The 115343-nt window shown below is 35.5% G+C and carries 90 protein-coding genes and 1 tRNA gene (2 of these 91 cut by a window edge); 68 read left to right on the top strand and 23 right to left on the bottom strand.

Annotated features, from left to right (window positions below; translation table 11 throughout):
- Positions 1 to 1816: the 3' portion of an alpha-glucosidase C-terminal domain-containing protein gene (locus tag KF816_02805; GenBank protein MBX3006936.1), read on the top strand. 8 nt of this gene lie to the left of the window's left edge; only the last 1816 of its 1824 coding nucleotides appear in the window; its start codon lies beyond the left edge, outside the window; the stop codon is at positions 1814 to 1816.
- Here KF816_02805 and KF816_02800 read toward each other — a convergent pair whose 3' ends face one another.
- From KF816_02800 to KF816_02780, 5 genes are read right to left on the bottom strand one after another with little or no spacing between them, the layout of a single operon-like run.
- Complete coding sequence (locus KF816_02800; protein MBX3006935.1) at positions 1817 to 1975, bottom strand: hypothetical protein; 159 nt, start codon at positions 1973 to 1975, stop codon at positions 1817 to 1819.
- Between the two features lie 38 nt (positions 1976 to 2013).
- Entirely contained in the window at positions 2014 to 4581 is a 2568-nt protein-coding gene (locus KF816_02795) for a cellulase family glycosylhydrolase (GenBank protein MBX3006934.1), read from the bottom strand.
- Positions 4582 to 4603: 22 nt separating this feature from the next.
- Positions 4604 to 6064: a glycosyl hydrolase 53 family protein gene (locus KF816_02790; protein MBX3006933.1), complete on the bottom strand. Its 1461-nt coding sequence runs from the start codon at positions 6062 to 6064 to the stop codon at positions 4604 to 4606.
- Between the two features lie 24 nt (positions 6065 to 6088).
- A complete protein-coding gene (locus KF816_02785) occupies positions 6089 to 7075 on the bottom strand; it encodes a DUF4249 family protein (protein ID MBX3006932.1) in 987 nt (328 codons plus the stop codon).
- The gene (locus tag KF816_02780; GenBank protein MBX3006931.1) at positions 7072 to 9300 is read right to left on the bottom strand and encodes a carboxypeptidase-like regulatory domain-containing protein; all 2229 of its coding nucleotides are present in this window, start codon (positions 9298 to 9300) and stop codon (positions 7072 to 7074) included. Before KF816_02780 ends, KF816_02785 begins: the two co-directional genes overlap by 4 nt.
- 198 nt (positions 9301 to 9498) lie before the next feature.
- On the opposite strand from KF816_02780, the gene KF816_02775 reads away from it, so the two are divergent.
- Both KF816_02775 and KF816_02770 read left to right on the top strand, forming a co-directional pair.
- Complete coding sequence (locus KF816_02775; GenBank protein ID MBX3006930.1) at positions 9499 to 11394, top strand: hypothetical protein; 1896 nt, start codon at positions 9499 to 9501, stop codon at positions 11392 to 11394.
- 70 nt (positions 11395 to 11464) lie between these two features.
- Entirely contained in the window at positions 11465 to 13444 is a 1980-nt protein-coding gene (locus KF816_02770; protein MBX3006929.1) for a tetratricopeptide repeat protein, read from the top strand.
- Between the two features lie 170 nt (positions 13445 to 13614).
- On the opposite strand, the gene KF816_02765 is transcribed toward KF816_02770, so the two are convergent.
- From KF816_02765 to KF816_02745, 5 genes are all read right to left on the bottom strand, one after another.
- Positions 13615 to 14229 (bottom strand): T9SS type A sorting domain-containing protein, encoded by a 615-nt coding sequence (locus tag KF816_02765; GenBank protein ID MBX3006928.1) that lies wholly within the window; start codon positions 14227 to 14229, stop codon positions 13615 to 13617.
- Between the two features lie 1326 nt (positions 14230 to 15555).
- Positions 15556 to 16578, bottom strand: a complete 1023-nt coding sequence (locus KF816_02760; GenBank protein ID MBX3006927.1) for a PorV/PorQ family protein — start codon at positions 16576 to 16578, stop codon at positions 15556 to 15558.
- A gap of 34 nt (positions 16579 to 16612) precedes the next feature.
- Positions 16613 to 20281 carry a hypothetical protein gene (locus KF816_02755; GenBank protein ID MBX3006926.1) on the bottom strand — a complete coding sequence of 1223 codons (3669 nt, stop codon included), beginning with the start codon at positions 20279 to 20281 and terminating at the stop codon, positions 16613 to 16615.
- A 28-nt stretch (positions 20282 to 20309) separates the two neighbouring features.
- Positions 20310 to 22988 carry a TonB-dependent receptor gene (locus KF816_02750; GenBank protein MBX3006925.1) on the bottom strand — a complete coding sequence of 893 codons (2679 nt, stop codon included), beginning with the start codon at positions 22986 to 22988 and terminating at the stop codon, positions 20310 to 20312.
- Between the two features lie 44 nt (positions 22989 to 23032).
- The gene (locus KF816_02745) at positions 23033 to 24700 is read right to left on the bottom strand and encodes a peptidylprolyl isomerase (GenBank protein ID MBX3006924.1); all 1668 of its coding nucleotides are present in this window, start codon (positions 24698 to 24700) and stop codon (positions 23033 to 23035) included.
- Between the two features lie 287 nt (positions 24701 to 24987).
- Between KF816_02745 and KF816_02740 the strand changes: the two genes are divergently transcribed.
- The 6 genes from KF816_02740 to KF816_02715 all read left to right on the top strand — a co-directional run bounded on the left by KF816_02740 (position 24988) and on the right by KF816_02715 (position 29378).
- Positions 24988 to 26016 (top strand): LacI family DNA-binding transcriptional regulator, encoded by a 1029-nt coding sequence (locus tag KF816_02740; GenBank protein MBX3006923.1) that lies wholly within the window; start codon positions 24988 to 24990, stop codon positions 26014 to 26016.
- A 60-nt stretch (positions 26017 to 26076) separates the two neighbouring features.
- Complete coding sequence (gene rnhC, locus KF816_02735) at positions 26077 to 26979, top strand: ribonuclease HIII (protein ID MBX3006922.1); 903 nt, start codon at positions 26077 to 26079, stop codon at positions 26977 to 26979.
- Positions 26980 to 27026: 47 nt separating this feature from the next.
- Entirely contained in the window at positions 27027 to 28133 is a 1107-nt protein-coding gene (locus KF816_02730) for an ATP-dependent 6-phosphofructokinase (protein ID MBX3006921.1), read from the top strand.
- 102 nt (positions 28134 to 28235) lie between these two features.
- Positions 28236 to 28309: transfer RNA gene (locus KF816_02725), tRNA-Asp, on the top strand.
- Between the two features lie 199 nt (positions 28310 to 28508).
- Positions 28509 to 28835, top strand: coding sequence for an RNA-binding protein (locus KF816_02720; protein MBX3006920.1), 327 nt, complete (start codon positions 28509 to 28511; stop codon positions 28833 to 28835).
- A 96-nt stretch (positions 28836 to 28931) separates the two neighbouring features.
- Positions 28932 to 29378: a hypothetical protein gene (locus tag KF816_02715; protein MBX3006919.1), complete on the top strand. Its 447-nt coding sequence runs from the start codon at positions 28932 to 28934 to the stop codon at positions 29376 to 29378.
- A 108-nt stretch (positions 29379 to 29486) separates the two neighbouring features.
- Here the strand turns inward: KF816_02715 and KF816_02710 are convergent, their stop codons facing one another.
- Positions 29487 to 30080 (bottom strand): hypothetical protein, encoded by a 594-nt coding sequence (locus tag KF816_02710; GenBank protein ID MBX3006918.1) that lies wholly within the window; start codon positions 30078 to 30080, stop codon positions 29487 to 29489.
- A gap of 66 nt (positions 30081 to 30146) precedes the next feature.
- Here KF816_02710 and KF816_02705 point away from each other — a divergent pair, with 66 nt between their 5' ends.
- The 5 genes from KF816_02705 (at position 30147) to KF816_02685 (ending at position 34755) form a co-directional block, all read left to right on the top strand.
- Positions 30147 to 30917, top strand: a complete 771-nt coding sequence (locus tag KF816_02705) for a class I SAM-dependent methyltransferase (GenBank protein MBX3006917.1) — start codon at positions 30147 to 30149, stop codon at positions 30915 to 30917.
- Positions 30918 to 30974: 57 nt separating this feature from the next.
- Positions 30975 to 31388, top strand: coding sequence for a hypothetical protein (locus KF816_02700; protein MBX3006916.1), 414 nt, complete (start codon positions 30975 to 30977; stop codon positions 31386 to 31388).
- A 134-nt stretch (positions 31389 to 31522) separates the two neighbouring features.
- Entirely contained in the window at positions 31523 to 32338 is an 816-nt protein-coding gene (locus KF816_02695; GenBank protein ID MBX3006915.1) for a transglutaminase family protein, read from the top strand.
- Between the two features lie 32 nt (positions 32339 to 32370).
- On the top strand, positions 32371 to 32649 hold the full coding sequence (locus KF816_02690) for a hypothetical protein (GenBank protein MBX3006914.1): 279 nt from the start codon (positions 32371 to 32373) through the stop codon (positions 32647 to 32649).
- Positions 32650 to 32727: 78 nt separating this feature from the next.
- Entirely contained in the window at positions 32728 to 34755 is a 2028-nt protein-coding gene (locus KF816_02685) for a thioredoxin domain-containing protein (protein ID MBX3006913.1), read from the top strand.
- Between the two features lie 75 nt (positions 34756 to 34830).
- On the opposite strand, the gene KF816_02680 is transcribed toward KF816_02685, so the two are convergent.
- The 5 genes from KF816_02680 to rpiA all read right to left on the bottom strand — a co-directional run bounded on the left by KF816_02680 (position 34831) and on the right by rpiA (position 48223).
- A complete protein-coding gene (locus KF816_02680) occupies positions 34831 to 36081 on the bottom strand; it encodes a T9SS type A sorting domain-containing protein (GenBank protein ID MBX3006912.1) in 1251 nt (416 codons plus the stop codon).
- A gap of 46 nt (positions 36082 to 36127) precedes the next feature.
- Positions 36128 to 37741, bottom strand: coding sequence for a T9SS type A sorting domain-containing protein (locus tag KF816_02675; GenBank protein MBX3006911.1), 1614 nt, complete (start codon positions 37739 to 37741; stop codon positions 36128 to 36130).
- 82 nt (positions 37742 to 37823) lie between these two features.
- On the bottom strand, positions 37824 to 39551 hold the full coding sequence (locus tag KF816_02670; protein ID MBX3006910.1) for a T9SS type A sorting domain-containing protein: 1728 nt from the start codon (positions 39549 to 39551) through the stop codon (positions 37824 to 37826).
- A 71-nt stretch (positions 39552 to 39622) separates the two neighbouring features.
- Complete coding sequence (locus KF816_02665) at positions 39623 to 46699, bottom strand: T9SS type A sorting domain-containing protein (GenBank protein MBX3006909.1); 7077 nt, start codon at positions 46697 to 46699, stop codon at positions 39623 to 39625.
- 762 nt (positions 46700 to 47461) lie between these two features.
- Positions 47462 to 48223, bottom strand: coding sequence for a ribose-5-phosphate isomerase RpiA (rpiA, locus tag KF816_02660; protein MBX3006908.1), 762 nt, complete (start codon positions 48221 to 48223; stop codon positions 47462 to 47464).
- Positions 48224 to 48994: 771 nt separating this feature from the next.
- On the opposite strand from rpiA, the gene miaB reads away from it, so the two are divergent.
- The 23 genes from miaB (at position 48995) to KF816_02545 (ending at position 70582) form a co-directional block, all read left to right on the top strand.
- Entirely contained in the window at positions 48995 to 50344 is a 1350-nt protein-coding gene (gene miaB / locus KF816_02655) for a tRNA (N6-isopentenyl adenosine(37)-C2)-methylthiotransferase MiaB (GenBank protein MBX3006907.1), read from the top strand.
- A 16-nt stretch (positions 50345 to 50360) separates the two neighbouring features.
- Positions 50361 to 51077: an SPOR domain-containing protein gene (locus KF816_02650; GenBank protein MBX3006906.1), complete on the top strand. Its 717-nt coding sequence runs from the start codon at positions 50361 to 50363 to the stop codon at positions 51075 to 51077.
- The gene (locus KF816_02645) at positions 51077 to 51835 is read left to right on the top strand and encodes a ribonuclease Z (GenBank protein ID MBX3006905.1); all 759 of its coding nucleotides are present in this window, start codon (positions 51077 to 51079) and stop codon (positions 51833 to 51835) included. Before KF816_02650 ends, KF816_02645 begins: the two co-directional genes overlap by 1 nt.
- Before the next feature lie 135 nt (positions 51836 to 51970).
- Positions 51971 to 53077 (top strand): sigma-54-dependent Fis family transcriptional regulator, encoded by a 1107-nt coding sequence (locus KF816_02640; protein MBX3006904.1) that lies wholly within the window; start codon positions 51971 to 51973, stop codon positions 53075 to 53077.
- Positions 53078 to 53114: 37 nt separating this feature from the next.
- Positions 53115 to 53615 (top strand): hypothetical protein, encoded by a 501-nt coding sequence (locus tag KF816_02635; protein MBX3006903.1) that lies wholly within the window; start codon positions 53115 to 53117, stop codon positions 53613 to 53615.
- An 18-nt stretch (positions 53616 to 53633) separates the two neighbouring features.
- Positions 53634 to 55088, top strand: coding sequence for a glycosyltransferase (locus KF816_02630; protein ID MBX3006902.1), 1455 nt, complete (start codon positions 53634 to 53636; stop codon positions 55086 to 55088).
- A gap of 8 nt (positions 55089 to 55096) precedes the next feature.
- Positions 55097 to 55753 (top strand): tetratricopeptide repeat protein, encoded by a 657-nt coding sequence (locus tag KF816_02625; GenBank protein MBX3006901.1) that lies wholly within the window; start codon positions 55097 to 55099, stop codon positions 55751 to 55753.
- Between the two features lie 12 nt (positions 55754 to 55765).
- A complete protein-coding gene (locus tag KF816_02620) occupies positions 55766 to 56386 on the top strand; it encodes a DNA-3-methyladenine glycosylase (protein MBX3006900.1) in 621 nt (206 codons plus the stop codon).
- On the top strand, positions 56383 to 57411 hold the full coding sequence (locus KF816_02615; GenBank protein MBX3006899.1) for a glycosyltransferase family 9 protein: 1029 nt from the start codon (positions 56383 to 56385) through the stop codon (positions 57409 to 57411). Before KF816_02620 ends, KF816_02615 begins: the two co-directional genes overlap by 4 nt.
- Positions 57411 to 58229 (top strand): DUF3108 domain-containing protein, encoded by an 819-nt coding sequence (locus tag KF816_02610; protein ID MBX3006898.1) that lies wholly within the window; start codon positions 57411 to 57413, stop codon positions 58227 to 58229. Before KF816_02615 ends, KF816_02610 begins: the two co-directional genes overlap by 1 nt.
- A gap of 60 nt (positions 58230 to 58289) precedes the next feature.
- Positions 58290 to 59261 (top strand): CPBP family intramembrane metalloprotease, encoded by a 972-nt coding sequence (locus KF816_02605; protein ID MBX3006897.1) that lies wholly within the window; start codon positions 58290 to 58292, stop codon positions 59259 to 59261.
- Positions 59242 to 59598 (top strand): DUF2007 domain-containing protein, encoded by a 357-nt coding sequence (locus KF816_02600; GenBank protein MBX3006896.1) that lies wholly within the window; start codon positions 59242 to 59244, stop codon positions 59596 to 59598. Before KF816_02605 ends, KF816_02600 begins: the two co-directional genes overlap by 20 nt.
- Positions 59595 to 60422 (top strand): phosphatidate cytidylyltransferase, encoded by an 828-nt coding sequence (locus KF816_02595; GenBank protein ID MBX3006895.1) that lies wholly within the window; start codon positions 59595 to 59597, stop codon positions 60420 to 60422. The genes KF816_02600 and KF816_02595 overlap by 4 nt, the downstream gene beginning before the upstream one ends.
- A 20-nt stretch (positions 60423 to 60442) precedes the next feature.
- The gene (locus KF816_02590; protein MBX3006894.1) at positions 60443 to 61510 is read left to right on the top strand and encodes a S9 family peptidase; all 1068 of its coding nucleotides are present in this window, start codon (positions 60443 to 60445) and stop codon (positions 61508 to 61510) included.
- 35 nt (positions 61511 to 61545) lie between these two features.
- On the top strand, positions 61546 to 62841 hold the full coding sequence (gene rimO, locus KF816_02585) for a 30S ribosomal protein S12 methylthiotransferase RimO (protein MBX3006893.1): 1296 nt from the start codon (positions 61546 to 61548) through the stop codon (positions 62839 to 62841).
- Positions 62842 to 62854: 13 nt separating this feature from the next.
- A complete protein-coding gene (locus KF816_02580; protein MBX3006892.1) occupies positions 62855 to 64123 on the top strand; it encodes a GWxTD domain-containing protein in 1269 nt (422 codons plus the stop codon).
- A 69-nt stretch (positions 64124 to 64192) separates the two neighbouring features.
- Positions 64193 to 65161 (top strand): 1-phosphofructokinase, encoded by a 969-nt coding sequence (locus KF816_02575; protein MBX3006891.1) that lies wholly within the window; start codon positions 64193 to 64195, stop codon positions 65159 to 65161.
- Positions 65142 to 66887 carry a BamA/TamA family outer membrane protein gene (locus KF816_02570; protein MBX3006890.1) on the top strand — a complete coding sequence of 582 codons (1746 nt, stop codon included), beginning with the start codon at positions 65142 to 65144 and terminating at the stop codon, positions 66885 to 66887. The genes KF816_02575 and KF816_02570 overlap by 20 nt, the downstream gene beginning before the upstream one ends.
- Complete coding sequence (locus KF816_02565; GenBank protein MBX3006889.1) at positions 66877 to 67548, top strand: ribonuclease HII; 672 nt, start codon at positions 66877 to 66879, stop codon at positions 67546 to 67548. The genes KF816_02570 and KF816_02565 overlap by 11 nt, the downstream gene beginning before the upstream one ends.
- On the top strand, positions 67548 to 67901 hold the full coding sequence (locus KF816_02560) for a YraN family protein (protein ID MBX3006888.1): 354 nt from the start codon (positions 67548 to 67550) through the stop codon (positions 67899 to 67901). Before KF816_02565 ends, KF816_02560 begins: the two co-directional genes overlap by 1 nt.
- An 87-nt stretch (positions 67902 to 67988) precedes the next feature.
- Positions 67989 to 68798 (top strand): ABC transporter permease, encoded by an 810-nt coding sequence (locus KF816_02555; protein MBX3006887.1) that lies wholly within the window; start codon positions 67989 to 67991, stop codon positions 68796 to 68798.
- The gene (locus KF816_02550) at positions 68780 to 69532 is read left to right on the top strand and encodes an ATP-binding cassette domain-containing protein (protein MBX3006886.1); all 753 of its coding nucleotides are present in this window, start codon (positions 68780 to 68782) and stop codon (positions 69530 to 69532) included. Before KF816_02555 ends, KF816_02550 begins: the two co-directional genes overlap by 19 nt.
- A gap of 12 nt (positions 69533 to 69544) precedes the next feature.
- Positions 69545 to 70582, top strand: coding sequence for an MCE family protein (locus tag KF816_02545; GenBank protein MBX3006885.1), 1038 nt, complete (start codon positions 69545 to 69547; stop codon positions 70580 to 70582).
- 40 nt (positions 70583 to 70622) lie between these two features.
- On the opposite strand, the gene KF816_02540 is transcribed toward KF816_02545, so the two are convergent.
- The 4 genes from KF816_02540 to KF816_02525 form a co-directional block, all read right to left on the bottom strand.
- A complete protein-coding gene (locus KF816_02540; protein ID MBX3006884.1) occupies positions 70623 to 71654 on the bottom strand; it encodes a glycosyltransferase family 9 protein in 1032 nt (343 codons plus the stop codon).
- Positions 71644 to 72663, bottom strand: coding sequence for a glycosyltransferase family 9 protein (locus KF816_02535; GenBank protein ID MBX3006883.1), 1020 nt, complete (start codon positions 72661 to 72663; stop codon positions 71644 to 71646). Before KF816_02535 ends, KF816_02540 begins: the two co-directional genes overlap by 11 nt.
- A 102-nt stretch (positions 72664 to 72765) precedes the next feature.
- Positions 72766 to 74838 carry a cache domain-containing protein gene (locus tag KF816_02530; protein ID MBX3006882.1) on the bottom strand — a complete coding sequence of 691 codons (2073 nt, stop codon included), beginning with the start codon at positions 74836 to 74838 and terminating at the stop codon, positions 72766 to 72768.
- A gap of 15 nt (positions 74839 to 74853) precedes the next feature.
- Positions 74854 to 76062 carry a hypothetical protein gene (locus KF816_02525; GenBank protein ID MBX3006881.1) on the bottom strand — a complete coding sequence of 403 codons (1209 nt, stop codon included), beginning with the start codon at positions 76060 to 76062 and terminating at the stop codon, positions 74854 to 74856.
- A 167-nt stretch (positions 76063 to 76229) separates the two neighbouring features.
- Here KF816_02525 and uvrA point away from each other — a divergent pair, with 167 nt between their 5' ends.
- The 31 genes from uvrA to KF816_02370 all read left to right on the top strand — a co-directional run bounded on the left by uvrA (position 76230) and on the right by KF816_02370 (position 113501).
- Positions 76230 to 79010: an excinuclease ABC subunit UvrA gene (gene uvrA, locus KF816_02520; protein ID MBX3006880.1), complete on the top strand. Its 2781-nt coding sequence runs from the start codon at positions 76230 to 76232 to the stop codon at positions 79008 to 79010.
- Positions 79011 to 79075: 65 nt separating this feature from the next.
- The gene (locus tag KF816_02515; GenBank protein MBX3006879.1) at positions 79076 to 79792 is read left to right on the top strand and encodes a hypothetical protein; all 717 of its coding nucleotides are present in this window, start codon (positions 79076 to 79078) and stop codon (positions 79790 to 79792) included.
- Positions 79789 to 80394 carry a response regulator transcription factor gene (locus KF816_02510; protein ID MBX3006878.1) on the top strand — a complete coding sequence of 202 codons (606 nt, stop codon included), beginning with the start codon at positions 79789 to 79791 and terminating at the stop codon, positions 80392 to 80394. Before KF816_02515 ends, KF816_02510 begins: the two co-directional genes overlap by 4 nt.
- Before the next feature lie 203 nt (positions 80395 to 80597).
- The gene (locus KF816_02505) at positions 80598 to 82835 is read left to right on the top strand and encodes a TonB-dependent receptor (GenBank protein ID MBX3006877.1); all 2238 of its coding nucleotides are present in this window, start codon (positions 80598 to 80600) and stop codon (positions 82833 to 82835) included.
- A gap of 280 nt (positions 82836 to 83115) precedes the next feature.
- The gene (locus KF816_02500) at positions 83116 to 84294 is read left to right on the top strand and encodes a carbohydrate porin (protein MBX3006876.1); all 1179 of its coding nucleotides are present in this window, start codon (positions 83116 to 83118) and stop codon (positions 84292 to 84294) included.
- A 9-nt stretch (positions 84295 to 84303) separates the two neighbouring features.
- Complete coding sequence (feoB, locus tag KF816_02495; protein ID MBX3006875.1) at positions 84304 to 86808, top strand: ferrous iron transport protein B; 2505 nt, start codon at positions 84304 to 84306, stop codon at positions 86806 to 86808.
- Between the two features lie 14 nt (positions 86809 to 86822).
- Complete coding sequence (locus KF816_02490) at positions 86823 to 86981, top strand: FeoB-associated Cys-rich membrane protein (GenBank protein MBX3006874.1); 159 nt, start codon at positions 86823 to 86825, stop codon at positions 86979 to 86981.
- A gap of 122 nt (positions 86982 to 87103) precedes the next feature.
- Entirely contained in the window at positions 87104 to 89254 is a 2151-nt protein-coding gene (locus KF816_02485) for an alpha-glucuronidase (GenBank protein ID MBX3006873.1), read from the top strand.
- 98 nt (positions 89255 to 89352) lie between these two features.
- Positions 89353 to 89793: an SRPBCC domain-containing protein gene (locus KF816_02480; protein ID MBX3006872.1), complete on the top strand. Its 441-nt coding sequence runs from the start codon at positions 89353 to 89355 to the stop codon at positions 89791 to 89793.
- A gap of 210 nt (positions 89794 to 90003) precedes the next feature.
- The gene (locus KF816_02475; protein MBX3006871.1) at positions 90004 to 92538 is read left to right on the top strand and encodes a glycoside hydrolase family 9 protein; all 2535 of its coding nucleotides are present in this window, start codon (positions 90004 to 90006) and stop codon (positions 92536 to 92538) included.
- Between the two features lie 158 nt (positions 92539 to 92696).
- Complete coding sequence (locus tag KF816_02470) at positions 92697 to 93158, top strand: EVE domain-containing protein (GenBank protein MBX3006870.1); 462 nt, start codon at positions 92697 to 92699, stop codon at positions 93156 to 93158.
- Positions 93159 to 93266: 108 nt separating this feature from the next.
- The gene (locus tag KF816_02465; GenBank protein MBX3006869.1) at positions 93267 to 93500 is read left to right on the top strand and encodes a hypothetical protein; all 234 of its coding nucleotides are present in this window, start codon (positions 93267 to 93269) and stop codon (positions 93498 to 93500) included.
- 316 nt (positions 93501 to 93816) lie between these two features.
- Positions 93817 to 94956 carry a cellulase family glycosylhydrolase gene (locus KF816_02460; protein ID MBX3006868.1) on the top strand — a complete coding sequence of 380 codons (1140 nt, stop codon included), beginning with the start codon at positions 93817 to 93819 and terminating at the stop codon, positions 94954 to 94956.
- Positions 94957 to 95105: 149 nt separating this feature from the next.
- Complete coding sequence (locus KF816_02455; protein ID MBX3006867.1) at positions 95106 to 96668, top strand: carboxylesterase/lipase family protein; 1563 nt, start codon at positions 95106 to 95108, stop codon at positions 96666 to 96668.
- 155 nt (positions 96669 to 96823) lie between these two features.
- Entirely contained in the window at positions 96824 to 97267 is a 444-nt protein-coding gene (locus KF816_02450) for a GNAT family N-acetyltransferase (GenBank protein ID MBX3006866.1), read from the top strand.
- A 232-nt stretch (positions 97268 to 97499) separates the two neighbouring features.
- Entirely contained in the window at positions 97500 to 97949 is a 450-nt protein-coding gene (locus tag KF816_02445) for a GNAT family N-acetyltransferase (protein ID MBX3006865.1), read from the top strand.
- A 127-nt stretch (positions 97950 to 98076) separates the two neighbouring features.
- On the top strand, positions 98077 to 98436 hold the full coding sequence (locus KF816_02440; GenBank protein MBX3006864.1) for a DUF2200 domain-containing protein: 360 nt from the start codon (positions 98077 to 98079) through the stop codon (positions 98434 to 98436).
- Positions 98437 to 98547: 111 nt separating this feature from the next.
- Positions 98548 to 99420 (top strand): hypothetical protein, encoded by an 873-nt coding sequence (locus KF816_02435; GenBank protein ID MBX3006863.1) that lies wholly within the window; start codon positions 98548 to 98550, stop codon positions 99418 to 99420.
- Between the two features lie 45 nt (positions 99421 to 99465).
- Complete coding sequence (locus KF816_02430; protein MBX3006862.1) at positions 99466 to 100257, top strand: cation transporter; 792 nt, start codon at positions 99466 to 99468, stop codon at positions 100255 to 100257.
- Between the two features lie 12 nt (positions 100258 to 100269).
- Positions 100270 to 103065 carry a beta-galactosidase gene (locus KF816_02425; protein ID MBX3006861.1) on the top strand — a complete coding sequence of 932 codons (2796 nt, stop codon included), beginning with the start codon at positions 100270 to 100272 and terminating at the stop codon, positions 103063 to 103065.
- 82 nt (positions 103066 to 103147) lie between these two features.
- Positions 103148 to 105085 carry a glycoside hydrolase family 127 protein gene (locus tag KF816_02420; GenBank protein ID MBX3006860.1) on the top strand — a complete coding sequence of 646 codons (1938 nt, stop codon included), beginning with the start codon at positions 103148 to 103150 and terminating at the stop codon, positions 105083 to 105085.
- Positions 105086 to 105150: 65 nt separating this feature from the next.
- On the top strand, positions 105151 to 105603 hold the full coding sequence (locus KF816_02415) for a hypothetical protein (protein ID MBX3006859.1): 453 nt from the start codon (positions 105151 to 105153) through the stop codon (positions 105601 to 105603).
- A gap of 321 nt (positions 105604 to 105924) precedes the next feature.
- Positions 105925 to 106890, top strand: coding sequence for a sodium-dependent bicarbonate transport family permease (locus KF816_02410; protein ID MBX3006858.1), 966 nt, complete (start codon positions 105925 to 105927; stop codon positions 106888 to 106890).
- Positions 106890 to 108047 carry a 5-(carboxyamino)imidazole ribonucleotide synthase gene (locus tag KF816_02405; GenBank protein MBX3006857.1) on the top strand — a complete coding sequence of 386 codons (1158 nt, stop codon included), beginning with the start codon at positions 106890 to 106892 and terminating at the stop codon, positions 108045 to 108047. The genes KF816_02410 and KF816_02405 overlap by 1 nt, the downstream gene beginning before the upstream one ends.
- Complete coding sequence (gene purE, locus KF816_02400; GenBank protein ID MBX3006856.1) at positions 108041 to 108535, top strand: 5-(carboxyamino)imidazole ribonucleotide mutase; 495 nt, start codon at positions 108041 to 108043, stop codon at positions 108533 to 108535. Before KF816_02405 ends, purE begins: the two co-directional genes overlap by 7 nt.
- A gap of 441 nt (positions 108536 to 108976) precedes the next feature.
- The gene (locus KF816_02395) at positions 108977 to 109726 is read left to right on the top strand and encodes a hypothetical protein (protein ID MBX3006855.1); all 750 of its coding nucleotides are present in this window, start codon (positions 108977 to 108979) and stop codon (positions 109724 to 109726) included.
- Positions 109727 to 109851: 125 nt separating this feature from the next.
- Complete coding sequence (locus KF816_02390) at positions 109852 to 110868, top strand: pirin family protein (protein ID MBX3006854.1); 1017 nt, start codon at positions 109852 to 109854, stop codon at positions 110866 to 110868.
- Between the two features lie 23 nt (positions 110869 to 110891).
- Positions 110892 to 111365 (top strand): tryptophan-rich sensory protein, encoded by a 474-nt coding sequence (locus tag KF816_02385; GenBank protein ID MBX3006853.1) that lies wholly within the window; start codon positions 110892 to 110894, stop codon positions 111363 to 111365.
- 7 nt (positions 111366 to 111372) lie between these two features.
- Positions 111373 to 112068, top strand: coding sequence for a DNA alkylation repair protein (locus KF816_02380; GenBank protein MBX3006852.1), 696 nt, complete (start codon positions 111373 to 111375; stop codon positions 112066 to 112068).
- Positions 112069 to 112171: 103 nt separating this feature from the next.
- A complete protein-coding gene (locus tag KF816_02375) occupies positions 112172 to 113026 on the top strand; it encodes an SDR family oxidoreductase (protein ID MBX3006851.1) in 855 nt (284 codons plus the stop codon).
- A 22-nt stretch (positions 113027 to 113048) separates the two neighbouring features.
- Positions 113049 to 113501, top strand: a complete 453-nt coding sequence (locus tag KF816_02370; protein ID MBX3006850.1) for a hypothetical protein — start codon at positions 113049 to 113051, stop codon at positions 113499 to 113501.
- A gap of 93 nt (positions 113502 to 113594) precedes the next feature.
- On the opposite strand, the gene KF816_02365 is transcribed toward KF816_02370, so the two are convergent.
- The 3 genes from KF816_02365 to KF816_02355 form a co-directional block, all read right to left on the bottom strand.
- Positions 113595 to 114581 (bottom strand): hypothetical protein, encoded by a 987-nt coding sequence (locus KF816_02365; protein ID MBX3006849.1) that lies wholly within the window; start codon positions 114579 to 114581, stop codon positions 113595 to 113597.
- Positions 114582 to 115187 carry a hypothetical protein gene (locus KF816_02360; GenBank protein ID MBX3006848.1) on the bottom strand — a complete coding sequence of 202 codons (606 nt, stop codon included), beginning with the start codon at positions 115185 to 115187 and terminating at the stop codon, positions 114582 to 114584.
- An 89-nt stretch (positions 115188 to 115276) separates the two neighbouring features.
- Positions 115277 to 115343, bottom strand: partial view of a fasciclin domain-containing protein gene (locus KF816_02355; GenBank protein MBX3006847.1) — the 3' end only. The gene runs 425 nt beyond the window's last position; 67 of the gene's 492 nt are visible here — the last part of the coding sequence; the start codon falls outside the window, past its right edge; it ends in the stop codon at positions 115277 to 115279.

The following is a 115343-nucleotide window of genomic DNA, read 5'->3' as shown; positions in this document are numbered from 1 at the left end:
TCTATTAATTTCAATTCTAACACTACTTTTTACAGTTAACACATTCCCTCAAAAATTAAATCAGGTTGAAGCGGTTCCAGATTGGGCTAAATCTGCAATTTGGTATCAGATCTTCCCGGAAAGATTTCATAATGGTGATTTAACGAATGATCCTCAACCAATTGATATGCTTGGAGCCTGGCCCTATATAACTCCCGAAGGTTGGCAAATTCATCCTTGGACTTCTGACTGGTATAAACTTCAACCATGGGAGGAGAAGTTAAATAAAAAATTTTATGAGATAGTAAATATCAGAAGATATGGGGGAGATCTGCAGGGTGTAATGGATAAACTTGATTATTTAAAAGAACTAGGTATCACTGCAATTTATTTAAACCCCATTTTTGAATCCCCTTCCCTTCATAAATATGACGCAACTTTCTTCCATCATATAGATAATAATTTTGGACCCGACCCAGAAGGAGATAGAAAAATTTGGGAGAGTGAAAATCATGCTGATCCATCAACCTGGAAATGGACAAGCGCCGACAAACTATTTCTCAAATTGATTGAAGAAGTTCATAAACGTGATATGAAAATTATTATTGATGGTGTGTTCAATCATACAGGCACACAATTTTGGGCATTTAAAGATATTGTTGCTAATCAACAAAATTCACACTATAAAGATTGGTTCATCATAAAAAAGTTTGATGACCCATCCACCCCCATTAATGAATTTGATTATGCCGGCTGGTATGGAGTTCGTGATCTTCCTGAAATAAAGGAAGATGAGAAGGGACTAGTAACCGGTCCTCGTGAGCATGTTTTTGAAGTAGTAAAAAGATGGATGGATCCAAACGGTGATGGTGATCCATCTGATGGAATTGATGGTTGGCGCCTCGATGTTGCAGAAATGGTTAATCATAATTTCTGGATAGATTTTAGAAAGTTGGTCCGTTCAATTAATCCCGAAGCATATATTGTTGGTGAAGTTTGGTGGGAAGATTGGAACAATTATAAAATGTTTAACGCTTCCCCCTGGTTAAAGGGAGATCAATTTGATGCCGTAATGAATTACCGTTTCACTCGTGCAATTAAAGATTTTGTACTCGCAAATAAAGTTAAAATTGACGCTGGGGCATTTGCCGATACAATTAAAACAACTATGAATCAATACAGAGAAAATTATTTTGTAATGATGAATTTACTTGGAAGTCACGATACCGAACGGCTCGGCTCATTAGCAGTGAATCCCGATGGGAAATATGACCATGCCGGTACAGCGAAGGATAGTAAAGATTTTTTGATAAGAAAACCGAATAAAGAAGAATATAAAAAGATAAAACTTGCCGCTGCGCTTCAATTCACAATGCCCGGTGCGCCTCAAATATATAATGGAGACGAAGCAGGAATGTGGGGTGGTGACGACCCGGATTGTAGAAAACCAATGGTGTGGCAAGAATTTAATTATGAGAATGAAACCATTGACCCGTTTAATAGAGAAAAATCAGTTGATGAGGTTAGCGTAAATTCTGAATTGATGAATTGGTATAAAAAATTAACAGTGATGCGTCAATCCGAGCCGGTACTATCACTCGGCAATATTGAATTTATGAAGTGCTCGAACAAAGATGTACTTGTATTCTCCAGAGAGTATGATGGAAATTCTATTTTCGTATTTGCAAACAGTGGAAAAATGAATTTTGAGATGAAAAGAGAATTTACTGCGGGGAATTATATTGATCTGTTAAGCGGCAAGAAATTTGTCATAAATAAAGAAGGGCTTAAGCTGGACTTAAACCCTTATCAAATAATTATTCTGAAAAAAATATAATCAGAATATTGCGTATATAAATGGAGCTAATGCCGAACCTTTTGTTAGTACAATTAAGCCGCCAAGCAGTATTAGGAAAAAAACAATTGGCATTAGCCACCATTTTTTATTTTTCATAAGAAACGACCATAACTGCACTACTGTTGATAATTTGCTCATATTACTAATCCAGTTTTTTCTGGTTCAAATTTAATAAACTAATTTAGAACTATCGATTCAATTTCAAATCCGGTTTCCAGTTTCTTGCCCGAATCATCACAAATGATTTGAATAAAGTTTAGATTCTTTAAGTCAACTTTTTCATCTTCTTCATTGATTCCATTCCAGTATTTCGGCAAAAATTTTGGATACGAAAAGGGCATAATAAGCGCTTTCCCTTTTGTAAATTTTTCAAGAGGCAATTCAATTTTCTCCCAATCATTTGTGAGCTTTAAGTTATGTGAAAAACTTTTCCCATCTTTAGTTAGCATTACCAATCTAATATTTGCTCCTTCTGGCTTTAGTGCTTTTGCTTTCACATTAATTTTGGAATACTTCCCAGAAATTTTTTCTATCTCCGTCATTAAATTATGAACCGAATGTTGAAGCGCGAACGGGATTTCATTTTTTTCATCATACTTTATATTTAGCGAAATGATTTCTTCCTCACTTTGGTTTCCAATACTATAATTTAAATTATAGCGCATCGTTTTCGAGAAAGGAAGAAGCACGAAATCTTTTTTATCTCTCTTCACACTGAATAATGTAACCGGGGTTCCGCCGGGAATTATTCTTACATTCCATAACTGCGCTGAGCCGAAGTCCCAATCATCGGGGGACTTTTTTATTTTTTCTGGCAAAGTATAGATTCCACTATCCGTTTCAACTAAAACACAATACTCCCAATACCCGGCTTCTAATGTTTTTAATGAATCAACCAGCGAATACTTAAACCCGCTTTTATTTATCAAAGCATATTTAGCAAATCCGCGCCACCCTGATTTTTTCACATACAGATTTGCATTTTTAATTTTGCTTTCACTTGCGATCTCAAACTCAAATTTCACCGGCTCGGAATTTATCATATACCCGTCGCTTTTATTTACTGCATATATTTTGTTCTGTTCTATCGTCGGGGTATATAATTTAGAAAGAAAATCGACTGGTTTTAAGTATTCATTAATTAGTGCTTGTTCAATACTTTTATTTGCTAAAAGATAAATACCGGGTCCAACTAAAAATGAATTATTAGAGGTCTCCATCTTCCTTAGATTCTCCGATAAAGAATAGGCAGTAAAATCATTACCCAATTCAGGAAGAGAGATATTTATTTTCCGGTTATTCCAGAACAACCTGGCTACTTCCCTATCTAAACTTGTTTGCTCAAAAGGATCTCTCAACCATAACACATCAGGATTTACTTCGAGACGCCAGACTCCCTCATTTAATTTATCTAGGAAATATGCTCCTGTACCTTCATACTTAACAATACTTGATGAACCAACGCCGGCAATTTGCTTAATATTTTTGAAATTCTTCGGTAAGCTATTCGTACTATTTGAATATATTAAATATTGATCGTTATTTAACTCACTTAAATTTTCATCATGACTAATCCCAAAATCTCCAAAACCATTGTTAGCCGGAAAATTGCCAAATGATTTTTCTCTCGGTATCAACTCAAATATTTTGGCTGCAATCATCAGTCCAATAGCTTTAGATGGAGTATACAACAAATTCGCGAAATGAGTAGGGTATTCTGTGTTGCTCCATGCTATCTGTGTGGGATCGTAACTAAACATTGTCGCAAACTGCATCCCCGCTTCACGGTAACTGCGTGCCATTGCCGGATACATATAAGTTGAGGCAATATCGGCGGCATCAAACTCATAAATCATTTTTGCTTTTGTATCAAATCCCTTAACATTTTTTGAAGGAATATCATATTTGTTAACATTAAGCAAATAATTTCCGGCTAAAGTTTTATTGTGCACAAGTCCGGTTGGATACCATTGAAAAGTAATCCCTTGAATATCGGCATCAACTACAGCCTGTGCTTGATCATCATTCCAATTTTCGCTGATGTTGTAAAATATTGGTTTAGTGTAGCCGTTGTCTCTAAGTACCTTAACCATTTCATTTACGTATCCGGTTACTTCATCTTTATTTTCGGGATGAAAAGGTTCATTAATAATCTCGAGAGCAATTATTGAAGGTTCATTTTTATACGAATTATTTGTGTAAGGATTTACATGCTCAATAAATTGTGTTAGGTAGTTTCGCTGAGATTTTCTTGCTTCATGATTTGTAACTAATTGAAGTTTTGGGAATAGCTGAGAAAAGCCGGGAGCTTCTTTATCCGGCTCGGGCCAACCTGTTCCCCACCATGCAATTGGTGTTATTATAGTTTTAATGTTCCTCTTTGCTAACTCTGAAATTAAATAATCCAACAAATCAAGATGCTCATTTTTAAGGAGATCCCCTTCTCTGTCAGAAATTTCTCTATCCCATACATGTACACGAAATGCATTAAAACCTAATCTAACCATCTGTGCAATATCGAGATCAATTGCATCTTTATGTGAGATTCCTAACTTTTTATGAGCGCGGTATGAGTAAGCAAATGGGGTTGTGTAGTTTACTCCGAAGAGCGCAACTTCCTCATTCGATCCTTTCCAGCGCATTACTCCTTTATTATCGACATAAACATCAATTTGGCTTTGCGCTTGCCCATAAATTGAAGATGTAATAAATATTGCCAGCAATAACAAATATGATTTTTTCATACTATTAAAATTTTGTTAAGAATTATTTTATATAAACCATTTTACGAACTGTTGAATAATTTCCTACCTGAAGACGATAAAAATAAATACTTGTTGAGAGTGAAGAGCTTGCCCGCCCATGGCGGGTGAAAGTAGAGAGTGATGAGTATGAATCTACATTCTTCATATTAAATTTAACATTGTAAACTCCGGGTTGTTGGATCTCATTAACTAATACCGCGACTTCTCTACCGAGTAGGTCATAAACTTTCAAACTCACATTACTAACTTCCGCTATTTGATATTTAATTGTTGTCTCCGGATTGAATGAATTAGGATAGTTTTGATAAAGAATATATTGGTCAGGCATTGAATGATAATTGTCATTTTCGGTAATACTACTCAGCGCCCCGAATGAGCTGAGTGACTCCAACGCTTCAGCTTCGCCAAATTGGTTGCTAAAACTAAAAGTAGCAACATTCTCCCAATCAGAACCCCTTTTACCTGGAAGAGAAATTAGCGCCGGTTCCCAATAAAAAAATCCAATTCCTTTTTTATTACTGGTCTCCTTAATAATCTCAGAAAGTTTTATGATAAAATCTTTTTGTCCTGCACGAGTTGCAGGATATTCGGGGAGTAATATTGTTGCGGGACCAACAATATTATTTGTATTATCACTTTGATATCCGGTTGTCCAAGGATACGCTGTTTCAACTATAATAATTTCTTTGCTGTATCTGCTTGCAACCGTATTTAAAGTATTTTTCAACTGAGTTAAATTTCCATGCCACCAAGGATAATATGAAAGTCCAATTACATCGTACTCAACATTTTGGGTTCTAATTATATCATAGAAATATGTAACGTTGCCCGTATTTCCATTGAGGATTGGAATATGGATCATTGTTTTAACCACATTAGTTCCAGCAATTTCTTTAACTGCACGAATTCCCTCTTTTAATAATTGACCAAATTTTACTTTTTGTCCTTCAAAATCGGGGACATTATAAAGTTTACCATCAGGCCACAACATGCCACCAGAAATCTCATTTCCTATCTGAACCATATCAGGCAATGAATTTTTTTCATTCAATAATTTCATTACTCTCTTAGTATATTCATAAACGCTGTCTTTCAATTGATCGAAAGAAAGAGAATTCCACATTTTGGGTTTTGTTTGAGAACCCGGATCTGCCCATGTATCGGAATAATGAAAATTAAGAAGAAACTTTAAACCCTTTTCTTTAATTCGTTTTGCAAATAATAAAGTTTGATCTAAACCTGTATATTTATTTGAGGGAGTATGCCAAATTCGCAATCGCACATAATTAGCACCATTCTCCTTAAATATATCAAGTACCTCTTTCAGCTGACCATTTAATTTATATCTGCCTCCTAGATCTTCAATATGCGGGACAGTGGATAAGTCAACTCCCCGAATATATTCCTGAGCTGAAATTGTAACAGTAATTAAAACTAAAATGATTGCGATGCTTTTAATCATTAAATAATATTCCCTCAATTAATTTTATCGTTCTCTTAAATATCCAAAAGTATTTAACAGATATTGATCCTCAAATCTTATTGCAATTTTTGAATGGGCATAAGATCCCATAAATCCCAATCCTCCATCTATGTTTGAGATATGAGCAGGGAGATTTCTAATTGTAAATCCGAAATCATATAACAATCCGGCGGAAAAATATCTTGTTAAATTTTCATCCATCACAAAAACTTCTACTTCCAACGGGGCGATAGAGTATCTTCCCTTTGCACTATTGCCGGAAGAAATTTCGGATAGAATGTTTTTCAAAATTGTGCGGTTAATCTTCAAGTCATTGCGGAAACTGCTTGTGCTATAATTTTTAGAGGTATCATTCCCATTAATAAACCTATTCATTGGTACTTTCTTTTCATATCGGGTTTTAGAACCATCCTGTTCTTTATAGAAATAAACAAGTGTGGCTTTTCCCATTTTAACAAAATCTGTTGATGCGTTATTCCAGGCTACAGAAATGTTGGAAGTATCTCTTCCCACTAATGGTCCGGGTATAAATGGAGTTGTGCCTTCACTTGTAAATACAAATTTTTCCGGGATCTTAGTTTTTGCCTTAATCAATTTACCCCCGGAAAGAAGGGCTTTCATTTCAATCTCTTTTCCATAATGAATCGGTAAGTTTTTCAAATAATAATATCTGGAAGGAGTACCAAACCGTGAATTAAGTTTATTATAATCAACAGTATCTCTATAAAAATATTCGATATTAGAATCAGAATACTTTAAAGATATTTTTGCGCCGGTAACTGAAGGATCTGTTTTTAATTCGAGCGGGTCGAATCCATCAACATCATATACTCTAGTAACTGTCGCGGTTTGAAATGTAGTGTCTGTTCTAATAATTAAATTTACTACGTAATCTTCGGGCAATTCTCCTTTTGGGGAAACATTTTCATCACAGGAAGTAGATAGCAGAGTCGCAGCTAATAATAATGTTAGTATAATTTTCTTTTTCATATTTCAATTTTCAATGTTCCGGTTAGCATAAAAGGAAGCATATTTACTCTTCTTCCGGTGGTTTGTTCAAAATAATAAATATTTTTTCTATTATAGATATTAACCGCGCTTATATCGAGAAGCATTCTAAGTAATCCCAATTCTATTTTCTTTGAAATCATTAAATCAAACCTGTGATAATCGGGGAGCGTTCCGGCGTTCTTCTCCTTGAAATACTGTATTGGCGTTATAGTTTCAAACGGATGATAATTTTCTAAAAATCCACTCATGTTGAATTGATCAAAATACCCGCTCTGCTGTGTAAATGGATTTCCCGAGTGATAACTGAAAGCTCCGCTTACCACAAAATCAAATGGAAGCAAATATGATAGGGATACATTTACATTATGTCTCGAATCATATCTGGGTTTATATTTTATTCCGTTAGCTTCCTTAAATGCCCAGCTTAATGTATAACCTATATTTAACTCGACTAAATTATGCTTGGCGTAAAAAAGAAACTCTGTACCGTAAGATTCACCAATCGATTGAATTAAATCGGGATCACTCGCAATTGTCCGGTTTTCATTTAAAGTTGGAGCTGAATATATTTTTCTATAGTACCCCTCAACATCAATATTAATATTCTGTGTTGGAGATGTAGAGATACCAAATATGTAATGCGCTGATTTAGCCTTTTCTAAATAGCCAGGAATTATTGCAACCGGGTCAAATAATGAAAGAACTTCCCTCTCATCATAAATTGTGGTTAACTCCTGCTGAAAGATTCCGTATGAACTTTTAAGAGTTACACCATCTGCTAATTTATATGTTAAATTTATTCTAGGTTCAACTAGATCCCCTTTTGCCGCAAGGTTTTTCAAATTAGCGCGGATGCCAATATCGGCACCAAAATTTGCGAATCTTAAAAATTTATAATTGATGTATGCGTTTGAGCTTAATCCTTCCGAACCAACATCGGCGCGGAAATCAAATCTGTTTAGAAGAAACATTTTTGCGTTAATCGATTTTACATCGGCACCAATCCCAAATTCATCTTTATTATCTAGCACATACAAAAAATCGGTTGATATTGTAAAATCATACAATTCATTCAACTTTGGCTTAGTGCCGCTCTCTTTCGAAATAATTTCATTTTTATATGAGCTAAAACTAACTCCGAAATCGAGGAAAAAGGGAACACTCCCAACAGTGAAAACTTTTAGTCCAATTAAATTATTCGACCAGCGGTAGTCGGGGCGGTTAGTTTCTTTGTACTTTAATTCATCTCCGCTGAATAAACCTTGCAGAGTAAATTTTGCGCCGGAGAAAAAATCGGGATTTGAAACATTCACTTTGAATGCCGCATCATAAAACTCAACCGGCAGTTCACCATTTAAAAATTTGTTCAATATTTTATTTGATACACTTTTTCTACCGGTGAGATAAAATGATCCGCTTGGAATGGGTCCCTCAATCATTCCTTTAACTGAAAGAAAACTACCGCTTAATTTTCCGCCAAATTGATTTTTATTCCCATCTCGTGTACTAATTTTTAAAATTGAAGAAATAGCCCTACCATTAGATGAAGGAAATCCTCCTCTAAAAAATTCGGCATTGTTAACAATATCGGCATCAACAACGCTAAATAATCCTATAGCGTGAAAAGGGTAATAAAGTGGAATTCCATCGACTAAAACTAAATTTTGATTTGATTCGCCCCCTCTTACATTATATCTCGCCGAAACATCGCCGGTTGATTGCACACCCGGCAGAGAAATTAGGGAGCGAAGCATATCCGTTTCAACACCTTTCGGAATTACTTCTAGTGATTTAGTTGTAATGATTGATTTTCCCAAATCGGGTACATTTTCCTCGGCGGATAAATATTCAACTTTTTCTATTGTCTGTAGTTGAATAGATGACGGAACCAATAAAATTTCTAACTCGGTAATTTTATTAGGTAAAACACTCACACTCATAATCTTAGTTTTATAACCGATATAAGAAACCATCAACGTATAGTTCTGTCCGACGGGCACGGAGGGAATAACAAAATAACCCCGGTTATTAGTTGATGCTCCAACATTAATTTCTTTTATTAACGCATTGCCAAATGGAAGAACTTCTGAATTTATTGAATCTTTAACGACACCCCGAATTGTCCCCTTTTCCTGGGCAATTAATGGAAGAGAAAGACACAAAAATATAATGATGAATTTATAAAACATCTCTAGTTTGAACACTTTTTACTGTGAATTATTGAAGTATTTATTTGCTTAAGCGCTCTTAAAATAAATAATTTATTTGAGAATATAGTAGGGTAAATGAATCCCCATACACATATTCCATTTCCCGTTTCACTCATTTCCAAGTAGGTAAATAGTCAAAAATACTTTACTCTTTTTTGCTATTTTTGATCCGTTTAAAACAATAGGTTAAAAGTGAGTTTATCTAAAAAGCTAATTAAGAGTAGTGATAAAAACCCAGCAGAAAAAACGCCATTCTATTTTTATCTAATACTAATTTTAATTCCACTTCTCTTTTTCATTTTACTTGAGTCCGGTCTGCGATTGTTCAATTATGGTTATAATCTTTCGATGTGGGTGGAAGTCGCCGAGGGCAAGTATATGATGAACTGGGATGTATCTCATAGATATTTTTATACAGTTAAAAGTAATCCAACTTCTATAAAAGATATATTTGATAAAGAAAAAGCTCCAAACGCATTTCGTGTATTTGTCGTAGGTGAAAGTTCCGCGGCCGGTTATCCTTATTTACCGATGGGATCCTTCTCGCGATATATCCGTAAGCGGCTTGAGTTAAATTATCCAGATCTTAAAATCGAAGTAATAAATACTGCCCTCTCAGCAACAAATTCATTTACAATTCGTGATTTTATTCCGGAAATATTAGAACAAAAACCTGATTTAATCTTAATGTATGCAGGGCATAATGAGTATTATGGGGCGCTTGGAGTCGGTTCCCAAGAATCTGTTTTAAGTTCTACCGGTCTGGTAAATTTTCTTTTATATATGAATAAGTTCAAAACTACTCAGCTCATTAGAGATATATTAAAGTTGTTCGTAGAAGTAGTTGCAGATGATAACTCTGATCCGGTTTCGGGTACACTTATGTCCCGTATGGCGGCTGAAAAGGAAATTGAGTTTAATTCGGAGAAATTTAATGCCGGGTTGGAGCAATTTAAAGCTAATATGACTGATATTATTGAGATGGTAAAGGATAAAAATGTACCGATCATTATCTCTACACTCGCAAGTAATTTGAAAGATCAATCACCATTTATATCAATAGAGAGTAAAAAGTCTCCCTCTGCAGATAAAATATTTAATGATGCGAAAGCTGAGTTTGCCGCACAGAATTTTAACCGGGCTGATTCACTATTTAGATACGCAAAGGATTTGGATGGTCTTCGATTTCGGGCACCCGAAAAAATTAACACAATTATTAAAAATATTGCCGGGATTTACTCCATTCCAGTTATTGATACAGATTCCCTTTTTGCATCTATGAGTCAATCTGGAATTGTTGGCGATAACCTTATGACCGATCATCTGCATCCAACACTTGACGGAAACCAAGCTATTGGTAATCTATTTTATGAAATGATGAGAAAGAAATATATTCTACCGAAGAACTCGAAAGAAATAATTCCTATAGAGCACCAACATCAATTGACCAGCCAACAATTTGTATTCTCGACATTCGATTCTGTTGTAGCGGATTACAGAATCCGTCTTCTCAAAAATGATTGGCCATTTATCAATCCAAAACTCAAAAAAAGTTTGTGGGATATCTGCACTCCTAAAAATTTTATTGATACCATAGCGGTAAAGTTTTTATTAGGACAAAAAAGCTGGGACCAGAATATCGAGAGTATTGCCGATGAAAGCTTAAGTAGAGGAAATGTAAAGGGATTGGTTGAACATATGCGGGCATTGATTTATCAATATCCCATAATGATTGATTTGTATGATAAACTGGAAGCAGTTGCACTTGGATTTATTAAAAAAAATGAATTTGATAATGCGGCAGAGGTTTTAAAATTGGAGTATGAACTAAAACCAAATTCCTTTTGCGCTAAATGGCTCGGACAAATTGAGCTTACTAAAGGGAATACATTAGAAGCGATAAATTACCTTGAAGAATCTCTTGTTCATAATTCTGAAGATGAACAAGTTATGTATAATCTTTCGGGAGCATATGCAATAGTGGAGAATTATAAAAAGTCTTACGAGTTAATTACCAAGCTATTAAAAAAAAATCCGAATCACGCCGGAGCTAATAAAGTTATAAATCAACTCCGCCCCCTTATTTAGAAATTCAAACAATTTTTCTCCCCCCTTTTTTATTATTTTTGATTCGGCTAAATAAAGGGATGGAATTGTTGTGGGAATATCTAACAAACAAAAAAAATATATAGAATTAAATCGCACTAAATATTCACACCAAAAGTTGGCTGATGATTTGAGTCTCGACCCCGCCGAGGTAAAGGAATATCTTGATGCAAATCCTCCGGTAAAAACTCCATTCTACTTTTACCTTATAATGATTTTTATTCCGGTATTCTTTTTTGTATTGCTTGAAGTCGGACTACGAGTTTTTAATTATGGGTATGATTTTTCTATGTGGGGTGAAGTTATTGAGGGAAAGTATATTTTAAATCCTGATGCGCCAAGAAGATATTTTACAACAGTAAAAAGTGTGCCCGCTTCAATAGAAGATATTTTTGATAAAGAGAAAGTTCCGAATTCGTTTCGTGTTTTTATTTTAGGAGAAAGCAGTGCCGCGGGTTATCCATATATGCCAATGGGAGCTTTTTCTCGATACTTAAGAAGACGACTTGAATTATCCTATCCCGATAAAAAAATTGAAGTAATAAATATTGGTCTTTCAGCAATCAGTTCTTATACCGTTCGAGATTTTGTACCGGAGGTTTTGGATCAAAGGCCCGATCTAATTCTTATCTATACCGGTCACAATGAATATTATGGCGCGCTCGGCGTCGGTTCTCAAGAATCGGTTAGCAATTCACGCGCGCTCGTTAATATGCTACTCTACATGAATAGATTCAAAACCACGCAGTTAGTAAAAGATTTTATCCAATGGTTTGTTGGTATAGTAGGAATTAATGATGAGGGGCCTGCAACGGGAACGCTCATGTCGCGTATGGCAAAGGAAAAGGAGATAGAATTAAATTCCGAGCAGTTTAATGTTGGAATCAATCAGTTCGAAGGAAATTTGACAGATATTATTGAGATGATTCAAAATCAAAATGTACCTCTCATAATTTCAACACTCGCAAGTAATTTAAAAGGTCAAGCTCCATTCATCTCAATTAATAAAGGTGATAACCCGAGCGCAAACCAGATATTTAGTGAAGCGGAGAAGGAATATTCTGCCGGCAATTATAAAAAAGCCAATTCACTCTATCGTTACGCAAAAGATCTAGATGGCTTACGCTTTAGGGCACCCGAAAAGATGAATTCAATTATCCTTTCTTTAGCTAATAAATATAAGGTGCCCACAATAGATGCTGATTCTATGTTTAGTGCTATGAGTAACGAAGGAATAATTGGGAATGACTGGATGACCGATCATCTGCATCCCAATCTAGCTGGATACCAGAAAATGGGAAAATTATTTTATGAAAAAATGCACCAGGTAAACTATCTTCCTGCCAACAGCACCGCGGCAATTCCATTTGAGGAGCAGGATAGCGCAACACTAAATAATTTTGTTTATTCTCATTTTGATTCGGTAGTGGCTGATTATAGAATTAAGCTGTTAAAAAATGATTGGCCCTTTATCGATCCTAAATTAAAAAAAAGTTATTGGGAGGTTTGCATACCAAAAGATTATATTGATTCAGCTGCCGTTCATTTTCTTTTAGGAGATTTAAGCTGGGGAAAAGCTATTGAAAAAGTCGCTGATAAAAGTTTACGCAGAGATGACATAATTCTATTTACACAACATATGCGAGCGTTGATTTATCAATATCCCATTGTGGTTGAATATTATAGAAAAATAGAGAACATAACACTGATCTTGCTTCAAAGAAAAGAATATAATAAGGCCAAGATAATATTGAATATGGAATATGAATTAAGTCCAAACGCGTTTTCAACGAAATGGCTCGGACAGATTGCACTTCAAAATGGGAATACTGAAGCAGCAATAAAGTTTTTGGAAAAATCTTTATTCTATAATCCCGAAGATGAGCAGGTATTGTACAATCTTTCCGGCGCTTATGCATTAAATAAAGATTATAAAAAGGCTTATCAATCAGTAACCAAACTAATTGAGAACAATCCGAATCATCAAGGTGCTAAGAATTTACTGAATCAACTGAAGGGTATTTTAAATTAGAGATTTATTGTACTGAACAATCTTTACAAAAACTCATTTTGTAGATTCCAGCTAAAGACATACCGGAATGACTACATTTCAAAATTTCTAAAATTTGAGATCCGATTAAAAAAAAAGCCCCGCTTATTCAGCGGGGCTTTTCTAAAAGCTAACAGCTGATAATTACTTCCTTATTTTATCAACATCATCTTTTTAGTAGCATTATAATTACCAGCGTTCAATTTATAGAAATAGATTCCACTGCTTAATTTTGAAGCGTTGAAATCAAATTCATATGAACCGGCTTTCATTTCTTTATTAACAAGAACAGCTACTTCCTGACCAAGAACATTATATACTTTCAAGCTTACCAATTGATCTTTCGGCACGCTGAATCTAATAATTGTTGTTGGGTTAAATGGATTAGGATAGTTTTGTTCTAAGCTGTATTGATTTGGTAAACCAAATTCAAGATCGCGAACACTGCTTAATCCGCTTGGCCAAGTTTCAAATTGTGAAGATTTATCTGCATCCGGTAGCCATGAATCGAGTGGAGCTGTATATGGTTGAGTAAAGGTTCTTGGAGCTGTTTGAGCTATAAATCTAACTCTACCCGATTTTGTGGTACCAAGAGCACTAGCTTCTCTCTGCCATGATCCGTCAGCTTTTTTATAACCATAGCGGTATTCAAATGCATTAAATGAAGGACCATTAACAGTTAATGTACCTTCATAAATTTTATCACCGTCAGGATCTGTAAGTTCAAATTGTTCTATTGCATCTTCTGCTCCTGCCCATCCCATCATTCTTTGGAACAATGGCTGACGAGGCAACCAGTATAATTTATCACCTGCTTCCATTGGAACGGCAACTTTTGAAGGATCGTAAGCATCTTTCATATCGACACGGAATTTAATTTGAACGGATTTATCCTTTGTGATTACAAACGCAGGATGCACATCATCATAGTATAATTTTGTTTCTTGTTGGTTTGCTTCACCTTTAAATGTCACGGCACGGTCACCGCCACCTGTAGAAAGTGGTCTTTCCCATGTGTCTGTCCAGATACCGGGGTTAGCAAGAATTGCGTAGTATTTATAGGTTTGATCTTTTCCGACTTCCTGGTTTTCAAAAGGAACAGTTAAAAACCATTGTTCAGGGAAAAGTGGATCTTGATTCATTGTTGATCTTGCGGGATCGCTATCGCTCCATCCATTAAAACCGCCTCTAATTTGAAGTTTATCAACAGCAGGATCATAAACACCGATCTCTTCAAGAACGCCCATATCTACTGTAAACGCAACGTTACCGCTTGCTAATTGAATATCCGGATTTGCGTTATTCCAGAATCTTTCAATTTTATTTACGCCATCTACAACTCCGTAAATTCTATTGGCATCGCCACCAAAAACATCACTTGCAGATGGTGTGTTTGTTGGACTTTCCCAAGTTCCATTGGAAGCTGTGGTTGAACTAAAGATGAATTTATACATTAATATATCACCTGAAGTACGTTTAACAGTACCTGTATATTTTTTGTCGCCATCAGCATCTGTTAATTCAACAGCGTTTGTTCCCCAATCTGTAAAGTTACCAGCTACAAATACTTTACCTGTAGCAGGATTAAATCCTTGTTTAATTGGCAAGGTTAAATCAACACTAAACTCAACGTCTGTTTCAACTTTTGTGTATGGAGTTCTGTTATACATAAATCTTGTGATGGTTTGATCTTCGGTTCCAACAGTAACTTTGCTGTTATCGCCGGGTTCATCTTTACCATCCCAACCCAAACCAATGTTGAACTTATAGTCGTAAGTACCGGGATCAAGTTCATAAGTTAGTTCATAAATCTGGTCCTTATCATCATCGGTTAATACTTTTTCAGCATTTGCCGGTGGTTCGTTAAGCCAGTTGTTCATTCCGCCGGGAACAGTAACAACATCTTTAGCAGGGTCAAATTTACCCTTGCTTATCTCTATTCTCATGTCTGCCTTAAAAGTAACTTTTTTCTTTTGGGCATCAACCGTTGAGAATGCTACGAGGAGCAGAAGAGATAGTACGATCATTTTTTTCATGGTGCCTCCAATTAGGTTTGTGTAAAACAATTGTTTATAAATTAATCAATTAGTTAGTTAGAATCCTAATACAACTCCAAAACTGTGAAGATGATCAAGATATTTCATTTGTTGATAAGAATAATCAACCGATATTTTGAACACTCCTAATCCGCCGTAATGAATTCCGGCGCCAAGGGTTAACCCTTCCTGTGTGTCATCTAGGAAAAGTCCTTTATAACCTCCTCTTAATGAAAGTAGATTATTAAAGAGAGAAATTTCACCGCCCACATTCACCCATTGATTATTATCGTTAGGATGAATTGCATCGACTGCCAAAGTAAGACGGTGTTCATCTAAAATTGTAAAATCGCGTGACAGCCCAATTTGTAAACGTAATGGGAGTTCATATTGATCTGTAGAATACCAGGCGTCTATAGTTTGATTATTACCAGCTCTCTGTGGATCGGGATCGTGCCGAATTAGTAAATCATCACCGCTCATTTGCAGTTTCGATCCATAATTTGAAATGCTGGAAGCAAATTTAATTCCATAAAATGGAGTTGTGAAAACTGTTCCAACATCAACTCCAAAACCTTCAGCACTCGAATTATATATACCCTCGCGAATATATTTGATTGTAACACCCACTGCAAAATCGCTTGTTATAAATTTTGCGTAAGATAAACCAAAGGCATAACTGCCTGCGTTAAATATTTCTCCGGTACCTTCGGGATAATATTCGGTAGTAACTTCCATATCGCCAATATTTAGAGCTGTTATGCCAATACCGAACACACCAAGATCGCCGGCAGGGATAACCGCGCCAAAATAATTTACATTTATATCAGCAAACATTTTGGTGTATGTAAATGCGGTTTGATATTCAGATATACGAGCGATACCCGCCGGATTCCAGTACATAGCAGAGGCATCATCGGCAACAGAACTGTAAGCTGCGCCCATAGCATTAGCACGGGGCCCGATACCTATACTTAAAAACTTTGCGGCAGTTGTACCCGTTTTGGTAACTCGCTGAGCCATTACCGGCTGAAGCAGAAGCACCAAAATTCCTATTACCATTAATTTTTTGTTAAACATGATTAAACTCCTTAAAATTTTTCGTCCATTAGAATTATTTAATCACTGCAAATTTTCCAATTTTAGAACCAATGCCTGGAGCGTCAACCTGAAATACATAAACACCATAAGCAATGTTCAAATTATCTTTTGTAAGCATTTTCCATTCTGCAGTACCATCATTCAACGGACTATCATGCTCTATTACATCAACTAATTCACCATTAATTGTAAATATTCTTATTGTACATTTGCTCGGAAGATGAGTGAAGTGAAGCGAACGAGGACCTCTTCCGCTAGCATAAGGATTTCTTGCTTCCCATTGAGCTGTAGCTACATAAGGATTTGGAACCACTTTAATTTTCTCCATTTCCAATTTAGCTTGTTCAGTATCAACCATTCCCGCGCTTGCAACAAATCTAAATATATCACTCGATAAAAATGGTTTCTTCAATTTAATTTCTAATTTTTCACCCGATTTCGGGAAGCGGGTTCCTAAAGTTGTACTTGGTGTATCAAAAAGGTAGAACCACCATGTGTATTTAAGAATTCCATTTTGATCCGGTTCTAAAAACACTATACGGTCTCTTCTGGCACCATTAGTTGTAAGATTTCCATCTGTTCCATCAACCTCAACAAAGCCAAATTCAATATATTTTTTTGTACTCATGTTATATACTTTGAAGTTTACCGGTTTCGCCGCAAATGTGTTTGAACCAAGTCTAATTTGAGAAGAAGTACCAAAACCAACCTCCCCAAATTCAATTCGGTAATCATTAGGTCTTTCTTCACCAGTTATTCCTCCCGGCCAAACAAATTTTTCAAATTGATAAGAAACAATTTTTTCATCAGGCCAAATTGAAACAGCACGGTCAAGTTCTACTCTTCTCTCATTAACAAAGCTAAGGCGGAAACCATCAACTAACGGTTGTTCAACATCAGCTGATAAATTCTTAAACTTATTTATTAATATTCTTCCGGCGGTACTATCACGTAAAGTATAATTTTTAGTTGTGAGTGTATCCGGCTGACCGGTTCTTTGAGCAACCTTAATCGTATCTTCAAATGTTAAGTAGTAAACATGATTGTTTTTTATTTTATTTATATCAACAATATTATAAGCAACCTGTCCCGATGTTGTACCTTGCATCAGAGAAATATTACCGAGAGTTGGAGCTACATAACCGGCAACCGGGGCTTCAGGGGTAACACGCGCAACGTTTGAACCTAATTTTACACTTCCATCTGCCTGCAATGAAACGCGAATCGGTGATTCGGAAGGAATAATTTCACCTAAAGGGAATCCGAAATCGTAAGCAACAACCGCATAGTAATATGTAAATCCGTTAAACACAGTTGTATCAACAAATGAATGTTTCAATCCGGTATCATTTCCAAGATAGTAGCGGATACCATCAATACCTATCGGATCAAAACCTTTAATTCCATTAACTAGATCATACTGCGCAATTGGTAATCTGAATTGTCTTCCGCCAAAGCCATTCGTAATTTGTTCAGCATCTTGGAAAGCAGGATCGGAAGCGCGGTAAATTTTATATCCCTCAAAGTCTCTACCATTACCGCCAATAGCATCAATATAGGCATCGAAAGATTTTTCAGCGGCATCATCCCAATATAATGTAACTCTATTATCTCCAGGAATCGCAGTGAGAGTTGGAGTAATAGGAGCATTGGCGAAACGATAATCGTTGTTATATGTTTCTTGTGCTCTAACCCGTTTTCTGAGAATTTCACTTTTTCTGAATTGACCACCTGGATCGGGAACAGTACCATTAGCGAGCAGAACAACTAATGAGACCGGTTCTTGTTGTCCCGATTTTAATGGGAATAAACTTGAACTAACAAACAAATCATATTCTCCTGCAACCACTTCTTGAGGATCAAAGAATTTACCCGGAATCATAAAATCGAACCACATTTGAGCGTCACTATTAATATTTAATCCACCGGCAGGAACGTAATCGGCATTTGTAATACCAATTTGATCGGTTTCAGAAACGTCGGTAACATCAATGCCCGGTTCGCCAGGCAATCCTAATCTTGCGCCGCTTGTTGGTTTTCCATCATTTTCACCTTCGTCACCTGTATCAGCAACGCCATCCATGCCCACATCATCACGAGCGGGGTTCCAATCATAATCATTATCTTTTCCATCATCACGAGCTTCATCAATCATTACATCAATACCATCATCAATACCTTCATCAATTGCGCCATTGCCGTCATTATCAATTCCATCGGCATATTTTTTACCGAGAGTTGAAGCAACTACATTATAGAGAATTATTTTATCATTAACCCGATATCTAAAATATGGGGCGTCATTAGCAGCTTGAGTAATCATTGCCTGTGTAACGAGCGGGCTGTTTGCCTCGCCATCGTCATCATTATCAATACCATCTTTAAATGGTAAATTTATTTTTTCTTGGGTAACCATGATCAAATGAATTTTACCATTTTGGAATGAATCCGGAGTTGGCCACAATTTCCATTTATTGCTCGATGGATTTGAATTAGCTAAATCAATCATTGCCTGAGTTACTACTGGACTATTTGCTTCAACCTTAAATCTCGGTTTCAAAGCTGACCATGATGCATTTATTGGTTGTGCTATTCCATCAGCGTAAGTTACACCTCTTTGAACTCCAAATGGAATGTGAGTTTGGTTTTCATCAATTAATCCATTACCGTTATCGTCAATAAGATTATCCGGGATTTCCCCTTCAATCATTTCTGCCGTAATAAAATTGTCCAATTCTGGACTATCGCCATCGTTATCAATTCTATCTAATGCGTTACCTGGAGTTTCAAGGAACGCAACCGCAACAATACCCACCGGATCGGATCCAAAAGTTGGTGCTCTATGATCATTATCTCTCGTCCACGCAATATCTTCTAAAAGATCGAATTCAGAAATATCATCCTGCGAATCTCCATCACCGCCTACAAAGTCTGCATACCAAACTGTAACTCCCACTTTTTCAAGATCGCCGGTACCATCATTTTTAATGTTATGGAGAGCATAAATAGCATCCTCCACCAATACTTGTGACCACGCAAGAATTCTAACTTCAAGAATTAATCCTAAACCTTTTCTTGTTAGATCAGTCTGATCCGGGAAAAAATTACCATAACGGTCATAATTATCATCGGTAGCTCTATAAAAAATTTCCTGATCTGCATTAAAAATATTTTTACCAAAATATCCGTTCCATGATCCACGCCAGCCTGGATCAACTTCATCGGTTTGGCGATCGGGCCAGAAATCAGGCCATGTATCAGGATCAACACTAGTAGCTATCAAATTTGTTTTTTCATTTAAGTAACCCGGGATTGGCTCAAAGTTCCACGACTTTCCACTTGGCGATTGACGGTAATTAGGGACTTCAACAATTCTCTGGCGGGTCCCGGTATTGTCTGTAACTTCAGCACCGGCCATAATCCCTAATAATGCGAGGTACACTTGTCCGGTATTTTTTGGCCATTCAAAGGGTGTTTGCTCATTAATTGGAAACGAGCCGCTTGTTCTTCCAGCTTGGCCATGATTAAAGAATGTAGCTCTAATTCTGTTACCTTCCATTTGAGCTTTAGTTCTTTTCGAAGCATTGCCACGCTCTTTACTTGGCACATATTGCGCAAATGATTCCATTGTTATAAACAAGCTGATCGTGACAATTAGGAATACTTTTAACGATCTTGACATTTATTTAATCTCCTATTTCTTTTAAACTTTAGAAAGAAAACTCAAATCCAAATTCTATTCTTCTTGGCTCGCCGTAATTCCACGGATACCTTAAATACTCTTCAACCGTATTTAGCCGGTTCGGGTCATTACCTATATTTCTTCCCTCTGTTGTATAATCCGGTTTTCCCGTATCGCCAAATACATTTACAACTACTTTATTATCGAGAAGATTAAACACACGCAAGAAAGAGGTAATATCAATTCCTGCAAGATTAAATGATTTATGCAATCTCAAATCCAATTGGAATTGAGTAGGCCTTCTTCTGCTGTTTCTTTGTAATCCCGACGTAATTCCTCTATCCGCAGTGTACTGTGTAATTGAAGGTGTGTATGGTAAACCAGAGCCATAGCGTGCGATTGTTGAAATTCCCCAGTCAGCTTGTCCTACAAATACAGAGAGATTTAGAATATGGTTTTGATCCCAATCCAAAGGTATTAAAAAAAGTGTTGGCTCATTATTTCCAAGTTGTGCGTTAAATTCATCTTCTGGACTTGAATTGCTCCCCTCAGCAACTTGATACGTATAATTTAGATCGAGTGAATAAAAGTCTGAAAATCTTTTGGAAACATTAAGTGTAATTCCTTTTACATTAGAGTAATCTTTATTTATATAACTTGAATAGGTCACCAAATTTCTTGTAGAAGTTAGTGGACCAGCTGTTATCCAGTTTCTGATATCACGATAGAATCCGGTGAATTCCATTGAAAAGTTATCGAAGAATTCTTGTTTAAAACCAAGTTCATACATTGTTGTACTTTGTGGTTCTAAATCGGGATTTCCATAAACTCCATATCCGTTTCCTGTATTGGGGACGTAATAAGGACCACGATTAAATAAATATTGAAATGTGGGAATCTGCAGAAACTGTCCGTATGAAAAATGTAAAACACCTTTATCGCTAATTGGGTATGCAATTCCGAATCGTGGTCCTAGCGACCATTTAGCGGAAGCATCCTTATAAAAATATGGCTCTCTTTCAGCTAGTGTTAAATTTTCGAGTTCACTTCTCAAAGGTAAATTTATATTTGGATCGGTCGGATCAACTAATACTTTACCTCTCGAGTCAAAATAATCAAGACGTAATCCTATATTAATAATTACACTCTCAAATTCTATTTTATCCTGTATATAAGCGGCTAGTTCAATTGGCTCACTGTCGTATTTAGTTCTGTTAGGTGTATTAATATCCGGAATAGCTGGCTGGAACGGCTCAACCTCAATATTGTTTATTCTCAAGGGTTCAATATTGTAATCATCGAAACTAAGGTTATGAACTCTCCCCTCAATACCAAATTTAATAAGATGATTCTCGCTAACCTGACTTGTGTAATCTAACTTTCCGATAAGAGTTTCGGTCTTACGGTAAAATCGATGCAAGTTTGTTCCTTGTGTAACATAAGAATAAGCCACTGTACGAAGTGAATTTGGATGCATATAACGAGCATCAAACGGGTCTTCATATAAATATTCTTCAAAATCTTTTTTGAATTGAGATAGCTTGAATGTATAGAAAGCGCTTCCGGAAATTGTGTGAGTCATTGTAAAAGTAGCATTGTAGCTATCCGCAAACTTATTCACATCTCCGAATGGATTCCATTTAAAGAAGTGGTTATAATCTCTATAATTTTCTTTTGAATACAGAACTTCTGCATTGAATTTAAAAAATGATGAAGCGTAATAACTCAAGTTAAATTGACCAATAAATCGCTTCGACCAATTCATTGCGGTTAATGAACCATCGCCAGCGGTTGAATCCGGATTAAAATTATGATAACCATATAAATAACCATCATCATACATATAACGGCCATTCACAAAAAGAGTAAGCTGATTATCGGTAAATGGAATTGGTCCGCTTAAACTTGCTTGAAGGTTATAATTAGCCAAAGGATTTACTTTATCGATTCCGACAAAATAATCTTTAAAGTTGCTTATATAATCACTCGAATAAACTTTTATATCTGACTTAAATGACCTACCCCCTTCTTTGGTTACAGTATTAACAATACCAGAAAGTGCCTGTCCATACTCAGCATTAAAAGTTCCGCTGATAACTTGCAATTCTTGAACGCTGGAATTATCAATATCGATGCCTCGACTGTTATCATAAGCATCGGTAATAGAAATACCATTAACCCAATAAGCAATTTCTGATGAACGACCACCACGGATATGAAAGCTACCATCAGCGCCTCTGGTAACTCCAGATTGGAGTTGAAGCACATCATTAATTTCGGCTACCGGTAGATTTTTGATTTCATCAGAGGTTACACGGGCTTGGCTTGAGGTAACATCTTTTTGGATGCGGTCAACGTTGCCTTGAACAACAACAGTCCCGATATCAAACGCTGTATCTTCTAGTTGAGCGTCTTGAACAGTAGTTAAGTCGATTGATATTTGTACGTTTTCAATAACAACAGTTTGATACCCGATATATTGTATTTTGACATTATACTTTCCGGGAGGGATATTTAATATAACATACCTACCGTCAAGATCGGATGCGGCGCCTATTGTTGTGCCCTCGAGCGTAATATTTACGAACGGAAGAGCTTCGCCGGTTTTTTTATCTGTTACTTTACCTGTTAATTTACCAGTGGTGCCGGCACTAATAATAACGGGTAGCATAGCAACAAACAATAGCATGGTAAAAAGTTTCTTCATGGTGCCTCCATAAATGCTATCTATCTTATAAATTAAAGAACAATTTATTGACTGAGAGTAAAACGCCCCAGCAGGTCTTCGTCAATAAATATTTTTATTTTTTTTGAAATATTACTAATGTACTGCTCAACTACTAATCTTGATTTTTCCTTTTTAGTATAATGAACAACCTCATCATAAACATCATTAAATTTCTTAGGTAAACCTTTCTTTTTTTCTAATACTTTAAAGATTCCATAGGAATCTTCTATCTTAATTGGGCCAATAATTTTGCCCAATTCTGCATGCCATAATGTGTCTTTTAAAATACCAAACTTTGACACATCTGCCAAGCCTAATATTCCCCTATTACTTTTTGACCATTCTCGAGTTGAATGCTCAATTGCTAACTTCCCAAAATCTTCACCATTGAGTAAACTTGTAATCAATCTCTCAGCCAACAAGTTCTCTCTAACAATAATTTCTTGTACATTTATTTTATCGCTTTCCATAAACTTTGTGAGATTGTTTTCATAAAAAGAATAAAGCACTGAATCTGGGAATATGGCTTTTTCTGCAATCTCGCTTCTCTTGTATCTCAAAAAAATATTTTTTTCATATTTATTGATGACACTTTTCACCTCTGCCGAATTTTCAAATTTATTATCATGGGCCAGTTTTAATAATATCTCTTGAAGGATCAATCCTTTAATCGCGCTTATAAGTGTATTTGCTGCAGTTATTTTTTCTAAATGATATTTTGGAAAATCGTTTATCCTTCTTGAAAGATAGTCCACACTATATGTTCGACCTTTATAACTTGCAACAATGGAATTTTTATTTTTGTTAGATACTTCTTGCTCATTATTTCCCGAAGTTATCTTGGCCAGCAAAGAATTCAGTCCATTATCATTAATTTTAACTTCATTTTGATTAAAAATCTTATTCATAAAGTCGACCTCTGCGGGTCTTCTTTTTCTCATTTTAACAACCCGTTGCATATGATTTCTTTTATTCAAAAATTCATTCTCGGTCATTATTGGTAAGGGTACTCTATCATCCACCTTAATAATTGAAAAACCATTTTTGAGTTTAACGGGTTTTGAAATTTCATTGACTTGCAGGGAGTAAGCAGCATCTTCAAAAGCAGGATCCATTTCACCCCATGAAAAATAACCTAAGTAACCACCATTATTTTGCAGGGTTGAGTCGGTAAAAAGCTGTTTTGCCAATTCTTCAAATGTGGAGCCAGTCTGCAACAATTGGTAAATCGCGTCTGCTTCTTCTTCCGTTTGGCAGTAAAGGTGCCGTGCGGCAATTTTAACATTAGATTTATAAAAAGCATCTCTAACTTCTTCATCGCTTGCAGTAATTTTTGCATAGACTAATTGGTCTTTCAAATAAGCAAGAAGTGTTTGTTTTCTCGCCCATTCAATTTCTCTTTTAAACTCAGGATTATTATAAATTTTTGAATTGTCATCAAATTTTTCAAGGATAATTTCATTAATTGCATTATTAAGTATAGCTCTTCTTGTTACAATATTATCCTTTAATCCGCTCGAAAATAGGTATTCTTCATAGCGGATTTTGAAATCATCCAGATTGATTTTATAGTTACCAATTTCAGCTAAAGTTTGTTTAGGTAGCGCTAACTGTTGAGATTTTAAGTGTGAGTTGAATAGAAGTGATGTTAAAAAAATAATTACTAATACAGTTTTGTACTGAATTGTCATACTCATCTTTTCAAATAAGTGTTCTCATACATACTAAAAATAGTACTGTATGTGTATGAGCTATATTAAGATTGTGTTAAATTACAAAATCATCTATCTAAAAATCAAATTATAAATTCAATAATTTGGTCAATAATTCTACCTTAAAGATCGCTAACAAATTCATCCATATTTAGAATATTAGGCCCTAAGCGAATACCTCCTATTGACTAAATCAAATCTTTATAATGTTCATTTTAATTTATAACTTTAAAATAGAATTGGAGTAGATTAAATAGATTTTAAATATGAACACAAAACAAATACGGCTTAACGACATAGCCAAGAAACTGGGTGTATCATTAATAACAGTTTCAAAAGCATTACGCGGGCACCCAGATGTTTCCCAGTCAACAGCAGAATTAGTAAAGAAAACTGCCGACGAACTGGGTTATTACCCAAATTTAATGGCACGTAATTTAGCCTCAAGAAAATCCAATTCAATTGGCGTGGTACTACCACAAATTGCACATCATTTTTTCAGCGCAATTATGGACCATATTTACAATTATGCAATGATGAATAACTACCAGGTCTTTTTAACGGTCTCGCAAGAAAACTCGGAAATGCAGAAAAAACAGATCCAAACACTGCTTTCATTAAGAGTTGATGGGCTGATTGTTTCTATTACACAAGATTCAAATGATTTTGAGATTTTTGAGAATGCTCTTAGACGGCAAACACCAATCGTGTTTATGGATAGAATTCCAAACCTAACCCGCTGCAACACCGTAACTGTTAATGATAAAAATGGCGCATTTATTGCAATCGAACATGCCATAAAATTAGGTTACAAAAAAATTGCTCACTTTGCGGGTTATTCGAATGTAAATATTGGTCTGCAAAGAATACTGGGTTTTAAAAATGCTATGCAGAAGAATGGCTTAGAAGTAAAATCGGATTGGATAATCGAGGGTGGATATGATGAAAAAAATGGCTACGAAACATTTATGAATCTTTATCATCAAAATAACTTGCCCGAATTTATATTGGCGGTTACTTACCCGGTAGCAATTGGAATTTATAAGGCGGCTAAGGAGGTAGGAATGAGGATTCCGGAGGATATCGATTTAATCTGTTTCGGTAATTCTCCGGTGCAGGAATTTTTATCTCCCCCATTAAGTTGTATCAACCAGCCAACCGAACAACTCGCTTACAAATCAATTGATCTTCTCATTGAAAACATCAATAATATAGATGAGTTTGAATACAAGCATATAATTGTTGACACTGAATTGATTCTTCGTGGTACTTGCATCAACTATAAAAAAAATTAGAAGTTCGGACTCAAAAAATTATCTAAAAATAAAAACTATTCTCAAATAAATTTTGATTCTATGATCCTTAAAGAAAATGCAAAGCACAAAACAGAAGAACTAAAAAACTTACTCCAAAGTTCGGGATTCAAAACGGAATCGATAATTTTGAGAGAATACAATTATGAATTTAATACGGTTCTCGGAAAAGATAAAATTAAAGTTCAGGTCTTCTTTGGTAAAAAAGGAGTAAAAACAATTTTACAAGGAGACAATGCCTCTCCCCTATTCAATCAATTAAACAGCATAATTTTTGATCAAAAACAATTAGAATTAATTGAACAGACGGTTGCAGAACCCGATGAATATATTGGCACAGATGAAGCCGGCAAAGGAGATTTTTTTGGTCCTCTTGTTGTTGCTGCAGTTCATGTCGATCCACGTTCGAAGGAAGAACTTTTTAGTATTGGTGTGCGCGACAGTAAATTAATAAATGATAATCAGATTTCTATACTTGCACCTTCAATTAAAAGAATTGTAAAAGAAAATTATGAAGTGATTAGAATAAATCCCGAAAAATACAATGAACTTTATCCCCGCTTTAATAATCTTAATAAACTTTTAAACTGGGCTCACTCTAAAGCTATTGAAAACCTTTTGGAAAAATCAAAAAGTAAGAATGTTATTACTGATAAATTCAGCAAAAGAGATTTAGATGTTGCCTCTTCATCAAAATTCGACGATGTTAAGTTTGTTCAAGAAACTAAAGCAGAAAAGTATACAGGTGTTGCCGCGGCTTCAATTCTTGCCCGCGCATCATTTTTAGATTGGTTTAAATTACATTATAAAAATGGTTATGATATTCCCAAGGGAGCTTCTTCGGCAACCGAAACTTATGCGAACAAATTAAAAAGTATTGTGGGTACGGAACAAATGAACAAATTTGCCAAGCTTCATTTTAAAAATTTCACAAGATTGAAATGAGCCTTAGCAGATAAAAATTAAATATGAATTGGAGATAAATCAGAATTATGGCCACAACTAAAAAAGTAAAGCGAATTGGTATTTTAACCGGAGGGGGCGATTGCCCTGGTTTAAACGCGGTTATTAGAGGAGTAACAAAACCGGCACACGATCATGGACTCACCGTCATCGGCATTCAAGATGGATTTGAAGGATTAGTTGAGAAAAGAGGTTTGGAGTTGATTAATAAGGATGTGTCGGGAATTCTAGCTACAGGAGGCACCATTCTCGGCTCTTCAAATAAAGGCGACCCATTTCATTGGCCAGTAATTGAAAATGATAAGATTAAGATAATAGATGTATCAGATCAAGTATTTAAAAATTATGAAGAATGGGAGCTCGATGCGGTTGTAGTTATTGGTGGCGATGGAACCATGACAATCGCCAATAAACTTAGAAAAATGGGGATGAATGTTGTGGGTGTTCCCAAAACTATCGATAATGACCTGGAAGCAACAGATCTCACGTTCGGGCACGATTCTGCGGTATTTGTAGTTTCTGAAGCGCTCGATAGATTGCACACAACGGCATCATCACATCATAGAGTAATGGTAGTTGAGGTAATGGGTCGATATGCCGGATGGATTGCTCTCAATGGGGGAATTGCTGGAGGCGCTGATGTTATCCTTATCCCAGAGATTCCGTTTAATTGGGACATGATATTTGAGAAAATACAGAAGCGCACAAAAATGGGGAAAAGATTCAGCCTCATCTGTGCAGCTGAGGGAGCGAAACCTAAAGATGGCGAATTGATCGTAAAAGAGGTTGATGCTAAAAGGACAGATCCAATTCGATTAGGAGGAATTGGTGAATTCATCGCAAAAAAAATTGAGCATGACACTGGAAGAGAAGCTAGAACAACCGTTTTAGGGCATTTGCAGCGTGGTGGAAGTCCTACCGCATTCGATAGAATTCTCTCAACAAAATTTGGCACTAATGCAATAAATCTTGTTTTAAGCAATAATTTTGGGCAAATGGTGGCTTTAAAAGGGAATAGCATTATTAGTGTTGATATTGAAGATGCTATCTCACATCAAAAATTGGTTAAAGTTAATGATCAGGGGGTGGAAGCTGCATTGTCTATCGGGGTAAGTTTCGGATCAGAAAATTTATAGGAAACTTGTATCGAATAGGTAATATTACTATTTTTGGTGGCACAATTAAACGTTACTGTGTTTAATTTGTTTTTTGAATACTGTTATGAGTAATTTTTATAAGGGGTCGTAGTTCAGTTGGTTAGAACGCCTGCCTGTCACGCAGGAGGTCGCGAGTTCGAGTCTCGTCGGCCCCGCAAAATGGAAGAGTAGTCTTCCATTTTTTTTTACTCTGAAGACCTTAGTCACGATTTAAAACTTGATTAAAGATCAGTTCATCTCTTCTTTCTTTATCATTTAATCTGCATTAGTTTTTCGCTAATGCTTCTCATCAGAAAAATCGATCTTAAATTCTCTCAGAGATTATTTTAATCAATTAATATGAAGGAGATTTAAATGAATATTTTTGTTGGGAATTTATCTTATCAAGCAACTGACGAGGATCTTGAATTATTATTCAAGGAATATGGTCAAGTAAAAAGTGTAAAAGTAATCCGTGATATGTTCTCGGGTGAATCAAAGGGCTTCGGTTTTGTTGAAATGAATGATAAAGCTGCGGCAACAAAAGCAATTGAAGAACTTAACACAAGAGAATTAAAAGGCAAAAAAATTGTCGTTAATGAAGCTCGTCCCAAAACCGATAATAGACGCGGTGGTGGTGGAAGAGGCGGTTCCCGTGGCGGAAATAGCGGCGGAAGCGGCGGCGGCGGAAGAAGATGGTAGTATTCTGCTCCCATAATTTCAAAATGTAAAATGACTTAATAACTCATAAAAAATCCCGTTTACGCGGGATTTTTTTTAATTAATTCCAGTTCAACTATGAAAAAATTATTTATAATCTTTCTGTTAATTCAATCTATAATTTATTCACAAAATTATAATAGCCTCTCTGAACATGAGATTACTTCTCAAAAAGATTCGATGAGCGCAATTAAAAAGAATTTGCTGCTGCACAAAAGTCTTCTCTCAAAATCAATTGACAGTTTAAAATTGGAATTAGGGTTGTTTGATAAGAAAATTGAAAATGAGATTAGTGGAACCATCTTGTTGTATAAAAAAAAATTTGGCGAAGTAAACGGATTGAGGATTTACAACAAACAAGTTTGGAAAGGGATGACCGACAAAATGCTGATTGCCGGATGGGGCACTCCAGATAAAAGAGAAAAAAATGTTGAGAAATGGGGAGTGTTTCAACAGCTATACTATGGAGAAGTTACCTTCTTTTTTAAAGATGGAAAACTTACCGATTGGGAAGAGAAAAAGTGAAAAGTTTAAAAATATTTTTTATCTTTTCAGTGCCGTTAGGCAAATCAAACAAAAAATAGGATTCTATAATCACTACTTGCAGTCCGCCATTTGGCGGACTTTTTATTATCAAAACTTTCCAAATTTAAAAGTTAAAAACGCCGAAACACCGGAAAAATCATTATTACCAAGATTAGGAGTTTCATCTATTCCAGAAATATATCGATAACTTCCTCCCGCGCAGATTCGAAAGTATGAAAGTATATTTGCTTCAACGCTAACAAAAGGTTCCGTAATGAAAAATGTGTCGGCCGTCTTCATATCAAAATCAAGATCACCCCAAAAGTTTCTATGATTAACGCCCCCGCCGCCAATTAAAAATCCTACTGTAGCGTGAATCATCTTATCTGAGTTAATAATATATTCCATTTCAAAACCGCCATAGCCAAAATTTAATTTTTGAACGCTCCCTAAAAAAACCTTCGAACCCTCAACATCATTTGCTAAACCGTAACCACCGCCGCCAATAACTAAAGTATTATTGATTATCCACCCTCCTCTTCCACCAACCAATACACCAGTTTGACCATTAATCTCTGTAAATTTTACTACTGGTCCACCAAAACCGCCATGAGTTACTTCTCCGCTTCCAAATATTGTTTCCTCTTGAGCATACAAAAAAGATACAGATAAGAAGAAAATAAACATAAATAACTTTTTCATTTTCATCTCCAATTTGAATTTTCATAAATTAGGACGTTATTATACTTAGTTAGTTTTGCGAATCTTATGATCGAGTCTAAAAATATCCGTGAATGTTATGACAGCATTGCTGGATCGTACCACAAACGTTACGATACCAGTAGATTATTTCTCGCCGAGAATAAATTAGTTGAATTAATAAGAGAAAACAACATTTGCTGCGCATTAGAAATTGGATGCGGAACCGGATACTGGCTAAACTTAATTTCTAATTTAGTAAATGTTGTAGGTGCCGATTATTCACTTAATATGCTTCTAGATGGTAAAAAACGCTACGACATTAAAAATTTACTTCAAGCAGATGCTACAAATTTCCCAATTAAAAATAATTCGCTCGAATTCATTTATTGTATTAACGCTATTCATCATTTCTCAGATAAAAAAAAATTTATTATGGAAGCGACTGCATCATTGAATAAGAATGGAATTCTACTGATTATTGGTTTTGATCCCCATGATGAATCTTGTAAATGGTATATGTATGATTTCTTTGATGGAGTTAGGAAATTTGATTTGAACAGGACTCCCTCTTTTTCTGAACTGGTAAAAATTTGTAGTCAAATTCCGGGATCAACTTTAGAAATGGATAATGTGGACCTTGTTGCTAAAACATATGTTGGAAGTGATGTTTTTAACGATCCATTTTTAGAAAAATCGCAAGCAAGCCAGCTCAGCATACTTAGTGCCGACGAGTACAAAAAAGGGATCGAGAAAATTAAAAGGATAATTTCTGAATATCCTTCATATAATTTTACTGTCAATCTTCCCTTCAAAGCTTTGACGATTAAAATGCCATAAATTAAAAGCAACTTTGTATCCTCTTTATCCGTCCAATCAGCACAAATAAAAAGAGAAATGAAAAGTAAAATTCAAATAGCGCAATTATTGGGCATTCATGATGGTATGCTAATCAAACTTATAAATGAACCTCACGAGTATCGATCAAAATTTAATGTTGAATTATCATCTCGAATTACTATTCTGGAAAAATTAGATCGAAAGGTCGATAACATTCAATTATTCGTAAAATCGAAAAATGAATTAATAGTTGATCTCCCGGTATTCAAAAAATATATTCATAATAATGGGTTCATTACCGTGTTTTGGCCTAACAAAGATTCAAATACTATATCCGATATTCATGATGATGTTATCCAAAATATTGCCCGGGAAAATGGTTTGGAGGTCAAATCAATCTTAAGTTTGGATGATAATTGGTACACAGCAAAATTGTTTAATTGTAGTAAAAACGAATTATTAAATAACTAAGAAACTGATTAATTCGTTTAAGTTTTGTTTACCGGCATATTATCCATTTCCGGATTTACTTTTTCTATTATTTACTCGATTATAAAATGGTAAATTGTAATTATTATTTATGCGAAGTAAATATTAGGGAAAAGATGAGTTTCAAGGATTTACCATATTTAATAGATCTTCTGGATGATGATACGCCTGAGGTTAGAATTGAGATCATCAGTAAATTTGAGAATTATGGAATTAACCTTGAAAAGGATATTTTCAGTCGTGATCTTACCCTCTCCCCGCTTCAGCTCGGTTTACTAACACCGATTTTTTATTCGAATAGAAGGAGATGGATTCTCGAAAATTGGGAATTAGCATTAAATTTTTCCGACCAGTATCAAAAATTGGAATCGGCGCTCACAGTATTATCCTATTTTCATTATGGTTTTTTTAGTGAAAAGGATCTGCCTAAATACATTCAAGAATTAACAGATGACTTTTTACTCAAATATCCCTACGGCGATGAGATAGATTTATCGAATTTTCTTTTTCAAGAATTTGGTATAAAAGGCGCTGTAAAGGATTACAATAATCCATTTAACAGTAATTTGGTTTATGCTATCAAAGAAAAGCAGGGCTTGCCAATAACTTTATCATTGATATATATGCTGGCGGGCTATCGACTCGATTTTAATATTCAAGGTTGTAACTTCCCTGGGCATTTTTTAACACGTGTTAAAATTGAGAATGAGATTATTTTTATTGATTGTTTCAATGGCGGAAAAATGATCCTCGAAAATGAAATTAGAGAGTTGCTTCGAGATTTACCCTCCGCCGAAAGTATTATTTATGAAAATTACTCGGCAAAAATTATATTAATGCGAGTATTAAATAATCTGGTGAATTCTTATTCTCTATTTGAAGACAACACTAATAAAGAATTTTTCCAAGAACTAATTTTACGAACAAAGTAGTCGTAGCTGAATTTAATTTTTAGGGAGCTAAAATGACTTTAGGCGGTTTTCTTGTATTACTTTTAATTGCGGCAATTTGTGGAGCTATAGGGAAAAGTTTATCGGGCTATTCAATCGGCGGTTGCTTTGCTTCAATAGTGATAGGTTTTCTTGGCGCATGGGTAGGACCAATTATCGCCGACGAATTAGATCTACCTCTCTTTTACACTATACAAATTCAAGGAAGAACTTTCCCTATAGTCTGGTCAATAATCGGTTCAGCAATTCTTTCATTAATGATCGGACTGATTACAAGAGGAAGAAAGGATTAGAGTTGTTTTGTTGCAATTGATTATTAATTACCACTTCACTTATCTGAACTTTTACTCTTTCCATTTCGTTTTATAATAATGAAAAATAAAAAAGCAAATCGTTTAATAAATACTAGCAATCCCTATCTTCTGCAGCATGCGTACAATCCTGTAGATTGGTATCCATGGGGCGAGGAAGCTTTTCAGAAGGCAATCACAGAAAACAAACCAATATTTTTATCAATTGGTTACTCAACTTGTCATTGGTGCCATGTAATGCAACATGAATCGTTTGAGGATGAGGTAACGGCAAGATTTCTAAATGATAATTTTATTTCGATAAAACTTGACCGTGAAGAGCGTCCCGATTTAGATCATGTTTATATGAATGCCGCGCAGATAATGGGAGTTAGAGGAGGATGGCCTTTAACTGTATTCATAGATCACAATAAAAGACCATTTTTTATTGGTACATATTTTCCTAAAGATAGAAAGTTTGGAAGGATTACATTTATTGAGCTTCTCGAAAAAATTATTGAAGCATGGAATCATAACCGTACTGATATTAAAAAGACCAGCTCGGAAATTGTATCATACTTAAATAAAACTGATGCGGAACAACCGGTAGCTACATATAACGCCAATTTAAATGATAAAATTTTTGAATCCCTCCAATCTAACTATGATGAAAAGTTTGGCGGCTTCGGTACTGCACCAAAATTTCCCTCACTTCAGAACATACTTTTTTTACTGAGATATTCCCCAGTGAATAGTAATGCTTTAACGATGACTGAAAATACACTTATAAAATTTAGGTGCGGCGGTATCTATGATCAAGTAGGATTTGGTTTTCACCGCTACTCAACAGATCAAAAACTTTTGGTTCCTCATTTCGAAAAAATGCTCTACGATCAGGCAATGGCAATTTATACCTACAGCGAGGCTTATAATTACACAAAGAATGATTTGTTCAAGAACACGGTAGGTGAAATATTTGAATATGTTTCGAGAGAATTGACCTCTCCCGATGGGGCTTTTTATTGCGCTGAAGATGCAGATAGTGAAGGTGCTGAAGGATTATTTTATTTATGGGAGAAGGGTGAAATCGAGTCCCTACTTTCACCGGAGCAATCAAAGCTTATATGCGAGCACTATAATATTAATTCTGCCGGAAACTACAACGATGAAATAACCCATTCACTTACAGGTAAGAATATACCCTTTCTCAGTAATAGTATTGAATTAATCTCGGCTGAATATAAATCATCTGTCGAAGATGCACGCCAAATCCTTTTTGAACATAGAGATAAAAGAGTTCATCCATTTAAAGATGATAAAATATTAGCCGACTGGAATGGATTAATGATAGCCGCGATGGCTAAGGCTGGTAGGACATTCGATAATTTCAAATATATCTCTGCCGCTGAAAAAGCTTATCAATTCGTATCAAAGAATTTGACTGAGGCAGATCAGCTTTTTCATTCATGGAAAGATGAAAAAACGCGGGTATCAGGAAATTTAGATGACTACGCGTTTTTTATATTGGGAACGATAGAACTATTTCAGGCAACTCAAAAATTAGAGTACCTGATTGACGCAAAAAAGAAGATGGATAGGGTGTTTTCCGATTTCGGTGACGAAGAAGCCGGTTTTTATTTTTCATCATCTACAATAACTGATTTAATCTCCCGTACCAAACTATTTTATGATGGAGCTTATCCTTCAGGAAATTCTGTATTATATCACTGTCTTTCTATATTAGCACATATATTTCCGGAAAGCAGATACTTAATTACGGTAGAAAAGATTTCAAGACATTACGCAAATCTTATAAATACCTATCCCGCTGGTTATTCATATTTCGCGGCAAGTAATTTAGTTTATAGCGGTGAGAGATTAAGTCTTTTAGTTATTGTTTATAAGGATAAAAATGAACTAGACCAGCTAATCAAAAAATTGAGCGCCAAAAACAATCCCTCACTATTTTTAATTATGCTTCATAATTCTGACTTACCTGAAATATTCGCTAATTATAAAATGATTAATAATAAGATTACATTTTACCATTGTTATAAATATGTCTGCGAACCGGCAACTAATATTCTCCCCAACGATTTCACTCATTAATTCTACCGACTACCAATTATTTAAAATAAAAAACCCCGTAAAACCGGGGTTAGAAATTTCTTTTTTAATCACAAATTACTTTAGTAGAAGCATTTTTTTAGCCTGACTATATTCACCGGCTGTTAATTTGTAAAAGTAGGTGCCACTTGGCAAACCGGATGCATCAAAACTAATTGAGTGATTACCTACCGGCATAAATCTTTTTAAAAGTAGAGCTACTTCCTCACCGAAAAGATTATACACTTTTAACTCAACATTACTCTCTTTTGGTAAAGAAAATTTAATGCTCGTGTTCGGGTTAAAAGGATTTGGGTAATTTTGGAATAAATTAAAGTTAGTAGGAATTGCGCTCTCCTCAGTAATATCCGAAACACTACTAATGTACTGTTCAACTTGACTGACAATATTCCCATCCGCATCTCTCCCGCCAAAAAGGAATATTGTGTTCGCATAGTTTGCAGCCATGGGATTTCTTCTGGCAAAATTTATACTGCCAGTTCTATAAATTGAAAAAGTATTATCATTATTAAATAACACAAACTCTACCGATGAAAGAGCTTTTCTCCCTTCATTATAACCGCCAATGACTAACCCATGCCCTAATCTGGAATTATAAATTGCCGCACCACCTGCCCTAGGTTCAAGGAGTGTAACTGGAGTCTCACTAACCATTCTTTTCTTTTGATCAAAATATTTCGTCCCCTTAGTTATAACAAATCGTACACCACCAAAAAGATAGAAGAATCCATCTTTGAAAAAACCCATTTCATCAAGTAAAGCTTCGGCCGGCTGGTAGGTTACAGTAAAAACTTCTTTTTTTGATTTAAGATTGAATGCAGAAACGTAGGGCTGACTCTTAACATTACCTCCGAGAACGAATAGTGTATCCTTACTAATAAAACAATTACCATAAACTCTATCAAAAACATACTTATCACTTGGTTCAAATATTGTTGAATTTCTTTTAGAAAGACTAAACAATTCAGCGTTGGGTGTGCTAACTACTTCATTCTGCAAACCACCAAACAATACAATGGATGAATCCCACAAAGCCGCTGAGAAATTTTTCCTTCTAAAATTTATTCCGTTCTCAATTAATTCCCAAGTATTATTAAATATATCATAAATCTGGATCCAATTGACCGTTCTCTGTTCAATATCTGAATAACCACCGATAATGTAAAACTGAGGGCGCGATTGACTTTCATTATAGATTATTTGGGCTTCAGTTACTGGACGAGGCATTTTTGTAACCTCTCTCCAAGTTCCCTGAGCTTGCAGAAGTGAATTTAGTAGTATTATGAAGAATACAATTCGATAAAACATAACTTATTTAATTAAATTTTTAATCCGAATTTGCATCTGTAAATGATTATTGCAATAGTATCATTTTCGTTGTTTTAATAAAATTTTTGGCTTTCATTTGCAGAAAATAAATTCCGCTGTTTAAGTCCTTAGCTGTAAAATCTAATTCGTATGTACCTGCCGCTTTGAATCCCTCTGCTATCACCGCCTTCTCCTTACCCAAAACATCAAATACAATAATTCGAATATCGGAGCTTTCCGGTATATCAAATTTAATTTTTGTTGATGGATTAAATGGATTAGGGTAATTTGGATATAATTCAAATTTATTGGGAAGATCACTTGTATTTTCAACCGAAACAACTTTCCCGGTAGTGATAAATGAAGTATCAGCCGAGTTTAATTGACCGTCGGAAAGACTAACTATAATTCTAAAAGTCTTCTCTGCATCAGCAGGCTTTGGTGTCCACTTAAACAGTCCTCCCATTGTAATAACAGATTCTGCGGGTCCATCCAACAAACTAAAAATTAATGAGGATCCTTCCGGGTCTTGGCCTGTATATTGAAACGTATATTCAACTGCCGGTACATTAACGTTGATTGTAACATTTCCAATCTTATTTGTAAATATAGGTTTTTGATTTGATTCAGTCACAGCAATTACAACTGTTCTCGAAACAGAATTTACCCCATCGGTTACAAAGAATACAATTGCGTAATTACCCGCCTGGTTAAATGATGGTGTCCAGCTGAACATCTGTGTTGTAGAATTGAAAGAAGCATTTGGAGGAAGTACGCTTGATGAATATAGTAAATTATCACCATCAGCATCAGTAGCTTCTACCTTGAAAGTTAATAACTCACCTTCGGCGACAGTTTTATTGGGAATAGCCGTCATTACAGGTACAGAGTTTGAGTCAAGCACTTCAATATTAACGGTTAGTTTACCAGATGAATTACCATCATTAGCAAAGAAATCAACGAAATAATTACCCGATTGAGTAAACCCGGGGGTCCAATTAAAAGTTTTAGTTGCTGGTGTAAAGCTTGCGCCGGTAGGTAATCCTGTGGCAGAATAAGTTATAGCCGCGCCTTCTGGGTCAACAGCATTAACGGTAAAGTTTAATTCTTTACCTTCTTTTATTGTTTTTTTTTGAATATTATCAAAGATTGGAGATTGATTTGCTGTACTGACTGTTGCTAACCCATTAACAACATTAGCAGTTGGATTTCCACCATTAAATGTAAAGGGAGATGTGGTACTGAATTCCAATACAGACGCACCGCTCTCTCTAAATTTAATCGTTATATTAAATAATGTGCCTGAACCAGTAATTGGCGTGGCGGAGGCCCATGCTCCTCTTATAAATCCTTTTGAAGTATCTATGGAAGCGTCTTGAGGTGACACTCTTGGTCCAACTGTCATTGTACCGCTCGTAATGCTTCCTGATGTTGATACAGCGGTTATATAAATAGAATTCTTATTGTAATTAAGTTGAAAATCATAAGATGTAACCGCGTTTGCGGCGTTGGAAGCAGGCAACTGAGAAACGGTTACCGGTACTGTAATAGAAGTGTTTGGCTGCCCAGAAATTGTGGGCAGTGTAACAGTCACTTGAGCGAGCAAGTAACTTTGAACTAATAAAATTATAAAAGATACTTTTTTAATGAGCTGTATCATAGTTTTCCACCCTCTTTTTACTGATATCAATTTAAAATAAAAATGCCCCTTTTTAAAGGGGCATTTTAAGAACTATCAGATATTACTTAATAAGAATCATCTTTTTAATAGAAACAAAATCATTTGCTTCAATTTTGTAGATGTACATACCTGAATTTAATTTTGATGCATTGAATTCAACTTGATGATAACCAGCTGCCATTACTCTATTTACTAATTGCGCAACTTCTTCACCCAAAATATTCATTACAACTAATTTAACATTCGATGTAGATGGAATGCCAAATTTAATTGTTGTAGATGGATTAAATGGATTTGGATAATTTTGCATTAGTTCAAAAGTAGTTGGAACTAATTCATCCTGAACGCCAGTTACATTATCACTAGCTTTAACCTGAACTGATTTAGTTACTGATAATTCACCATCAGTAGCTTGAACAGTAACTACAAAGGTTTTTCCGGCTTGTTCAACAGTTGGAGCCCAGCTGAATACACCATCTGTAGTAATGCTACTTCCACCAGGACCAGCTAGCAATGCGTAGATCACTGGATCTCCATCATCATCAACTGCTTTCCATGTGAAAGTATAAAATACAGGTTTATTGTGAACTTGTACTGTTACGAGATCAGCAGGAGTTTGTGTGAAGTGCAAACCTCTGTTAACATTGTACACAATAATGGATGCTAATTTTGTAGCTGATAAACCACCCTGGTCAGTAACTTTGAAACTAACTGAATAGTTTTTTCCGCCCTGATCGTAGTTAGGAGTCCATGTGAATACACCGGTAGTAGCGTTTAATGAAGCGCCTGTTGGCATTTCACCAACTACTGAGTATGTAAGCACGTCACCTGGATCTGTTCCAACTAATGTGAATGTAAGTGGTTTTTGTTCATCTGTTACAAATATCGGTCCCGCTGGAGAAAAAGCTAATGTAGGAGCAACATTTGTTGTTGTGATTGTAACAACGCCATTTTTTGTTGTATTTGTTGGAACGCCATTATTAAAGAGAAACGAAGTTAAAGCTACATTTGCTGTTCCAGCAACATTTTTCACTTTTCCTTTCAAATACATTAAAACACCGTTACCAACCAAATTTGTAGCACTTGCCCATGCAAATTTTACTACACCGGCAGTGTTTAAGTTTATAGAGGCATTGCCATCTGAACTTAAAGTATTGGCAAGCTCGTAACCTGTGATGTCAATTTTTGCTGCATCATAAGTTAATTCATAGTTATAAGAAACTACATTTTGACCTGATGTTAAATTTGTAGCTGAAAGTGGGATCATAATATTTTCACCCGTCTTTGCAGTAACATCATTAACTGTGATCAATGTAGCAGCTGTTAAAGCGTTTCCATTAGTGGTTGTAGCAGCTGGAGTTCCAGCGTTAAACATAAATGTATTGTTCAATGCTAAAACTGCGTTACCAAAACCTCTAAATAGGAAATTCAATTTTAGGAGAGTTCCCGAACCTGAGAGTGCGGTTGCACTTGCCCATGCCACAGAAATTTTTCCATTTGCCGTATCGGCGTTTACAGTGAGAGCATTCGACGCAGATAATGTACCAGCGTTATCAGCTCCAGTTATATATGCAACACTTTTATCATACGTAATTGTAAATTGAAAAGCTGTTACATTCTGTCCTGTAAGATCACCAACCGTAACATTTCCGCTTGTAGTCTGACCGGAGGTCCCCACTACACTTGGTAATGTTACACTAACCTGAGCAAATGTACTGAATGATCCTAGCATAAGCATCGCTACGAGAAGACTCAGAAACTTAACAACGCTTATTTTCATATTTCTCATTCTTAACCTCAGTTTTTGTTAATTGTTTAATTAAATGAAGGTGGAATTAATCCACCTTCATTTGGTGAATCTTACTTCAATAAGTTCATCTTCAATGTTTGAATATATTTGCCAGCTTGTAGTCTGTAAATATATATACCTGAAGCTACTTTTGAACCATATTCATTTGTTCCGTCCCAATTAACTGTATAGTAACCAGCTTCTTGTTGACCGGTAATTAATGATTTTACTTGTTGTCCTAACATATTATAAACGGTTAAGCTAACATTAGCATTTTCAGCAATTTGATATTTAATGCTTGTTGTTGGGTTAAATGGATTCGGATAGTTTTGACCTAAACCGAATTCTGTTGGGATTGCTCTTAATTTTAATGGTTCAAGTGATTGAAGTCCATTATCATTAATTGTTAAAGTACCGGAGATTTCGCCGGTTGTTTCAACATTTCTTAAACCAACATTAATAACTGCAACGTTACCACTTGCTAAACCGTTGATACCAGCCATAGCTACTTTTAATATACCATTTTCGAATTTAGATTGAATCATCCATCCTTCTGGTAAATTAGCTTGGATATTTTGGAAGTCAACGCCATTGCTAATTGCAAATTCCGCATAAAGAGACTGAACTTGTTTAGCATTGCTAATTGAAATTGGTAATGCGAAAGTAGATGTACCGGTTTGATTTCCACTTACTAAAGCTTCGTTTTTAGCAACTTTGCTTAGTTTACCGAATTCAGCGGAAACTTCGCTTGCTACTAATGAAGCGGTTGGGAATGAACCGTTTGCGAATTTATAAAGAACCCAAGCAGCGTCGATAGCGCCTATAACACCATCATTGTTTGCGTCTGCTGCCCATACTTTTGCTGGGTCTGTAATTAATACTAAACCAACAACATGCTGTAGAATTTGTGAAGCATCTGCTGAAGCAACTGTACCGTTACCATCAACATCACCCTTTTCGCCAGCATAACTAACAGTAATGTTAGCGGCTGTTGCTACTGTTCCACCATTACCATCTGCTGCTTGAACTGATACTACAAATACTTTACCAGCGTCAGCGAATACTGGTGAGAATGTTAAAACGCCAGTAGCTGTTAATGTAGCTGTACCTGCGAATGCCGGAGTAATTGCCGGTGTAAGAGTATATGTTAAAGCATCAGCGTCAGCATCAACTGCTAAGTAAGTAAAGTTTAATGTTGAACCAGCTTTAACTGTTTGAGCTGTTAACACTGCAGCGCCTGTAGCAGTAAATGAAGGAACTCTGTTTACGTTAACAACTGTAATAGTAAGAGTTAATAATGATGAAGCTCCACCACTATCCAAAGCTTTTACAACGATTTGATAAGGTGTTGCTGAACCATCAGAATAACTTGGAGTTAATGTTAATAATCCAGAAGTAGCGTTAATTGCCGCCCATGTAGGAGCTGTAACTAAGCTATATGCAACTGTTTCACCAACATCATTAGGATCAGCAGTTACCTGAATTGTAGATGTTGCGTTTTCGTTAATAGAAGCTGTTAATGCAACTGGAGCTGTGAACATTGGAGCTCTTGTAGGAACGCCAATTGCGAAACGGCTACCTTGTTGAACTAATCCACCTTGTGAGGAGGTAGTTCTTGCAACTACTGTTGTATCTGTACCAGTAACTACTTGGTAGTTAGCGTAGTTTGAAGCTACACCCTGCATTGACCATGCGTTGCTTGTTGCTGCGCCATCTTGTCTTCTGATAATTCTTAATAATGCGTCACTTGTGTATGGAAGACCAATATTATTAGCTTGTAAGTCAATATCAAAGTTTTGAGTTGAGCTTAAGCTAGAAGGTGTTGTGTTTACTAACCAGTAGAATTTAGGATAATTACCAATTTTAACACCATTACCACCATCTAATGGTAAGCCAACTGTACCCTCTGGAGTAACATCCAGATGGTTAACTTCGATAATAACTGGGTTGTTTACAACATAAGCTGGAGTAAAGTTAATTGCTGCAGGACGATATTCTCCGCTTAATGTACCAGTTGGGAATTCAAAACGACCGTTAGTTCCACCAGCACCATCATTAGAATTTGCTTGACGAGCTATTTTACCAACTACGTGACCAAATTCACCAACACCTACTGCGCTTCTGTCAAATGCTAAACCGCCATTTGCAGCACCAGTTGGACGAGGTAGAGTAAGAGTATTTGAACCCATGTTCAAAATACCATTTTGGAATGTTAACAAGTTTGTGATTGTTAAATTTCCACCTGTAACATTAACAACAGCACCAGCTGCTGTAGTAGCAGTGCTATTTAAAGTAATGTTAGGTAATGTAATGTTGCCATTTAATGTTAATGCTTGAGCAGCAGCACCACTAAATGTTAAGTTCAATCCACCATCAACACCAGCACCGTTATCAGCGCCTAGATTACCAAGACTTCCGCCATTAACCACAACTGAACCTTGAGCTGCGAATGTACTTGCGCTTGAATTGCCACCAACTGCGTCGGTTGTTGAAACAATACCATTATTAATAGTAGTTGTGCCAGTAACCGTGAATGTTTGCAGTGCGTTATCTGCGCCAATTGCGAAATAAACGTTAGCAGCGCCAGCACCTGTTGGACTCATATCAAATGAACCAACTGTTCTAGCATTACCAAGTGTAACTCCGCCACCGGTCATAGAAACTGTTAAATTTGTGCAATTTGTAGAAATTAATTCTTTACCATCTGTAAGAGCAGCTGCACCTGAATAAACAAGTTTATAGTTGGTTACAGTTGGTTTATCTGCTGCTGCGCCACCAAACGCGCCGCCTGATCTGTTAATTGTAGCACCGTCTGCAATTGTAAGTACTTTTGAGTTTGTTGCCAAATCAATTGTACCTGACTGCATGAACAATGTACCATTTACAGTTGGGCTGCCTGTTGCTGGAGCTGAAGCTGTGAATGTAACGTTGCCATTAATTGTAAGATTATTTAATCCTGTTAATGGTAGTTCTTTATTTGTATTTAAGGCTGCGTTATAAACTACGTTTGTTGTAGCACCAAAAGTTGGAGCTTGATCGAATACACCGTTAATTCTTGTAATGGTTGCGCCATCACCAAGAACTAAACGCGCAGTAGCGCCAAACGTAAAGTTGTCACCTAAACCAAAGTTACTTACAACAGTAAGAATCTTGGTGTCTGTTTTTGTAACTGAAGTATGAGCTGTGTTAGCAACTCTTAAGTTTTGAATAGAATAATTATCAGCTAAAGTTAGGTTTTGAACACCGTTAAAATTACCGCTGAACACAACTTCACCTAAGTTAGCGCCAGTTGCAGTACCTGTAACAGTACCGGCAGTAGCAGCTGTTGTGTAGGCAGCATTAACAGTAACAATAGCATCATTTGTTAATTCTAAATCATTGATTCCTAGAGCAATGTTTCCAGCTGTATGTGTGAAACCATCAGCAACTTGGAAACTTCTTGCAGTTGGGGTTGCTAAGTCACTTGTTTGGAATGTTACTGTACCAGTTGAATTTACTTCAAGGTAACCAAACAATGGGTTAGCAGCACCAGTAATTGTTAAAGCTGAACCCTTAAGAACAACTTTACCAGCAGCCGTACCTGCAGTATTTGAGTATGTACCAGCTGTATATGTATAAGTATCTCCTGTAACGTTTAATGCAAGACCGTTAACATCAATATCGCCAGCGGTGTGAACTAATTTATTGGTAACATTCAATGCTGTTGTAACCATCTGAATTCCAGCTGCAGGAGAATTAACTGTAAGATTAGGAATATCAACTGCTGTGGTAAATGTATAAGTAGCTGGAACTAAAGCTGTAGCAGCAACGATAGCGCCTGTACCTGCTGTAATTGTACCGGTACCAGCGTGAGCGTATGTGTTAGCTAAAGTTAAGTTATAGTTACCAAGAGCCAATGAACCTGCACCAGCTTGGCTAGCAGCACCAGTAACATTAATATGTGAACCTAATGTTAAAGAACCGCCGTTAACTGCTAAAGCACCTGCAATTGTTCTTGTACCAGCTGCACCACCATTCATGGTCAAAGTAACGGCACCAGCTGTCACTGTAAAGTTGCCAGCAATACCAGAAACTGTTGAGTTCATGTTAAGGTTTGTTGTTCCTGCAGTATTTGTGAAAGATGTAATAGCTGCTGTAGCTGAATTCATTGTAATGTTTGAAACTAAATTAGCTTGGTTAATAACTACGTTACCAAGATTTTTCATTCCTGTTGAGGTGAATGTTCCGGCACTCAGAGGAGCAACTGTTAAGTTAGCTACCAATGAAGCGTTTGTTGCACCAACTCCACCGGTTAATGAAGCGGCAGTACCTGTGATTTGTAGAGTACCACCTGTAACTGTTCCGTTAACAACATGAGCGGCAGTATTACCGCTAGCTGTCAATGTTTGAGCGCCACCATTAGTTAATTGTAATGTTTCACCGTCATCAACTGATAAGCTCCCAACGATTGTTCCAGGAGCATTCAAGAAAGTAATAGTTTTACCAGCTGTACCAGCAATAAGAGATAGATTATTAACAGCGCCAGTAATAAAATCTGCAGCTGTTATGGTACGCGCAGTTTGACCAGTATATGATAAGTTATAAACGGAAGTAACTGTAGGTGCAGTTGTTACAAAATACGGAGAAGCGTGTGCATTTTGCGTATTTATTACAACTGTTGGAATAACCAATGCATCATCTAAAGCTAATGTGGAAGCAGCAAATGCGTCGCCATCATTAGCAGCCCCAACTTCAATACCACCGCCATCAAATGTAATAACACCAGAGATTTTAACAGCTCCTAAAGTTAATATATTGTTGGCTGGGACTGATAATCTAACATAAATATTCGAGAATGGTTGAGTACCTGTTATAACAGCTCCGTCACCACCACCTGCTGGATTCGCTCCAGTACCTTCGAATATAATACCACCAATTCCATTCGATGTATAACCGCGGCCGCCATTTGTGAATCTTGCACTAAGAGCGCCAGCAACTTGCTGCATTCTAATGTTGGATGTACCTAAAGCAACTTGTCCCGTGGTAATTGTAAAGTCATTTAGCACAATCAAAGAATTTTGCATCGTAACTACATCATTTGCAATAACGTTAACTAAGTAGGGACCTGTATTATTAACTGTTACTCGGTAAACATTCATCTGTGTACCAGGGTTGAATGTTTGTGAAGCTGTACCAGCGAAATTCAAAGTTCCAGTTCCGGCAGCTGCAGCATTGATTGTTCCACCAGTTCTGTTAAAATTACCAACTAAGTTTAATGTATTTGCGCCAAAGGTAAATGTACCTTGTGGCATATTAAAAGTACCGTTAACTGTTAGGTTATTTGTACCCAATGTAACGTTACCACTTGTCATTTCAACGTTTCCACGAACTGTAGTTGCGCCGTTAATAGTAACAGTACCGCCGCCACTAGCTAAATCTAAGTTACCTCTAATATCAGAAGCACCGCCGATTGTTGCGCCAGTTCCAGTTGTCTTCAAATCACCAAAAATATTATTGCCAGCTAAGGCTAATGCTGTTGTAGCATTGTTAGCTTCAACGTTTGGTAAATTTCCAGTAAATGTACTGGTTGGTGAAGCACCTGTAAATTTAATCCAACCGCTACCAGTCGTAGCAGTTGTTACAGAATAAATATCACCAGCGCCAGCTAATGTACCTGCGCCAGTTCTAGTTAAAGTGATAACATTTGAATTAATTCTCATCTTACCAGCGTGTGTTACAATACCGCCAATTGTTGCGGCAGCGTTAAATGTAACCAAAGAAGCTGCGTTAACTGTTGTAAACGCACTACTAAATGTTGCGCCAGCATTTACAGTCATAACAGCAGTAGCTCCGCTATTTACAACATCATATGCAGTTGTAATAACGTCACCAGCTTGACCTAAAGTCATTGAACCACCGCCAGCATTATTGATACCTGCTGTACCGGTAGCTCCTCTGAGAGCAGCGCTTCTTACAGAAAATGAACCAGTGCTAAGGTTATCTAAGATAACATCAACCCAAGCTTGATTTGTGCCTGCACCACCAGCACCTGGTGTTGCAAAAACTGTACTGGAAAGAGGAGTTGTAATATTTCCAGCAATTGTTAAACTACCTGTACCATTATTTGATAATGTTACTCCATTACGTTCAGCATTATCGCCATCTGTTGAGGCAATGTTTGTATTGTTAAATGTAATATTTCCATTCACAGTCAGATTGCTCGCGCCAGTAAGTGCAAAGATATTACCTGCTGCAAAAACGGCAGATGACGCACCTGAAGCTGCTGTACCTGCATTTCTAACATTATATGTAACACTTGAGTTTACAATAACACTACCGCCAGCGTTAACAATAATTTGTCCTTGTGCTGGATCTATTGAGGTCATGGTAAGTGTGTTAGAAGCATCTGTACCGATAGTCAATGTACCAGTATTCGAATTTGTTATATCACCACCGTTAGCGAGAGTTACATTTCCGCTAATAGTAGCGCCAGCAACGTTGCTATAAACAATGTTTGTAAGAGTAAGAGCAGTATTGTCAATTGTAATAGCACCAGATGCTTTATTAATTGTTAATGTACCAGTTCCTAAAGCCGATGGTAAAAATCCAGATGTTGAGCCAATTGCATTAGTACCATTAAAAATTACGTTTAAGTTAGCGCCAGTTGTAGGTACGCCATTTAGAACACCATTACCAACAGTAACTGTAGCGCCGCTACCAATTACAAAGTTAGCTGGGGTAATTGTCATCGTACCAGCAGTTAGAATAAGAGCCGTAGCTGTTGTTCCAACATTAAATTTTGCGGTTCCAGTAGAACCAAAATTAACAACTGCACTTGCGTGATTTAAGGTAAATCCGTTTGTTAATTCAACAGTTGTGTTTAAACCAACTGCTGTACCAACAAATGTGAAATTTCTGTTAGTAGCGAGTGTAATAGGGGCACCTTCTGTAGGTATAACACCACTATTATAAATACCCGCTTCAACATAAATAGTTGAGCCTGTTGCGGCTACGTCAATTGCTTTCTGAATAGAGCGATACGGTGTTACCTGAGCTCCGGTACCAAACGTGTCATCTCCATTAGTAGCACTAACGTAGACTTGTGCAAACGCCGTCGTTCCCAAAAGAACGAAGAACGTGAGCATCAAAAAGAGTTTCTTTAAATTCATTTTTTTCTCCCTATTGGTTGAAAAATGTAAGGTTGATTAATTATACTACTTGTACTACACACACATTAAAGTAAAAAAAATTTTCTCCGTACCTTAGATGGTTGGAGCTAATGCATCTACGGTTTCCTCCTTTTAATTGGTGAACGTATTTGTTTTTTTTGATCATTTTCAGTCTTCTGAAACTTAAGTTACTAGTTTATAAGCATTTAACATTAATTATATAAAAATACGCTTTAAGATATAAAACACTTTTATTGTTGTCAATAGTAAGTTTAAATTTAATTGCTTCGAAAATTGCCCAAATTCAAAGCTTTTTTCAAAATTGTACTTGTAAACAAGCTTTAAAATAGAGATTCAGTCTCTTGTTGTCAATAACTATTTAAATTTTAAAACTGATTTTAAAGCTAATTTTGTTCAGATCACATTTCCATTTTGTTATTGCTTCTTTTAAGTCAATTTTATCACTTCTCCCGTCATCCCGAGTCCGTTGGCTAACGGATCGAGGGATGAATTCACTTTGGCAGGTTTCGATATCAATAGCAATCCAACTCTACATGACTACACTTTTTGTCATCCCGAGTCCGTTGGCTAACGGATCGAGGGATGAAACACTTTGACATGTCTCGATATCAATATTCAATAGCAATTCAACTCGACATGACCATCACTCCCGTCATCCCGAGTTTATCGAGAGATGACTATCACTTGTCTTGACAATAAATATTTTATTAACCATTTCTGGTTAAACAATCTTTCAAAGAACTAAAATTCTAAAACTTCTATTCCGCTTTCTTTTGCTATAAAAACTTTAGAGGCCAATCCCACAAAAATTCCGTGTCCAACAACACCGGCACGATCATTAAGTTTTGCAGATAACTCGGAACAATCATCAATACCATTAAACTTAGCATCTATTATATAGTTACCTTCATCTGTCATAAATAATTTATCATTATTCTTTCTTAAGCTTATTACCGCGCCTAAACTTTCCAAATATTTTATCTCTGCTTCAAATGAATATTGTAAAACCTCAACCGGTACGGAAAAGTTCGTTCCCAGTTTTCCAGAAACTTTAGATTCATCAACCGCGATAATTAATTTGTTGCTTGCCTGCGTCAAAACTTTTTCACGAAGAAGCGCACCGCCTCCCCCTTTAATAAGATTAATTACTTTCTTTCCTTCACTCTGATTAACAGCTACTTCATCAGCACCATCAATTGTAATGTCAATTACGAGTGGAGAGCTTGCCCGCCCTTGGCGGGTAAAAGTAATGAGTGAAGAATTATTATATGCCTCATTCAAAGTTGTTAATGGGATGCCCAATTCGCGGGCTTTGTTTTCAGTATCTAAAGAACTTGGTATTCCTACTATATTTTCTAATGAGCCCTTTTTAATTAACTCGGCTAATTTTAGTAAAGCGTATTTAAAAGTTGACCCAGTACCTAATCCAATAATCATCCCCGATTTAATTTCATCGACGGCTTTTTCCGCAGCAAGTTTTTTAAGAGTATCAATAGTTTTCATGCCGAATTTACAAGAAACAATCGTGCCACAATACAAAAGTTGTTAAAATCGCGTTTCTGCCATAATTGGCTAAATAACGAGGAATTTAGGTGCGAATATTTTTCGCGGCTGTTACATTATTTACGCAGGAATTTTCGTCATCTCTATTATAATTGTCATCCCGAGTCCGTTGGCTAACGGTTCGAGGGATGAATCACTTTGACATGTCTCGATTGCAAAAGTCAACAGCAATCTAACTCGACATGACTACACTTTTGTCATTCCGAGTCCGTTGGCTAACAGATCGAGGGATGTAATTCACTTGCCATGTCTCGATTACATAGAGTAATAGCACTCTCACTCGACATGACAATCACCTGTCATCTCGAGTCCGTTGGCTAACGGATCGAGGGATGAATCACTTTGACATGTCTCGATTGCAAAAGTCAACAGCATTCTAACTCGACATGACCATCACTATCTATATAATAGTAAGAAGTAATATCAATTGGTAGATTATGCTCGAATCTAATTACCTTGTTAATCAGACATGATATTTATAATTTTGACATCCAATTTTGAGTATTAATGATAATATGCGTGAGGTTAACTTTAAAAGAATTCAAAAGAATAAGAGAATATGGGTCTGGGTTGTACTGTTCATTCTTTCCTTAATTGTATTCAACATAGTTTTTTATTTTTTAACAGAATCATGAAATAATATTTCCACCATTGTTTTGGGATAGTTTTAAGCAAATCCCGGCGGGTAAAATATTTTTCAGCAATGAGCTAATGAAAAAAAATCAAGTATATATAGAAACATACGGCTGCCAGATGAATGTGGCCGATTCTGAATTGGTGATGGGTATTCTAAAAAATAAGGGATACGATTTAACCAATGATATCAAGGATGCAAATATCATCCTATTGAATACATGCAGCATCCGAGAAAATGCCGAGCAGAAAATTAATTACCGATTGAAACATCTAAAAGCTTACAAGAAAAAAGAGCATAACGCGGTAATTGGAATATTGGGATGTATGGCAGAAAGATTGCGCGTTAATTTAATTGAAGAACAAAAAATTGTTGATCTGGTTGTTGGTCCCGATGAATACCGCAGACTCCCCGAATTTATTGATTCGGCAATCGGCGGTGAAAAAGGTATTGGGGTAAAATTATCGCGCACAGAAACTTATGATGATATTATTCCCTACAGAGAAGATGGATTGAGCGCATGGATTTCGGTTATGCGCGGCTGCGATAAATTTTGCACTTTCTGCGTTGTTCCATTCACTCGCGGTAGAGAAAGAAGCCGTTCCCTCGAATCAATTAAAGATGAGATTGCTCAACTATCGTCGCGGGGATTTCGTGAAGTATCACTACTCGGACAAAATGTTAATTCCTATAATGATAATGGAAATGATTTCGCCGATCTATTATCTGCATGCGCAAGTGTTGATCCACTTATTAGAATAAGGTTTACTACTTCTCATCCTCAGGACTTATCTGATAAATTATTGTACGTTATTGCCGAGAATCAAAATATCTGCAATTATATTCATCTTCCTGTTCAATCGGGTTCAAACAGAATTTTGGAATTGATGAATAGAACCTACACCATTGAGCATTATCTAAACTTAATTGACAAGGCAAGAAAAATTATTCCCGGCGTTAGTTTTTCGACTGATATCATTTCCGGATTTCCTACTGAAACTATGGAAGATCATCTCATGACTTTAGATGTCATTCAAAAAGTTAGGTATGATGGCGCTTACATGTTCAAGTATTCTCCTCGCGAAGGAACAAAAGCATTTCAAATGACTGATGATGTTGACGAGGATACTAAATCAAAAAGACTGAACGATATTATAGAATTACAGCATCAAATTTCTTATGAAATAAATCAAGCGCAGGTTGGTACCGAAGAAATAGTATTGATTGAAGGAGATAGTAAAAAGTCGAATGCTCATTTTGCCGGAAGAACCGACAGCAATAAAATAGTTATCTTTCCTAAGAATGATGAGTTATCAATTGGCGATTATGTAAAAGTAAAGATTAACAGGGCAACATCGGCAACATTGTTTGCTGATTATTTGGAAAGTGTCTCTGTGAATTCGAAACAAAAAATTGTAAGCGCATAACAAACCGAGTAATAAATTGAAAAAGTTTATCTGCTTATCTATTCTATTAATAATAAGCCGTGTAGAAATTTACACTCAAGATATTAACTTATCCTCCCTCCTAAAACAAATTGAATATGGCAATACTACCGAAGCAGAACAAGCGCTGGTTACGCTTAAATCTAAATTCCCCAACGATCCAAATACTATTTATTTAGATGCTGTTCTTCAAAAAGATGCCGACAAAGCTCTCACAAAATATTTAACTATAATAGAAAAACATCCACAGAACATTTTTGTAGAGCCCTCTCTCTTTAAAGTGTTTAGCTATTATTACTCACTTGGGTTTTATAAAAAAGCTGAATCGTATCTCGATAAATTAAAGAAGTCTTTTCCTCAATCCGAATATTTGAAATTAGCCGATAGAACTATTCCCGACATAGATAGTTTTGACGCTACTTCGTTAACCGATAAGCTGAGCGAAAAACCGGCAGCCACCGAACAAGTAAAGAGCGCTAGATATTCAATTCAAGCAGGAGCATTTTTGAATATTGAGAATGCAAAGAAAATGAGTCACCAACTTTCATCCGATGGATTTGAAGTTTCCCTTTCAACAAAAGAGATTGGGGGAAGCATATTTAATATTGTTTTAGTTGGTAAATTTTCTGCTATCGAAGAAACCGAGAAAGTTTTGAATGCTCTCGAAAGTAAGCATAAGATTACTGGCAGGGTTATCGACTTCGAGAAACAATAATGAAAATAATATTTTTAGGAACCGGTTCTGCCAAAACCAATTTAGCACGAGCCCATTCTTCAATTCTAGTCTCTTCCAATAAAAAGTATTCTCTAATTGATTGCGGCGACGGCATTCCAATCCAGCTTGCAAAATTCGGAATAAATATAAACAATATTGAATCTGTAATAATATCGCACAATCACCCTGATCACCTTTCCGGTCTTTTTACATTAATCAATCAGATGAAAATTATAGGCAGAAACAAATCCCTCAACATTTATGGGGATTCCTTATTTGTCGCCAACTTTTGGAATGTTATGAATACTTTTCATTTATACAAAGAGACAATAAATTTTAAAATAGTTTTAAAGGTACTAAAGGATAATTGTAGAATTATTCCTTTACATGGAATTAATGTAAAGTGTAAGAAAAATTCTCACATAAAAAGAAAAGAAGTTTTACAAAAATATCCATCATCAGTTTTCAATTCCTTCAGCTTTTTAATTGAAGGGACAAAGAATAATATATTTTACACTGCGGATATTGGTTCTGAAAAGGATTTGCTTCTCTTCCAAAAATATCGGATCGATTATTTAATTGCAGATTGCTTTCACATCTCGATAGCTCAAATTATTAGTATGATTCCGAATTTAAAACCAAAAAGAACTATCCTAACACATATTGAGGAATCAGATTATAAAAAGAAAATAGCCCATTCAATAAAAAAGGATAGCGATATAATGGTGGCTGATGATGGAATGGAGCTACCAGTATAAATTAAAGTTCCCTGAGTACAATTGTCGTTTGGTTTAATACCGGAATTGTAAGATTAAGCGCAAACAAATCTATTTTAAAAAACTAACTAAATTTTATAAAAAGAATTATTTTAAGTATGTAAAAAGAAAATAAAGATGCGCACAACAGAATTTCAAAAAAAATTTGGCATTATTGGCACTTCTCAAGAAATGAGGGATTTGGTTGATATCACAAATCAAGTTGCTCAATCAGATATATCTGTGCTAATAACAGGGGAAAGTGGAGTTGGCAAGGAAGTATTCGCGCGCGCGATTCATGGCTCTAGTAAACGGGCTAACAAAGAATTAGTAAGTGTGAACTGCGGCGCAATTCCTGAAAGTCTGCTCGAGAGTGAACTGTTCGGTCATCGTAAAGGTTCATTTACCGGTGCCATTGATGATAGAAAAGGTTATTTCGAAATTGCAGATGGCGGTTCCCTTTTTCTTGATGAAATTGCCGAGATGGCAATAACAACTCAAGTTAAATTACTTCGAGTACTCGAGACTCAAGAGTTTATGAGAATTGGAAGTGAGCGGGTTACAAAAGTTGATGTGAGAATTATAGCCGCAACAAATAAAGATTTACAACAGGAAGTAGATTCAAAAAATTTCCGTCACGATTTATATTTTAGATTAAAGGCCGTCACAATTACAATTCCTCCATTAAGGCAGAGGAAGGGAGATATTGTAGAATTGGCAAATCACTTTGCTAAAAATTTCGCGATCAACAACAAGCTGCGAGATTTGAAAATTACCCACGAAGCCATGAACTATCTCACAGCATATCCTTGGCCCGGCAATATTCGTGAATTAAAAAATGTTATTGAAACAGCTTCCGCTTTAAATAGATCGGGAGTTTTAGATATTGATTCATTCATCCCTCTCTTGATAGTAAATAACGGGGCTAGCAATAATAAAAATTTGCCGGTTCATATTGGTAAATCAGCGGAAGAACTTGATCGTGAAATGATTTACCGCGCGTTAATTGAAATAAAAAAAGATTTGATAGACCTGAAGCAGTATGCTTTAAAGAGCCAAACCGATATTAATAGCGTTCAGGTAAATATTCCACAAAATGAAATTGTTCCTTTGGAAAAACTGGAAAAACAAGCTATTATTAATGCGCTTGAATTTACACGTCATAATAAACGTAAGGCGGCAAAAATGCTTGGTATAAGCGAACGTACTCTTTACAGAAAAATTAATGAGTTTGGTCTTGAATAACTTTTACAAATATTATTACTTTTTTAGAAAGAGGTTATTGAGTTTTACCTTAATAATTTTATTAGTATCAATATATTCATGCAGCTATTCATTTACCGGTGCTTCTGTTCCCCCGCACTTAAAATCAATTTCAATTCCCTTATTTGCTGATCGGAGCGGCTCCGGCGAGTTCGATTTATCTAAACGTATGTCGGATATGGTCATAAAAAAATTTATTGATGATAACACATTGATGGTAACAGATAGAGCAAAATCAGATGCCTACCTTGAAGGAACAATTAGTTCTCTTGCTGATACCCCATCCGTTGTTTCGGGAAGCGCTTCAGGAGGAACTGTTGCCTCGCGTAGGGTTACAATTAATGTGAGAATTGTTTACAAAGATTTAATTAAAAAACAAACTATACTTGATAAAACATTTTCCAACTATGGCGATTATATTACAACCGGCGATATTAATTCCGCGAGAAAGGTTGCCATTGAAAGAGCTATTGAATTAGTTGCCGAAGATATTTTACTTGCTGTCGTTTCAAATTGGTAAAACTAAAATGAGTGAATCATGATCTTTGATGAAATTGTACTTTTTGCCTACATCATTTCTTTAACTATTCTTCTGGTTTTTGGAAGTCACGGCTTTGTAATGATGTACTATCATTATAAATACAGGAAGAATGAACCGAAACAAAATCCGGAAGATTTTGAAGATTTAGTAACTATACAGCTTCCCTTATATAATGAATTGTATGTAATTGAAAGATTGATAGATGCCGTATGCGAATTAGATTATCCAAAAGAAAAAATGGAGATTCAGGTTCTTGATGATTCGACCGATGAAACCGTAGACGTTTGCGCAAGAGTAGTAAAAGAAAAACAGGCGTTGGGTTTCGATATACAACACATCAGAAGATCGAGCCGTGAAGGTTTTAAAGCAGGTGCTCTAAAAGAAGGTTTGCAAGTAGCAAAAGGAAAATACGTTGCGATTTTTGATGCCGACTTTATTCCTAAAAAAGATTTTCTGCATAAAACTTTAAAGTACTTTAGTGATGATAAAATTGGGATGGTTCAAACCCGCTGGGAGCATTTAAATGAGGATTACTCAATTCTAACTAAAATTCAAGCGCTTGCTCTTGATGGACATTTTGTAATTGAACAGTCGGTAAGAAACAAAGCAGGTTTCTTTATTAATTTTAATGGAACCGGCGGTGTGTGGCGTAAAGAGTGTATTGAGGACGCAGGGAATTGGCATTCCGATACTTTAACTGAAGATTTGGATTTGAGTTACCGTGCACAATTAAAAGGATGGCGGTTCGTTTATCTGCGCGATTTTACAACTCCGGCAGAGTTACCCGCCGAGATGAACGCGTTAAAAGCTCAACAGTTCAGATGGACTAAAGGCGCAATTGAAACAATGAAGAAAATTCTACCTCTCGTTTGGAAATCTAAAGTGCCGATGAGAATTAAACTTCAATCTACTTTTCATTTGACAAATAATATTGTATTCCCATTTATACTGCTAGCCGGAATTTTAAATGTTCCATTAATTTTTATTAAGAATTCAGGACCATATTGGAATTTCTTTAACTTCATGGCTGTCTTCGTAATTGCGTTTATAAGTTCATTTCTCTTTTATCTTTTCTCACAAAAGGATGTGCACTCAGACTGGCGCAAAAAAATTGCCTACTTCCCATTATTTATGGCGGGTAGTATGGGTTTTGCTTTAAATAATACGAGGGCGGTAATAGAAGGTTTATTGAGCCGGAAAAGTGAATTTGTGCGCACTCCAAAATTCAAGTTGACCGATAAAAAAACAGCGGCTTCACAAACCAAATATCGCCCCAAAATCCAGACCTCAACTTATATAGAGCTATTGCTTGCCATATATTGTTTAGTTGGCGTTATCGCTTCAATTTATTTTATGGAATTTGCCGCGCTTCCATTTCAATTAATGTTTTTTATCGGGTTTGCCTCTGTGTCATTAATGAGTATTAGGCAGGCATTAGCTAAAAAAGGTTAGCCTCTGCCATGGAGCATCAGAACCAAATATTCGAAAAAATTAAATTGATTTATGAATTCAATCAATCTTCTCCTTTATTCGCGCGTGTCGCCTCACTCGAAATTGCCTATGGAAATATATTAGAAGCGGTAAAAATACTTGAGGAAGGAATTGAAAAATTTCCAAGATACGCTTCCCCCCATTTTATTTTAGGTTTAGCTTATGCCTACTCGGCTGATGAAGAAAACGCATTAAATGAAATTGAAATAGGATGCATTCTGCTTGGTACTAGAGAACCCTATGAATATTATTCCAAACGTATTGCGGAAATTATTGAAGAGCGAAATTCATTAACAGAGGTTAAGCGCCCTGTATTCATCGAAAAAGAGACAAATGATGCCCAGTCTGAATTCTTTGTTAATTTAGAAGATAAACTAGATCTACTCGCCGAAAAATTGAGTAAAGCTAAAATTATACCTAAAGAAATAGACCCCTCAGAGCAGGTAGTAACTGAATACTCGGGGGAAAAAATTGTATCAGAAACTCTTGCCAATATCTACTTCTCTCAAAAAAATTATACAGAAGCACTCGCCTCCTACAAAAAACTGATTATGATAAAACCAGAAAGAGCGGATGTTTACTCAAAAAAGATTACCGAAATAAAATCCGCAATGAAGAAGAACTAATTTTCTTTAATAATGAATAATCTTTCTACGATTCATTTAAATAAACTTCCACAAAAATTTTATCAACAGGAATTACACGCGCTAGCAAAGAATTTATTGGGTAAAATATTTGTACGGGTTTTAGGTTCAATAATTTTAGCCGGTAAAATTGTTGAAGTTGAGGCTTACGGAGGTATGAATGATGAAGCATCGCACGCGTTCTCCGGTAAAACTGAAAGAAACAAAGTGATGTTCGGAGAAGCCGGCAATTTATATGTTTACTTTACTTATGGAATGCATTATTGCGCCAATGTAGTATGTGGAAATTCAGGTGTGGGTATGGCAGTTTTAATTAGAGCGCTCGAACCGATTGATGGCATTGAATTAATGCAGCAAAATAGATTTGGAAATACCCACATGGATAATTCTAAACTCAAAAGTTTAACCAATGGACCAGCTAAACTTTGTCAAAGCTTTGGAATAAATCGAAGTTATAATGGTATATCATTACTCGGCAATGAACTTTATATTTGTGATGCCCCTCCGTTGAATGATTCGCAAATAGTAATTAGTAAAAGGATTGGTATAAAAAAATCTATAGATTTGCCTTGGCGTTATTATATTAAAGAAAATGCATTTGTTTCTAAAAAATGAATCCACCTAAAAACATACTAGTTGTTCGAACCGATAGGATTGGAGATGTTGTGCTGGCTTTACCAATGGCACATGCGATCAATCAAAAATATCCCAATTCACAAATTTCTTTCCTTGTACGCCAATACACATTTCCGCTCGCATCACTAAATAAATATGTAAAAGAAGCACTGGTTCTTAAGGAAAAAAATGGGAGAATGCTGTTCTGGCAAAACCTCAAGCAGATAAAAAATATATTTGACACCGTAATTGTTTCATATCCAACATTTAAGCTTGCGCTACTTTTATTTCTTGCTGGAATCAAAGTTAGAATTGGAACCGGTTACCGGTGGTATTCATTTCTATTTAATAAAAAAGTTTATGAACATAGAAAGTATGGAACCAAACATGAACTTGAGCATAATCTGGAATTGTTGAAATTGATAGGGGTTGAAAAACCCACCGATATTAATTTTGGAATCGCTATAAAAGCTGAGGCTCATTTCTTCATAAAAGATTATTTAAATAATCTTGGTATAAAAAAGGATTTACCGATTGTTATTGTTCATCCCGGAAGCGGGGGAAGCGCAATTGATCTTCCATTTGAAAAAATGCTGGAACTAGTGACTCGTTTAGCTAAAGAAGAGATTGCGCTGTGCATCACAGGCACCAATGAAGAGAAGGAACTTTGCGATAGAATGATTGTAAGCCCGGGCATTATCAACATGGCAGGTAAATTAAGTTTGGAACAGTTAATGGCTCTTATTTCGCAATCTGATTTGTTAATCGCAAATTCAACAGGTCCAATTCATATAGCCGCGGCACTTGGTAAATCGACAATTGGTTTTTATCCGAAAATCGCCTCATGCTCTCCAACACGATGGGGACCCTATTCAAATAAGAGTGTGATTTTTCAGCCAAGTTTAGATTGTAGCAATTGCAATAGAGAGCAGTGTGAAAAAATTAACTGCATGAGCTCAATATGTATTGATGATGTGTATTTATCCTTTAAAGATATTCTTCACAAAATAGGGGCGGAGCAATAATGAAAACTTTTATCAAGACTATAAATTCAACGAGCAAACTAAATATATACACTTTATTAATTATTACAACCTTCCTCGCTAAACACAGTTTTGCTCAAACTACTAATTTCAGAAAGGTTGAGAACACGGCATTTAAAGCCGGTGAAAAACTAACTTTCGAAGTTAAATATGGTTTTGTTACCGCAGGAATTGCCGAGTATAAAATTCCTAAAATAACTAAACTAGCGGGACGCGATGTTTATCAAGTAACATTTGATGTGAGTTCCATACCGGCTTTCGATTCATTTTATAAAGTTAGAGATCATTACGAAACATTTATTGATGTTGAAGGAATATTCCCCTGGAGATTTGAACAACATATCCGTGAAGGAGGATATTCTCGAGACTTTTCAGTTTTTCTTGATCAAAGAAAAGGTAAAGCAAAAACTTCCGAAGGTTCATACGATATTCCATTATATGCACAGGATATAGTTTCGGCATTTTATTATGCGAGAACTTTGGATTATAAAAATATGAAAGAGGGAGATAGAATTAGTTTAGAAAATTTTTATAAAGATAAAACTTATCCCTTAGATATTGTTTATAGAGGAAAGGAAGTTGTTACTGTTTCGGCTGGAAAATTCGAATGTATCATTCTTGAACCAATGGTACGGGAAGGCGGTTTATTTAAAAGTGAAGGGAATATTGTTGTTTGGCTTACAAACGATGATGTGAAAATCCCGGTAAAGGTTAAAACAAAAGTTGTTATTGGATCTATTGATGCTGAGTTAACAGGATATTCAGGTCTAGCCGGCGAAATAAAATCTAAAAGAAAATAATCACCCCTTCTCGATTGTTGGCTTCTAATCATTTATCTTTCCAAAAAGATTATTTCATATATGGAAAACAATAACCCAATTCCTGAAAACGAACCAGAATTCGATAATAAGGGAAATATTTTCACTACAATGTCTCCGGTTGTTGCTGCCTTCGCAGCGGTAATTGGAATTTTCTTACTCTACCAATTCGGCGGTGCAATATTAACTCTGCTCATTTTTGGTTTTGATATTGAAAAAGCAGATGTAAATGCAATGCGCCTGCTTACAATTGCCGGACAAATTTTACTAATGCTACTCCCTACTCTGCTAATTGCGCGTGCGGTTTATCAAGAAAACATAACATTCGCGCTACGTGTACGATTCCCGAAATGGAAAGAGGTGGGAATATTTACTGTCGGATTTATAATTCTGCTGCCATTACTTCAAAATTTTTTATATCTCCAGAATTATGCAATCAAGTTATTTGCTGAATCAAGCGGTACCGTAAAAAAATTGGTTGAAATGTTCGACAGCATGGATGCTATAGTTGAGAAGTCCTATTTGCAGCTTTTAACAGTCAATTCAATTTTTGAAGGCCTATTTGTTGTTGTACTTGTTGCAGTTACTCCAGCCATTTGTGAAGAAGCTTTATTTCGTGGATTCGTTCAAAAAAGTTTTGAGCAAAAATACAAACCCATTTACAGCATACTACTCACATCTGCCTTTTTTGGCATATATCATTTTAGTCCTTATGGAACAATTGCATTAATATCATTAGGCATCTATTTTGGATATGCGGCCTATAAAAGCGATTCCATTTTCGTACCGATGGTTTTACACTTCTTAAACAATTTTTTTGCCGTGCTTGCGTTTTTAATTATCGGGGATGAAGAATTAATAAGCGCAAAAGCTACATTGGAAGGGGGAGTTACCACACCATTGATTTCATTGATAGTTCTTTCAATTGTGTTTATAGTTTTTATATTTTGGATTAATAGAAACTATGATTCATTCATCAATAAAGGAGGAGAAAATGATTTGTCCAAATTGTGAATCCGAATACCTTGATGATGTAAAAACATGCGCTGATTGCGGAACAGAGTTAATTCCGATTGAGCAGTTTGAAGGGAATTTGATTCATCCAAAGGATTGGGTTATAGTTTTTACATGCTCAGAACCGTACGAGGCAGAGATGCTAAAAGCTAATTTAGAGGGCGCCGAAATAGATTCGTTAATCTTATCACAAAAAGACAGCAGTTACAATTTACCGGGAGATTTCTCAGTTGTTAAACTGCTTGTTAAGAAAACTGATGCGGACGCCGCTCTCCAAATAATTAATGATATAAAAGAAAACCACAACAATGATCAAGATTCTGAAGAGGAAGAATGAGTAATAAATTTGGGAAATTAAGTACGAGAATTTTTGCCGCGCTTATTGGTATTCCTTTAATTATTCTGCTCACATTGCTCGGTAAAATTTGGTTTCTCTTTTTTGTGATGGTTATTGCCGGCGCTTCTTTTACTGAACTCACAAAAATGATAAAACATAAACATAATTTTGTTAATTATGGCATAGGTCTAATTTCCACTTTGGCTATAGTAATTAATTCTTATTCTCCCTTTGTTGATCTTGAATATCTGATGACCGGGATTGTGTTAGTTACATTGCTGGCCGAATTATTCCGGAACCGAAGCTCAGCAATTTCAAACCTTGGCGTTACATTTTTATCCATACTTTATATTGGATTTTTTTCCTCAGCAATAATTCAAATCCGCGAGTTTTATAGCAATTCAACATTCACCTATTTCCAGGGCGGATATTTAATTATTGCATTATTCGGTGCAATTTGGTTTTGCGACTCAGCCGCATATTTTATCGGTTCGGCTTATGGGAAAAACAGATTGATGCCTCGAGTAAGCCCCAAAAAAAGTTGGGAGGGTGCTGTTGCGGGATTCATATTTTCAATTATAGCGATGCTGTTTGCCGCTGAATTTGCATTGGATTTTTTAACGAGAACTGATGCCATAATTATTGGAATTATTGTTGGCTTATTTGGTCAAATTGGGGATTTAATTGAGAGTCTGCTCAAACGGGACGCAAATGTTAAAGATTCATCTTCAATTATTCCCGGGCATGGCGGAGTATTAGACCGATTCGACTCGTTACTTTTTAGCGCCCCATTGATTTATCTTTATCTCCGCCTCATTAATTGATTTTCAAAGTTGAGGGATTTATGAGAAAGCTTTTTTTTATCATTTTCTTCTTCGCGGTAATTCATGTGATTGCCCAAGATTCAAAATCTACCTCCGATTTAAATAAGTTAATTGAATCTAAGGATGAAAATTTGCAGCACCGGCTTGATCGACTCGAAAAATTGGTGGATGATGTATTATGGTTTCAGAGAGTTGGAGATGTGGCGTTTATCGATAAAGCTTATATTGCGGGACCCCCTCCCCACATTGAAAAAAATCCTACAGCCCAGGGTGCCGGTAATCCGCTTAAATTTTGGACCTATACTTTTATCCCAAAAGGAATTGATCTTTCTAAAAAATATCCACTAATAGTTTTACCCCATGGCGGTGTTCATGGCGATTTTACAACTTATTACACTCACATTATTCGTGAGTTGATATATCAAAAATACATTGTAGTAGCCGCAGAATACCGGGGCAGTACTGGATATGGCAAAGCATTCTATAAAAGAATAGACTATGGTGGACTTGAAGTTGAAGATGTTAACGCGAGCAGAAATTATATAATTGAGAATTATAGTTTTGTTGATCCGGATAGAGTTGGAATAGTTGGCTGGAGTCACGGCGGATTGATTGCATTATTTAATATTTTCGATCATCCCCAAAATTATAAATGCGCATTTGCCGGGGTTCCGGTAAGCGATTTAGTTGCAAGAATGGGATACAAGGATGATGAATACCGGGCTCTCTTTTCTGCCGATTATCATATCGGGAAAACTGCCGATGAAAATGTAAATGAATATAGAAAGAGATCTCCCGCATGGCACGCGTCAAAATTAAAAACCCCTCTTCTTATTCACACCAATACAAATGATGAAGATGTTAATGTTCTTGAAGTTGAGCATTTAATTAAATCGCTCAAAGCTGAAGGGAAAAAATTTGAATATGAGATATTTAAAGACATTCCAGGCGGGCATTCATTCGACAGGATGGACACAAAAACTGCTCGTGAAATAAGAATAAAAATTTATAAGTTTTTAGACAAATACTTAAATCCACCACAAAAAATTATGAATCTTCAAGATATGGAGACTGCTTCGTACAGATAAATATTCTATGCGAGGTGAGAATAGAAAGTTTTAATATGATTAAAAAAGAAAAAATAAATGTAATAACACTCGGCTGTTCTAAAAACACAGTTGATTCCGAGCGTTTAATGATGCAGCTAAAACTGAATAATTTCAAATTAGTTGATGACGCGAAAAAAGCCGATTCAATTGTAATTAATACATGCGGGTTTATTGATGCCGCAAAAGAAGAATCCATTAATACCATTCTTTCAGCAATCGAATTAAAGAAAAAAGGTAAAGTTGATAAAGTTGTTGTGGCAGGTTGTTTATCCGAAAGATATATGAATGATTTGCGTAAAGAAATTCCAGAAGTGGACGCGTATTTCGGGACGGAAGCTTATGAAGGAATTGTAAAAGAATTTGGGGGCAATCTTAAATATGAACTTCTCGGCGAAAGAATAATTACAACTCCAACACACACTGCATACTTAAAAATCTCGGAAGGATGCGATAATCCCTGCTCATTCTGCGCAATCCCTTTAATGAGAGGTCTCCATAAAAGTAAGCCGATCGATCAGCTGGTTGCCGAATCGCAAATGCTTGCATCTGCCGGAGTAAAGGAGATAAATATAATAGGCCAAGATACAACCGATTATGGTAAAGAAATTTACAACAAGAGAAATTTGGATGAACTGTTAAACAAAATATCTGGTATTGATGGTATAGAGTGGATAAGATTACTTTATGCGTATCCATCTCATTTTCCGGCAAGTATAATGGAAGAGATAGCTTCCAATCCTAAAATTTGCAAATACATCGACATTCCCCTTCAGCATATCTCCGACAAAGTATTAAAATCAATGCGAAGAGGTATTACCAAACGAAGAACTGTTGAACTACTTTATGAACTTAAAGAAAAAATTCCAGGTTTAACTCTGCGTACTACTTTTATTGTGGGTTATCCATCTGAAGGAAGAGAAGAATTTAAAGAGTTATGCGACTTTGTAAAAGAAATTGAATTTGATCGTTTCGGAGTATTTAATTATTCGGTTGAGGAAAACACCCCCAGTTTTATTTTAGGAGATCCGGTTTCTGATGAAGAAAAAGAGGAACGGAAAACTGAGTTGATGGAAATTCAAAAAATAATTTCTGAAGAAAAAAACAGCGCATTAGTAGGTAAAACATTAAAAGTATTAATCGATCGCTCCGAAGGAGATTATTATGTAGCCCGTTCTGAAAGGGACGCGCCCGATGTTGATGGTGAAGTATTGATTGAGAAGAAAAGCAATTCTCTAAATATCGGCGAATTTTATGACGTTGAAATTTATGATTTCAATGAGTATGATTTATACGGCAATTTGAAAGTTTAGGAAGGATTTTATTATGAAATATTTCTTGATGTTATTGTTATTAACCTCTTCTATTGTTGCACAAGTTGAATATTCTTCCCGGAGATCGGGAGTACCTCTATTTAATTACACTTTAGATTACGCTTCCTATAAAAGCAAACAGACAAATAAAACACGGGTCGATTTTTTTGTTCAGGTCCCCTATTCAAGCATTCAATTCGTGAAAAAGGATAACGCATTTTCGGGTGGATATTCCGTTACTCTTTCATTTATGGATGATTCGAAAAAAAACATTCTCTTTGAGAGGAATTGGAGAGAAAAACTGAGCACTAAGGATTTCAACCAAACTATCTCGCGCGATAACTTTAACCTGAGCTATAAAAGTTTTGACGTTAATCCGGGCAAGTATTTTGTTAAAAGTATAGTTGAAGATTCTGATTCCCGCCAAACATCTATAAAGGAGTTTGAACTTAATGTTAGGAAACTAAACGATACTCTAGCTATAAGCGATTTTATTTTTATATCAGAAATAGTTAAAGATTCTACCGGAGAAAAAATTGTACCTAACGTGTCACGTTTGGTAACAAACAAAACTGTAAATCTCCCCTTCTTTTATGAAATTTATTCAGACCGTGAACATCAAGTTCATGTTGAGTATTATCTTAATGATAAAAAAAGAAATTTAATTACGAAGATTCTCGACCCGATAAAATTAAAAAAAGGGACTAATGTTATAACCCATACGATAGATAAAAGTGATTTTGTTTTAGGCGATTATTCATTAAAGATTGAACTGAAAGATTCCGCATGGAATTCAATAGACTTAACAGAAAAATCATTTAACTCAATAATTTGGGGTATCCCAACAACCATTACCGATCTGGACAAAGCGGTTAAACAGATGACATACATTGCTTCCGGTAAAGAAATTGATTTTATTCTTGAAGGGGAAACATATGATGAAAAACTTAATCGATTTTTTGCTTTTTGGGATACTCAAAAACCAAATCAAACATTAGATGATAATCCAATTTTATATGAGTATTACCGTAGAATAGAATACTCCAATAAAAATTTTAAGGGAATGCTGGAAGGCTGGCGTACCGATATGGGTTTAATATATGTAACTTTTGGTCCGCCCAGCTCTGTTGAGCGCCACCCAATGGAAATTGATTCTAAACCATATGAGATTTGGGACTATTACGAATTAAACAGATATTTTGTTTTTGTCGATCAAACAGGCTTTGGCGATTACAGATTACTCAATCCCGATTACAGTCGCTGGCCCGGTTACAGACCCTGATTGAACTAAGAATTTAGAGGGAAGAACTAGAACACACTTATAATCTTCAAATTAATTTACTTCATAATTATGATTCTCACAGTAACTTTAAATCCGCTTCTCGAAAAACGACTCTACTTTTCATATATCGAATTAGGTAATACACACCGTTGTACAAAAGAACTGTTTTATCCTGGTGGTAAAGGTATCAATGTTTCGAAGCAATTAATAAAATTAGGGATGCAAAGTTCCGCTTTAACTTTTATAGGAGGGGGCAATGGAAAAATCTTGCGACATTTACTGGCTAATGAAAATATTGAACTTAGTTTAGTTTCAACCAAATCGGAAACAAGAAGCGCATCGTTAATTATTGAGGAAGATCAAAATCGTGTTTCAACTTTTATTGGATTAAATCAAATTATAAGCGAGAATGAATCGGCAGAGTTAAAAAGTAAACTTGAAAAGATGATTCAGAATTGCTCAATCGTAATTTTCAGCGGCAGTTCTCCTTCACCGCACACAGATGAAATTTTTCCATACGGTATTGAACTGGCTCATAAGCATGATAAAATTTCAATACTCGATACCTACGGCTCTCATTTGCAAAAATGTATTGAAGCCGCCCCAACCGCTTTGCACAATAATGTTGATGAGATAGAATCTTCATTAAATTATTCACTCAAATCTGAGACTGATAAAATAGATTTTCTTAATTATCTCTATTCAAAGGGAGTAAAACTAGCATTTTTAACAGATGGAGCTAATCCTATTTTTGCTTCAAAATATGATTTTGTTTATAAAATAACGCCTCCTACTATTGTATTGAAAGACGCCACAGGAAGCGGTGATGCATTTACTGCCGGACTCGCATACGGATTTGAGCACTCGATGGTTTTTAATGATTTTGCGAAACTTGCAACTGCTCTCGGCGCGGCGAACGCTTCCAGATTTGATACTTGCGAGGTTGATATTGAATCTGCCGAGGAATTGATCCCCCATGTTTCAGTTCAAGAGATCGGTAAAAAAATGAAGCTGATTAATGACTCGCCGAATTATTAATAATGCCCTCTTAATTTTTCTCTTTCTTGTTAGCCCAATCATCTCACAAAATATTAAATCAATCAATATTGAGGGGGCTTCAAATTTCTCAACCGGAAATTATTTAGAATGGATTGATGTACCAATCAATTCAACATGGTTCATAGGAATTGAGGATTCTATTTCAAATAGAATCAGCAGAAATTTAAATGCGAATGGATTCTTTGATCATTTGATTGTTTCTGTAAATACTATAACAATCGATTCTCTAACACGCGCGATAAATATTTCCCTCACTGAAAATGAGCCAGCATTTATCGGGGATATAATAATTGAGCAGGCATCAAGTAATAAGTTAGTATTTGATGATAAGCTACAGTGGCTTAAAAACTCCCAATTCAGTAAATATGAGCTGGAGCGAACTTTTACAGAAATTTTGGATGATTTTGAAAACAATGGATTTCCCTTCGCTTCAATATCAGTAAACTCTATTTATACTTACCGCGATTCAGTCGAAAACAAATTATTAGTTGATATTTATATTAACATTAACTCCGGTGCAAAATCTCAAATCAATCAAGTGGAAGTTATTGGCAATTCTAAAACTAAAAGTGATTTTATAATTAAATCATCCGGCATTAAATTGGGTGAAGAATATTCACAAGCTAAAATTGATGAAATACCGATCCGGTTAAGCCGTCTTCGCTTTTTTGATTTAACCGAAAGACCTATTTATTATTTCAATACGGCAAATGAAGGCATTCTCCGCATCAACATTAAAGAGAGACAAACAAATAATTTTGACGGGATTATTGGCTATGTTCCATCCACGAGTACAGGGGAGAATGGTTTTTTTACCGGATTCATAAATGTTGCATTAAGAAATCTATTTGGAACAGGTAGGAACGCTATTTTTAGATGGCAGTCAGAGTCTAAACTTTCCCAAGAATTTGAAATTAAATATCTTGAACCATGGGTCTTCAACTTCCCAATAAATTTTGAAACTACTTTATTTCAGAGAAAGCAGGATACAACATATGTTCAAAGAAACTTTGATGGAAAAATAGAATACTTAGCCACTCATCAAATTTCAGCCTCAATACTTGTTGGTTCCGAATCTGTTATCGCAACCGAGAACTCCGCGCGAAATTTTCTCACCGATAATTCAAGTGCTCTAACTACCGGAATAAATTTTAAGATTGATTCGATGAATGATTTTTACAATCCAACTTCCGGAGTTTATTTTAGTAATACTTACAAGTACACAAATAAAAAAATAAATAATAAGTTGAATTCGTTTTCATCGGGACTTCAGCGTTTTGAATTTGATTTAGCTTACGTACATCAATTTTTTAAAGCACAGGTGGCATATTTATCAGTCCATTTACGTGAGTTAAGAGGAGACAATTTAGGAATTAGCGACTTCTATTTTTTAGGAGGTACAAACTCGCTCCGGGGTTATCGGGAAAGACAGTTTTACGGGAATCGTATCATTTGGTCAAATCTGGAATATCGTTTTATTCTTTCAGCAAAATCATTCGCTTTTACTTTTTTTGATAATGGATATTTCTTGCGAAGTGAAGACACTGCGAAAAATATAATAGAAACATCATCATTTAAAATGGGTTATGGTTTCGGAATTAAAATTGAAACCGGAATAGGAGTCTTGGGTGTGAGCTTTGCTCTCGCTAAAGGAGATTCATTTTCTGATGGGAAAATTCATTTTGGGATTGTTAATGAATTTTGATATAATTTCACCATACCACAGAAAAATTAAAACCAAAATGAACTCACTTAAAACTTTTGACATTTCATTTCTTGAGAATGACAAGCAATTAATTGCCGGAGTTGATGAAGCCGGTCGCGGGCCATTAGCCGGACCTGTAGTTGCAGCCGCAGTGATTTTTGATAAATATCAATTTCATCCAGGGATTAATGATTCAAAAAAAATAAAAGAGCAAATTCGTGAGAACTTATTTGATTGGATTATCAGTAATTGTATTTCATATGGAATTGGAATTATTGATCAATCTGAGATTGATGAAATAAACATTCTTCAGGCATCCTTGAAAGCAATGAAGGAGTCGGTTAATCATTTATCTCAAAAACCGGATTTAATTTTGATTGATGGAAATAGATCCTTTAAATCAGAACTCGATACTAAAACAATTATTAAAGGGGATTCAAAATCATTTTCAATCGCGGCCGCTTCAATTATCGCAAAAGTTACACGTGACCGGATTATGCGAACCGAATCGGAAAAATATCCAAATTATTTTTGGTCAAAGAATAAAGGATACGCCACTAAAGCACATATTGATGCAATTCTTAAATATGGCTCAGTCGATTTTCATCGCAAAACTTTTTTGAATAAAATATTTGAGCGTCAACAAAAACTTGATCTATAATGAACAACAGACAAACTGGTAATTCCGGAGAAGATATTGCCGCTGAATTTCTTGTTAATAATGGATATTCTCTCATTACCCGAAATTATAGATATGGTAAAGGAGAAATTGATATTATTGCTTCCGATTCAGATATTATTGTATTCATCGAAGTTAAGTTTAGAAAAACAGACGAATATGGATCACCATTGTTAGCCATTACAAAAAATAAACAAAACCAAATACGTAAAGTCGCGCTGGCTTATCTTACTGAAAATAATATTACTGATACCGATTGCCGATTTGATGTAATTGGAATAACCCTCGATAAAGAAAACAATCCGGTAATCGAACATATCCAAAATGCATTTTAACACAATTATTTTGTAGTATTCTCGTTTCTATATTATCTCATTTAATCTTTTGCTATTTTGCGAACAAAAATGAAGTAACTCTGAATAATGAATTTACCAAAGCACAGGTACGGAAGAAGACTTAAAGTCGGCGATTATATTTATAACTTTTTTTCAACAATAACCGGTTTAACAATCTTCAATTATGAGTTTATTAAGCAAGCATTTAAAACTCCATTAGAAATTGCTGAAATTAAAAAACACATGGATGAGCTTGGCGTAAAAACTTTTGGGATAGTTAGTGTTACCGGTTTAATAATTGGATTGGTTCTTACAATGCAGAGCCAGCCAATTATGGAAAAGTTTGGCGCGACAGATTTTTTACCTGCGATGGTTTCTATTTCCGTTATTCGAGAACTAGGCCCGGTAATTACCGCGTTAATTTTTGCCGGCAGAGTTAGCTCAGGAATTGGTGCAGAATTGGGTTCGATGCGTGTAACAGAACAGATAGACGCAATGGAAGTTTCCGCTATAAACCCATTCAAATATCTTGTGGTTACTAGAATAATTGCCACAACGATGATATTACCGATACTTACGATTTATGTAATTTTTATTGCTCATCTTGGGAGCTATTTCGCAATACTGTTAAATGAATCGATGACTCTCGATTACTATACAGAATCAGTTCTTCGTGCAGTTCAGTTCGGTGATTTAATTCCGGGCATCGGAAAAACTTTTGTGTTTGGCTACATTGTTGGAATTGTTGGTGCCTACAAAGGATTTACAACCGAGGGAGGAACCGAAGGTGTTGGCAGAGCATCTACTACAGCAGTCGTTTTATCTTCATTGTTAATTCTTATTTTTGATATGATACTTGTAAAAATTACTTTATGGCTATGGCCCTTAACTCAGTAATCGAAGTTAATAATTTATCAAAACGGTTCGGTTCATTAACTGTGCTTGATGATATATGTTTAAAAGTAGAACCGGCAGAGAATTTAATTGTATTTGGTAAAAGTGGTACAGGCAAAAGTGTTTTGTTAAAATGTATTATTGGTTTAATGAAACCCGATAGTGGTTCAATTTATATTGAAGGTCAGAATGTTGTTGGGATGGATGCAGGCAAAATAAATAGTATTCGCAAAAATATTGGGTTTTTATTTCAAAGCGCTGCTTTATACGACTCTATGACAGTTCGAGAAAATTTGTATTTTGCCTTAACAAGAAACAAACCCGAGTTTGATAAAAATCTTATTGATGAAAAAATTATTAATACACTTGAATTAGTATCACTTAGGGAAGCATTCGAAAAAATGCCTTCTGAATTATCAGGAGGGATGCGTAAAAGAATTGGTCTTGCAAGAGCAATCATCACCGATCCTAAAATAATGCTATATGATGAGCCAACAACCGGGCTCGATCCAATTACATCTAAAGAAATTAGTGATTTAATTCTAAGTCTACAAAAAAAATTACAAATGACCTCAATTGTTGTTACACATGATTTAATTTGTGCAAAAATTATTGCCGATAGAGCAATATTTTTGAGAGATTCTAAAATAGCATTTGAAGGCACAATTGATGAACTAACGGATTCCAAAGATCCATTTTTATTAAATTTTTTCAGTAATGAAATTATTAGAGGTTAGCAGGGAGTTAAAATGTTAAAACAACTTGAAGGCGCCCGATTAGGTTTATTCATTTTTATTGGGACCGTTCTAATTGTTATTTCGATATTTCTTTTAGGAAGTAAAGAAAACCTTTTTTCCAGAACAATTGAAATAAAAACATTTTTTAATCAGGTAGAAGGACTTAAGAACGGCGCCCCCGTTCGATTAAGTGGTTATGACATTGGAAGCGTTAGTCAAATTTCACTTTCCGAAGACACCACCGGTTATGTTGAAGTTAAAATGAATATAAATGTAGCACTTAAACATTTTATCAGAATAGACAGTCGCGCCACTGTTGAAACCGAAGGTTTAGTTGGCAAAAAAATTATTACAATCACGCCCGGTTCCCCTGATATGCCCGAAGTAACAAATGGTTCTATCATCAAATCGAAAGAGCCGGTTAACATCGGCAAAATTATTGAAGAGACTGAATCGGTAATGAGTTACATGAAAGATTTGACAAAAGAATTTTCCGAAATTTTTGCGAAAGTTAATAAAGGCGATGGTACTATTGGCAAATTAGTTAATGACGAACAATTGTATCGTGCCGCTGTTTCAATAACAAGAACTGCCGATCGTAGTTTGGATTCTATTACTCTTCGCTTAAATCAAGTTTCCGATTTTCTGGTTAGCAGCGGAACTAATGTGGATAGAATTATTCAAAACGTGAATTTTGCTGTTGAGGATATTCAAAGCATAATTAAAGATGTTGAAAATGGGAAAGGACTTTTAGGAATGCTGGTCGCCGATCAGAAATTATCCGATTCAGTTAAAACTCTGGTTAATAATTTAACGCAAACTTCTGCCGAAGCTAATATAGCCGCATCCCGTTTGGCAGAAAATATGGAAGCCTTAAAACATAACTGGCTCTTTAAAACTTACTTTGAACAGAGAGGATATTGGGACAAAGCCGAATATCAAAAAGAAATTGATCTGCAACTTGATGAACTCAGAAATCAAAATAAAATTCTTGATGAAAAGATTATTGAGTTAATGCAATTAGAAAAGAAATATCAAAAAAGTAATTAGAGATTGACTGAAATTAACTTCTTACCTTTTCGAGAAGAAGTTAATTTTTAAACAACTCTTCACACCTATTCTTAATTATATTCCATGCCATTTCAATTGAAATGGCTTCCATTGCCAATCTCTCCTCTTCATCTGTATATGTTTCCTGATCCATTGGAGATTTTATAATTGTATGAATTGGGAAATAGGGACCCCAATCAACGGGATGTGAGGAACCCAAAAATGCTATCGTAGGGGTTTCAACCGCAACCGCCACATTCATTGGACCTGTACAATTTGTAATACATAAAGCACAATTTTTAATTAATGCAGCTAAATCTCCAATACACGATGTTGAAGGTGCCAAAACTATTTTATGATTGGTTCCGTCGGCAACTTTAGCTGCCCAGTTTAATTCATTGATTCCCCATGTAACTAATATGTTTAGGTTAAATTCGTCGGCGAGACGGAGCGCAATTTCCTTATATCTTTCGGGAGCCCATGCTCTGTTTGGCTTTGAGGCTCCGGGATGAATCAATACAGTTCTCTCTTTTATCAATTTTAATTGAATGAAGTAATCATTTGCAAATTTTTTATTCTCCTCACTTATAAAAATAAATGGGACTTCATTCGTAACTTTTATCCCGACGGCTTTAACTATATCCAAATTTCTGTGTAATTCATGATATCTGCCAACAGAATGATCAAGTCTAATTGTATAAAGATTCATCATGTTTTTAGGACCTGAACTAACCCTTTCCCTTGCTCCGCTTAAATAAGCAATTACAGCACAACGATCGGAGGTCCATCTTAAATTAATTGCCAAATCATACTTCCTTCGTCTTAGAACCAACACTAACTTTAATAATTCAAGAAATGATTTGATACCTCTATATTTTTTTTCATCATAAATAATAGACTCATCAACCAAAGTACCCGGTGGAATTATTTGAGGCATAAGACTATTTGAGAGCAGAGCAATATGCGCTTCGGGGTAATTTTCCCTAACAGCACGGATGGCAGAAGTACTCATAATCATATCACCGAGCGCACCCCATTTTATAATTAGTATTTTATTTGCATTAATTTTCATTCAACAACTCTTCAGCTTTTTGTATTACAGTGGAAACATCAATTCCATCTAAAAAATAATTTGAAGGATTCTCGAGGTTTCGTTTTCCAATAATAAAATATTGTTTTTCCTCCTCTGCATAAAATTTCCATGATCCAATTTTATCTTCAGGAAAAAGAGTTATTGTTTTTATACCCAATGCCGCCGCGAGATGCCTGGCTCCCGAATCATTACATATCAGCAATTTAGACTTTTCAAGTACAGCGCCAAGTTTGTGAATATTATCAGATGTATCGCACAAAACTATATTTTTATTAGATGCTAGTTTATGCTCAGTAATTAATTGCTTTTCGGCAGGTCCAATCAATAAAATTATTTTTCTATTCTCTTTTACGAGCAATTTATCAATGACCTCAAAATATTTTTCAATAGGCCATACCTTAGTTGGCTCACTCGCGCCCGGATGTATAGCGATTAATTCGCCGATTTTATCAAGTGAATTTGAAATAAAAAATTCCCTTCTCCATTCTTCGAGCTTCTTATCTATATAATATTCCAGATTATTACCATCACGAGTAGCACCCGCATGTTCAGCGATTCTCAAATAGTATTCACGGTAAGAAATTGTATCCTCAAAAACATCCACTTTATCAGTTAACAGAAAATTTAATTTTTGTTTCTCCGGTCCAACTCTTTTTTGCGCGCCGGTTAAAAAAGCCCATTGAGTGTATCGATCCCCCGCCTGTAATGATATGACGCGGTTAAATTTTTTCTTGCGCAACAGTTTTATAAAATCCAGTTCAGCTTTTATTCTCGCAATCCCATTTAATTTTTTCGTTGCGCTATCGAACCAGATAATTTCATCAATATTGGGATTGCTCTGAAGCACGCTTGAATATTCTTTTCTCGCGAGAAGAGTAATTTTTGAATCGTGAAAGCTTTTACGGATTGCCCTAATTGCCGGCGTGCACACAATTAAATCGCCGAGATACTTATAATTAATTATTAGAATTTCTGAGTGTGGTTTCAATACACGTACATTTTTTGTGCAAATGTAATGATTTTTAAGGAAATGATTGGAATCTTAATTAGCGGGGATGTTGTTTCACATCCCCGTTGATACTAAAAAGAATTATCTATTATATGCTAATTTATTTGATTTTGTTATGGCGCTATCATCTACCTTAAATCTTGTAGTTAGATTTTGAAGCTCAAGAGTAAGTCGGTTCAAATCTTCGGAAGCGCGAGCCACCTGCTGAATTCCGCTCGCCGATTCTCTGGTAACCGAATCAATTCCTTCGATACTCTTACTAATCTGTTCTGCGGCGCTGGATTGTTCTTCGCTTGCTGCGGCAACTTGAGTAATAATATCCATAACACTATTGGCTTTTTCTATAATCTGCGTTAGTGATGCACCGGCTTTTTCTGCAAGCGCCTTTCCCTTTTCTACTTCATCTTTGCCAACCTGCATCGCGCCGACCGCTTCCTTTGTATCTCTTTGTATTTGCTTAATCATATCGGCAATTTCTTTAGTTGCTTTTGTAGTTCTCTCGGCAAGTTTTCTTACCTCATCGGCAACAACCGCAAAACCTCTTCCCTGCTCACCTGCTCTCGCGGCTTCAATTGCGGCATTAAGGGCAAGTAGATTAGTTTGATCTGCGATTTCATCAATAACTAAAATAATTTCACCAATTTGATTACTGCTCTTTCCTAAAATTTCTACAGTATCGGCTGATTTATTTACTACCTGGGTAATTTTAACAATTCCCGAAATTGTTTCTTCAACTACTTTGCCCCCTTCTTTTGCTTTCTGTCCGGCTTCTTTAGCGGATTCAGCGGCGGCGGCGGTATTTTTTGTAGTCTCCATAATTGTTCTAGTCATCTGTTCAACCGCTGAAGCTACTTCTGAAGTTTGAGAGGAAAGTTCTTGCGATCCCGCGGCCATTTCCTCAGTTGATGAGGAGATTTCACTGCTGGCGCTGGCAGTTGCTTCAACAGCCTGGTTTACTTCTTTTAATATTTGTGATAGTGATTCACCCAGACTATTAATGCTGTTTTTAATTATTTGGTGATCTCCCTTGAATTCGCCGGTTACCTTAACAGTAAAATCACCTAAAGCCATTTTCTCTAACACTTTTGAGCCTTCATTAACCGGTTTAATTACAGCGTCTAAAGTTTCATTAACCCCCACTATAATATCTTTGAACCCGCCATTAAATTTCTCGGCATGCCCGCGGTCGGATAGTTTTCCCTCTTTTGCAGAATGAGTTAATTGTTTTAACTCCTCAACCAAATTATGCAATGTATTTTTTAATTTAAGAATACTTTTTGATAGAACATCTTTATCTGATCTGACATTTATATCCGCTTTCATATCTCCGACAGAAATTCTATCGGCAACATCGGCTTTTTCTTTTAGACTGCTCAACATTTCTTTGAATGCTTTTTGAAGTTGACCAAATTCATCCTCGCTAGTTATCTCAACATTATAATTAGCATCTCCTATTGCAACTTGCGAAGCGGCTTGTTGCAAAGATTTTAACGGTCGTGTAATAAATGTTGAAAGATAGTAGCTTATACCAAGCGCAATTAAAAGTGATATAACTATTCCAATTATAGCTGAGATATAAAATTCACTTATCTGTTCTGCCACATCATCAACATAAATCCCGCTTCCAACCACCCATCCCCACTCTTTAATTAATGTGACGTATGATATTTTTGGCTGGGGTTGCGAATACCCGGGTTTTGGCCACATGTACTCCACAAATCCTCCCCCTGCAGCTTTGGCAATATTATTAGCCTCCCTAAAAATATATACCCCATTAGGATCTTTATTTTCTGAAATATCCTTCCCATTTAATGCTGAGTTAATTGGGTGCATAACCATTTTTAGGTCAAGGTTATTAATCCAGAAATAATCATCTTGATTATAACGCAAAGTATTTATTGCACTAATTGCTTTTGTCTGGGCTTCCTCTTTTGAAAGCAACCCTTTTTGCTCTTGTAATGTGAAGCCCTCAACTATTCCCTTTGCCACCTCAACAATATGTCTTGTTGCAATTCTTTTTTCTTCTAGCAAATGTTCTTCAACATTTGGAAGTAAAAAAATGAATATGTATAAAAACAGCGGGAGTATAACTCCTAATATTAATAACCCCAACTTCTTTAAAACCCCCACATCTTTTATATGTTTTATTTTCATTGTACCTTCCTTCAATTAAAAAAATAAATAAACTCCCATAAGCCCCCTATAATTTGTAACTGTTTTTGTATTTATGACTTTTGCGTAATTGTCGGTTGTTCCATAGGCTGCTGAAGTCATCTCGAATTCCGCCGCAACTCTAAATTTTCCCGAATTAAAAACTATGCGTGGAGATATTCGAAACAGATTATCAATATTTCCTGCTCTGGAATAAATTGCTCCCTTAATTTCATCATCCGAGCCAAGATTTTTAGAGTAACCGATAAATATTCCCGGTTGAATATCTTTACCAAAATTTATATCTGTCCAAACCGAGAACGCCTTTGTTGCCGAATAATTTTCAATTCCTGTATTCAGGTCTGTGTTTGTAACCCCGTAACCACCAAGCATCATTAAATCAGTATTATTACCTCCGTAAACTCCTTCAATTAAAAAATCGGCCAATTCGGTTTTAATCTTTAAATATCCTATATATGAGTAACTTGAAACACCTTCATCCGTTTTTATTTTTTTTACAGTCTCGGTGCGTGGTACCAATCTTTTATAATCAATTCCTGATCCCGCAATAAGATTAGTTGAATTGTATTGAAGCTGAAAATGTGCATTTGGCAGAATTGCGTTTTTTAAATAACTAGTGCTGTAGCCAATTGGACCTATGCTGGTTACATCTCTTTGAGAACAAAGGGCGGCGATAAAATTAAAATTATCTATTGAATGAGTAATTCTAATTTGAGGATTCCGGGAAAATGGCTGGAACGGCGCACCGGTATTGAATGAAACTACCTGTGGGAATACATCCGTGATAAACATTGGATGCCATGTTTGCCCAACTAATAAAGTAGTTGCGTTCCACTTCAAAGTTATAAACGCATGGCGCAACCTAAAACCATTTATATCTCCGTCAGTTGTACCAAAAAATTCTCCTTCAAGCATTCCCCCGGTTTTAGCTCCAAGCGCATCTGGAGCATTAATTTTTGCCGTAACTCTTGATTGTATCGCCAGTGTATTGAATGTAGTAACATTATTCAGATCATTACCATTGACATCCAAATTTTCATTAGCGGGATAAAGCAAAAAATGCCCTTCACGGGCACTTATAGTTTGACGTGAATCTAAAATAATATCAGTCTTAATAAACCCCGAAACTTTAACCCCAAAAGCATCATTGCTTTGCGCGTTTATATAATTTGACAACAAGGTTACCAGTATAATTAGTTTTTTCATATCGCTCCGCTATAGTTAAATTAGATTTTACGATACACTATCGAATTAGTGAATAATAAGTTTAGCTTATTTGAGGAACTTATTAAGTCAGTTTATTTATTTCTAATTCAAATTACTTTTTCAATCCTTTCACTTTTCATAACTTTACTTGTTAAAAAGAATGGAAAATGGCAAAGAAGAATTCGAACAAAAACCCGATAGATAAAATTGTTATAAAAGGGGCACGCCAACATAACCTTAAAAATATTTCACTAGAAATTCCCCGTAATAAACTAGTTGTGTTTACAGGAGTAAGCGGCAGTGGTAAATCATCTCTGGTTTTTGATACAATTTATGCTGAAGGGCAGCGGAGATATGTAGAAAGTTTATCCTCCTACGCACGTCAATTCCTCGAACGTATGAACAAGCCTGATATGGATTTTATTTATGGAATTTCCCCTGCCGTTGCAATTGAGCAAAAAACCGGGTCGCGGAATCCACGATCTACTGTGGGAACAAGTACTGAGATTTATGATTTTCTTCGTTTATTATTTGCGCGTGTTGGTAAGACATATTGTTTCGACTGCGGGAAAGAAGTTAAAAAAGATACTGTTGGGACTGTATCAGATTGGCTTGAACAGGAGAATGAGCAATTCAAATTCTACCTTGGATTTCCTATTCACATCCATGAGGGAAGTTCTGTAAAAGAGGAATTAGAACTGCTCAAGAAGAAAGGATTCTTTCGAATCTACATTAATTCCCAGTTGTATGATTTAAATGAAAAAATTCCGAATCCAAAAACGAAGAATAAAATAATTGTTGTTCTCGACCGTTTTAAAATAAGGAAAGGAAATGTTCGCGAAAGTCTCGCCGATTCATTGGAAGCTGCATTTAGGGAAGGTGAAGGAAGAGCTTCAATTATAAACGCTGATACGAATGAAGTAAAGAACTTCACAAAATTTTATGAGTGCTGTGGAATAAGGTACGAAGAACCGGAGCCCCGATTTTTCTCATTCAATAATCCATTTGGCGCGTGTCCCGTTTGCCAGGGTTTCGGTAAAACAATGGGTTACGAAATGGATTTAATAGTGCCAAATCCAAAATTATCGTTACTTGAAGGCGCCATTGCTCCATGGAGAACAATAAATTACAGCAAATATTTGCGAGATTTAATCCGGAACAACGAAAATCGAATTCCTCTCAATATTCCCTTCAATGATTTAACAGCCGAGCAAGTTGCATTAGTAAAAAAAGGATTTAAAGGTTTTGATGGAATTGATAAATTCTTTAAACATCTCGAAGAAAAAACTTATAAAATGGGGATCAGAATTTTGCTTAGTAAATATCGAGGTTATACTACTTGTCCCGCTTGTAAAGGCTCGAGACTCCGCAGAGAAGCAATGCAGGTTATGATTGATGAGAGATCAATTCATGATATAGTATCAATGTCTATTGAAAGAGCATTAACCTTCTTTAAATTGCTTACATTAAGCGATTACGATAAAGAAGTAGCCCAAAGAATATATGATGAAATTTTCAAAAGATTAACATTCTTAAATGAGGTTGGATTAGGTTATCTAACGCTCGACCGTTTAAGCAGCACATTATCGGGGGGAGAAACACAACGAATTAATTTGGCTACTTCACTCGGCTCTGCTTTAATGGGAACATTATATGTTCTTGATGAACCAAGCATAGGACTACATCCGCGTGACAACTCAAGATTAATAAAAATATTAAAATCACTTCGAGACCTGGGCAATACAGTATTAGTCGTAGAGCATGATTCTGAAATGATGGAAGAAGCCGATTTAGTTTTTGACATGGGTCCAAAAGCCGGAATTCATGGAGGCGAAATTGTTGCATCCGGAACCGTTCAGGAAATAATGAGGAATGAAAATTCTCTCACTGGTAAATATTTGTCGGGCAAACTCTCAATTCCCGTACCTAATGAAAGAAATCTACAAGTGAACGAATTTATTAGAATAGTTGGTGCGAGAGAAAATAATCTGAAAAATGTATCGGTTAACATTCCTCTTAAAAAACTTGTTGTGATAAGCGGTGTTAGTGGTTCCGGCAAATCAACTCTTGTGCATGATATTTTATATGGAGGTTTGGTAAAACTTAATGGCGGCAATCCTCCCAAAATTGGAAAGCACGATTCAATTGAGGGAGCTCGTTATATTGATAATATTCAGATTGTGGATCAATCTCCGATTGGTAAATCTCCCCGCTCAAATCCTATAAGTTATATTAAAGGATATGAGATAATTAGGGAATTATTTGCAGCGACACCTCAGGCAAAAGCGAGAGGTTACAAACCGGGATATTTTTCATTCAACGTACCCGGCGGCAGATGCGAAACATGCCAGGGTGAAGGATACATTACTATTGAGATGCAATTCCTTGCCGATTTATACCTTGAATGCGATGACTGTAAAGCTTCCCGATTTAAAAAGGAGACAAGAGAAATTACTTACCGTGGTAAAAATATTGTTGATGTTTTAAATATGACTGTTGATGAAGCTCTTGAATTTTTTGTGAATAACAGCAAGCTAGTAAGAATGCTTCAAACACTTTCTGATGTAGGATTGGGATATATAAAATTGGGTCAGCCCTCAAATACACTTTCTGGCGGCGAGGCTCAACGAGTAAAACTTGCATCCCACTTATCTACAAATAGTCCAAATCAGCATACACTATTTATTTTTGATGAGCCAACAACCGGTCTTCATTTTGATGATATCAGTAAACTGCTGAGATGTTTTCAAATGCTGATTGAAAATAAAAATTCGGTTGTTATCATTGAACATAATCTTGATATTATTAAATGTGCCGATTGGGTTATTGATCTTGGCCCCGAAGCCGGGGATAAGGGGGGTCAAATTGTTGCGGAGGGAACTCCTGAAGAAATTGCTCTAAATGAAAATTCGCATACCGGCTCATTTCTTAAAAAGTATTTGAATTAGCTGGCTGTGAATTAATTTTAACTTTTTATCGTTACTAAATTAATTGAAATAATTTTGGATAGGACATGTATCTAGCAAATAAAAAATATATTACTCCCGATATGAAAATGGCAGATATAATTTTCGAGAATCCCTCAATTTTATTATTGATGGAACACTTTGGATTGAATTTTATTGTGCACGAAAAAACAGTTGTGCAATTGTGTTTTGAAAATAATATTAGCGAAAAAGTTTTTGTATCATTTGCCAACCTATACAATGGTTTCCACTTATCGGGTGAAGAAAATTTTGATAACGGTGATATCGAAGATATAATTATGTATTTGAAAAACTCACATAATTATTATGAGAACGAGAAGTACCCCGAAATTAAGAGTCTAATAAAAGAATTATATTCAAAGAATAGTTTACCTGAAATCAAGTTAATCGATCAGTTTTTTAATGAATATTTTGAAGATGTAAAAGAACATTTACTTTATGAAAATTCTACTGCGTTCCCCTATTTTTATGAACTATTAAGAATTAGAAATTCAAAGAAATCAATTGCTCATAAAGATTTTTCTGTTCATGAATACAGCGAACATCATACTGACATTGAAACTAAATTGAATGATCTGAAGGAACTTCTTCTTAAACATGTTCCAATTCAAAACGACCGAGAGCTGCGCAGAAAAATTATTGTGAGTCTTTTTGAATTAGAATATGATTTAAATGTTCATTCTACAATAGAAGAGACCGTACTTATGCCACTAATAGATAAACTTGAAAAAAGCATCCATTGAGCAGAAAAATTATAAATATTGCCCTTCTTGAACCCTCCCAAATTGTAAATGAAGGACTGACAAATCTATTTATGAAGTCCGGGCAATATTTTAAATTATTCCGTGTAGAGAATTTTGATGAGCTCGAAAAATTAATGGAAAAAGAAATAATTGATATTGCCCTGGTTAATCCTTCTTTCATTCAAAACAGAGACAAAGAGTTTATAACTTTAAAGAAGAACAATCATACTAGATGTTGGATTGCATTGGTCTATACTTTTTTTAACCAGCAAATTCTCTCTTTGTTTGATAATACTATTAACATTACCGATTCACCCGATACAATTATAAAGTTAGTAAACAAATTATTCGTTGGGACTTCTGAAAATCAAATGCAAAATATGCATGAACAACTTTCCGAACGAGAGATAGAAGTACTAAAGTTAGTTGTATCGGGAATGTCTAACAAGGAAATAGCCGATAAACTATTTATCAGTGTACATACCGTTGTAAGCCACAGAAAAAATATTTCACAAAAAACCGGGATTAAAAGTCAATCCGGTTTAACAATATATGCCATCTCAAATAAAATAATTCAATTAGATAATTTTTCAAATCAGTAATCATACTCCCAATTAATAGGGATTATTGTTCATAATATCCCAATCATTGGCGATTGAAACCCCGCACACACAAATCTAACTTTAGAATGTTCTTCATCATTCATATTTCTATTGTACAGAAAAAGCTGCTCTATCAGGATATAAATAATGAAGAATTATTTATCTGTTAAATATTGAGCATAAATAATTATTAAGGAGTAAAAATGCGCAGAGTTTTACTAATTCTGTTGATGTTGTCTGGTATTACAACTTTTTCTCAGCAAACAAAACAAGACACAATAAAAAGCTATGAACTCAAAGCAGTAACAATCATTGATGATAAGGCAAAATCAATTCCAGGTTCAGGTCAATTCATTAACAATAAGAAATTAGAAAAACTCAACCAGTCAAATATCAATAATGTTCTTCGAATAATTCCCGGGGTAAATATTAGAGATGAGGAAGGATTTGGATTGAGGCCGAATATTGGATTAAGAGGAACACCCGTAAATAGGAGTGCAAAAGTAACATTGATGGAAGATGGTATTCTGATAGCGCCTGCTCCTTATGCCGATCCTTCAGCTTATTACTTCCCTACATTTGTTCGTATGCAAAGCATAGAGGTATTGAAGGGAAGTAGTCAAATAAAATATGGACCTTATACTATTGGAGGCGCTGTTAATTTATTATCGACATCTATTCCCGAATTATTTAAGGGCTTTGCACAAACTTCTTATGGAAGTTTTAACACAAATCAGCAAAGAGTTTGGGTTGGCGACAGCAGGCAAAATTTGGACTATGTTTTTGAAATAAATAGAATAGCAAGCAGCGGCTTTAAAGAATTAGATAACGGCGGTAATACTGGTTTTAACAGACACGATGTAATGGCGAAACTGCGCTGGCACTCAGATGATGATGCGGATATTCCACAAGCTCTAACCTTAAAATTTCTGAATAGTTCGGAAGATGGAAATGAGACCTATTTGGGATTAACTTATGAAGATTACATATCCAACCCTTTTAGAAGATATTCTGCTACTCAAAAAGATTTATTGGAAATGAAGCACCAACATCTTTTCCTTAATTATTTAGTAACACCCGTAAGTGGCTTAATGGTAAATACTACGGTTTATTATGCAACTACATATAGAGACTGGGCAAGAGCAAACACAATTGGTGGACAAAGCATAAATAATATCTTAAACAATCCAGCAATTCACCAAACACCTTACCAAATAATGATTGGTATAGCAAATGGGAATATAGATTACCAAAGTGCGGCGAGAACATATTTTTCGAAGGGAATACAAACGAATATTCAACGCTTGTTTAATACAAGTGAAGTTTGGCATAAAATTATTCTTGGTCTTCGCTATCATGAAGATCAATCTGACCGATACGCCACGCGCTCGGTATATTCAATGGATAATGGGAACATGATTTTGAATTCGGTAGGAGTAAAAGGAAATCAAGAAAATCAGATAAGAAATGCTGGTAGTTTTTCATCTTATTTAAATTATGAAATAAACTATAAGGGGTTAAAAGTAAGTCCTGGACTTCGATATGAAAAAATCAATTTCGATTTTCAAAATTATGGTAATACAGATGTTGAAAGGATTGGGATCTCGTTAAAAACAGCGTCGAATGATTTTTCAGTTTTATTACCAGGACTGGGTATAAATTATGAAATTGATAACACTATGAATCTATTTGGTGGTATCCACAAGGGGTTTTCTCCTCCTGGAATGCCCTCATTAACCTCCACAACAGGTCAGGCAAAAGTAGAAACTTCGCTGAATTATGAATTAGGTTATAGTTATGAAAACAATTTATTAAATGCTCAAGTAACTGCTTTTTATAATAATTACGATAATATTTTAGGTTCTGATAATGTTTCAGGTGGTGGTGCGGGTACAGGTGAAATGTTCAATGCCGGAAATGCAAAAATTCAAGGTTTGGAAGTCAGTTTTGCATCCGATTTACTAAACATAAATGATGCGCCTAGAGAATTAAAACTACCTGTATCTTTAACTTATACCTACACCTCTGCAAAGTTTAACGAAACTTTTATAAATGGTGGAGGTGACTGGGGAACCGGAAAAATTAACAAAGGTGATTTTATTCCATTTATCACCCCTCACTTATTAACTGCTAGTATTGGTTTTGAACATAATAAATTTAACGCAACTGTTATTGGCCGATTTACAGGAGAAACCAGAGTAAAACCCGGGCAGGGTAACATATTGGTGCCGGCTGGAAATATAAATTACAGTGATGTGAATGCTTTAAAAGGATATTTGATAGTCGATATTTCTGCCAATTTTATGTTGAATAGAACATTCACTGTTTTTACTGCAATTAATAATTTAACTAACAGCAAAGCTATCGTGGCAAATTTGCCGCAAGGATTTAGACCAAATATGCCACTCAGCTTTAATGTTGGATTGAAAGCTGATTTTTAGTCAATGATGAGTATTTGATATAAAGAATATACAAACCGTGCGGCAATAAATAATGATCCTTATTTATTGCCATTTATGATCGGCTTTACCATAATCTTAATGAGCATATATCTTGAGAAGTGCAATACTAAAAGAATCATTTTCCGGCTGAAAAATTCCCTTTTATCCCCAATAATTGGTAGAAAAGTAAGTCTAATTCCCCTGTTTTAGTGATTGAAACCAGATGCAAGCATCCATAATTTTCTTCCGGAAATTATATTCTAATTCGGAGAAAGGAGCAATGAAACATAAAATTTTTCTTTTACTATTTTTATCACTTGCTGTTGTTATTAAAGCACAAAATCAATCAATATTTGGAACCTCTGACTCAACTTTATCCTTCAACAGCATACAAAAATTTAATTACGAAGCTTCATATATAGGAGATTTTGCCGGGAATCTATCCGGTGGTATTAAAACCGGTTCACTGTTTCTCGGAATGGCAAATATTAGGATTGGATTCGAAACTAAAAATATTGGTCTGTGGAATGGCGGCGAATTTTTTCTGAATGGCGCATCAACACATGGCGGTACTCCTTCTGAAAAATTATTTGGTGATTTTCAGGTAGCATCAAACATTGAAGCCGGAAATCTTACATATCTTCATGAACTTTGGTACAAACATTCTTTTGAAGCTTTTGAGATAACCATCGGATTACAGGATTTGAACGCGGAATTTGTAACAAGCGAATATTCCGGATCATTCATAAACAGCTCATTCGGAATTCCTTCATTAATCGCGGATAACATCCCTGTTCCCATTTTCCCCCTTACTGCGCTCGGGATTATGGGCAAATTTAATTTAAGTGATGATATTGCAATTCAGGCAGCTTTATTTGATGGATTGCCGGAAAATTTTGAGAACAATCAATATAATCTTAATTGGAACCTTAATAGTAATGATGGCGTTCTTGTTTTTTCTGAACTGCAACTTGCTACAAAATTTGGAAATTTACCCGGGACTGTGAAAGCCGGATACTATTATCACTCGCACTTAAAAGAAACATGTTCCGAAACAAAAGTTACAGAAACTGTTTTTGACAAAAACTATGGTTTTTATGCAATTGCAGATCAAAAAATATTTCGATCAGGTGAAAATAGAGGTTTGGGATTGTTTGCACAATTAGCTTTAAGTCCTTCAAATAGAAACTCGCACAATTACTATATTGGGGGCGGTTTAAATTATCAAGGAATATTCGATAATGAAGGTCAAGATGCGCTAGGAGTAGCTTTTGCACATGCAGGGTTTAATGAAAGTTCATTAATTAATGAAACAACAATTGAATTGTTTTATAAAACGGCACTAACAGAAAATCTTTTTATTCAACCCGATATTCAATACATATTTAATCCGGCTGGAATTGGAAATAAATTAAATAACGCTCTTGCAGTTTTTATGCGATTTGGAATAAATTTTTAGAGTAATTTTATGTTTATGAATTCAGAAAATATTCGGGAAATAACCTCAGCCCCCCTATCAGACCTGCAGAATGGCGAAACAGGAATTATCACCAAAATAATTGGTCATGGCGCATTCAGAAAACGCATAACTGAGATGGGATTTGTAAAAGGTAAATCGGTACAAGTAATTAAAAATGCCCCCTTACAAGATCCAATAGAATATCAGTTAATGGGTTTTCGTATTTCATTGCGTAGAAATGAAGCAAAATTAATTGAAGTAGTTCCAGTTGAAGGGTATGATCCATCATCAAATCTGCAATATGGTGGTACAATTTCCGATGAAGATTTGCAGGAATCTATAAAAGAGAAAACGCGCACAATAAATATTGCTCTCGTCGGAAATCCAAATTCGGGCAAAACTACATTATTTAATTATGCTACAGGCAAGCATGAGCGTGTTGGAAATTATGGCGGGGTTACTGTTGATACAAAAGAAGCACATCTCAAACATAATGGATATAAAATTAATGTTACCGATTTGCCCGGTACATACTCGATTTCTGAGTATTCCCCCGAAGAGCTTTTTGTTCGTAAACATATTACCGATTCAATGCCCGATGTTGTTGTTAATGTAATCGATTCTTCTAACCTTGAAAGAAATTTATTCCTTACATCTCAACTGATGGATATGAATATTAAAGTTGTATTAGCACTAAATATGTATGATGAGTTAGAAGAGAAGGGGGATAAATTTGATCATGTCGCTCTCAGCAATATTATAGGTATTCCTATAGTAACCACAGTTGCATCAAAAGGTTCTGGATTAAAAGAATTGTTCACAAAAGTTATAGACGTTTATGAAGAGCGAGATCCAATTGCACGCCACGCACATATTAATTATGGAACGAATGTTGAAGAATCTATAAAACGATTAAAAAATGAAATTAAAAAGAACAAAAGTGTTTACGATTTATTCTACTGCCGTTATACCGCAATTAAACTGATTGAAAACAACAAAGAATTCAAAGAGCAGATCGCTCAAATACCGGGATCCGAATCTATACTTGCACTTGCTCAAAAGGAAATTGCAGCACTTGAGCATGAATTTAAAGAGAAATCAGACACCATAATAGCAGATGCAAAATATGGATTTATTCATGGTGTACTTAAAGAAACTTATCATCAAGAGAAAATTAACAGGCGGCAAACAAGTCATTCAATAGATTTAATTCTTACAAATAAATATTTGGGTTTCCCTTTTTTCATATTCTTTTTGTGGGTGATGTTTCAATTAACATTTTCACTCGGAAGTTACCCTATGGATTGGATTGATGCCGGTGTTAGCGAATTAGGAAATTTTGTGGGACATGTATTGCCCGAAGGTTCGCTTCACGATTTAATTGTTGATGGAATTATTGGAGGGGTTGGCGGAGTGATTGTATTTCTTCCAAACATTTTAATTTTATTTTTCTGTATTTCTTTGATGGAAGATACCGGATACATGGCGCGGGCCGCATTTATTATGGATAAACTTATGCATAAAATAGGTTTGCATGGTAAATCATTCATCCCTCTTATTATGGGATTTGGATGCAATGTGCCGGCAGTAATGGCAACGCGTACTTTGGAAAACCGAAAGGATAGAATTTTAACAATGCTTATCCTCCCATTCATGTCGTGCAGTGCACGTTTGCCTGTTTATGTTTTATTAATTTCAGCATTCTTTCCGGCTAATCAAGGTCTCGTACTTTTATCTATTTACTTAATTGGGATAGTTCTTGCAATTCTTGTTGCGCTTGTATTTAAAAGAATATTCTTTGCCAAAGAGGATATCCCTTTTGTAATGGAACTTCCCCCCTACAGAATTCCAACATTACGGAACACAACTGTTCATATGTGGAATAAAAGCGTTCAGTATTTAACCAAGATGGGTACAGTGATATTAAGCGCTTCAATTATAATTTGGGCGCTCGGTCATTTTCCACGTGATGTTGAATATTCAAAAGATTATGATAAAATAGCGGCTGAGATATCAGCGAGCACTAATATCTCCGATGGCGGAAAGGAAGAACAACTCACTCAGCTTGAAATTGATCGGGAATCAGAACGGATGGAAAAATCATATATCGGTCAATTGGGACATATGATAGTTCCTGTAATAGAACCGCTCGGCTGGGATTGGAAAATAGGGGTAAGTATTATTACCGGACTTGCCGCCAAGGAAATTGTTATTGGTTCAATGGGCGTGCTTTATCAATCGGATATGTCTGCCGATGAGAATTCGGTAAATCTTAAAAACAGATTGCAGCAACAAGTATTTACTAGCGGTCCACGGATTGGCGAAAAAGTATTTTCTCCCATAGTGGCATACTCGCTGATGCTTTTTATATTAATTTATTTTCCATGTGTTGCCGTTATTGCCGCTATTAAAAAAGAAGCTAATTGGAAATGGGCTACATTCACAATGGTGTACACAACTGTGCTTGCATGGTTTGTTGCTTTTGCGGCGTATCAGGTTGGTAATATTTTCTAGAAAGGATTTTTATGATGCAAGATGTAATAGTGCTGGGAATAATTATTTTAACTATCGCGTATGTAGTATTCTCGTTTATAAAAAATATTCGTACTAAAAACAATAATAGTTGTGGCGGCTGTACAGGCTGTGAATTGTCTAAAAATAGCGCCGCCTGCGATCGTAAAATTTAAAAATGCTCGTAATTATAACTCCCCCTGCAACTGAAATATGAAATAATTCAGATTCCTCCGTTTTTTTTACAAAGTAATTCTCATTTTATTATCTTAATAGTAAAATTAATCTGGATATTAAAATGAAAAGACTTTTTGTGCTTTTATTACTGACTATATTTTCTATCAATCATCTCTACGCTGAAGATGGTTATAGATTATGGCTACGTTACGAAAAGATATCCAATAAAAAGTTACTTAACAATTATACTAAATCTATATCCGGTTATTACTTTGAAGGCACTTCCCCAACTTTAATTGCCGCCAAAGAAGAATTAGTAGATGGTTTAACGGCCATGCTCGGTAAATCCCCCACTTCATTTAATAATATTCAATCAAATGCAATTATTGCGGCAAACTATAACAATTCAACAGTGTTAAAAGAATTAAATCTCAAATCTCAATTAACTGCTTTAGGAAATGAGGGGTTTCTAATTATTTCTTCAAAAATTAAAAATAAAGCAGCTACTGTAATTACAGCAAACAGCGATGTTGGTGTATTATATGGAGTATTTCATTTTTTAAAAATGATTCAGACAAATCAATCAGTTGCCAATATTAATTATTCTTCTTCTCCTAAAATTGATATAAGGTTATTAAACCATTGGGATAATTTAGACAGAACCGTAGAACGGGGTTATGCAGGATTTTCTATTTGGGATTGGCATAAATTACCCGATTATATTTATCCACAATATAAAGATTATGCCCGCGCAAACGCTTCGATAGGAATTAATGGTACTGTACTAACAAACGTTAATGCAAATTCATACGTGCTCAATAAATATTTTCTGGAAAAAGTTGCCGCATTAGCTAATATCTTCCGGCCATATGGAATAAAAGTATATTTAACCGCACGATTCAGTTCACCCATTGAACTTGGAGGTTTAAAAACTGCAGATCCTCTTGAAAAGGAAGTTCAGGATTGGTGGAATAAAAAAGTTGAAGAGATATATGAATTAATTCCAGATTTCGGTGGATTTTTGGTAAAAGCTAATTCAGAGGGACAACCCGGACCGCAAAATTATGGACGCAATCATGCTGAAGGCGCTAATATGCTTGCCGATGCTGTAAAACCATTTGGCGGTATTGTAATGTGGCGTGCGTTTGTTTATGATAATGAAACTCCCGAAGACCGAGCTAAGCAGGCTTATAATGAATTTAAACCGCTCGACGGAAAATTTAGAGATAATGTTTTAGTTCAGGTTAAAAATGGAGCAATTGATTTTCAGCCGAGGGAACCGTTTCATCCTATGTTTGGGGCAATGCCGCAAACTCCATTAATGATGGAATTTCAAATTACGCAGGAATATTTAGGACAGGCAACAAATCTGGTTTACCTTGCCCCAATGTATAAAGAATGCCTTGAAGCTGATACTTATTCAAAAGGTAAAGGCTCAACCGTAGCCAAAGTAATTGATGGTACTGTCGATAATCATACTTTAACTGGAATTGCAGGAGTAGCAAATACCGGGACCGATAGAAATTGGACCGGTCATTTATTCGGTCAATCCAATTGGTATGCTTTCGGAAGATTGGCCTGGGATCATAATATTTCTTCCGAGCAAATTGCTGATGAGTGGATTAAGATGACTTTCTCAAATGATGCAGATGTTGTTTCATCAATTAAAAATATTATGCTTCCCTCTCATGAATATTGTGTTAACTATATGACTCCACTCGGACTTCATCACATTATGGGATGGGATCATCATTACGGTCCGGCACCATGGATTAAAGATAAGCACCGCGCCGATTGGACTTCTGTATATTATCATAAAGCTGATGAGAATGGAATTGGTTTTAACCGCACCGCATCTGGTAGCAATGCTACTTCTCAATACGCAAAGGAAGTGAATGAATATTTTTCTTCACTAGAAAGTTGCCCGGAAGAAAATCTTCTCTGGTTTCATCATCTTTCATGGAATTATAAATTAAAGTCGGGTAATACATTGTGGAACGAATTAGTAAATAAATATTATTCTGGAGTTGAGGGAGTTCGCAACATGATGAATATTTGGAATTCTCTCGAAGCTAAAATTGATGTACAAAGATTTAATCATGTAAAAATGCTTTTGAATGTTCAAGAAAAAGAGGCGGTCTGGTGGAGGAACGCTTGTCTTCTCTATTTCCAAACATTTTCTAAAAAACCGATCCCTACAAATTTTGAGCAGCCGGATAAAACATTAGACTACTACATTAATCTTCACTTTAGATACGCGCCGGGCATTTGATTATTGTTTTGAATTATAAAAATGTCACAACGTAATTACTGCTTCCTCATTAATTATTCTGTAAAGCTTTTTATTAATAATGAAGAAAGGAATTTGAAATGGCTGTCGGAATTAAAGTAGAATTGAAAATGGATATATCGGCGAGTCCCACAAAAGTTTGGGATGCATTAGTAAATCCCGAAATTATTAAACAATACTTGTTTGGTACCAATACAATCACTGATTGGAAAATCGGGAGCCCCATTGTTTTTCAAGGAGTGTGGGATGGTACTGAGTATAAGGATAAAGGAACTATACTTGAATTTATCCCGGAGAAAAAACTTAAGTACGATTATTGGAGTTCTTTTTCACCACTTGAAGATAAGCCGGAAAATTATCAACAGATTACTTTTACGATCGAAGTTGGTGGAGACACAACAGTGTTGGCACTAATTCAAGAAAATATTACTGATGAAACAACAAGAGGACATTCCGAGAATAACTGGAAAATGATCCTTAATCAAATAAAACAAATAGTTGAAAGAAATGCGGGCAAATAAGAAGTTTGAGATACTCCTTTTAATCTAAAAAACCGGCTGTGAATTCTTTAGAAAGATTGTTGAAAAGTAGGTAAAATTCCCTAAATTTTATAATATTGTGTACGTAATACACTATTAATTTGCAGAGGACACGAAAAAAAAGATTACCTTCTTGAAAACTAAATCTGACATCAATAATAATATCAATTCAACAATAAAAATAAATAAAACATGAAAAGACTAACACTACTACCAGTTTTACTGCTACTATTAGCAGTATCCAACAATGCTTCAGCCCAGGTTTTAAAACTCAATAATCTTGAGTACTTCGAAACACAAGGTGTAAACGTGCTTGTGTACAATAACCTATTTACTGGGGGTTTTAATGATGAAAAGAATGCCGGTATTGAATTAATACATCATGGTGTAAGAACTGCACAGGGCGGTGCAGTGCGGCTTTCAAATACTCCCGAACAATGGGATCTTGTACCTGAAATATCAAACCGAAAAGTAGATCGTGCTGCGAATTCCATTGAATCTGTATTAAGGTACAAAGATTACGATTTCAATTCGCGTGTGGTTGTAACCGCAAAAGGTAAAGGGGTTGAGATTTCTGTTTACCTTGATAAGCCTGTTCCAAAAGCACTTGAAGGAAATGCTGGATTCAACTTTGAATTTCTACCCTCGCAATATTGGGGAAAAGTTTATTTGATGGATGGGAGGTACAACCGATTCTCTCGCTATGTAGTTGGGAATACAAGTGCCAGGCCGAACTCAGAAAAACCAAAACAGTTTAAGGGATATAAAACTTACGATGACAGGGGTACAGGTAAATATATAGATCCCCTTCCTCTCGAAACGGGTCGAACATTTCTCCTAGCACCAGATGATCCTTCACGTTTGGTAAAGATCACCTCACTTGATACCGATCTAATGTTATTTGATGGCCGAGTTCTTGCCCAAAATGGTTGGTTTGTAGTTCGAAGTATTCTCCCAGCAGGAAAAACTGGAAAGGTTCTAACATGGACAGTTGAACCAAACGCAATTGAAGGTTGGATAAGAGAGCCAAATATTGGTTTCTCTCAAGTTGGCTACCTTCCAACTCAACAAAAAGTCGCTGTTATTGAACTTGACAAAAAAGACAAACCACTTGAAGTTGCATCAATATATAAAATTGGTGACAGCGGCAATGCAACACAAGTATTCAGCGGGAAAATTGTGCCATGGGGCGACTATTTTAAGTACCACTATGTGAAATTTGATTTTAGTTCAGTTAAAGCTCCTGGTATATATTATATACAGTATGGCAACTTTAAAACAAATAACTTTTTAATAAATGATAACGTTTACGATAAAATCACAGACGCAACGAGCGATATATGGATTCCAATACATATGAATCATATGTTCGTAAGAGAGGCTTATAGAGTTTGGCACGGTGAACCCTTTAAGGAAGGTTATCTTCAAGCTCCCCCAAACACCGATCATTTCGACCTTCACTGGCAAGGCCCAACAACCGATACAAAGTATAAAGGTTTAGAACTTATCCCAGGATTAAACATTGGTGGTTTTTTTGATGCTGGTGATTTTGATATTGAGACCGGAGCAAATATTAACGTGGTTCAGAATTTTGTTCATACATGGGAATATTTCAAACCTTTACGCGATCAAACTTATATTAACCAGAAGCAACGGTATGTTGAACTTCACCGCCCGGATGGAACACCGGACATACTTCAATTTATAGAACATGGAACATTGAACTTGGTAGCTCAAGCAGAGATTATAGGACACATGTCCCAAACACTATCAAACTCTGTCCTCTATAATTACCATCATCTTGGTGATGCGGCTTCAATTACAGACGGACTTCCTTATAATCCTGAACTTGGTCCTTACGAAATAGCTCCTGACGGTCGCTCAAGCGGAGTTAAGGATGATATGTGGGCATTCACTAGCCGTAATCCAGGCCTCGATCTTAGAGCTGCAACAATGTTTGCGGCAGCCAGCCGAGCATTAAAAGGTTACAATGATGATCTTTCGGCCAGAGCATTGACTCAGTCAAAAAGACTTCTGCAAGAGGCAACAGAATTACTCAAGAATCAACAAGAGGACACAACTTCATTTTGGGGTGGTAGATCAGCAAATATTGGCACCTATCTTCAACTATATATCTCAACAGGTGAACAGCAATACATCGATAAATTCGAGGAACTTTTGTGGTCTGCACTTGATCGCAATGTCAATTTCAATCTATTAACCGCATTGAATGCCATTCCCCACATGGATGAGTCATTCAAGGAAAAACTACGGCCATATGTTTTAAAGTACAAGGAATACTTAGATGAACTTGATAAGGATAATCCTTATGGTGTACCTATTGGTCTTGGTAACTGGGCTGGCGGCGGAATCATATTAAACTTTGGCACCACTATAAATTTTGCGATTAAATATTTTCCAGAAATTATTGATGTAAGCCATGCTTTTAAAACCTCAAACTATTTCTTTGGATGTCACCCTTATCATAATTATTCTTTAGTAGCAACAGTGGGAGCTTCTCGTCCCAAAGAAGTTTTTTATGGAAATAACAGGGCCGACTTCTCATTCATTCCGGGAAATGTTGCGCCTGGTGTATTATTTAGAAAACCGGACCATTTTGAAAACTATGATGATTGGCCATTTTTATGGGGTCAAAACGAAGGAACAATTGGCGGGAATACCAGCTATTTAATTTTCGGAGCGGCTTTTAAGGATTTAATAAAATAATTTGTTTTTGTGTTAAACCAAATAATTTAATATAAACTAAACTATTCTTTCGGCATTATAACTATGAATTGGCTTTTGTCCAATTCATAGTTGCTTCTTCAGAAGATAGTTAGATTTGTTTTAACATTATCTATTAATACAACTTATACGAGATTAAAATGAAATATTGGTTAATGAAATCGGAGCCGAATGTATATTCGATTGATGATTTAGCTAAAGAGAAAAACAAAACTACATATTGGGACGGTGTGAGAAATTACCAGGCGAGAAATTTTTTACGCGATGAGATGAAAATTGGGGACCGGGTTATATTTTATCACAGTAATTCGGAACCGCCGGGAGCCGCTGGGATTTGTGAAGTAGTGAAGGAAGGTTATCCCGATTTTACAGCTTTCGATCCCGATGATCCTCACTACGACCCTAAAAGTAAAAAAGATAACCCCGCCTGGATTATGGTTGACGTAAAGTTGATTAAAAAGTTTTCCCGGCTAGTGCCAATTAATGAAATGAGGGAAAACAAGAAATTGGTAAATATGCAACTGCTACAGAGAGGAAACAGATTATCTGTAATGCCTTTAACCAAAACTGAGTTCGATACTATTGTGGGGAGGGGAGAATAGTGTAAATGGCTTCTGATATTTTCTATTCGCAATATCCATCTTTAGCAGTAATTCGTTGCGATACGATGGGAAGTAAAACTTGACATATTAATAAATAACAGAGATAGGTTGAGAATAGAAAAAATTGGCGAGAACAAGAAACAGTTTCTTGACTTATTGCTGTTGGCGGACGAGCAGGAAAATATGATTGACAGGTGTTTACCGGGTGGAGATTTATTTGCTTTATCTGACGATGATTTGAAAAGTGTTTGCGTTTTAGTGCCTATAAATAGCGAAACTTGTGAGTTGAAAAACATAGCTACATACGAAAAATATCAAGATAAGGGAATGGTAGAGCATTGATAAATTTTATTTCTGATTTCTAAAAAAACCATTACAAAACCATGCTTGTGGGACAGGCGAAACGCCGGCAATATTATCCTTATATGAAAGTTGTGGATTTAAAATTTCAGATCGGGTAAAGATTTTTTTTACCGACAATTACGATCACCCTATGTTCGATGGCGATATACAACTTGTTGATATGAATTATCTTAAAAAGGATTTATAGGAATAGCAGGAATGTATTACAAACAAAATAACAACACAGAACTAATAAGCCATCCCACTAGCGTTGTTATCTTTGAAAACAAAACATATAATTTAAACTGAGGTAAATATGAATATGAAGAAATTCTCATTATTGGTTTCTTTGATTGTGATATTTCTTTTGATTTCTAGCCAGGAAACTAAATGTCTGAATCCTTCCGGTTTCGAAATTAAACGGGGTGTTAATTTAAGTCATTGGCTATCTCAGGATTTTGGTTGGGCGCCAAAGTATACTTACATCAACAAAGATGATATAAGGTTTATTGACAGCATTGGATATGACCATGTGCGTATTCCTATAGATGAAAAGGAAATGTGGGATAGCAACGGCGTTCCGATTAAGGAAGCTTTTAAAAATCTTATTAACTGCCTCGACTGGTGCGCAGAATATAATCTTCGTGCAATTGTGGACCTTCATACTGTTAGGGCGCATCATTTCAATGCCGCCAACGACGGAACAACAAACACACTTTGGGTCGACTCGTTAGCTCAGAAAAACTTCATCAACCTATGGGTACAGTTATCAAATTTTCTTCATAAATATCCCAATAATATGGTTGCTTACGAAATATTAAATGAAGCAGTTGCCCCGGACCATGAAGACTGGAACAGATTGATGAATAAAACAGTTGCGGCAATCCGCAAGTTAGAGCCCGAAAGAGTATTGGTTATTGGCCCAAATATGTGGCAAATTGCTCCAAACCTAAAATATTTGAAACTGCCGGAAGGTGATAAAAATATTATACTCAGCTTTCATACCTATTCCCCATTGGCATTTACCCACTATAAAGCCGACTGGACACAAATAAAATATTACAAAGGTCCGGTGCGTTATCCGGGTCAAATTATTTCCAACGAAGATTATGAAAAATACATTGACACCACTAATTTGGTCTTGTTGGATCAAACCTCCGATGCGAGGGAAATTTTCAACAAACAGAGATTAATAGATGTATTTAAGGAAGGGGTGGAATTTGCGAAATCAAAAAACTTACAGCTATATTGTGGCGAGTTCGGTTGTCTGGCAACAGTAGATCGAAAAGATCGCTTAGCTTATTATTCCGATCTGATTTCCGCGCTTGAAGAAAATAATGTTGCTTGGTGTAATTGGGAATATAAAGGAGATTTTGGGATATACTTTTTTGATGCTGAAAAGAAAATATCACTCCAGCCTGATTTTGAATTTATAAAAATATTGCTGAATAATTAAAACATAGAATTGTTAATAATAATCATATTAGAATTGTTCTCGATGGATAACTTAACCTGATATCGATATATGTTGTAAAGAAGGGTTAGTAAAAAAATGAATTTTTGAAATTATTTTAATATTACTATAACTAAAACAAAGCTAATACTATGAAACTACTAACAAACATTATTATTCTTTATGTAATTGCTACCGGATTAAGCATTAACGCTTTTAACCTAGAGGCCAACCAAGAACAAAAACCCATTGTTAAAACTTCCAATGGAATTATTTCCGGCAGTAACGATAACGGTATATTTATTTTCAAGGGAATTCCTTATGCAAAAGCAGAAAGATTTATGCCTCCGCAGAATCCTGATGCATGGGACGGAGTTCGTGAATGCGATGAATTTGGACCGGTAGCCAGACAAATAGTACCCTGGTACCCTGATTCCGTACAAAACGAAAAAGAACTATTTAGTGTAAATGTATGGACACAAGGTATAATGGATGGTAAAAAACGTCCGGTTATGCTCTGGTTGCATGGCGGAGGATTTCACGTTGGCGCGAGTAACGATCCGATGACCTATGGTGAAGCTCTAGCAAAAAAGGGAGATATAGTATTTGTATCAGTAAATCACAGGTTAAACATTTTTGGTTTTCTTGATTTATCTGCATGTGGTGAAAAATATAAACAATCAGCAAATGTTGGTATGCTCGATATTGTGAAAGCCCTTGAATGGATTCAAAAAAATATTGAGAATTTTGGAGGCAACCCATCAGATGTAACAATTGTAGGGGAATCGGGGGGCGGTGGAAAAGTTGGAACATTAATGTGCATGCCGGCGGCAAAGGGTCTGTTTCACAAGGCAATTATTCAAAGCGGTACACTGCTCAATTCAATGACTAAAGAAAAATCGCAAGCACTGGGTTTAGCCGTACTTGAAAATTTAGGGATTTCACCAACTGATGTTGAAAAACTTAATACGATCGATTACAAGGATCTTGTTAAAGCTGGAAATGATGCAATAGCAAAAATTTCCGGTCCAAGAAAACCAGGATCGCCAACAATGTTTGGCTTTGCGCCTTCTGCGGATGGAGTTGTTTTGCTTCAGCAACCATTCAGTCCCGGCTTTGCTGATATTTCAAAAGATATTCCTCTTATGATGGGTTCCACGTTGAATGAAATGATGCCCACAGCTTATGGTGAAAAAGATTTGACAATCGAACAGGCTAAAGAACGGTTAGCAAAAGAATATGGTGATAAAACCGATCAATATATAAAGTTATTCGCAAAAGCTTATCCAGATTATACTCCGCAGGATCTTCTTTCTATTGATAAAGTTTTCAGACCATATACTATACGAACCGCTGATGCAAGGTCTGCAGAGACAACTGCCCCATTGTATGTTTATTTTTTAGCATGGAAAAGTCAGGTTGATAATGCGTCGAAAGGTTCTTTTCATGGTTTGGATATTCCTCTGGCATTCAACAATGTTGACTTGAGACCAGACTGGACTGGCAATACAGATGAAGCCTGGAGGTTAGCTGATAAAATGAGCTCCGCATGGATAAGTTTTATTAAAACAGGTAATCCAAATGTTAAGGGTGTTCTGCCAAAGTGGGAAACTTATAATGCGGAAAATGGTGCTACAATGTATTTTGATAATGAATGCAGAATAGTAAATAACCATGATAGAGAATTAATGAATTTCATGATACCTGTTAATTAATCGATATAATTATTATAATTTTAAAATTTCTGGCTAGTCTTAAATGTTTTGATAATAGTCTGCAAAACGGAGAATGCATAAATTTTTTAAGTTATAGAATTGACCTAAATAAATGTCAGAAGCTAACATCTTGAATTGGTAAATAAAGAGATATGGTGAAAATCGAGAAGATTGTTGAAAACAAAAAACAGTTCCTTGACTTATTATTATTGGCAGATGAGCAGGAAAATATGATTGACAAATATTTGCCAAGTGGTGATTTGTTTGCTTTATTTGATGATGATTTGAAGAGTGTTTGCGTTGTTGTGCCGATTAATGGAGAAACATGTGAGTTGAAAAACATTGCAACATACGAGAAGTATCAAGGGAAAGGATATGGTAGAGCGTTGATAAATTTTATTTCTGATTTCTACAAAAAAGAATATAAAACAATGCTCGTCGGGACTGGAGAGACGCCGGCAATCTTATCTTTTTATGAAAGTTGTGGATTTAGAGTTTCAGATCGGGTAAAGAATTTTTTTACCGACAATTACGACCACCCTATGTTCGATGGCGACATCCAGCTTGTTGATATGATTTATCTTAAAAAGGATTTATAGAAATTGTAGTAATTTTTACAAAGGAATTAAAACGCTGAATAAATAAGCAATACCGCTAACAATCGGTTATTAAAAATGAGGATTTTGAAGCGTTTCTTTTTGACTTGTTCGTCTTTTAGGATCGATAAGTCCACAGATAAAATTGCTTATTAACTTCAGCATCAAACGTTTTATAAAATTTGAGTAGAACACAAACATGTATTGACAAGAAAAATTATTAGGATACAGCAGCATGCAGATAATATCTGTCAGGGAAAATCCCGTATATAAAGACCAGGCAATCAAATACTTTCAGAGCAAATGGCAAAGTGTATTACCTAAAATTTATGAAGATTGCATAAGTCACAGTATAGGTTCTCTGAATCCGTTACCTCAATGGTACTTATTGGTAAAAGTAGAGGAAATTGTTGGTTGTGCCGGACTCATTACAAATGATTTTATCAGCCGGATGGATTTATACCCATGGATTTGTGCTATATACATTGAAGAAAACCAGAGAGGTAATAATTATGGTTCATTGCTAATTGATAAAGCAAAAATAGATGCTAAAGAAGGCGGATTTAAACATTTGTATTTATGCACGGATCATATTGGTTATTACGAAAAATATGGATTTGTATATGTTGGACAAGGTTACCACCCATGGGGCGAAGAATCAAGAATTTATGAATGTAAATTATGATCTGATTGAAACAGTTTATAGCATGCAGCATCGACTCAAGGGTTTGGTTGGTCTTTGAAAGAAAGCAGCCCCCAATAATTTAATATTTTTGGAAATCACAAATCCCCCATTATGGAAAGTAAGCATTATGAATCAAACACATGATGAGCGAATCGCAACAATGAGTTTCGCTTCGGTTTATCCTCATTATATCACAAAAGTAATGAAGAAAGGGAGAACCGAAGAAGAGTTGCATCAAGTAATTGAGTGGCTTACCGGTTTTGACAACAAGAAACTGCAAACCCTCATCGCAAAAAATGTAACTTTCGAGGAATTCTTTAAAAGTGCCAAATTAAACCCAAACGCTAAACTTATTACCGGTGTTATTTGTGGGTACCGTGTTGAAGAAATCGAGAATCCCTTGACCCAAAAAGTCAGGTATTTAGATAAGCTGGTTGATGAGTTGGCTAAAGGGAGAAAGATGGAGAAGATTTTACGGAACTCATGAGAATTGGGATATAACCTTTAAGCAGACTTAAAAAGTAGTAATTCGTTCAAATAATTATTAATTAGCACGCATAGCTATTACAAAACAATTGTTTTTGTGAAAGGAACAATTATGAAAATATTATTCGGGATTATGTTATTAATATTGATAAATCTGAATATTTCTTTTGCGCAAGAAGGTAATTGCAAGTCGTTGATACTAGATTATAGAGATTTTGTTGAAACCGATAGTACCAAATGGAATTTGACATTATTAAAAGATGAGAAAATAATATTGCTGTACTATGGCGTAACACATTCAAAAGATCCACTGCATTTGCAGTTTGTTGAAATTGAAAGAGCATGGAACAGCGCAAAGTTTGATATTGCACTATTCGAAGGACCAAATAGAGGTATTCAATCTACTAAAGAGGAAACAATTGAGAAGTTGGGGGAATCCGGGTTTTTAAGATTTTTGGCTTCAAGGGATAGTGTGGAAGTACAATCACTCGAGCCAAATCCAATTCTTGAATTGAAATATCTCAAAGAGTATTTCCCGATAGATAAAATAAAACTTTTCTATTTGCTGAGAGAAGCGCAGAGGGTGAGAGTAAGTTTTAATTGGGATGAATCACAAATTAAGAATCATATTGAAACTGTATTATCGAAAGCCAACGCTTTGCCTGAACTAAATGAAGCGGTATCGACTTTACAGGAAATTGAACAATTATTTGTTGAATATTGGGGTAATGAAATTAAATGGTGGGAAGCTCCATCAAATTGGTTTGATCCGCTGCAGCAATCGGAAAAAACCGGCGGGATTTTTACTAATGATATTAACAGATATTCAAGTAATTATAGAAACCTACACATGTATGAATTGATTACCAATAATTTAAAAAGTAATAAAAGAATCATCGCAGTTGTTGGTAGAAATCATGTTCCCATGCAATCTAAAGCTCTTGAATGTGAATGGATGAAATTGAACACATCACATAGAAATTGAAAATTGAGTTATAAAATCATTATGATAAAACCAAATTAATAACCAATGAAAAAAACCCGATTCAAAATATCTAAAATGGACTGCCCTTCAGAGGAACAGATGATTAGGATGAAGCTTGCCGACTTAACAAACATAAATTCATTGGACTTTGATATTCCTAACAGACAATTGACAGTCTTTCATACCGACAGTTACGAACCCATTTTTCAACGGCTGGACAGTTTAAATTTTGATACCTCACTGGTTGAAAGTGTTTTGACTGAGAATCCAACTTTATCGGTCGACAATAGTTACGGGGAAAGGAAACTACTTTGGCAAGTCTTAGCAATTAACTTTTTCTTTTTTGCGCTTGAATTAATAACCGGTTTTATTTCTAATTCAATGGGACTTGTAGCGGATAGTTTGGATATGCTCGCCGATAGTATTGTTTATGGATTGGCACTCTTTGCGGTGGGTGGAACAATGGCGCTGAAAAAGAATATCGCAAAAGCTGCCGGATATTTTCAGTTAATTCTTGCCCTCTTCGGTATTCTTGAAGTAATAAGAAGATTTGTGGGATTTGAAAAGATGCCAGCATTTCAAACTATGATTATTATTTCTATTCTTGCCCTCATTGGTAATAGTATTTGTTTGTATTTACTGCAGAAAAGTAAGAGTAATGAAGCACACATGCAGGCAAGTATGATTTTTACCTCTAATGATGTGATTGTAAATCTTGGCGTTATATTAGCAGGTGGACTAGTTTATTTATCTGACTCGAAATATCCTGACCTAATTGTTGGATCAATTGTTTTCTTTATTGTTGGGCGGGGAGCGCTTAAAATCCTTAAACTATAATAATCTCACAATATGAAAAAAATTAGTCTTGTCTTACTATTAATTCTTTTAGCAATTATTCATACAAAAGCCCAGTATAGAGATTACATTGATTTATCAGGGCAATGGCAGTTCTCCCTTGATACCGCCAATATCGGAATTAACGAGCGATGGTATTTATCTAATTTATCTGAATCCATCAATCTTCCCGGAACAACGGATTTAAGTAAAAAAGGATTTCTTAATAAAGATACAACTACATTGCACCTCAGCAGGGTTTATAAATATATGGGAGCCGCCTGGTATAGAAAAAAAATTGTGGTTCCAAATAATTTTTATGGCAAGCATATAAGTTTATTTCTCGAAAGAACAAAACCCACACATGTTTGGATTGATAGCAGTTTTATTGGTGAATCTAAAATTATGCAATCCCCCCAGGTTTATGATATATCAGAATATATGACACCCGGCGAGCATTACATTACAATTAGAATAGACAATAGTTTAAAGCTCACACCTTATGGCAACGCGCATATTTATTCCGACGACACTCAAACCAATTGGAATGGAATAATTGGAAAGCTCTTTATTGAAGCGGCACCGAAAAGTTATATCTCTAATTTGCAGGTTTATCCCGACATCACTAAAAAAAAGATTGATATTGATATAGAGATAACAAATCAATTAGGGTTAGATAATTTTGAGATAGAATTACAAGTTGAAAAATTATTAAACGGAAAATCCTCCCCACTCAAAACTCAAAAATTAAAAACGGCTTATGAACCAATAATTATATTAGAATATGCCCTTGGGGATGAATGCAGTTTATGGGATGAATATGAACAACCTGTCTATAATTTAACAGTGATTATTTCTCATGAAGAGATAATAGATTCGAAGAGTGTAAGCTTTGGTATGAGGCACTTCACGACTAATGGAACTCAATTTGAAATTAACGGTCGCAAAACTTTTTTAAGGGGAAAGCATGATGCCGCAGTTTTTCCTCTTTCGGGGCACACGCCAATGGAAGCGGAAGATTGGATAAGAGTTTTTAAAATCGCAAAATCTTACGGAATTAATCATTACCGGTTTCATTCTTATTGTCCCCCCGAAGCCGCGTTTACTGCTGCTGATCAGGTTGGAGTATATCTTCAAGCTGAATTACCATTCTGGGGAGGATTAGAATCTGATTCTGTTGCCAGTATGTTATTGGAAGAAGGAATCGGAATGTTAAAATATTATGCGAATCATCCTTCATTCGTAATGTTCTCCCCCGGCAATGAAATTTGGAGCGGACATGATAGAGTAGAAAAGAACATACTCGCACTCAAACAATATGACAGCCGCCCACTTTACACTATGGGATCAAATAATAATATTGGTTATGCGACTCCGGGTAAACATTCCGATTTTTTTGTTGCAGCTAGAACTCCTAGCAATGGTGATACAACTTTAACTCACACAAGACTTACGCATGCGTTTGTAGATTCAAGAAATGGAGGAATACTTAATACTCAGCTACCTTCAACAAAAATGAATTATGATTTTTCCGTATCACAATTTAGTATTCCAATTGTTAGCCATGAAATCGGCCAGTATCAAATCTATCCCGATTATGAGGAAATTGAAAAATATACAGGTGTCCTTCGTGCGTGGAATTTTCTAATATTTAAAGAAAGATTAAACAAAGCCGGAATGCTGCATCAAAATATGGATTTTCAAAAAGCATCCGGAGCCTGGTCTGCCATTTGTTATAAAGCCGAAATGGAAACAGCGTTGCGCACTAAAGGATTTGGCGGATTTCAATTACTTGATCTGCAAGATTTTCCAGGACAAGGAACCGCGCTTGTTGGCATCCTTGATGCTTTTATGGAAAGCAAGAATGTTATTAGTCAAAAAGATTGGCTGCAATCATGCAATGATGTGGTTCTATTACTTGAATTCCCAAAATATTGCTGGACCAATGATGAAGTTTTTTATGCAGAACTTTCTGCAGTGAATTATTCCAATAAATCATTCAATAATGAATTAAGGTGGGAAGTTAGAAATCAAAAAGGGATTGTACTTCATAAAGGTAATTTCATTAATAGATCAATAGTAAATGGTGGAAGTAATATTGTTGGCGAATTAAATTTTGAACTTTCAAAAATATCTAAAGCTGAAAAACTAACAATCAACATTTCTCTACAAGATACACCATACAACAATTCATATCCAATTTGGGTTTACCCCAAATCAACGACAATACAAACTAGTGCGGATATTCTCATCTCAACAAAATTAGATAATGAGGTTTTTCAAAAATTGAATTATGGTGGCAAAGTATTACTATTACCGCAAACCGATGATATTAAGGATCACAGTGTGGCGGGACTTTTCCCTCCCGACTTCTGGAATTATGGAATGTTCAAAGGGATAAGTGAATGGGCAAAAAAACCGGTATCGCCAGGAACTTTGGGAATATTGACTGATCCTAATCATCCGATATTTAATTCATTTCCAACAGAGTTTCATACAAACTGGCAATGGTTTTCAATGATTAAGAAAAGTAATTCTTTAATATTAGATTCTATTACTAAAGAATTTAAACCTATTGTTCAGGTTATTGATAATTTGGAGAGAAATCATAAATTAGGTTTGATTTTTGAGTTTCTGGTTGGTAAAGGAAGGTTGCTTGTTTGTATGGTTCAATTAAATACATTAACTGATAAGCCTGAAGCAAATCAACTTTACAAATCAATTGTTAGTTATATGAATAGTGATAAATTTAATCCAACTTTTTCAATTACTCAGTCTGCACTTAGTATATTATTAAATTACTGTGAGTAAATTTTCATTTAAAATGTAATTTTTAAATTAGTATCGTAAACTAAAAGGAAAATGTTTTCATACATTTACCGGAGACCCAGAAATGATCCAAAAATATTTCTTTATCTTATTTTTTGCAATAACTCAATTATTTAATGCACAGCATTCAATTTTAAATTATCCAATCACAGCAATTGATATCAGGAATGTAGTAATCAATGATAATTTTTGGCTTCCAAAAATTAAATTAATTCAGGATACAACGATCAAATTTGCATTTGATAAATGTAAAGCCGAAGGAAGAATGGATAATTTCCTAATTGCCGGTGGAAAATTAGAAGGCACAACGAAAGGCAAAATGCCTTTTGACGATACCGATTTATATAAGATAATTGAAGGAGCTTCATATTCCTTAATTAGTACCCCGAATAAAAATCTTGATGCTTATCTTGATTCAATTATTTCTATTATTGAAATCGGACAAGAGAAGGATGGATACATTACAACATGGTTTACAATAGATAGAATGAAACCACCGGCATGGTGGGCAAATCCATCTCCTAATCGATGGGAGTTTGAGGTTACCAATCATGAATTATATAATAGCGGTCACTTATTCGAAGCCGCGGCAGCTCATTACTGGGCAACCGGGAAAAGAAATTTTTTAGATATCGCAATTAAGAATGCAGATTTATTAGTTAATAATTTTGGTCCCAATAAATTGAGAATTCCCCCGGGGCATCAGATAGTTGAAACCGGCTTAATAAAACTATATCAAATTACAAAAAATAAAAGCTATTTGAATCTTTCAAAATTTTTCCTTGATTTAAGAGGAGATTCAACTTCTCATAAATTGTATGGTGAATATAGTCAGGATCACCTTCCTGTGGTTGATCAATCAGAGGCAGTTGGTCATGCGGTGAGAGCAGTGTACATGTATGCGGCTATGACAGACATAGCGGCGATTTATGGAGATAAATCATACCTACATGCTGTTAATAAAATTTGGGAAAATATAGTAAATAAAAAAATGTATATCACTGGAGGTATAGGTTCACGACACGATGGAGAAGCATTTGGTGATAATTATGAACTTCCAAACCTTACCGGTTATAATGAAACTTGCGCCGCAATTGGAAATGTACATTGGAATCAAAGATTATTTCAGTTAACGGGCAATTCAAGGTATTATGATGTTATTGAAAGATCTTTATATAATGGATTGCTTTCAGGCATCTCTGCAGATGGAATTAATTTCTTCTACCCAAATCCTTTGGAATCGGATGGTTCATATAAATTTAACCAGGGAGCTTGTACACGACAAAGCTGGTTTGATTGCTCCTGTTGTCCCACAAATATGATTCGGTTTTTACCCTCAATACCAGGTTTAATATATTCTACTTACAATGATAGTCTATACATTAATTTATTTATTTCGAATAAATCTAGTTTTAAAATAAATGATCATGAAATTAAACTAGTACAAACAACAAATTATCCATGGGATGGCAAGGTTAATTTTAAAATAAAATCTAGTTCCGATAGCAAGTTCACAGTCAAAATTCGAATCCCCAGCTGGGTAAATGGTGAAGTATTACCTGGAGACCTCTATAATTATATAAATGACACTCCCAATAAAATCACACTAAAGATCAATGGGCATGAGTCAACTTTCGATGTTGATAAAGGATATGCCATAATAACAAGAAACTGGAAAGATGAGGATAACATAGAATTGATGATACCAATGAATATCAGGAAAGTGACTGCTCATGAAAAGGTTGTTGATAACCTAAACAAAGTTGCTTTTGAATATGGGCCAATTGTTTACTGTGCCGAACAAGTTGACAATAACAATATTGATAATTTATTATTTGATAAGGATGTGTTAACTAATTTAGCTGATAAATTTTTGCTGACAGAAAATATAAAAGTTATTAATGGACAAGCTGCGCAGAATGATTTTACATTGATTCCCTATTATCTTTGGTCAAACAGAGGTATTGGAAAAATGAAAGTTTGGCTGCCAATTAAGGGATAGATATCTAAACATTTAGTTAGAATCAATTATTACTAGCACTTTGAAAATTTTTTATAGAGTTATAAATGTTGATAACTGGATATATTCTTGCATTAATTTCATTTACCGGTTTTGTAGTATGGATTATTGGGATGACTAAATTGTTCACCAATAAAAAACCAAAATTGAAGAAAGATGTTATTGATGAGTTTCATACAGAATCCCATTCAGACATGACAAGTTTTTCAAAATACTTTCATTACAATAAAGGTGTTAGATATTCAGTTGAACATAAAGAGGGCATGACTTACGCTCAGATTGAAAACGGGATTAAAAAGAAGGATCCAAACACGGTTACATTTTTACAGATATTCGTTGGATTTTTTTGTTTTATAATCGGGCTTATCTCCTCAATTGGCAGTTTTGTTGCCGCTTCGGGTAATACAGATGGCTGGTACATGCTAGGTTTTTGTATCTTCTTCACCGCTATTTTTGTTTATATAATAATTAATCAAAAACTTGAAACGAAGAAAATGTAGGTTAATCGAGAAAGTATTTATTCTTTAACCTATCAGTTTTCATAAACTGAAAATGCATTGGCGGCAACCTGACTTTCGACACCAAAAATAAATATGCGTAGAAAATAATAGCATCGAAGGTCGGTTTCCCCTTTCAGTATCTACTTTAAAAGAAGTCAATGGAATAGTTGAATAACTGATATCCAGGCAATTATAAGATAATCACCCCAGTCAATATTTCTCCAACCACCGATGTGATTAACCATCCATTTTTTTATATATTTTATGAACAAATTCAAGAAATAATTATTAAAAAACATTGAAAGGTTAAATTAATTACGAATGGATTTTCAGATACTTATATCAAACATAGCAAATCCAACCTTGTTGTTTTTTCTACTTGGAATAATCGCAGTTATTATAAAAAGTGATCTCGAGATTCCCGAATCATCCAGTAAGTTTATTTCATTATACCTTCTCTTTGCAATCGGTTTTAAAGGTGGACAGGAATTATCGCACAGCAGTTATAATCATGAAATAACCTACACACTTATATTCGGAACTCTGATTGCCGCATTAATTCCAGCTTACACTTTTTTCATTCTTAAAAGAAAGTTAAGCGTTTATGATGCCGGGGCAATTTCTGCGGCTTATGGCTCTGTAAGTGCTGTTACTTTTGTTGCCGCTGTATCTTTTTTGGAAATGCAGCAATTGTCTTTTGGCGGGCATATGGTTGCAGTAATGGCTTTAATGGAATCCCCGGCTATAATTATTGGTGTTTTTCTTATGATGAAATATGGACAACAATCAAATGCACGAATAGATTGGAAATCTATCTTTCAGCATTCCTTCGCTAACGGAAGTGTTGTAATGATTCTGGGAAGTCTAGTTATTGGTTTAATTGCCGATACCAAACAAGCAGAAGGTATTAAACCATTTACCACAGATCTTTTTAAAGGTTTTCTAGTAATATTCCTTTTAGAAATGGGGATGGTTGCGGCAAAGAGATTTACTGCTTTTACAAAGTATGGATTATTTGTAACTTTTTTTGCAATAGTTATCCCATTCATAAATGGATGTGTTGTGGCTTACCTAAGTCAATTCATAACACCCGACATTGGTAATAGATTTATACTTTCTATATTAGCTGCAAGCGCCTCTTATATTGCTGTACCGGCAGCAATGAGAATTGCAGCACCGGAAGCAGATCCAGGACTTTATATTCCAATGGCACTGGGTATTACGTTCCCGGTTAATATAACAATTGGTTTCCCGGTATATTTTACTATTGTAAACTTTTTTGCATAATGGAAAAACTCGTTACATCAGAAATTAAGCTGGGTATTATTGCAGGTGGCCAGCTTGGCAAAATGCTCGTACTTGCAGCAAGCAACTGGAACGTCAATACATTTATTCTTGATAAAGATGAACATTGTCCCGCTTCATCATGCTGTACATTCTTATTCAAAGGGGATCAACTCAATTTTGAGGATGTTTACAAATTTGGGCAGATGGTGGATGTTCTTACTCTCGAATTAGAGAATGTAAATATTGAAGCACTTAAAAAACTTAAGGAAGAAGGAAAAAGGATTATACCTGATCCTGATATACTCGAGATTATTCAGGACAAAGGACTACAAAAGCAGTTTTTTGAGAAAAATAAAATACCATCCTCTCCATTTACACTTTTTACATCCAAACATGATATCATCAATGCAATAAATAATGGTGTATTAGATTTCCCTTTCGTTCAGAAATTACGCAAAGGTGGGTATGATGGAAGAGGTGTTACAATAATTAGCTCAAAAGATGATTTGATAAATTTACTTGATGGGCCCTCGATAATCGAAAATCTTGTGAATATTGATAAGGAAATATCTGCGATAGTTGCAAGAAATGAACGTGGTGAAGTTAAATGTCATCCAACTGTTGAGATGGAGTTTAATCCAAGCGCTAATCTTGTTGAAAAACTTATTTGTCCCTCTACTTTAACGGCAGAACTTGAAAACAAAACAGAAAACTATGCTATCAAAATTATTTCTGAGTTAAATCTTCATGGAATTCTTGCTGTGGAAATGTTTATTGATAAGAATCAAAATATTTTAATAAATGAAATTGCCCCTCGTCCCCATAACAGTGGTCATCATACTATTGAAAGCGCTATTACATCTCAATTTGAACAACTTTTAAGAGCTATTTTTAATTTGCCTTTGGGAAGCACTAAACTAAAGATGCCTGCAGTAATGATAAACCTTTTAGGTGAACCGGGTTATGAAGGTCGTGTTCGATTTGAAGGGCTCACCGAATGCATGGCAATTGAAGGAGTTAAAATTCATCTCTATGGTAAGAAAACTACAAAACCTTTTAGAAAAATGGGACACGTAACAGTCTTGGCACCAACAATTGATGAAGCTAAAAACAAAGCAGATATTGTAAAACAAAAAATTAAGGTTGTGTCATGGTAAATCCATCAATAAGTATAATTATGGGTTCTGATTCTGATTTAATTGTGATGCAAGAAGCGGCCAATGTTTTAAAGGAATTTAATGTAACATTCGAACTTACTGTAGTTTCGGCTCACCGAACTCCGAAAAGACTATTTGATTATGCTGAGAATGCACACAAAAGAGGAATTGAAGTAATAATAGCGGGAGCCGGAGGAGCGGCACATTTGCCTGGAATGGTAGCAGCAATCTCACCATTACCTGTAATCGGGGTTCCAATTAAATCATCAAATTCGATTGATGGATGGGATTCGATTTTATCTATTCTTCAGATGCCGGGCGGAGTACCGGTTGCAACAGTAGCATTAAATGGTGCGAAAAACGCTGGATTACTTGCGATACAAATTCTATCAGTAAAAGATTTTAACTTACGAAAAAACATGCTTGATTATAAAGATAAGATGCATCTAGAAGTGATGCAAAAGGTTGAGAAACTAGGGAAAGAATAGTAAAACATTTTTTCTCTGTCGCCAACAATGAAGTTCCCATCTTTAAATGTTTTTTACAAAAAATAATCAACAATAACCATTTGCTTGCCCGAACTACCTCATTTTATGCAAACTTGGATTATGAATATTTGTTATTATATCATTAATGCTTTTTTTAGGTTAAAATTTAGTTATTCAGAACTAATAATACGTGATGCGATTAAAATCATTTTCAAAGAAAAAGTATTTCATTAAAGGAGATCTCATAGTTTACCGGCAGAAATTTTACTGCTTATTTCGAAATTATCAAAGATGAATTGATCTCTTTAATAGTATCGTTTGATAGTTTTTCTCTTTATTATATTTAACAAGAAGTTATTTAATACAAAAGTTAGTTCAATTAAACTTGTTATAAATATATCGCCAACACAATATTTTAAAACTTATTATGAATTATTTAACATGAAAAAAACAATCTTACCTACCGCATTTTTAATTATACTAATAAACTTTTGTTTAATAAGCTCAACTTATGCACAGATAGTCGTGGATTTAGAAACCGGTTATATAACTACTGGATATAACGATCAACGTATTCCTGGTAATCGAGGCACACTTGTGTCATTCAAAGATGATTTGATACCAAGTTCCGATCTTTTTTATAGGATAAAACTCAATTACACTTTTAACTACTCTCATAATATTTCTTTGCTCTATGCCCCATTAACAATACTATCAGAAGGAAGATTAAATAAAGAAGTTAACTTTGCCGGACAGATATATAAAGCGAATATTGATTTACAAGGTTCTTATAAATTTAATTCCTATCGATTAACCTACCGCTACGATTTCGTTCAAAATCCTGACCTGGAATTTGGATTGGGACTAACCGCGAAAATTAGAGACGCGAGAGTTTCTTTATCGTCACAAAACTATTCATCCGAGAAAACTAATGTTGGGTTTGTCCCGATTCTTAACTTCAGATTGTTGTGGAATCTTAATGATGATTTCGGCCTGCTCTTTGAAGGCGATGGACTAGCGGCCAAACAAGGACGAGCATTTGACGTTCTTTTAGCCGCATCATATAATTTGTTGGAAAATATAAGTCTTAAAGCCGGGTACCGTATTCTTGAGGGAGGAGCAGATAATGAGGAAGTATATAATTTCGCTTTATTCCATTATATCTCGTTTGGCGTATCTTATAAATTATAGAGCATAATAAGAACAAAATGTTGTTATGGTTTTTTAATTAAACGGACAAGTTTGTTTTAGAAATTAATTAGATTATATCGAAATATTAATTGAAATAAGCGGCACAGTATTTTGGGAGAGTTATTATGTACAATAAGATTATCTCAAACATTCAACCACTTGGTTTTACCTGGCAGACTAATAATCCGTTTTTATTTTGCGTGCACCATCTCGATAATTTTCCATCGGGCAATGATCAGCTTGGGCCAAATGCATCATTAGAAGGAAGAAACATTGGACAGGATTTTACTTTGAAAGATGGATGGAGAATGTATCATGGAGAAACCATACCCGGTTTTCCCGCTCATCCTCATAGAGGTTTCGAAACCGTTACAATTGTACTTCGAGGATTTGTAGATCATTCTGATTCACATGGCGCCGCCGGAAGATATGGCAACGGAGATGTTCAGTGGATGACCGCCGGTTCCGGTCTTCAGCATTCCGAAATGTTTCCTCTTCTAAATAAAACAGAAAATAATCCATGCGAACTTTTTCAGATATGGCTTAATCTTCCTCAATCTAATAAGTTTTGTAAGCCGCATTTTAAAATGTTGTGGAATGAAGATATTCCGTTTTATAAAAAGAAGGACATTAAAGGGAAATCGATTGAAGTGAGGATTATTGCGGGAGAAATTAAAGATGTAATTGCTCCCCCACCAGCTCCCGATTCCTGGGCGGCAGATAAAAAAAATGAGGTTGCCATTTGGCTTATAAAACTTGAGGAAAATGCTGAGTGGTCATTGCCCCCCGCATCTTTTGGAATTAGCCGATCACTATATTTTTATAAAGGGTCCACACTGGACATTGCCGGAATAAATCTTCAATCTTATCATTCGGTTGATTTACTGGCCGATCAAAATGTATTGATTAAAAATGGCGGAACAGATGCTTACATACTTCTGCTTCAGGGCAAAGCTATTGATGAACCGGTCGTTCAATACGGTCCCTTTGTAATGAATAGCAGAGAAGAGATACAACAGGCTTTCGATGATTTTCGTAAGACTCAATTTGGCGGTTGGCCCTGGAAAAGACTTGATAATGTTCATCCAAAAGATAAAGGTAGATTTGCAAAATATGCCGATGGTATAGAAGAAGTAAAATAATCGATTAAACAGGAATGGCAAAAATGTCAGGATCAAACATTTTTAAACTGATTGTTTCTTTAATAATTCCTTTATCTGTTGGGGCTGTTGCCGGAATGTTTACTTCACAGGCTGTTCCAACCTGGTATGCATCATTAAACAGACCCTCATTCAGTCCTCCCAACTGGGTGTTTGGTCCAGTGTGGACATCCCTATACATTCTTTTAGGAATTTCCTTTTTTCTTATTTGGAAAGAAAGCTCTTCTCCAAAAAGAAACCAGGCCATTAAAATATTTGCAATTCAGATGCTCTTAAACTTTGCCTGGAGTTTTATATTCTTCTATTTCAATATGATTGGCATTGCGCTTATAGAAATTATCCTTTTATGGTTCAGTATCTTTGCAATGATTTACCTTTTCTATAAAATAAAACCACTTGCCGCGTATTTGAATATTCCATACTTGTTATGGGTTAGCTTTGCAACAATTCTAAATGTTGGCTATTATTTTCTGAATTAATCCATCCATGAATAAATATTTTAAAATAATTTTACAGGAACTAGAAAAGCATCATAATGCTAAAAAAGCAAAATGGCTTGTTAATTATGTTAAGCATGATATTAAATCTATTGGTGTTGGCATCCCGGAAATTCGCTCTATTGTTCAAGACGTTTGTAAACTGAACAAGTTAAATGAACTATCTAGAACCGAACAGAAAGAAATACTTGATGAACTTGTTAAACATGAATATAGTGAATCTAAACTTGCGGCAATTATTTATGTCCAGTTATTTCTACTAGGAACAGATGTAAAATTTCAGCTTTCAATGTTTTCAAATTGGTATGATAAAAAGTGGATATACGATTGGAATGTATGCGACTGGCTTTGTGTGAGACTGCTGTCCCCCTTAGTGGATAGTTATCCAAAACAAACAATAACAGAATTAAAAAAATGGAATAAAGATAATTACCTTTGGAAAGCTCGCGCATCTCTAGTTCCCTTTGCACAATGCAAAACATTAAAGGAGCATCTGGAAATTGTTGATGCGTTTAACAAACAGATGATTAAACGAAATGAGCGATTTTGCAAAACAGCAGTGGGCTGGTCTTTGCGGGAAATATCTAGACTGGATAAAGGATATGTCAAAGGATTTTTAGAAACACACAATACTTACTTAACCGCCGAAGTAAAAAAGAATGCCACGAAATACTTTGCGCGATAAATAGAAAACTTACCGGTTTCAACACATAATCACCCAACATCCTGGAACAAATTATTCTTGAACTATGTTTAACCCTTTAATTAATAAACATTAGAGTGTAATAATGAAAGAAAAAGTAGTAATAATATCCGGAGCAAATAAAGGAATCGGTAAGGAAGCTACGAAGCAATTGGCAAAACTTGGCGCAAAAGTTTATATGGCCTGCCGTTCTCTCAATTCTGCAAATGAAGCTAGAAAAGAAATTGTTAAGGAAACCGGGAATCAGAATGTTTTTGTGATGCATCTTGATCTCGCAAATATGAACTCGGTAAAAAGTTTTGCAGATGAGTTTAAGAAAAGAGAAAGTAAAATTGATGTGCTCATAAATAATGCGGGTTTGTGGACGAAAACCAAAAGGCTAAGCGAGCTTGGCGTTGAGTACACTTTTACAGTGAATGTATTAGGCCATCAATTTTTAACCCACTTATTGCTTGATGAACTAAAAAATGCCGCACCATCAAGAATTATTAATACTGCTTCTCATTATGCCGATGGGCTCGATATTGACGACATTAATTTCGATAAAAGAAAGTTCAATGAAACTCTTGCCTACAAACAAACCAAGCAGGCTAACAGAATGCTTACACGGGAATGGGCTCGAAGATTGAGAAATGATAATATTTCTGTTTATTCTTTAACTCCTGGATTTATTCCGGATACAGAATTATTCAGAGAGCAAAATATGTTTGGTAAGTTACTTTTGAAAATATTCGCTCTAATTGAAGGAAGAACAATCGAAGAAGGAGCTGATACAATTATTTGGCTTGCCTCCACTGAAAAGGTAATAGGGAGTAACGGAGGATTTTTTAATCGAAGAAAGGAAGAAAAATGTAAATTCTCTAATCCAGAAGAAGAGAAATATCTTTGGGATAAATGTGAAGAATTCTTAATGAACATAAAGCAGAAGAATATAAATTAGAATAATAAATAGGAAAGAACCAATGAAACTCAATTACGATGAACTTAGACATAGAATTAGAAATGATCATAGATTCAAGAAACGATTAAGAAGAATTGTGCTTCTTGGAGGTCTAACATTAATTTTAATTTCTTTGACTGGCATATTTGCAATTATTTTTTTCTCATCTGCAATTATTAGCTTTCTCTTTGCGCATGTACCTGGACTATTGGAGTTAGGGTTCAACTATCTTCGTGGTTTTGCTGCCTCTTATATGCAAGAAGATTTAACTTCTTTGATTAATTCAATTGGTGTTGGAGCAAATGTTAATGAAATGAAAAATCTTGTAAATCAATATTTTAATCAGCTTGCTAGCAATACGGCAATAGATTTTAAAAGTTTCTCAAATTTTATTACAACAGTTAAAAATTCTTTAATTGATAATTCAATAACTGCAAACGAATTAGATCTCGTCAGAAAATTTTTATTGAATTAATTATGAAAGTTGGAAATATAGGGAATGAAAAGTTTGAAGCAAATCAAGAGGTTTCGCTGATGACTAACAAGTCTTCCTGTTTTGCTTCTCTTTTTATTTAAGATCAATTCTTAACCCCACTAAAAACCTCGGGTCTTTACTTATGTAGTTCTCTGAGAACCACCTGAGTTTTTTATCGTTTGTTATTTTGCCTGTAAACTCAACCGTTAATGTATTCCCGAAACGGTAGAAATCGTCTGTTAAAAATCCTCTGGTCCCTATCTTTTCATCTGTGTGATTAAAATAGACCTTCAGTTCTGCATATTCTTCAAGGTTTTCGCTGAACCATTTAAGAAGATCCGATTCAAATGTTAATCCGTAGCTCACAGATGAGTTGTTGAGATGAACAAACGATTCGAGTGTTAACTGAAAATAATTTTTTGAGGAAGTATAAATATCTACTCGGTATTCGCCTCTTAGATAATCGTCTTTTCCTAATCTTTCGTATGATATTTCGGCGAGCGTATTTTTGCCGATTTTTTTTGAGATTTCTGTTTCGAAGTAATTGAGTATAAAATTTCTATCCAGAAAATTAGGCGTATTAAGGTCGGTTAAACTTCCCACAACAAATTCCACAATTGCGGAAGAGATGTTGAACTGAAACCGTCCGCCATCAATCCATCCGTTACTTCCGAGACCCGTACTAGAAACTTTTCCCTTAATTGTTGGAATAGATCCTATCTGAATGCGCGAACTCTCCCACTCTTTCTGAAAATATAATTGTCTGAGATTCAAGTTGAATCTTCTGTTCTCGCCGCTTACCCGGAAGTCCTTAACATTTTCCCACCGTGAAGTGAAATTGCTTCCGGTCGAGGTAAGACCAACAATGTAATAATCATCAAAAAGATTTATCTCAAAAGGAATTCTTAAAGAAGCTTGAACTCTATTCTGTTTCTCACCGAATGAAATATTGTCGTAACGCGCTTCCCAGATCATTCTGAATTTTTCAAGCGACTGCCCCAGGGCGATATGCGGCATCATAAATAAACATAGTAGTGAATAAGAGAGAAGAATATTTTTTCTAACTGCAGATATCTTCATTTAAAAACTGATCCTCATGTCGATTCCAGCTCCCCCGCTCAATAAACTTTCAAGATGCGGATAAAGATTTACCGACGCGTTATTCTGATGAATGAAATAGAGAGCCACATCAAAAGCCAAAAGAAATCCTCCTTGTAAAAGAAGACTGTCTCCGTAACCACGCAACCTTTCTGCGTTAGACGAGTTTTTTGCCCTCTCTTTAAGATATAATCCCGTAACCATATAAGCAACATCCAAACCTGCATTTAGCAGAAGAAATTTCTGCAGCGAGTTATACTCATTTAATATTTGTGTTGCTGTCATCGAATTAGGATCTGAACCCGAGGCATTGAAGTAACCGAATGCAGCAATTCCGAGATTCACAATATTCCACATCGCGTTGAACTGGTGGAAATATTTTGTCTGACCTTCATGTTTATAATTGCCGTAAGCGCCAAGTAGAATATTTCCCAGAGCCCAGGAGCCGAGAACAATCATTCCGGTTTTGTTAATATCTGTTCTTTCGGTTTCGAACGAACGGATCTGATCAATCTTCTGTGCTTTAACGGGCGGTATTATAATCAAAAACAGAATAAGAATTAAATAAAATGCTTTAATAATTTTCATCTACCGCGATCCCCTTTTTCATAATAACAAAATTAGAGGTTAGAAAGTTTAGAAATGAAAAGGGGCTTTATGCAAGCCCCTCTTTAAGATTAGTAGGATTTCTTTTTGTCTTCTTTTGGAATCAGAACGGTATCAATAATGTGAATTACACCATTT

The organism is Melioribacteraceae bacterium (assembly GCA_019638015.1).
Classification (GTDB): domain Bacteria; phylum Bacteroidota; class Ignavibacteria; order Ignavibacteriales; family Melioribacteraceae; genus JAHBUP01.
This window is presented reverse-complemented; position numbering and strand designations above follow the sequence as displayed.

Excerpts from the sequence above, each read along its gene's own strand:
- KF816_02800 (MBX3006935.1), bottom strand. The coding sequence starts at position 1,975 with ATGAGCAAATTATCAACAGTAGTGCAGTTATGGTCGTTTCTTATGAAA.
- KF816_02795 (MBX3006934.1), bottom strand. The coding sequence starts at position 4,581 with ATGAAAAAATCATATTTGTTATTGCTGGCAATATTTATTACATCTTCA.
- KF816_02790 (MBX3006933.1), bottom strand. The coding sequence starts at position 6,064 with ATGATTAAAAGCATCGCAATCATTTTAGTTTTAATTACTGTTACAATT.
- KF816_02785 (MBX3006932.1), bottom strand. The coding sequence starts at position 7,075 with ATGAAAAAGAAAATTATACTAACATTATTATTAGCTGCGACTCTGCTA.
- KF816_02765 (MBX3006928.1), bottom strand. The coding sequence starts at position 14,229 with ATGATGGGATGGGCAGGAGCAGAAGATGCAATAGAACAATTTGAACTT.
- KF816_02760 (MBX3006927.1), bottom strand. The coding sequence starts at position 16,578 with ATGTTTAACAAAAAATTAATGGTAATAGGAATTTTGGTGCTTCTGCTT.
- KF816_02755 (MBX3006926.1), bottom strand. The coding sequence starts at position 20,281 with ATGTCAAGATCGTTAAAAGTATTCCTAATTGTCACGATCAGCTTGTTT.
- KF816_02750 (MBX3006925.1), bottom strand. The coding sequence starts at position 22,988 with ATGAAGAAACTTTTTACCATGCTATTGTTTGTTGCTATGCTACCCGTT.
- KF816_02745 (MBX3006924.1), bottom strand. The coding sequence starts at position 24,700 with ATGACAATTCAGTACAAAACTGTATTAGTAATTATTTTTTTAACATCA.
- KF816_02740 (MBX3006923.1), top strand. The coding sequence starts at position 24,988 with ATGAACACAAAACAAATACGGCTTAACGACATAGCCAAGAAACTGGGT.
- rnhC (MBX3006922.1), top strand. The coding sequence starts at position 26,077 with ATGATCCTTAAAGAAAATGCAAAGCACAAAACAGAAGAACTAAAAAAC.
- KF816_02730 (MBX3006921.1), top strand. The coding sequence starts at position 27,027 with ATGGCCACAACTAAAAAAGTAAAGCGAATTGGTATTTTAACCGGAGGG.
- KF816_02720 (MBX3006920.1), top strand. The coding sequence starts at position 28,509 with ATGAATATTTTTGTTGGGAATTTATCTTATCAAGCAACTGACGAGGAT.
- KF816_02715 (MBX3006919.1), top strand. The coding sequence starts at position 28,932 with ATGAAAAAATTATTTATAATCTTTCTGTTAATTCAATCTATAATTTAT.
- KF816_02710 (MBX3006918.1), bottom strand. The coding sequence starts at position 30,080 with ATGAAAAAGTTATTTATGTTTATTTTCTTCTTATCTGTATCTTTTTTG.
- KF816_02705 (MBX3006917.1), top strand. The coding sequence starts at position 30,147 with ATGATCGAGTCTAAAAATATCCGTGAATGTTATGACAGCATTGCTGGA.
- KF816_02700 (MBX3006916.1), top strand. The coding sequence starts at position 30,975 with ATGAAAAGTAAAATTCAAATAGCGCAATTATTGGGCATTCATGATGGT.
- KF816_02695 (MBX3006915.1), top strand. The coding sequence starts at position 31,523 with ATGAGTTTCAAGGATTTACCATATTTAATAGATCTTCTGGATGATGAT.
- KF816_02690 (MBX3006914.1), top strand. The coding sequence starts at position 32,371 with ATGACTTTAGGCGGTTTTCTTGTATTACTTTTAATTGCGGCAATTTGT.
- KF816_02685 (MBX3006913.1), top strand. The coding sequence starts at position 32,728 with ATGAAAAATAAAAAAGCAAATCGTTTAATAAATACTAGCAATCCCTAT.
- KF816_02680 (MBX3006912.1), bottom strand. The coding sequence starts at position 36,081 with ATGTTTTATCGAATTGTATTCTTCATAATACTACTAAATTCACTTCTG.
- KF816_02675 (MBX3006911.1), bottom strand. The coding sequence starts at position 37,741 with ATGATACAGCTCATTAAAAAAGTATCTTTTATAATTTTATTAGTTCAA.
- KF816_02670 (MBX3006910.1), bottom strand. The coding sequence starts at position 39,551 with ATGAGAAATATGAAAATAAGCGTTGTTAAGTTTCTGAGTCTTCTCGTA.
- KF816_02665 (MBX3006909.1), bottom strand. The coding sequence starts at position 46,699 with ATGAATTTAAAGAAACTCTTTTTGATGCTCACGTTCTTCGTTCTTTTG.
- rpiA (MBX3006908.1), bottom strand. The coding sequence starts at position 48,223 with ATGAAAACTATTGATACTCTTAAAAAACTTGCTGCGGAAAAAGCCGTC.
- miaB (MBX3006907.1), top strand. The coding sequence starts at position 48,995 with ATGAAAAAAAATCAAGTATATATAGAAACATACGGCTGCCAGATGAAT.
- KF816_02645 (MBX3006905.1), top strand. The coding sequence starts at position 51,077 with ATGAAAATAATATTTTTAGGAACCGGTTCTGCCAAAACCAATTTAGCA.
- KF816_02640 (MBX3006904.1), top strand. The coding sequence starts at position 51,971 with ATGCGCACAACAGAATTTCAAAAAAAATTTGGCATTATTGGCACTTCT.
- KF816_02630 (MBX3006902.1), top strand. The coding sequence starts at position 53,634 with ATGATCTTTGATGAAATTGTACTTTTTGCCTACATCATTTCTTTAACT.
- KF816_02625 (MBX3006901.1), top strand. The coding sequence starts at position 55,097 with ATGGAGCATCAGAACCAAATATTCGAAAAAATTAAATTGATTTATGAA.
- KF816_02620 (MBX3006900.1), top strand. The coding sequence starts at position 55,766 with ATGAATAATCTTTCTACGATTCATTTAAATAAACTTCCACAAAAATTT.
- KF816_02615 (MBX3006899.1), top strand. The coding sequence starts at position 56,383 with ATGAATCCACCTAAAAACATACTAGTTGTTCGAACCGATAGGATTGGA.
- KF816_02610 (MBX3006898.1), top strand. The coding sequence starts at position 57,411 with ATGAAAACTTTTATCAAGACTATAAATTCAACGAGCAAACTAAATATA.
- KF816_02605 (MBX3006897.1), top strand. The coding sequence starts at position 58,290 with ATGGAAAACAATAACCCAATTCCTGAAAACGAACCAGAATTCGATAAT.
- KF816_02600 (MBX3006896.1), top strand. The coding sequence starts at position 59,242 with ATGATTTGTCCAAATTGTGAATCCGAATACCTTGATGATGTAAAAACA.
- KF816_02595 (MBX3006895.1), top strand. The coding sequence starts at position 59,595 with ATGAGTAATAAATTTGGGAAATTAAGTACGAGAATTTTTGCCGCGCTT.
- KF816_02590 (MBX3006894.1), top strand. The coding sequence starts at position 60,443 with ATGAGAAAGCTTTTTTTTATCATTTTCTTCTTCGCGGTAATTCATGTG.
- rimO (MBX3006893.1), top strand. The coding sequence starts at position 61,546 with ATGATTAAAAAAGAAAAAATAAATGTAATAACACTCGGCTGTTCTAAA.
- KF816_02580 (MBX3006892.1), top strand. The coding sequence starts at position 62,855 with ATGAAATATTTCTTGATGTTATTGTTATTAACCTCTTCTATTGTTGCA.
- KF816_02575 (MBX3006891.1), top strand. The coding sequence starts at position 64,193 with ATGATTCTCACAGTAACTTTAAATCCGCTTCTCGAAAAACGACTCTAC.
- KF816_02570 (MBX3006890.1), top strand. The coding sequence starts at position 65,142 with ATGACTCGCCGAATTATTAATAATGCCCTCTTAATTTTTCTCTTTCTT.
- KF816_02565 (MBX3006889.1), top strand. The coding sequence starts at position 66,877 with ATGAATTTTGATATAATTTCACCATACCACAGAAAAATTAAAACCAAA.
- KF816_02560 (MBX3006888.1), top strand. The coding sequence starts at position 67,548 with ATGAACAACAGACAAACTGGTAATTCCGGAGAAGATATTGCCGCTGAA.
- KF816_02555 (MBX3006887.1), top strand. The coding sequence starts at position 67,989 with ATGAATTTACCAAAGCACAGGTACGGAAGAAGACTTAAAGTCGGCGAT.
- KF816_02550 (MBX3006886.1), top strand. The coding sequence starts at position 68,780 with ATGGCCCTTAACTCAGTAATCGAAGTTAATAATTTATCAAAACGGTTC.
- KF816_02545 (MBX3006885.1), top strand. The coding sequence starts at position 69,545 with ATGTTAAAACAACTTGAAGGCGCCCGATTAGGTTTATTCATTTTTATT.
- KF816_02540 (MBX3006884.1), bottom strand. The coding sequence starts at position 71,654 with ATGAAAATTAATGCAAATAAAATACTAATTATAAAATGGGGTGCGCTC.
- KF816_02530 (MBX3006882.1), bottom strand. The coding sequence starts at position 74,838 with ATGAAAATAAAACATATAAAAGATGTGGGGGTTTTAAAGAAGTTGGGG.
- KF816_02525 (MBX3006881.1), bottom strand. The coding sequence starts at position 76,062 with ATGAAAAAACTAATTATACTGGTAACCTTGTTGTCAAATTATATAAAC.
- uvrA (MBX3006880.1), top strand. The coding sequence starts at position 76,230 with ATGGCAAAGAAGAATTCGAACAAAAACCCGATAGATAAAATTGTTATA.
- KF816_02515 (MBX3006879.1), top strand. The coding sequence starts at position 79,076 with ATGTATCTAGCAAATAAAAAATATATTACTCCCGATATGAAAATGGCA.
- KF816_02505 (MBX3006877.1), top strand. The coding sequence starts at position 80,598 with ATGCGCAGAGTTTTACTAATTCTGTTGATGTTGTCTGGTATTACAACT.
- KF816_02500 (MBX3006876.1), top strand. The coding sequence starts at position 83,116 with ATGAAACATAAAATTTTTCTTTTACTATTTTTATCACTTGCTGTTGTT.
- feoB (MBX3006875.1), top strand. The coding sequence starts at position 84,304 with ATGTTTATGAATTCAGAAAATATTCGGGAAATAACCTCAGCCCCCCTA.
- KF816_02490 (MBX3006874.1), top strand. The coding sequence starts at position 86,823 with ATGCAAGATGTAATAGTGCTGGGAATAATTATTTTAACTATCGCGTAT.
- KF816_02485 (MBX3006873.1), top strand. The coding sequence starts at position 87,104 with ATGAAAAGACTTTTTGTGCTTTTATTACTGACTATATTTTCTATCAAT.
- KF816_02480 (MBX3006872.1), top strand. The coding sequence starts at position 89,353 with ATGGCTGTCGGAATTAAAGTAGAATTGAAAATGGATATATCGGCGAGT.
- KF816_02475 (MBX3006871.1), top strand. The coding sequence starts at position 90,004 with ATGAAAAGACTAACACTACTACCAGTTTTACTGCTACTATTAGCAGTA.
- KF816_02470 (MBX3006870.1), top strand. The coding sequence starts at position 92,697 with ATGAAATATTGGTTAATGAAATCGGAGCCGAATGTATATTCGATTGAT.
- KF816_02460 (MBX3006868.1), top strand. The coding sequence starts at position 93,817 with ATGAATATGAAGAAATTCTCATTATTGGTTTCTTTGATTGTGATATTT.
- KF816_02455 (MBX3006867.1), top strand. The coding sequence starts at position 95,106 with ATGAAACTACTAACAAACATTATTATTCTTTATGTAATTGCTACCGGA.
- KF816_02445 (MBX3006865.1), top strand. The coding sequence starts at position 97,500 with ATGCAGATAATATCTGTCAGGGAAAATCCCGTATATAAAGACCAGGCA.
- KF816_02440 (MBX3006864.1), top strand. The coding sequence starts at position 98,077 with ATGAATCAAACACATGATGAGCGAATCGCAACAATGAGTTTCGCTTCG.
- KF816_02435 (MBX3006863.1), top strand. The coding sequence starts at position 98,548 with ATGAAAATATTATTCGGGATTATGTTATTAATATTGATAAATCTGAAT.
- KF816_02430 (MBX3006862.1), top strand. The coding sequence starts at position 99,466 with ATGAAAAAAACCCGATTCAAAATATCTAAAATGGACTGCCCTTCAGAG.
- KF816_02425 (MBX3006861.1), top strand. The coding sequence starts at position 100,270 with ATGAAAAAAATTAGTCTTGTCTTACTATTAATTCTTTTAGCAATTATT.
- KF816_02420 (MBX3006860.1), top strand. The coding sequence starts at position 103,148 with ATGATCCAAAAATATTTCTTTATCTTATTTTTTGCAATAACTCAATTA.
- KF816_02415 (MBX3006859.1), top strand. The coding sequence starts at position 105,151 with ATGTTGATAACTGGATATATTCTTGCATTAATTTCATTTACCGGTTTT.
- KF816_02410 (MBX3006858.1), top strand. The coding sequence starts at position 105,925 with ATGGATTTTCAGATACTTATATCAAACATAGCAAATCCAACCTTGTTG.
- KF816_02405 (MBX3006857.1), top strand. The coding sequence starts at position 106,890 with ATGGAAAAACTCGTTACATCAGAAATTAAGCTGGGTATTATTGCAGGT.
- purE (MBX3006856.1), top strand. The coding sequence starts at position 108,041 with ATGGTAAATCCATCAATAAGTATAATTATGGGTTCTGATTCTGATTTA.
- KF816_02395 (MBX3006855.1), top strand. The coding sequence starts at position 108,977 with ATGAAAAAAACAATCTTACCTACCGCATTTTTAATTATACTAATAAAC.
- KF816_02390 (MBX3006854.1), top strand. The coding sequence starts at position 109,852 with ATGTACAATAAGATTATCTCAAACATTCAACCACTTGGTTTTACCTGG.
- KF816_02385 (MBX3006853.1), top strand. The coding sequence starts at position 110,892 with ATGTCAGGATCAAACATTTTTAAACTGATTGTTTCTTTAATAATTCCT.
- KF816_02380 (MBX3006852.1), top strand. The coding sequence starts at position 111,373 with ATGAATAAATATTTTAAAATAATTTTACAGGAACTAGAAAAGCATCAT.
- KF816_02375 (MBX3006851.1), top strand. The coding sequence starts at position 112,172 with ATGAAAGAAAAAGTAGTAATAATATCCGGAGCAAATAAAGGAATCGGT.
- KF816_02370 (MBX3006850.1), top strand. The coding sequence starts at position 113,049 with ATGAAACTCAATTACGATGAACTTAGACATAGAATTAGAAATGATCAT.
- KF816_02365 (MBX3006849.1), bottom strand. The coding sequence starts at position 114,581 with ATGAAGATATCTGCAGTTAGAAAAAATATTCTTCTCTCTTATTCACTA.
- KF816_02360 (MBX3006848.1), bottom strand. The coding sequence starts at position 115,187 with ATGAAAATTATTAAAGCATTTTATTTAATTCTTATTCTGTTTTTGATT.